Annotated in this window: 125 protein-coding genes, 1 tRNA gene and 2 pseudogenes (2 of these 128 running past the window's edge); 23 read left to right on the forward strand and 105 right to left on the reverse strand. The window is 34.9% G+C overall.

Going from position 1 to position 115,343, the window contains the following annotated elements:
• The 19 genes from NSQ89_RS13020 to NSQ89_RS13110 all read right to left on the reverse strand — a co-directional run.
• Positions 1-101, reverse strand: the 5' portion of a protein-coding gene (locus NSQ89_RS13020; protein ID WP_341132745.1) for a hypothetical protein. It extends 169 nt beyond the left edge of the window; 101 of the gene's 270 nt are visible here — the first part of the coding sequence; its start codon is at positions 99-101; its stop codon lies off the left edge, out of view.
• On the reverse strand, positions 91-267 hold the full coding sequence (locus tag NSQ89_RS13025; protein WP_341132746.1) for a hypothetical protein: 177 nt from the start codon (positions 265-267) through the stop codon (positions 91-93). Before NSQ89_RS13025 ends, NSQ89_RS13020 begins: the two co-directional genes overlap by 11 nt.
• Positions 260-1,201 carry an nSTAND3 domain-containing NTPase gene (locus tag NSQ89_RS13030; protein WP_445668971.1) on the reverse strand — a complete coding sequence of 314 codons (942 nt, stop codon included), beginning with the start codon at positions 1,199-1,201 and terminating at the stop codon, positions 260-262. Before NSQ89_RS13030 ends, NSQ89_RS13025 begins: the two co-directional genes overlap by 8 nt.
• Positions 1,125-2,054 (reverse strand): DnaD domain protein, encoded by a 930-nt coding sequence (locus NSQ89_RS13035; RefSeq protein WP_341132747.1) that lies wholly within the window; start codon positions 2,052-2,054, stop codon positions 1,125-1,127. The genes NSQ89_RS13030 and NSQ89_RS13035 overlap by 77 nt, the downstream gene beginning before the upstream one ends.
• A gap of 8 nt (positions 2,055-2,062) precedes the next feature.
• On the reverse strand, positions 2,063-2,233 hold the full coding sequence (locus NSQ89_RS13040; protein ID WP_341132748.1) for a hypothetical protein: 171 nt from the start codon (positions 2,231-2,233) through the stop codon (positions 2,063-2,065).
• Entirely contained in the window at positions 2,226-3,032 is an 807-nt protein-coding gene (locus tag NSQ89_RS13045; protein ID WP_341132749.1) for a PD-(D/E)XK nuclease-like domain-containing protein, read from the reverse strand. Before NSQ89_RS13045 ends, NSQ89_RS13040 begins: the two co-directional genes overlap by 8 nt.
• Positions 2,983-3,870 carry a hypothetical protein gene (locus NSQ89_RS13050; protein WP_341132750.1) on the reverse strand — a complete coding sequence of 296 codons (888 nt, stop codon included), beginning with the start codon at positions 3,868-3,870 and terminating at the stop codon, positions 2,983-2,985. Before NSQ89_RS13050 ends, NSQ89_RS13045 begins: the two co-directional genes overlap by 50 nt.
• The gene (locus NSQ89_RS13055; RefSeq protein ID WP_171509798.1) at positions 3,871-4,044 is read right to left on the reverse strand and encodes a hypothetical protein; all 174 of its coding nucleotides are present in this window, start codon (positions 4,042-4,044) and stop codon (positions 3,871-3,873) included. It lies immediately after the preceding gene.
• Between the two features lie 96 nt (positions 4,045-4,140).
• Positions 4,141-4,293 (reverse strand): DUF6906 family protein, encoded by a 153-nt coding sequence (locus NSQ89_RS13060; protein WP_164463660.1) that lies wholly within the window; start codon positions 4,291-4,293, stop codon positions 4,141-4,143.
• An 11-nt stretch (positions 4,294-4,304) separates the two neighbouring features.
• Positions 4,305-4,514: a YqaI family protein gene (locus NSQ89_RS13065; RefSeq protein ID WP_341132751.1), complete on the reverse strand. Its 210-nt coding sequence runs from the start codon at positions 4,512-4,514 to the stop codon at positions 4,305-4,307.
• Positions 4,507-4,803 (reverse strand): hypothetical protein, encoded by a 297-nt coding sequence (locus NSQ89_RS13070; RefSeq protein WP_341132752.1) that lies wholly within the window; start codon positions 4,801-4,803, stop codon positions 4,507-4,509. Before NSQ89_RS13070 ends, NSQ89_RS13065 begins: the two co-directional genes overlap by 8 nt.
• A complete protein-coding gene (locus NSQ89_RS13075) occupies positions 4,766-4,930 on the reverse strand; it encodes a hypothetical protein (RefSeq protein ID WP_341132753.1) in 165 nt (54 codons plus the stop codon). Before NSQ89_RS13075 ends, NSQ89_RS13070 begins: the two co-directional genes overlap by 38 nt.
• Before the next feature lie 85 nt (positions 4,931-5,015).
• Entirely contained in the window at positions 5,016-5,210 is a 195-nt protein-coding gene (locus NSQ89_RS13080) for a DUF7167 family protein (protein ID WP_341132754.1), read from the reverse strand.
• Positions 5,210-5,380 carry a hypothetical protein gene (locus NSQ89_RS13085; protein WP_341132755.1) on the reverse strand — a complete coding sequence of 57 codons (171 nt, stop codon included), beginning with the start codon at positions 5,378-5,380 and terminating at the stop codon, positions 5,210-5,212. Before NSQ89_RS13085 ends, NSQ89_RS13080 begins: the two co-directional genes overlap by 1 nt.
• Positions 5,380-5,508 (reverse strand): hypothetical protein, encoded by a 129-nt coding sequence (locus tag NSQ89_RS13090; protein ID WP_328019843.1) that lies wholly within the window; start codon positions 5,506-5,508, stop codon positions 5,380-5,382. The genes NSQ89_RS13085 and NSQ89_RS13090 overlap by 1 nt, the downstream gene beginning before the upstream one ends.
• Positions 5,508-5,714: a hypothetical protein gene (locus NSQ89_RS13095; RefSeq protein WP_341132756.1), complete on the reverse strand. Its 207-nt coding sequence runs from the start codon at positions 5,712-5,714 to the stop codon at positions 5,508-5,510. The genes NSQ89_RS13090 and NSQ89_RS13095 overlap by 1 nt, the downstream gene beginning before the upstream one ends.
• Before the next feature lie 94 nt (positions 5,715-5,808).
• Positions 5,809-6,456, reverse strand: a complete 648-nt coding sequence (locus NSQ89_RS13100) for a Rha family transcriptional regulator (RefSeq protein ID WP_341132757.1) — start codon at positions 6,454-6,456, stop codon at positions 5,809-5,811.
• 106 nt (positions 6,457-6,562) lie between these two features.
• A complete protein-coding gene (locus NSQ89_RS13105; protein ID WP_269083446.1) occupies positions 6,563-6,697 on the reverse strand; it encodes a hypothetical protein in 135 nt (44 codons plus the stop codon).
• 21 nt (positions 6,698-6,718) lie between these two features.
• Entirely contained in the window at positions 6,719-6,973 is a 255-nt protein-coding gene (locus tag NSQ89_RS13110; protein WP_123257977.1) for a helix-turn-helix domain-containing protein, read from the reverse strand.
• 157 nt (positions 6,974-7,130) lie between these two features.
• Between NSQ89_RS13110 and NSQ89_RS13115 the strand changes: the two genes are divergently transcribed.
• A complete protein-coding gene (locus NSQ89_RS13115) occupies positions 7,131-7,763 on the forward strand; it encodes a LexA family protein (protein WP_341132758.1) in 633 nt (210 codons plus the stop codon).
• Positions 7,764-7,830: 67 nt separating this feature from the next.
• Positions 7,831-9,237: a recombinase family protein gene (locus NSQ89_RS13120; RefSeq protein WP_053215609.1), complete on the forward strand. Its 1,407-nt coding sequence runs from the start codon at positions 7,831-7,833 to the stop codon at positions 9,235-9,237.
• Between the two features lie 3 nt (positions 9,238-9,240).
• Here the strand turns inward: NSQ89_RS13120 and NSQ89_RS13125 are convergent, their stop codons facing one another.
• On the reverse strand, positions 9,241-9,693 hold the full coding sequence (locus tag NSQ89_RS13125) for an ATPase, T2SS/T4P/T4SS family (protein WP_082138268.1): 453 nt from the start codon (positions 9,691-9,693) through the stop codon (positions 9,241-9,243).
• A gap of 222 nt (positions 9,694-9,915) precedes the next feature.
• Here NSQ89_RS13125 and NSQ89_RS13130 point away from each other — a divergent pair.
• Positions 9,916-9,987 (forward strand) — tRNA-Gln (locus NSQ89_RS13130).
• A gap of 66 nt (positions 9,988-10,053) precedes the next feature.
• Here the strand turns inward: NSQ89_RS13130 and NSQ89_RS13135 are convergent.
• Both NSQ89_RS13135 and NSQ89_RS13140 read right to left on the reverse strand, forming a co-directional pair.
• Positions 10,054-10,986, reverse strand: coding sequence for a cation diffusion facilitator family transporter (locus NSQ89_RS13135; protein ID WP_047941244.1), 933 nt, complete (start codon positions 10,984-10,986; stop codon positions 10,054-10,056).
• 43 nt (positions 10,987-11,029) lie between these two features.
• Entirely contained in the window at positions 11,030-12,073 is a 1,044-nt protein-coding gene (locus NSQ89_RS13140; RefSeq protein ID WP_095258955.1) for a flavin-containing monooxygenase, read from the reverse strand.
• A 270-nt stretch (positions 12,074-12,343) separates the two neighbouring features.
• Between NSQ89_RS13140 and NSQ89_RS13145 the strand changes: the two genes are divergently transcribed.
• The gene (locus NSQ89_RS13145; protein WP_095258956.1) at positions 12,344-13,042 is read left to right on the forward strand and encodes a helix-turn-helix transcriptional regulator; all 699 of its coding nucleotides are present in this window, start codon (positions 12,344-12,346) and stop codon (positions 13,040-13,042) included.
• A gap of 34 nt (positions 13,043-13,076) precedes the next feature.
• Here NSQ89_RS13145 and NSQ89_RS13150 read toward each other — a convergent pair whose 3' ends face one another.
• The 7 genes from NSQ89_RS13150 to NSQ89_RS13180 all read right to left on the reverse strand — a co-directional run bounded on the left by NSQ89_RS13150 (position 13,077) and on the right by NSQ89_RS13180 (position 20,126).
• Complete coding sequence (locus NSQ89_RS13150; RefSeq protein ID WP_047941247.1) at positions 13,077-13,712, reverse strand: MBL fold metallo-hydrolase; 636 nt, start codon at positions 13,710-13,712, stop codon at positions 13,077-13,079.
• A 13-nt stretch (positions 13,713-13,725) separates the two neighbouring features.
• Complete coding sequence (locus NSQ89_RS13155) at positions 13,726-14,043, reverse strand: MTH1187 family thiamine-binding protein (RefSeq protein WP_047941248.1); 318 nt, start codon at positions 14,041-14,043, stop codon at positions 13,726-13,728.
• A 97-nt stretch (positions 14,044-14,140) separates the two neighbouring features.
• Positions 14,141-15,268 carry a YqgU-like beta propeller domain-containing protein gene (locus tag NSQ89_RS13160; protein WP_341132759.1) on the reverse strand — a complete coding sequence of 376 codons (1,128 nt, stop codon included), beginning with the start codon at positions 15,266-15,268 and terminating at the stop codon, positions 14,141-14,143.
• A gap of 173 nt (positions 15,269-15,441) precedes the next feature.
• A complete protein-coding gene (locus tag NSQ89_RS13165) occupies positions 15,442-16,629 on the reverse strand; it encodes a M14 family metallopeptidase (protein WP_047941250.1) in 1,188 nt (395 codons plus the stop codon).
• A 130-nt stretch (positions 16,630-16,759) separates the two neighbouring features.
• Entirely contained in the window at positions 16,760-18,658 is a 1,899-nt protein-coding gene (locus tag NSQ89_RS13170) for an LTA synthase family protein (RefSeq protein WP_061798537.1), read from the reverse strand.
• 290 nt (positions 18,659-18,948) lie between these two features.
• Positions 18,949-19,911: an ROK family glucokinase gene (locus NSQ89_RS13175; RefSeq protein ID WP_341132760.1), complete on the reverse strand. Its 963-nt coding sequence runs from the start codon at positions 19,909-19,911 to the stop codon at positions 18,949-18,951.
• Entirely contained in the window at positions 19,911-20,126 is a 216-nt protein-coding gene (locus NSQ89_RS13180) for a YqgQ family protein (protein ID WP_047941253.1), read from the reverse strand. Before NSQ89_RS13180 ends, NSQ89_RS13175 begins: the two co-directional genes overlap by 1 nt.
• A 282-nt stretch (positions 20,127-20,408) precedes the next feature.
• Between NSQ89_RS13180 and NSQ89_RS13185 the strand changes: the two genes are divergently transcribed.
• Entirely contained in the window at positions 20,409-21,281 is an 873-nt protein-coding gene (locus NSQ89_RS13185; RefSeq protein WP_061798539.1) for a hypothetical protein, read from the forward strand.
• On the opposite strand, the gene NSQ89_RS13190 is transcribed toward NSQ89_RS13185, so the two are convergent.
• Positions 21,271-22,788, reverse strand: coding sequence for a rhomboid family intramembrane serine protease (locus NSQ89_RS13190; RefSeq protein ID WP_341132761.1), 1,518 nt, complete (start codon positions 22,786-22,788; stop codon positions 21,271-21,273). The genes NSQ89_RS13185 and NSQ89_RS13190 overlap by 11 nt on opposite strands.
• Before the next feature lie 586 nt (positions 22,789-23,374).
• On the opposite strand from NSQ89_RS13190, the pseudogene NSQ89_RS13195 reads away from it, so the two are divergent.
• Positions 23,375-23,857: pseudogene (locus NSQ89_RS13195) on the forward strand (DinB family protein).
• A gap of 265 nt (positions 23,858-24,122) precedes the next feature.
• Here NSQ89_RS13195 and NSQ89_RS13200 read toward each other — a convergent pair.
• From NSQ89_RS13200 to NSQ89_RS13230, 7 genes are all read right to left on the reverse strand, one after another.
• On the reverse strand, positions 24,123-24,323 hold the full coding sequence (locus NSQ89_RS13200) for a hypothetical protein (RefSeq protein ID WP_047941256.1): 201 nt from the start codon (positions 24,321-24,323) through the stop codon (positions 24,123-24,125).
• A gap of 96 nt (positions 24,324-24,419) precedes the next feature.
• The gene (locus NSQ89_RS13205; protein ID WP_235850125.1) at positions 24,420-25,196 is read right to left on the reverse strand and encodes a DUF92 domain-containing protein; all 777 of its coding nucleotides are present in this window, start codon (positions 25,194-25,196) and stop codon (positions 24,420-24,422) included.
• Entirely contained in the window at positions 25,189-25,758 is a 570-nt protein-coding gene (locus NSQ89_RS13210) for a 5-formyltetrahydrofolate cyclo-ligase (RefSeq protein WP_095258961.1), read from the reverse strand. Before NSQ89_RS13210 ends, NSQ89_RS13205 begins: the two co-directional genes overlap by 8 nt.
• Before the next feature lie 69 nt (positions 25,759-25,827).
• A complete protein-coding gene (gene rpmG / locus NSQ89_RS13215; RefSeq protein WP_016204868.1) occupies positions 25,828-25,977 on the reverse strand; it encodes a 50S ribosomal protein L33 in 150 nt (49 codons plus the stop codon).
• Positions 25,978-26,044: 67 nt separating this feature from the next.
• The gene (locus tag NSQ89_RS13220) at positions 26,045-26,671 is read right to left on the reverse strand and encodes a hypothetical protein (protein WP_061798548.1); all 627 of its coding nucleotides are present in this window, start codon (positions 26,669-26,671) and stop codon (positions 26,045-26,047) included.
• Positions 26,672-26,696: 25 nt separating this feature from the next.
• A complete protein-coding gene (locus NSQ89_RS13225; protein ID WP_341132762.1) occupies positions 26,697-29,150 on the reverse strand; it encodes a glycosyltransferase in 2,454 nt (817 codons plus the stop codon).
• The gene (locus tag NSQ89_RS13230; RefSeq protein ID WP_095258964.1) at positions 29,147-29,854 is read right to left on the reverse strand and encodes a DUF4912 domain-containing protein; all 708 of its coding nucleotides are present in this window, start codon (positions 29,852-29,854) and stop codon (positions 29,147-29,149) included. The genes NSQ89_RS13225 and NSQ89_RS13230 overlap by 4 nt, the downstream gene beginning before the upstream one ends.
• A gap of 456 nt (positions 29,855-30,310) precedes the next feature.
• Here NSQ89_RS13230 and NSQ89_RS13235 point away from each other — a divergent pair, with 456 nt between their 5' ends.
• Positions 30,311-30,700 carry a hypothetical protein gene (locus tag NSQ89_RS13235; protein WP_341132763.1) on the forward strand — a complete coding sequence of 130 codons (390 nt, stop codon included), beginning with the start codon at positions 30,311-30,313 and terminating at the stop codon, positions 30,698-30,700.
• Between the two features lie 4 nt (positions 30,701-30,704).
• Positions 30,705-31,187, forward strand: a complete 483-nt coding sequence (locus tag NSQ89_RS13240) for an aminodeoxychorismate lyase (RefSeq protein WP_341132764.1) — start codon at positions 30,705-30,707, stop codon at positions 31,185-31,187.
• 187 nt (positions 31,188-31,374) lie between these two features.
• On the opposite strand, the gene phoU is transcribed toward NSQ89_RS13240, so the two are convergent.
• The 9 genes from phoU to NSQ89_RS13285 all read right to left on the reverse strand — a co-directional run bounded on the left by phoU (position 31,375) and on the right by NSQ89_RS13285 (position 42,587).
• Positions 31,375-32,028: a phosphate signaling complex protein PhoU gene (gene phoU / locus NSQ89_RS13245; protein WP_341132765.1), complete on the reverse strand. Its 654-nt coding sequence runs from the start codon at positions 32,026-32,028 to the stop codon at positions 31,375-31,377.
• 36 nt (positions 32,029-32,064) lie between these two features.
• Positions 32,065-32,844 carry a phosphate ABC transporter ATP-binding protein PstB gene (gene pstB, locus NSQ89_RS13250; RefSeq protein WP_235844481.1) on the reverse strand — a complete coding sequence of 260 codons (780 nt, stop codon included), beginning with the start codon at positions 32,842-32,844 and terminating at the stop codon, positions 32,065-32,067.
• A 62-nt stretch (positions 32,845-32,906) separates the two neighbouring features.
• On the reverse strand, positions 32,907-33,785 hold the full coding sequence (gene pstA / locus NSQ89_RS13255; RefSeq protein ID WP_047941265.1) for a phosphate ABC transporter permease PstA: 879 nt from the start codon (positions 33,783-33,785) through the stop codon (positions 32,907-32,909).
• 1 nt (position 33,786) lies between these two features.
• On the reverse strand, positions 33,787-34,737 hold the full coding sequence (gene pstC, locus NSQ89_RS13260) for a phosphate ABC transporter permease subunit PstC (protein WP_047941266.1): 951 nt from the start codon (positions 34,735-34,737) through the stop codon (positions 33,787-33,789).
• 67 nt (positions 34,738-34,804) lie between these two features.
• A complete protein-coding gene (locus NSQ89_RS13265; protein WP_047941267.1) occupies positions 34,805-35,773 on the reverse strand; it encodes a PstS family phosphate ABC transporter substrate-binding protein in 969 nt (322 codons plus the stop codon).
• A 186-nt stretch (positions 35,774-35,959) separates the two neighbouring features.
• Positions 35,960-38,059 carry a peptidoglycan D,D-transpeptidase FtsI family protein gene (locus NSQ89_RS13270; RefSeq protein ID WP_341132766.1) on the reverse strand — a complete coding sequence of 700 codons (2,100 nt, stop codon included), beginning with the start codon at positions 38,057-38,059 and terminating at the stop codon, positions 35,960-35,962.
• 263 nt (positions 38,060-38,322) lie between these two features.
• Complete coding sequence (locus NSQ89_RS13275; RefSeq protein ID WP_341132767.1) at positions 38,323-40,443, reverse strand: peptidoglycan D,D-transpeptidase FtsI family protein; 2,121 nt, start codon at positions 40,441-40,443, stop codon at positions 38,323-38,325.
• Positions 40,444-40,592: 149 nt separating this feature from the next.
• Positions 40,593-41,810 (reverse strand): MFS transporter, encoded by a 1,218-nt coding sequence (locus tag NSQ89_RS13280; protein ID WP_341132768.1) that lies wholly within the window; start codon positions 41,808-41,810, stop codon positions 40,593-40,595.
• A 168-nt stretch (positions 41,811-41,978) separates the two neighbouring features.
• Entirely contained in the window at positions 41,979-42,587 is a 609-nt protein-coding gene (locus NSQ89_RS13285) for a superoxide dismutase (protein ID WP_061798570.1), read from the reverse strand.
• Between the two features lie 550 nt (positions 42,588-43,137).
• Between NSQ89_RS13285 and NSQ89_RS13290 the strand changes: the two genes are divergently transcribed.
• Positions 43,138-43,833 (forward strand): Crp/Fnr family transcriptional regulator, encoded by a 696-nt coding sequence (locus tag NSQ89_RS13290; protein WP_095320794.1) that lies wholly within the window; start codon positions 43,138-43,140, stop codon positions 43,831-43,833.
• Between the two features lie 138 nt (positions 43,834-43,971).
• On the opposite strand, the gene NSQ89_RS13295 is transcribed toward NSQ89_RS13290, so the two are convergent.
• On the reverse strand, positions 43,972-44,451 hold the full coding sequence (locus NSQ89_RS13295; protein ID WP_047941271.1) for a DUF456 domain-containing protein: 480 nt from the start codon (positions 44,449-44,451) through the stop codon (positions 43,972-43,974).
• 147 nt (positions 44,452-44,598) lie between these two features.
• On the opposite strand from NSQ89_RS13295, the gene NSQ89_RS13300 reads away from it, so the two are divergent.
• Both NSQ89_RS13300 and NSQ89_RS25380 read left to right on the forward strand, forming a co-directional pair.
• Entirely contained in the window at positions 44,599-45,378 is a 780-nt protein-coding gene (locus NSQ89_RS13300; protein ID WP_095322366.1) for a DUF1189 domain-containing protein, read from the forward strand.
• Between the two features lie 42 nt (positions 45,379-45,420).
• Complete coding sequence (locus NSQ89_RS25380; RefSeq protein WP_369988355.1) at positions 45,421-45,480, forward strand: SWIM zinc finger family protein; 60 nt, start codon at positions 45,421-45,423, stop codon at positions 45,478-45,480.
• A 26-nt stretch (positions 45,481-45,506) separates the two neighbouring features.
• Here NSQ89_RS25380 and NSQ89_RS13305 read toward each other — a convergent pair whose 3' ends face one another.
• A complete protein-coding gene (locus NSQ89_RS13305; RefSeq protein WP_341132769.1) occupies positions 45,507-47,228 on the reverse strand; it encodes a methyl-accepting chemotaxis protein in 1,722 nt (573 codons plus the stop codon).
• A 181-nt stretch (positions 47,229-47,409) separates the two neighbouring features.
• On the opposite strand from NSQ89_RS13305, the gene NSQ89_RS13310 reads away from it, so the two are divergent.
• Positions 47,410-47,730, forward strand: coding sequence for a LysM peptidoglycan-binding domain-containing protein (locus NSQ89_RS13310; protein WP_341132770.1), 321 nt, complete (start codon positions 47,410-47,412; stop codon positions 47,728-47,730).
• Between the two features lie 237 nt (positions 47,731-47,967).
• Positions 47,968-49,086, forward strand: a complete 1,119-nt coding sequence (gene ispG / locus NSQ89_RS13315; protein WP_171510336.1) for a flavodoxin-dependent (E)-4-hydroxy-3-methylbut-2-enyl-diphosphate synthase — start codon at positions 47,968-47,970, stop codon at positions 49,084-49,086.
• Between the two features lie 53 nt (positions 49,087-49,139).
• Here the strand turns inward: ispG and NSQ89_RS13320 are convergent, their stop codons facing one another.
• Complete coding sequence (locus NSQ89_RS13320; RefSeq protein WP_095258972.1) at positions 49,140-49,532, reverse strand: DUF4190 domain-containing protein; 393 nt, start codon at positions 49,530-49,532, stop codon at positions 49,140-49,142.
• A 159-nt stretch (positions 49,533-49,691) separates the two neighbouring features.
• Between NSQ89_RS13320 and NSQ89_RS13325 the strand changes: the two genes are divergently transcribed.
• Positions 49,692-50,270, forward strand: a complete 579-nt coding sequence (locus NSQ89_RS13325; protein WP_341132771.1) for a hypothetical protein — start codon at positions 49,692-49,694, stop codon at positions 50,268-50,270.
• 71 nt (positions 50,271-50,341) lie between these two features.
• On the opposite strand, the gene NSQ89_RS13330 is transcribed toward NSQ89_RS13325, so the two are convergent.
• Positions 50,342-50,755, reverse strand: a complete 414-nt coding sequence (locus tag NSQ89_RS13330; RefSeq protein ID WP_047941277.1) for a Fur family transcriptional regulator — start codon at positions 50,753-50,755, stop codon at positions 50,342-50,344.
• 273 nt (positions 50,756-51,028) lie between these two features.
• On the opposite strand from NSQ89_RS13330, the gene NSQ89_RS13335 reads away from it, so the two are divergent.
• Entirely contained in the window at positions 51,029-51,286 is a 258-nt protein-coding gene (locus NSQ89_RS13335; protein WP_016202998.1) for a DUF2624 family protein, read from the forward strand.
• A 43-nt stretch (positions 51,287-51,329) separates the two neighbouring features.
• On the opposite strand, the gene NSQ89_RS13340 is transcribed toward NSQ89_RS13335, so the two are convergent.
• Both NSQ89_RS13340 and NSQ89_RS13345 read right to left on the reverse strand, forming a co-directional pair.
• Positions 51,330-52,223 carry a deoxyribonuclease IV gene (locus NSQ89_RS13340; RefSeq protein WP_095322364.1) on the reverse strand — a complete coding sequence of 298 codons (894 nt, stop codon included), beginning with the start codon at positions 52,221-52,223 and terminating at the stop codon, positions 51,330-51,332.
• Positions 52,224-52,242: 19 nt separating this feature from the next.
• Positions 52,243-53,553 (reverse strand): DEAD/DEAH box helicase, encoded by a 1,311-nt coding sequence (locus NSQ89_RS13345; RefSeq protein WP_047941279.1) that lies wholly within the window; start codon positions 53,551-53,553, stop codon positions 52,243-52,245.
• Between the two features lie 265 nt (positions 53,554-53,818).
• Here NSQ89_RS13345 and vrrA point away from each other — a divergent pair, with 265 nt between their 5' ends.
• Together vrrA and NSQ89_RS13355 are read left to right on the forward strand one after the other, a co-directional pair.
• A complete protein-coding gene (vrrA, locus tag NSQ89_RS13350; protein ID WP_053215612.1) occupies positions 53,819-54,409 on the forward strand; it encodes a VrrA/YqfQ family protein in 591 nt (196 codons plus the stop codon).
• Between the two features lie 235 nt (positions 54,410-54,644).
• Positions 54,645-55,586, forward strand: coding sequence for a 4-hydroxy-3-methylbut-2-enyl diphosphate reductase (locus NSQ89_RS13355; RefSeq protein ID WP_047941280.1), 942 nt, complete (start codon positions 54,645-54,647; stop codon positions 55,584-55,586).
• A gap of 645 nt (positions 55,587-56,231) precedes the next feature.
• Here the strand turns inward: NSQ89_RS13355 and NSQ89_RS13360 are convergent.
• The 25 genes from NSQ89_RS13360 to rpsU all read right to left on the reverse strand — a co-directional run bounded on the left by NSQ89_RS13360 (position 56,232) and on the right by rpsU (position 80,279).
• The gene (locus tag NSQ89_RS13360; protein WP_095258977.1) at positions 56,232-57,347 is read right to left on the reverse strand and encodes a Nif3-like dinuclear metal center hexameric protein; all 1,116 of its coding nucleotides are present in this window, start codon (positions 57,345-57,347) and stop codon (positions 56,232-56,234) included.
• Complete coding sequence (locus NSQ89_RS13365) at positions 57,334-58,044, reverse strand: tRNA (adenine(22)-N(1))-methyltransferase (protein WP_047941282.1); 711 nt, start codon at positions 58,042-58,044, stop codon at positions 57,334-57,336. The genes NSQ89_RS13360 and NSQ89_RS13365 overlap by 14 nt, the downstream gene beginning before the upstream one ends.
• Positions 58,045-58,066: 22 nt before the next feature.
• Positions 58,067-58,609 (reverse strand): hypothetical protein, encoded by a 543-nt coding sequence (locus NSQ89_RS13370; protein ID WP_047941283.1) that lies wholly within the window; start codon positions 58,607-58,609, stop codon positions 58,067-58,069.
• Between the two features lie 142 nt (positions 58,610-58,751).
• Positions 58,752-59,876, reverse strand: coding sequence for an RNA polymerase sigma factor RpoD (gene rpoD / locus NSQ89_RS13375; RefSeq protein WP_047941284.1), 1,125 nt, complete (start codon positions 59,874-59,876; stop codon positions 58,752-58,754).
• Between the two features lie 39 nt (positions 59,877-59,915).
• Entirely contained in the window at positions 59,916-61,730 is a 1,815-nt protein-coding gene (dnaG, locus tag NSQ89_RS13380) for a DNA primase (protein WP_172866551.1), read from the reverse strand.
• Between the two features lie 40 nt (positions 61,731-61,770).
• Positions 61,771-62,232 carry a YaiI/YqxD family protein gene (locus NSQ89_RS13385; RefSeq protein WP_082138269.1) on the reverse strand — a complete coding sequence of 154 codons (462 nt, stop codon included), beginning with the start codon at positions 62,230-62,232 and terminating at the stop codon, positions 61,771-61,773.
• A 376-nt stretch (positions 62,233-62,608) separates the two neighbouring features.
• Positions 62,609-63,439, reverse strand: coding sequence for a pyruvate, water dikinase regulatory protein (locus NSQ89_RS13390; RefSeq protein ID WP_047941286.1), 831 nt, complete (start codon positions 63,437-63,439; stop codon positions 62,609-62,611).
• Positions 63,432-64,082, reverse strand: a complete 651-nt coding sequence (locus tag NSQ89_RS13395) for a helix-turn-helix transcriptional regulator (RefSeq protein ID WP_047941287.1) — start codon at positions 64,080-64,082, stop codon at positions 63,432-63,434. Before NSQ89_RS13395 ends, NSQ89_RS13390 begins: the two co-directional genes overlap by 8 nt.
• A 207-nt stretch (positions 64,083-64,289) precedes the next feature.
• Complete coding sequence (glyS, locus tag NSQ89_RS13400) at positions 64,290-66,356, reverse strand: glycine--tRNA ligase subunit beta (RefSeq protein ID WP_341132772.1); 2,067 nt, start codon at positions 66,354-66,356, stop codon at positions 64,290-64,292.
• Positions 66,349-67,239, reverse strand: a complete 891-nt coding sequence (gene glyQ / locus NSQ89_RS13405) for a glycine--tRNA ligase subunit alpha (RefSeq protein WP_047941289.1) — start codon at positions 67,237-67,239, stop codon at positions 66,349-66,351. The genes glyS and glyQ overlap by 8 nt, the downstream gene beginning before the upstream one ends.
• A gap of 378 nt (positions 67,240-67,617) precedes the next feature.
• On the reverse strand, positions 67,618-68,373 hold the full coding sequence (gene recO, locus NSQ89_RS13410) for a DNA repair protein RecO (RefSeq protein ID WP_047941379.1): 756 nt from the start codon (positions 68,371-68,373) through the stop codon (positions 67,618-67,620).
• 34 nt (positions 68,374-68,407) lie between these two features.
• Positions 68,408-68,551 (reverse strand): YqzL family protein, encoded by a 144-nt coding sequence (locus NSQ89_RS13415; protein WP_082138270.1) that lies wholly within the window; start codon positions 68,549-68,551, stop codon positions 68,408-68,410.
• Positions 68,552-68,778: 227 nt separating this feature from the next.
• Entirely contained in the window at positions 68,779-69,693 is a 915-nt protein-coding gene (gene era, locus NSQ89_RS13420; RefSeq protein ID WP_217279781.1) for a GTPase Era, read from the reverse strand.
• Positions 69,683-70,084, reverse strand: a complete 402-nt coding sequence (locus NSQ89_RS13425; RefSeq protein WP_047941291.1) for a cytidine deaminase — start codon at positions 70,082-70,084, stop codon at positions 69,683-69,685. Before NSQ89_RS13425 ends, era begins: the two co-directional genes overlap by 11 nt.
• 415 nt (positions 70,085-70,499) lie before the next feature.
• On the reverse strand, positions 70,500-70,895 hold the full coding sequence (locus tag NSQ89_RS13430; RefSeq protein WP_047941292.1) for a diacylglycerol kinase family protein: 396 nt from the start codon (positions 70,893-70,895) through the stop codon (positions 70,500-70,502).
• Positions 70,873-71,343 carry an rRNA maturation RNase YbeY gene (gene ybeY, locus NSQ89_RS13435; protein ID WP_047941293.1) on the reverse strand — a complete coding sequence of 157 codons (471 nt, stop codon included), beginning with the start codon at positions 71,341-71,343 and terminating at the stop codon, positions 70,873-70,875. The genes NSQ89_RS13430 and ybeY overlap by 23 nt, the downstream gene beginning before the upstream one ends.
• A gap of 12 nt (positions 71,344-71,355) precedes the next feature.
• Complete coding sequence (locus NSQ89_RS13440) at positions 71,356-73,527, reverse strand: HD family phosphohydrolase (RefSeq protein ID WP_047941294.1); 2,172 nt, start codon at positions 73,525-73,527, stop codon at positions 71,356-71,358.
• A gap of 322 nt (positions 73,528-73,849) precedes the next feature.
• Positions 73,850-74,815 carry a PhoH family protein gene (locus NSQ89_RS13445; RefSeq protein ID WP_047941296.1) on the reverse strand — a complete coding sequence of 322 codons (966 nt, stop codon included), beginning with the start codon at positions 74,813-74,815 and terminating at the stop codon, positions 73,850-73,852.
• On the reverse strand, positions 74,812-76,005 hold the full coding sequence (gene yqfD, locus NSQ89_RS13450; RefSeq protein WP_047941297.1) for a sporulation protein YqfD: 1,194 nt from the start codon (positions 76,003-76,005) through the stop codon (positions 74,812-74,814). Before yqfD ends, NSQ89_RS13445 begins: the two co-directional genes overlap by 4 nt.
• A 14-nt stretch (positions 76,006-76,019) precedes the next feature.
• Positions 76,020-76,304 carry a sporulation protein YqfC gene (gene yqfC / locus NSQ89_RS13455; RefSeq protein WP_016202973.1) on the reverse strand — a complete coding sequence of 95 codons (285 nt, stop codon included), beginning with the start codon at positions 76,302-76,304 and terminating at the stop codon, positions 76,020-76,022.
• A 231-nt stretch (positions 76,305-76,535) separates the two neighbouring features.
• A complete protein-coding gene (locus NSQ89_RS13460) occupies positions 76,536-76,982 on the reverse strand; it encodes a hypothetical protein (RefSeq protein WP_061798605.1) in 447 nt (148 codons plus the stop codon).
• Between the two features lie 25 nt (positions 76,983-77,007).
• Positions 77,008-78,009 (reverse strand): flotillin-like protein FloA, encoded by a 1,002-nt coding sequence (gene floA, locus NSQ89_RS13465; RefSeq protein WP_341132773.1) that lies wholly within the window; start codon positions 78,007-78,009, stop codon positions 77,008-77,010.
• The gene (locus NSQ89_RS13470) at positions 78,009-79,349 is read right to left on the reverse strand and encodes an NfeD family protein (RefSeq protein WP_061798607.1); all 1,341 of its coding nucleotides are present in this window, start codon (positions 79,347-79,349) and stop codon (positions 78,009-78,011) included. The genes floA and NSQ89_RS13470 overlap by 1 nt, the downstream gene beginning before the upstream one ends.
• 295 nt (positions 79,350-79,644) lie before the next feature.
• The gene (locus NSQ89_RS13475) at positions 79,645-80,088 is read right to left on the reverse strand and encodes a GatB/YqeY domain-containing protein (RefSeq protein WP_047941300.1); all 444 of its coding nucleotides are present in this window, start codon (positions 80,086-80,088) and stop codon (positions 79,645-79,647) included.
• Between the two features lie 17 nt (positions 80,089-80,105).
• Entirely contained in the window at positions 80,106-80,279 is a 174-nt protein-coding gene (gene rpsU / locus NSQ89_RS13480; RefSeq protein ID WP_003152957.1) for a 30S ribosomal protein S21, read from the reverse strand.
• Between the two features lie 330 nt (positions 80,280-80,609).
• Here rpsU and NSQ89_RS13485 point away from each other — a divergent pair, with 330 nt between their 5' ends.
• The gene (locus NSQ89_RS13485; protein ID WP_047941301.1) at positions 80,610-81,527 is read left to right on the forward strand and encodes a Na/Pi symporter; all 918 of its coding nucleotides are present in this window, start codon (positions 80,610-80,612) and stop codon (positions 81,525-81,527) included.
• A gap of 60 nt (positions 81,528-81,587) precedes the next feature.
• Here NSQ89_RS13485 and NSQ89_RS13490 read toward each other — a convergent pair whose 3' ends face one another.
• Positions 81,588-83,369: an ABC transporter ATP-binding protein gene (locus tag NSQ89_RS13490; protein ID WP_047941302.1), complete on the reverse strand. Its 1,782-nt coding sequence runs from the start codon at positions 83,367-83,369 to the stop codon at positions 81,588-81,590.
• Positions 83,359-85,119, reverse strand: coding sequence for an ABC transporter ATP-binding protein (locus NSQ89_RS13495; RefSeq protein WP_047941303.1), 1,761 nt, complete (start codon positions 85,117-85,119; stop codon positions 83,359-83,361). The genes NSQ89_RS13490 and NSQ89_RS13495 overlap by 11 nt, the downstream gene beginning before the upstream one ends.
• Before the next feature lie 487 nt (positions 85,120-85,606).
• Here NSQ89_RS13495 and NSQ89_RS13500 point away from each other — a divergent pair, with 487 nt between their 5' ends.
• The gene (locus NSQ89_RS13500; RefSeq protein ID WP_047941304.1) at positions 85,607-86,392 is read left to right on the forward strand and encodes an AraC family transcriptional regulator; all 786 of its coding nucleotides are present in this window, start codon (positions 85,607-85,609) and stop codon (positions 86,390-86,392) included.
• Positions 86,393-86,466: 74 nt separating this feature from the next.
• On the opposite strand, the gene deoC is transcribed toward NSQ89_RS13500, so the two are convergent.
• The 12 genes from deoC to gpr all read right to left on the reverse strand — a co-directional run bounded on the left by deoC (position 86,467) and on the right by gpr (position 100,388).
• Positions 86,467-87,132 (reverse strand): deoxyribose-phosphate aldolase, encoded by a 666-nt coding sequence (gene deoC / locus NSQ89_RS13505; protein WP_047941305.1) that lies wholly within the window; start codon positions 87,130-87,132, stop codon positions 86,467-86,469.
• Positions 87,133-87,265: 133 nt separating this feature from the next.
• Positions 87,266-88,618 carry a tRNA (N(6)-L-threonylcarbamoyladenosine(37)-C(2))-methylthiotransferase MtaB gene (gene mtaB, locus NSQ89_RS13510; RefSeq protein WP_095258985.1) on the reverse strand — a complete coding sequence of 451 codons (1,353 nt, stop codon included), beginning with the start codon at positions 88,616-88,618 and terminating at the stop codon, positions 87,266-87,268.
• Positions 88,619-88,623: 5 nt separating this feature from the next.
• Positions 88,624-89,367: a 16S rRNA (uracil(1498)-N(3))-methyltransferase gene (locus NSQ89_RS13515; RefSeq protein WP_047941307.1), complete on the reverse strand. Its 744-nt coding sequence runs from the start codon at positions 89,365-89,367 to the stop codon at positions 88,624-88,626.
• Positions 89,368-89,486: 119 nt separating this feature from the next.
• A complete protein-coding gene (prmA, locus tag NSQ89_RS13520) occupies positions 89,487-90,428 on the reverse strand; it encodes a 50S ribosomal protein L11 methyltransferase (protein WP_047941308.1) in 942 nt (313 codons plus the stop codon).
• 20 nt (positions 90,429-90,448) lie between these two features.
• Positions 90,449-91,573 carry a molecular chaperone DnaJ gene (dnaJ, locus tag NSQ89_RS13525; protein ID WP_047941309.1) on the reverse strand — a complete coding sequence of 375 codons (1,125 nt, stop codon included), beginning with the start codon at positions 91,571-91,573 and terminating at the stop codon, positions 90,449-90,451.
• A 193-nt stretch (positions 91,574-91,766) separates the two neighbouring features.
• Positions 91,767-93,596 (reverse strand): molecular chaperone DnaK, encoded by a 1,830-nt coding sequence (dnaK, locus tag NSQ89_RS13530; RefSeq protein ID WP_047941310.1) that lies wholly within the window; start codon positions 93,594-93,596, stop codon positions 91,767-91,769.
• A gap of 34 nt (positions 93,597-93,630) precedes the next feature.
• Complete coding sequence (gene grpE / locus NSQ89_RS13535; RefSeq protein WP_172865805.1) at positions 93,631-94,233, reverse strand: nucleotide exchange factor GrpE; 603 nt, start codon at positions 94,231-94,233, stop codon at positions 93,631-93,633.
• Positions 94,234-94,356: 123 nt separating this feature from the next.
• The gene (gene hrcA / locus NSQ89_RS13540) at positions 94,357-95,385 is read right to left on the reverse strand and encodes a heat-inducible transcriptional repressor HrcA (RefSeq protein ID WP_047941311.1); all 1,029 of its coding nucleotides are present in this window, start codon (positions 95,383-95,385) and stop codon (positions 94,357-94,359) included.
• A gap of 153 nt (positions 95,386-95,538) precedes the next feature.
• On the reverse strand, positions 95,539-96,681 hold the full coding sequence (gene hemW / locus NSQ89_RS13545; protein WP_095322352.1) for a radical SAM family heme chaperone HemW: 1,143 nt from the start codon (positions 96,679-96,681) through the stop codon (positions 95,539-95,541).
• Between the two features lie 182 nt (positions 96,682-96,863).
• Positions 96,864-98,699, reverse strand: coding sequence for a translation elongation factor 4 (lepA, locus tag NSQ89_RS13550; protein ID WP_095258987.1), 1,836 nt, complete (start codon positions 98,697-98,699; stop codon positions 96,864-96,866).
• A gap of 102 nt (positions 98,700-98,801) precedes the next feature.
• The gene (locus NSQ89_RS13555; RefSeq protein ID WP_328283461.1) at positions 98,802-99,149 is read right to left on the reverse strand and encodes a DUF3679 domain-containing protein; all 348 of its coding nucleotides are present in this window, start codon (positions 99,147-99,149) and stop codon (positions 98,802-98,804) included.
• 117 nt (positions 99,150-99,266) lie between these two features.
• Positions 99,267-100,388 carry a GPR endopeptidase gene (gene gpr, locus NSQ89_RS13560; RefSeq protein ID WP_047941315.1) on the reverse strand — a complete coding sequence of 374 codons (1,122 nt, stop codon included), beginning with the start codon at positions 100,386-100,388 and terminating at the stop codon, positions 99,267-99,269.
• Positions 100,389-100,596: 208 nt separating this feature from the next.
• On the opposite strand from gpr, the gene rpsT reads away from it, so the two are divergent.
• Positions 100,597-100,863 (forward strand): 30S ribosomal protein S20, encoded by a 267-nt coding sequence (gene rpsT / locus NSQ89_RS13565; RefSeq protein WP_016202952.1) that lies wholly within the window; start codon positions 100,597-100,599, stop codon positions 100,861-100,863.
• A gap of 181 nt (positions 100,864-101,044) precedes the next feature.
• Here the strand turns inward: rpsT and holA are convergent, their stop codons facing one another.
• The 4 genes from holA to NSQ89_RS13585 all read right to left on the reverse strand — a co-directional run bounded on the left by holA (position 101,045) and on the right by NSQ89_RS13585 (position 106,292).
• The gene (gene holA, locus NSQ89_RS13570) at positions 101,045-102,067 is read right to left on the reverse strand and encodes a DNA polymerase III subunit delta (RefSeq protein WP_095258989.1); all 1,023 of its coding nucleotides are present in this window, start codon (positions 102,065-102,067) and stop codon (positions 101,045-101,047) included.
• 465 nt (positions 102,068-102,532) lie between these two features.
• Positions 102,533-104,863 carry a DNA internalization-related competence protein ComEC/Rec2 gene (locus tag NSQ89_RS13575; protein WP_341132774.1) on the reverse strand — a complete coding sequence of 777 codons (2,331 nt, stop codon included), beginning with the start codon at positions 104,861-104,863 and terminating at the stop codon, positions 102,533-102,535.
• Between the two features lie 48 nt (positions 104,864-104,911).
• Positions 104,912-105,490 carry a ComE operon protein 2 gene (locus NSQ89_RS13580; RefSeq protein ID WP_047941317.1) on the reverse strand — a complete coding sequence of 193 codons (579 nt, stop codon included), beginning with the start codon at positions 105,488-105,490 and terminating at the stop codon, positions 104,912-104,914.
• A gap of 166 nt (positions 105,491-105,656) precedes the next feature.
• On the reverse strand, positions 105,657-106,292 hold the full coding sequence (locus NSQ89_RS13585; RefSeq protein WP_047941318.1) for a helix-hairpin-helix domain-containing protein: 636 nt from the start codon (positions 106,290-106,292) through the stop codon (positions 105,657-105,659).
• Between the two features lie 88 nt (positions 106,293-106,380).
• On the opposite strand from NSQ89_RS13585, the gene comER reads away from it, so the two are divergent.
• Positions 106,381-107,214: a late competence protein ComER gene (gene comER / locus NSQ89_RS13590; protein ID WP_095258992.1), complete on the forward strand. Its 834-nt coding sequence runs from the start codon at positions 106,381-106,383 to the stop codon at positions 107,212-107,214.
• Between the two features lie 225 nt (positions 107,215-107,439).
• Here the strand turns inward: comER and NSQ89_RS13595 are convergent, their stop codons facing one another.
• From NSQ89_RS13595 to NSQ89_RS13630, 8 genes and pseudogenes are all read right to left on the reverse strand, one after another.
• Positions 107,440-108,186: a class I SAM-dependent DNA methyltransferase gene (locus tag NSQ89_RS13595; protein ID WP_047941321.1), complete on the reverse strand. Its 747-nt coding sequence runs from the start codon at positions 108,184-108,186 to the stop codon at positions 107,440-107,442.
• Positions 108,183-108,539, reverse strand: a complete 357-nt coding sequence (gene rsfS / locus NSQ89_RS13600) for a ribosome silencing factor (RefSeq protein WP_047941322.1) — start codon at positions 108,537-108,539, stop codon at positions 108,183-108,185. The genes NSQ89_RS13595 and rsfS overlap by 4 nt, the downstream gene beginning before the upstream one ends.
• A complete protein-coding gene (gene yqeK / locus NSQ89_RS13605) occupies positions 108,540-109,109 on the reverse strand; it encodes a bis(5'-nucleosyl)-tetraphosphatase (symmetrical) YqeK (RefSeq protein WP_341132775.1) in 570 nt (189 codons plus the stop codon). It abuts the gene before it with no gap.
• Positions 109,099-109,668, reverse strand: a complete 570-nt coding sequence (locus NSQ89_RS13610; RefSeq protein WP_047941324.1) for a nicotinate-nucleotide adenylyltransferase — start codon at positions 109,666-109,668, stop codon at positions 109,099-109,101. Before NSQ89_RS13610 ends, yqeK begins: the two co-directional genes overlap by 11 nt.
• A gap of 22 nt (positions 109,669-109,690) precedes the next feature.
• Positions 109,691-109,984, reverse strand: a complete 294-nt coding sequence (gene yhbY / locus NSQ89_RS13615) for a ribosome assembly RNA-binding protein YhbY (protein WP_016202941.1) — start codon at positions 109,982-109,984, stop codon at positions 109,691-109,693.
• Complete coding sequence (aroE, locus tag NSQ89_RS13620) at positions 109,978-110,814, reverse strand: shikimate dehydrogenase (protein ID WP_047941325.1); 837 nt, start codon at positions 110,812-110,814, stop codon at positions 109,978-109,980. The genes yhbY and aroE overlap by 7 nt, the downstream gene beginning before the upstream one ends.
• A gap of 43 nt (positions 110,815-110,857) precedes the next feature.
• Entirely contained in the window at positions 110,858-111,961 is a 1,104-nt protein-coding gene (yqeH, locus tag NSQ89_RS13625; protein ID WP_095258995.1) for a ribosome biogenesis GTPase YqeH, read from the reverse strand.
• Positions 111,962-111,964: 3 nt separating this feature from the next.
• Positions 111,965-112,504, reverse strand: a pseudogene (locus NSQ89_RS13630) (YqeG family HAD IIIA-type phosphatase); the annotation flags it as partial.
• Between the two features lie 555 nt (positions 112,505-113,059).
• Between NSQ89_RS13630 and NSQ89_RS13635 the strand changes: the two are divergent.
• Positions 113,060-113,200 carry a sporulation histidine kinase inhibitor Sda gene (locus tag NSQ89_RS13635; RefSeq protein ID WP_016202937.1) on the forward strand — a complete coding sequence of 47 codons (141 nt, stop codon included), beginning with the start codon at positions 113,060-113,062 and terminating at the stop codon, positions 113,198-113,200.
• Between the two features lie 83 nt (positions 113,201-113,283).
• On the opposite strand, the gene NSQ89_RS13640 is transcribed toward NSQ89_RS13635, so the two are convergent.
• Complete coding sequence (locus NSQ89_RS13640; RefSeq protein ID WP_341132776.1) at positions 113,284-114,072, reverse strand: phosphatidylserine decarboxylase; 789 nt, start codon at positions 114,070-114,072, stop codon at positions 113,284-113,286.
• A gap of 127 nt (positions 114,073-114,199) precedes the next feature.
• Here NSQ89_RS13640 and pssA point away from each other — a divergent pair, with 127 nt between their 5' ends.
• Positions 114,200-114,739, forward strand: coding sequence for a CDP-diacylglycerol--serine O-phosphatidyltransferase (gene pssA, locus NSQ89_RS13645; RefSeq protein ID WP_047941329.1), 540 nt, complete (start codon positions 114,200-114,202; stop codon positions 114,737-114,739).
• A gap of 156 nt (positions 114,740-114,895) precedes the next feature.
• On the opposite strand, the gene NSQ89_RS13650 is transcribed toward pssA, so the two are convergent.
• On the reverse strand, positions 114,896-115,343 hold the final stretch of the coding sequence (locus tag NSQ89_RS13650) for a M3 family oligoendopeptidase (protein ID WP_047941330.1). It continues 1,334 nt past the right edge of the window; only the last 448 of its 1,782 coding nucleotides appear in the window; its start codon lies beyond the right edge, outside the window; the stop codon is at positions 114,896-114,898.

A 115,343-nucleotide genomic window follows, 5' to 3' on the forward strand; every position in this document is an offset into this window, starting at 1 on the left:
TCAAAGTTACAATCTTCGAGTACGGTTATTCTCCTGTCACTTCTTGCCCTTCCGTCCGGCTTATAGTTATGCGGTGATGTTCGATTCTTCTTAGTTACCAACTGCGCTCATTTCCTTCTTAAATGCTTTGATTCGCTCTTTGAGTGCATCTAAATCAGTATTGAACTCTTTTTCTGTTATAGGCGGGCAATTAGGACAAGGTTTATAGCGAATGCCGTATGCTTCAAACTCATGAATAACTCTCTTTCCGTTGCATAGATTACACATTCTCAATTCCTCGCAATCTATGATTCAAGTCTTTTTCTATACCTGTGATATTCACTGTAAAGTCGCTGCATCTTTCAATGATTCTGTCCGCAAGAGCTGGATCAATTTCTCTTAACTCACTTGTATTCAATTCAGAAGAGATAAGAAAAGGTAACATATTGTTGTATCGATAATTGATTACTTCATAAGTCATTTCTACTTGCCATTCTGTTGCTCTAGGTTTTTTGACCTTTCCTTGTTTTGTTTGAACCATAAAAGGCTTAAACAAATCATCTATAAAGAGAACTTCGATTTTCTTCATCCGATCTAATTTAGCTTGCAACTTGTTAAAATCGTCCTTCAAATCCGTGAAACCTTCGACATAAGGAAAGTACAATACAGGTATTTGTCTTTTGGACATTAAGTTATTACACAAAGCAGTTAGTAGATGTGTTTTGCCTGAACCTGGATTCCCTAATAGAGCCATACTGTTACGCTCTGTAAATCGTATATCTCGAAACGATTGGTAATATTCAACTGCACAATCAAATGCATCTTTTATTACTTGCGGTTTGCCTTCAGTAATGAAAGTCTTGAATCCCTTACTTTTAAATGCTTCTGTTATCTCACTCGACTTAAGGATTCTATTTGTCTTAACAGATTGAACACAGTTGCATTTTTTCGAGTAAGTATCTCGCCATTGCCAAGCTTCGTCAGGTCCACATACCTTGCCAGCTAAAAAATCATCTTCTAAGACCATTTCATCAGGTACTAATCGACTTTCAACATTTCCATTCACCTTAATAAAATCTTCTTTCCATTCCGTATCCTTATGAACTCGATAAATGACAATTCTTTTATCCTTGCAAATAGAGCATTTATACTTGTTTTCTTCTGACACGCCCAACGGGAGTTCCGTTTGGATTGGTTTGGCTCGTGCTTGAAGTTGCTGCAGAATCTGTTTTATATCTGTTGCCACCTAGATCACCGCCATTTCGTTTTTCTTCAAACTTCCTGTTATACTCTTGGACTGCTTCTAAAGTGAATAGCTGCATGTCATGATATTTCTTAATTATGGCTATTACATAACTACTCGGATTTCTAGGAGCTTGTTTTCCAGCCTGTTTAATCACTTCGCAAATTATGGCTTCTGGTTCTTGGAAAAATGATTCCTCACTATCTATCCAAAAATTAAATTCTTGAATTAAAATTTGTGAAGGAAAGCCAAAGATTTTTTCATATTCTAAAACTGGATTATTTTCCATAACATCAACCTCGTTCTCTTTTATATCTTGTTGTTGTTTTATATCAATAACTTTTATATCTTTCTTTATCTTATTAGACACGACACTTTTGTCGTCTCTCTCTACCAAATCTGTCGTGTCTCTCGGTTCAGACATGCCACTTTTGTCGTGTCTCTCCTTTAGAGACATGCCAGATTTGTCGTCTCTCTCTTGGTCAGACACGACAGATTTGTCATGTCTCTTTTTATAAAACTTCTTAGAATTTTTCACTTTAAAAATATCTCCGTAAGGTGCTTTTACTGAGTGAATATAGCCATAGTCTTTGAGTCTTCCGATATTTCTTTGAATAGTCCGTTCACTACTGCCTAAATCCTCAGCTATTTCAGATAGCTTAATAGGTTTTCCACCAAGAACAATGCCCCAAGTCTCTCCATCATCACTCTTAACTTCTTTTGTGGTCTTAGCGATCATCCAGAGAAACTCCCATAAGGCGTTACCTATATTTTCTTTATGCTGAGGTGAAAGTAGTCCCATGTGTACCGGAAAATAAAAGGTTTCGGGCATTGTCTCACCTACTTCCTATAACAAATCGCCATTCCATTTGATACTTTCTTAACTCGATATCCTGGATAGCACTTTTGTATATATTGCAAAATAAGTTGTTTAAGATGTTCCGTATCTTTTGCTTCCTTCCAAATCCACTCTGGCAAGACAACATGAGTAGGAACATCTTGGTCATACATAAAGCAGCGATCCTATTTCCATGGTGTCTGATAGCTTTTTTACTGACCTACAATAATCACATTTGCCACAACCGATAGGATTCTCCTTACCATGCTTCACCTGTACAAATCGTTCCATCTTCATTTCTGCATATTCATACTCGAAAGAAAATCTCGATTCATCAAAATGTAAAACTGCTTTATTAGGTGGATTCTCCTTTGTGACAGCCACGATATATGGGTTATATAAAGCACCTGTGTTTTGCTCAATTATCTTGCGGTAAATAGCCATTTGAAGGACATAATCCCACGCTTCGACAAATGATACCCAGCCTTCGTATTTATCGCTCCAGTACCTTTTATGAAGGTCCTGTGTAGTCTTTAAATCCGAGAAAGTGTTTCGATTGTGATTAATGGAATCCACCTTGATTTTCCAGGGAGAACCGTATAGTTCCCCTGTGAAAATCACTTCTTTCTCACCTTCCATTGCAAATATAGCGAATGAATCCTGTTTTACTGCATTAATCATAGAATTAGCTGTTTCAAAGTCTGAATACATGCCACCACGCGACTTATAAATAGCACCATTATTTTGTTCTATAAACTCTTTGAAGGCTTCTTCACTTTCGAATGCTGCATGTACATAAGAACCAACAATCAAAGCATTTGAAGAAGGTTGTTTATACTCACCATTTAGTTTTGCGAATGCTTTTGCTTCACACTCTACAAAGCTTTTAAACTGAGAAACTGACATGTAATCTCGATCAGCTTCAATCGAATGATAATTCTCCTTGTTCAGTTGGAGCAGCTTCTTTTCCATCTACCTTGTCAGCTCCCTTCTCTTCTTTGAAAGACTCTGCCAGCGTGCTGCCTTTTTCATCGTTCTCTTTTTTATTTGTTGGTGTTTTATCGAACCAATCCTCCACTTTACTCATTCCATCCTTAATGGAGTTGTATATCTTTCCTAGATCGTTTAAATCTCTTTCAGTAAAAGCAGATACGTTATATCCAAATCTTGATTCGATTTGTTCTTGGGTAACTCTGTGTTTTTCTTTAAACATACTTAAAGCTGCGTTTAATCTTTCTTTAAATGGCTTAGTATTATTTCCTTGCATAGTTCTATTGCATTCCTCAACAGCCTTGTCCACGATGTCACCAGGGATTATGCTCAAGACACAAGCACGGACTCTTCTCGCACCTTGGTTTGCAACTAATTCATAAATATCGCGTGGATCATCCAACTTTTGAATTTTCCCTTTAGCTTTTCTAGAATGAGGAACAGTGAAAATCTTTTCCTGTCTTACGTTTGTTTCTAAATCCCATGCATAAGCCATTGCTACAGATTCACCGTTACGTTGTTCGAGTTCTTTTACACCAAACGATAAATTGCCCCAGTTTTGAGCTAAAACCTCAGCTAGACGAATAGATGGACCTTCAACCTTACTTCCTCCGCGTGGATAGCTATAGACTGCTTGCTCTGCTAATGCTGGTCTTTTGCAGTTATCTAAAATCCGTTTTTCTGCATCAAACACATTTCTAGGAAACTGTTTGGCCATGAATATTTGACCTTTTACTTCCTCCATTTCTCGGCTGCTTGAGGACTGTGCTAACACTCCTGGTTGTTGTTGCTGGTTATATTGCAAAGATAATTCGCTCATTTATTCTTCCTCCCTTAATTGTTCATCCATTGATTCATATATTTCAGTAAGGTTGTCATAAAGACCGCTACCTTCTAATAACTCTCTATGTTTTTCTAGGAAGTTATAAAGTGCTTCTAATGCTGGATTCTGAGGACTCCATATAGTTTTATTTTTTGAATAGAAATATGGCATCTTTTAACCTCCCCTTGATTTTTAAAACGATATGTCCTATCATGTACTTAACTATTTGTTTGAAAGTCACTTGACTCGTGCGCCAACACGGGTCTATTATTTTGGGATTTTTCTTGTTGTCCCTGTAAATCTATGAACTAATGAAACTTGATCACCAGCATTCTTATAAATCAGCCAGTTGTCGGGATTTAACCCATAACTTTTAATGTGTATCTTTTGCTTTTTAGTTGGATTCTTACCTTGCTTCATAGCTTGTCCGCCTATTCTGCTGTTTTAAATTCAAACCCCAATTCCTCAATCAAGTAATCTTCTAAACTGTCAGCTAAAATGACATTGCCATCATGTTCAATAATCTCGTCACCTACTAAAATTTCATTTCCGAAGAAATCAATCCCAGCATGTTCCGACTGCGCAATCATATTTGGGTAACCATTGGCGCGAATTTGACTGATAACTGGATGTTCAATCATCTAATTCCTCCCCTTCTTCCAACCATGAAATACACATGGTTTTATTTAGAAAAAAGTTGTTAATATTAACCTTAAACCCTCTGTTTCGATAATAATTAGCTATAGATTCTGTACATTGATACTCATTCCATAAAGGATCACTAGGAACTGGTGTGATGTAACTGAAATGACCATCATTAGCTTTGCTTTTGATAATTTCATTTGTTCTATTGATAAATTGTTCTAAGTTTGCCACAGCTACTTTATGTCGATTAGCTGTAGATTTCTTTCTCATTTCTGCTGCATTCATTTAATTCATTCCCTTCCATCATTTCACCTATTGTGATTACTTCTCGTGGACTAGTGGAGAACTCTACATTTTGAATCCTTGTATGTAGATCACCGTCAAATACTGCGTTGATAACTTCTTGACTCACTATGCTCACCTCCTTAAAATATTCCAACTTTCCATCATCAAATTTTGCAAGTTGTGTAAAAAGAGTACCGACTTTTGTCGGTGAATTATTCTTCTTTCTCAAAACTCCAGCCACCATCTATAAAGTTAGATCTCCACTCTAAATATTCTTGTTCTAAAAATTCTTCCAATCCAGAATCTTTAGCTGGATCAAATCCTAATTCTTCTAAAGTGAACTCATCTTCGTGTTTATCTGTGTAACCTGTCATAAAGGTAAAATAGACTTTCGTGGTTTTATCCACTACTCCTCACCCTCCACAACTTCATAACCTAAAATCATTAGACTCAATTCCATGCCATAATTTATGTTTCCATCTTGCTGTTCAGCCAGTTTCTCAATGAATCTTTTCTGTTGCTCAAGAGTTAATTCTGTTATTGCTTTACCAGTTGAACTTACTGCTTTTAATTTCATTACTTCACACCCATTTCATAATATTTACGGCTTTTCTCCCTAGCCCAATCTGCCTTTTTAAGATGACCTTTCAACGTCATTTCAAATGCGAAGTTTAGTAGCATTTCTGATTTTTGATAGTTGCTCATTACGTCCAACTCCTTTTCAATGGTAGTGGTTTATACGGTGGCAATTTAACTTCTGGCACTTTAAGCATCACTGGTTCCTTTTTCGGACAAAGGTCTCTATGCAATAATTCAATAGCTTCTTTCACCGTTTCCGTAGGAATATCATGATCCTTAGCGAATCTAAGTATGGATGTTGCAAATTCAAATTTTTGTAATGGCTGCTTCATTTAAACCACTTCCTATCTTCCTTTGTAAATATAAGTATTAATGTAACTATGCTGTTTAAAAGAACACCTACAACTAACAATTCAATGTGTTCAATCATATTAATGGTCTCCATGTCTTCACCCATGATATGGCTTCTTCATAATCAAGTTTTCTTAAGTCACGATATGTCGGTACTCCAAACGCATCTCTAAAGTTTCTGTGGATGCAAGGGAACAATTTTTTTAGGTCTAGTCCATTCGGATTGGCTGTTTCGAATACTTTGTACACACGCTTCTTAATCTGCTTCTGCAATGCATTCTGTGCGAATGAATCTATTCTTACGTTGTCTTCTAGCTTGGATAAACGGCCATCGTATTCAACTAGCTTTTCCTCGTGTTCTAAAGTTAGTTTTAAGGCTTCCACACGTTGTTCACGATCTGTAAGTACTTTTGGTTTTCTTAGTTCTTCTTCCATTGCGTTAAATGCTTGAATATATTTCTCTTTGTATTCAGCAGCTTTAGCGCCTGTATAACCAAACACTAGAAATGCTAATCCATCACGTTTAATTAAGTATTTTTTATATGTTCTATTTCTTTCGTCCGTATAATCGATCTCCGCAAAATTGTGGAGATTAAATTCTTCGCTACATTCCAAATTTCTAATATCTCGTAGCACAACATCGTGTCGTTTCCCAAACACTTCTGCTACTGTCAAACTATCTGTGAATACTTGATTGTCATTTACAAAAACTAATTGGCTCATTTTGTTTCTCCTTCTCCTCTATTGACGTTGCTACCGTCTACTAAGCTATTAATCTCATCATTAACCGTCATTGGCTCGGTTCACAGCGCTTTGGATAGTATTTGGTTTATTGTTTTTGTTTCTTTTTTTGTTCTTTTTCATATGCAATGATTCTTGGTATTGAAGTTTTCATAAAGAACTTCACCATTTCTTTCATAGTTTCATCGCTTATGTTTGGTGGATTGATTTTTGTTCCTATCATCTTCACCACTCCTCACTACCTTTAAACGGTACTACTATTTAAAAAAAATTCATCATCATGTTTTCCATCATTAACATTAGGAAGTCTAATCAAATCAGAAGGTATATCATAAAGTTTTGCTGCTTTTTGTAAAACGTGACCAGGAATAGCGGTTTGACCTCGTTCGTATCCACCTAGAGTTTTTTCAGTAATACCAAGTTCTTTTGCTGCTTCCATCTGTTTTAAACCTGCATTCACTCTAGCTGCTGCTAATGATATTTGAAATACTCTGTTCATGCTCTCAACTCCTTTCCTTATTTCTATGTTTTCAATATACTACCTTTAAACGGTATTGTCAATCATTAAAATTAAAAAAAATACCGAAAAAAAGTATTTTGCCTCTTTACAACACTACCGAAAAACGGTAATATTAATGAAGAAAGGAGGTGCAAAAATGGACGAGAAAGAAAATTTAAAACAAATTATGGCGAAGAATATTAAAAAATATTTAGATCGAATGGGGAAAAATCAAACTGATTTGGCTAGAGATTTAAACATTCCAGAAACAACCGTTTCTAATTGGATGAAAGGTAATACATATCCAAGAATAGATAAGATACAATTAATGGCTGATTATTTTGGTATTTATCGTTCTGATCTTACGGAAGACAAGCCTAATAACCTATACTCTACTACTACAGAATTAGTTAAAGTTCCTATTTTAGGGACAATTGCTTGTGGAGATCCAATATATGTAGAAGAAAACTTTGCTGGATATAGATATGAATCACCTGAAAATTTACCGTATGGAGAAATTTATTACCTCGATGCAAAAGGTGATTCAATGGAGCCTACTATTCCAGATGGTTCTTCAGTAATGATTAGACAACAAAGCGATGTAGAAAACGGGGAAATAGCAGCGGTGTTAGTAAATGGAGATACTGAGGCAACTTTAAAAAGAGTAAAAAAACTTGGTGGTCTCGTTATGTTAATGCCAGAAAATCCAGCTTATGAACCTATTATTGTAAACAAAGAAAATCCAGCAAGAATCATAGGTAAAGCAATTAGATTTACAGTCGATCTTTAAATTACTAGCTAGGAATTTAAATTGGGGGAGCGACGGCTCTCCTTTTTTTTGAAGGGAGACAATATTAATGACAGTTGGAATTTACATTCGTGTTTCTACTCAAGAACAAGCAAATGAAGGATATTCTATAGGTGCTCAAAAAGAAAGATTGATCGCCTATTGTGCAGCACAAGGATGGAATGATTTTAAATTTTATATCGATGAAGGAATATCTGCTAAAGATATGAATAGACCAGAATTGCAAAGACTGTTAGATGATGTCAAAAACAGAAGAATATCTATGATCTTAGTTTATCGACTTGATCGTTTTACAAGAAGAGTTAAGGATCTTTATGAAATGTTAGAAATGTTAGAAAAGCATAATTGCTCATTTAAATCAGCGACAGAACTTTATGATACATCCAACGCAATGGGGAGAATGTTCATCGGCCTAGTCGCATTACTTGCACAATGGGAAACAGAAAATTTATCAGAAAGAATAAAAGTAGCTTTAGAACAAAAAGTTTCTGACGGTGAGCGAGTTGGAGCAATCCCATATGGTTTTGATTTAACGGAAGATGAAAAATTAATCAAAAATGAGAAATCAAAAGTTGTATATGATATGATCGAGAAAACATTTAACGGTATGTCAGCAACACAGTTGGCGAATTATCTTAATAAAACTAATGACGATAGAACTTGGCATGTTAAGGGTGTTTTAAGAATTCTAAAAAACCCAGCTATATATGGTGCTACAAGATGGAATGATAAGGTATATGAAAATACACACGAAGGAATAATTTCTAAATCTCAATATAAAAAATTACAGGAAATTTTAAATGATCGTTCTAAACATCATAGGAGAGAAGTGGCTGGTAACTATTTATTTCAAGGTAAACTTTCATGTCCTACATGTAAAAAACCGCTAGCAGTTAACAGATATTTACGTAAGCGGAAAGATGGTACTGAATATCAAAGTACAATTTATAAGTGTAGTTCTTGTTATTTGAAAGGTAAAAAAATTAAACAAATTGGAGAAAAACGTTTTTTGGACGCACTTTATATTTATATGAAAAATATTGATTTAAAAGGCATAGAAATTACGGAAGAACCAGATGAGACCAAACATTTGACAGACCAATTAAAATCATTAGAGAAAAAAAGAGAAAAATATCAACGTGCATGGGCATCAGATTTAATTAGTGATAGCGAATTTGAACAAAGAATGTTAGAAACCAGAGAACTGTTCGAAGAATTAAAACGAAAGTTATCTGAGAAGGAGGAACCTATACAAGTTGATATTGAAGAAATAAAAAATGTGGTATTCACTTTTAATCAAACTTTCCATTTTCTCACTCAAGAAGAAAAAAGAATGTTTATCTCCAGATTTATAAAGAAAATTGATTATGAACTAATCCCCCAACCTCCACAAAGACCAGACAGATGTAAGTATGGAAAAGATTTAGTTACGATTACTGATGTCTTGTTTTATTAATATTTACGTAACGTTATCAGTTGGACCGGTCAGAATTATTAATCCGTGTGCGTGCTTTAGCAAGGAGATTAATTTACGAGAAATATTTGGAAATAAAGAGATGTGATAGATTGGAAGCATATTTTGGTCGGAAAGTATACGAATTACTAAACTCTCATGAGGGTGAGATGGTAAGGTTGAAAGTCGTAAGCCAATATACTGACCTTTGACTGTTGTGGAAATGGATCCATTTTGCGGTTTTCTTCTTTCGCCAATATCCATAGAAGCTGTAAATTTAAAATGAGAGATCAACTTGTCACATTCATTTGCTGAAATTACTAAGTAATTAATTAAATGATTGGCAATTCTAAATTGGAGAACAGATTCCTTCTGTTTTGGGGTTATGTGAATATCAGTAGCATTCTGTTCTACTGCTTCACATATAATACGATTTGCTAGAGCTTCAATCGATAACACTTATATTTAACACCACCTTTATATTTTTCAAATATGTATTTCGACAAAAAAGGGTAAATTCCTTCTTTCTTTTTAATTTTTTTGCTAAATTTAATGTCAGAATATACTTATACAATAGTATTGTCCTTTTCCATCACTACATTGACTAACAATCTTTCCAAGAAGTTCAACAAATCTGTATAAAATGCCAACTCCTATCCATACTATAGATATCAACTATTTTGGGCTATAGCCAAGTGGTAAGGCAACGGACTTTGACTCCGTCATTCGTTGGTTCGAATCCAGCTAGCCCAGTAGAGACCCGTGTTCTGGGTCTTTTTTTGTAAAAAAGCCTCGAGTAGATCGAGGCTTTACCTTTTATTATACATTCATATCATCATGCCGAATCTGTGACTTTTCGATTTGGATGGTTGTATGTTCCATATTAAATTTAGCTTTCAGACGATCAATCGCGACCTGTAGAATTACTTGACTATCACTCTTATCATCAATTAATAAATGGCAGCTTAGTGAATCCAATCCAGAAGTGATTGTCCATATATGCAAGTCATGAACATCGATAACTCCAGCGATTCCTTCCAACTCCTTTTTTACCTCTTCTTTATTAATAGTGGTTGGTGTTCCTTCCATTAAAATATGGATGGACGTTTTTATTACTCCCCAGCCGCTTTTCAAAATTAATAGCGCAACTACAACAGATATGATTGGATCAGCAATATACCACTTAAAGAAAATCATGAGGCAGCCTGCAATTATTGCGCCAACAGAGCCCAATGCGTCACCTAGAATGTGTAAATAAGCACTTCGCAAATTAACATTGCCCTCTACATCGCCTTTTCTCAATAATGCTAGGGCACTGATCATATTCGCTAATAGTCCAATTACAGCTATTATCATCATCGTTCCACTTGAGACAGCAGGTGGTTGGGAAAATCGTTCGATTGCCTCTAATATGATAAAAAAGGCGATAACAAACAATGTAACACCATTAAATAAGGCAGCTAAAATTTCAAAACGATAATAGCCGTAGGTTTTACTCGAAGAGGCAGGTCGTGTGGCGAACCAGATTGCTAGAAAGCTTAAAAAAAGAGAACTTGCATCACTTAGCATATGACCTGAATCTGACAATAAAGCAAGACTATTTGTAAGTAAACCACCAAAAAACTCTAACAGCATAATACCAGTTGTTATGATTAACGCTATAAGTAAGCCCTTTTTATTTCCTTCTCTTATTTCTTCGAAACCATGATGATGTCCATGATGACTATGGTCGTGCCCATGAGAATGTCCCATCTTATCTTCCTCCTGTTTCTAAAAAATGATATTTGCTTGCTTTTTACATGTTTCTCCGTAAATGTTGATAGATATATGCTGCATCATCCCCAACTCCTTGAAGCAGACTGGAAGCTCTATTTGTTTGCCATGGTAATCCTAAAAAATACAATCCAGCAATATTCGTTATTCCCTTCTTATGAATAGGATTTCCGTTTACATTTATTACTTGTGGAATGTTAATCCAACTATAATCATGATAAAAACCGGTAGCCCAGATAACAGTGTTAACTTTTAGTCTGCGTTTATCTATAAACTCAAAAGTATCATCGACAATTCTTTCTGTGCGCGGAAATACTGTTATTGCTCCACTTTTTATTTTTGCTCTTAATTCAAATCCAAAAACTGGGTCTGGTTTCTTCCTTAGCCATTGACCTATTTTGGAATAGGTACTTGCTTTATATATTTTCATTTTCTCAAATAACCAGAAAATACTCTTATTCCCTATATTTTGTGGTAAAAAACGAATTTTATGACCTACTGATAGGTATACCAAATATTTGTCTGAAAGCTCCGCTGCAACTTGCGCCCCTGAATTCCCGGCTCCTACAATTAAAACCGGTCCTTCTTTAATTTGTTTCGGATTATAATATTGCGATGTATGAAGCTGGACTACATTTTCAGATAAACTAGAAGCAAATGAAGGTATCAATGGTTTTTGAAAGGGACCAGTAGCAATAATCACTTTTTTAGCTGCTAATACACCCTCATTAGTAACTACCTTAAAGCCTTCCTTTGTCTTTGATAGTTCCTTTACCTCTGTATTTAATTGAACTGGCAGCGAAAACGTGGTCGCATAATCAAATAAATAGTCTGCTATTTCATTTTTTGTGGGATAGCCATCCAAATCCCCATACAGCGGAAATCCAGGAAGAGAACTGTAAAAACGTGGAGTAAACAAAGTTAATGAATCATATCTCTTTCTCCAGCTTTCACCTATAGATGTTTCTTTTTCTACTATGAGAAAAGATAAGCCGCTTTTCTTTAAAAAGTAACCCATCGCAAGCCCGGCTTGCCCGCCGCCAATTATTATTACATCGTAACTCATAACAACCGTCCTCCATTATATGAATATATGTTCATATATTCATTATAATCTAATTAATAAATCTGTCAATAAAAATTAACAATAAGTTCCACTTCTCTTTTAATAATCTATTTAAAACGTTGCTCATGCTTCATATAGTGAATATGTACAATTTATGAACAAAACATTTGTGAAGTTGTGAACATTTTATAAACTTATCGTTTTAACCATGTTTATGGTAGATTGCTATATTATAATAAAGAAAATTAGTCCTCAGGAGGAACATTTAATATGGAAAATACACTAAAAGTTACAAATGTCTTATCAGATCCAACTCGTTTCTATATTTATCAGTACATTACAAAACGTCATCAAGATGTCACTGTTCAAGAAATAGCGGATGAATTTTCCATCCATCCAAATGTAGCTCGCTTGCATTTATCTAAGTTAGAAGATGTAAGAATGCTACACTCGGAAACAAAAAAAACAGGTAAAGGTGGTCGCCCCAGCAGACTATATCGTTTATCAGATGAAGTTATTCAATTTAGCTTTCCTTTTCGAGATTATCAATTATTAAGCAGCATTTTATTGAAAACGCTTGAAAGTCTTGGAGCAGAGGGAAGCAAAGCACTTTATGAAACAGGAAAAACATTTGGCAAAGAGATGATGGAGCAGGAGATTGCACGTATTACAAACAACACAGCACTATTATCGAATGAGGATAAAATACGTTTATTACAAAATGCTAGTTTAATGACCGGACAGTTACCTGCATTGGAATGGAATGATGATCAAACCTCTTTATATTTTGAAATTTATAACTGTCCATTTAAAGAAGTAGCTGTAGAACATAAGAATAAAGTTTGTACCATGCACCAATCCTTCTTTACAGGAATGTTCGAAGCTTTGTTTAAAGATGTTCAGTTAATCGAGAAACAAAATATTATTACTGGTTGTGATCAATGCGCTTATAAAACGATCGTGCAATAAAAAAAGAGAAGGAGCCCCTTCTCTTTTTTCTCATTTAAAAGCCATTAATATATGGATTATGGTCCATTTCATGCTCAATCGTCGTTTTTCTGCCATGACCGGAAAGCACTAATGTGTCTTCAGGTAAATTCAATAACTTCTCATGGATACTAGTTAGCAATGTTCTTTGATTCCCGCCAGCTAAATCTGTTCGGCCGATACTTTCATAGAAAAGGGCATCGCCTACAAATGCCCAATTCTCCTTTTCAAAATAAAACGTAACACTGCCTGGAGAATGCCCTGGTGTCTCCATCACTTGAAAGGTAAAATCACCGATTGTCATGCTTGGATTTTCATCCAAGAAATGCTCAGCAGGTCTTGTTACAATCGGATTCGGCAGCCTAAATGCTTCACTGCCGTTTAATTTCGGATTAATTAGCCATTCTTCCTCTTTGCTATGTACATATACGGGAATACTATACTCTGTCCGAACATCTTCCACTGCACCAATATGGTCAAAGTGAGCATGTGTTAACAGAATTGCTATAGGAGATAATCCTAACTCCTGAATTATCTTTATTAACTTTTCTCCATTTGCCCCAGGATCTATCACCAAACAATCCTTGTTTTCATTCCATATTAAATAACAATTTGTCTGGATTGGTCCTAAAGGAATTTGTTTATACTCCATCCCATAACCCCTCCTATCTACTCTCTAATTGACTTACAACACGTTCTACTTTATCTTCCATTTTTCTACTAATATCCCGTCTATCATCAATTCGGATATTTGTACAAACACGAACAAGCCCTTTTTCAAAAGGAACTTCATGCATAGCTTGGATTACTTCAAATAAAACAGGAAGCTCTCCCTCAATAATTGTATTCATCGGCGTTAATTGGAACCGAATTTGCCCTTTTTCCTCATAACCCATAAGCACTTTTTGTATATCTGCTACATATGCACTTACACTTGGTGTTTGTGTTCCTACTGGTATAACTGTTACATCTACAATTGCCATTAACTATATTCTCCTTTCAACCGTATATTTAACCATATATAAGACAAAGATACTTGATTATGTTCCATGATTATGATGGCATATTTTTATGCCATCATCAACTATTGTGAATAGTGGTAGAAAATAAGGAGCTAATTTCGCCCGTTTCCATATCCAGCATATTTTCATAATAATAACCAAATAGACAATATTTTCCATCACTCGAAATTTGGATAGGCTGATCCTCTAATTCCATTTCCGTATCTATCTTTTTGCTTTCACCTGTTTCCATATTTATTTCAACAAGATTAAAGCCATCTTGATAAGTTTCCGCATTACCACTATTTTTGGGAACAAAAGTAAGAAATTTATTCTCATAAAAAGCATAGTTTGGTACTAACCAATTGGAAAATTTAGATAATCTAGGTAAGCGGACACTTCCTTGCTTCTTTAATTCAGAATCATAAAAGGTATAAATGGCTTCCTCTTCTTTAGATGAACTGGAAAGAGTAAGGAGATAACCATTTTTCTCTTCTATAAAATAAATATCAGGTACGTCCCATTCTTTTTCTTCTTTTGTTTCCAAATTGAAAATTTTAAGAGGGGCGTAAAAGGAAGGGGAGCTTTGGTCCCACTCTAAATACATTACTTTTTCCTTTGATTGCCATTGGGGAAAGGGCGTAGACACAGGAAAATCACTTAATTCATTTTCTTGAATATCCAATACAGATACTTTACTTTCCCAATCCTTGGTGAAAGTAGTAATTAATAGTTCATTTTCACTATAAGGATTCCACGCAAAATCTGTTTCATAGCTTTGCAATTTTCTAGTAAGCACTTCATTTCCCTTCATATCAATGATATGAATTTCTCCTTCTTCATCAGAAAGAGCATTGTATATTAAAAGTTGATTTTTATTGAGTATCACATTTGACAATTCTGTTACCGATTCATATAAAGGAATATGCTTTCCAGTATAGATGTTATAAGTGTAAATTTTATTAACACCCTCTACTTTCGCCGAATAACAAATTGTATCATTCTTTATCCAGCCATATACTTGCTCAAAATCTCCTTCAACTGGACTAATAGGAGGAAGCATCGTGTTGTTATTGATATTTTTGTCCTTCGCTTCATTTTCACTGGCTGAATTATTCTGTCTTGGTACACAGCCAGACAGAATAAGTGTGAAAAAAGTGAAGAGAAGAACTATTCCTAGTGTGTTTCTCTTACCTAATGGAAACATTTTTCACACTCCTATACTACTTTTCATGTTTTATTTACTCTATAGAATAGTAACATAAAAAAGCCGATTTTTTCGGCTTTTTTTCAAATACGCTTTGATATTTTACTAAAATGAGAAATATTCCTCCATAATAGGTGCTTATTTACACTCCATACATTTCATCTACTGTAAATCTACAAATATAAAGACGCTAAGAAAATCGTTGATGTGTCATGATAGATTTCAGTAAATTGGGATAGAGGAAGAGGATTTATCCCTTTTCCCAACTCTAATGTAAATCCTGGCTTTCTAAATTCTTGAATAAACCAATCTTTATAACCAGCATGACTATCTACATTTTGAATGGCTTTATATCCACTCACTCTATAAAATTCATTTGCTATCGTTTGCGATTCTGCTGGCTCTAGCCCTTCATAGCCCCAATAAAATTCTTTTCCTTGCGTATGCAATGCTATTAAACAGTCAAAATTCTCTTTATGCGCAAGCTTCGCCATCACTTGAGCCTCAGGTTCAGACAATGGCGTGTCTCCCGGATAATCTCTTGGTGCTGGCGATTTTGGTTCTTTCCTTTCCTTTTCAATTTCCCAATTTGCCGGAAATTGATTATTCAAATCAACCCCACGGATATTTGCCTTCCAGCTAGTGAAATCAGTGCTTCCACCATTTATCGAGAATAATTTCTCCTTCTCTTCTTCTGGAGGACCATTTAAGACCAAATTAACTCCATCTGGATTGACCATCGGTACAATGGATAAGTCAACAGACTGATATAATGGCATTGTATGAACACGATGAATATTTGTCCCATTCGTTAAAGATAATAAAAAATCATTCAAAAACACCATTAAAATCGGCGTAGTAATCCATTCATTGGCATGGAATGATGCATTTATATGAACCTTTTTTGTACCTTTTCCTATTCTAATTTCCTCAATATTATGTCCTAATACACTTTTACCAATACTCTTCACTTGAATGAATGGAAAAATTTTCTTTAATCTAGTTAGATCGACTTGCAAGGAATGATAATCATACTTTTTCTTTCCCTGTACTATTCTTCCAATAATGCGATTTGGAATATAAATTTCATCGCCTACTTGAAGATTATTCGGATTTACATGTTGGTTTATTAATAAAATACTATCCACTGAAATATTTCTTACTCCTGCCAATTTCCACAGAGTTTCTCCCTGCTTTATCTTATGAACCTGTAATTCAAATCCAGGTATTTGGATAGTTTCTGAAGCTGCTAATTTATTCGGATTAACATGAGGATTACTGTCTAAAATAAGATTCAAGGGAACCATAAAAAGCTGACTATAGTACCAAAGTGTATCTCCTGGTCTCAATTTAATCTCCATATGCCCACTCCTCTCCCTATATATATATGAACCGCACTAAAAAACATTACTTATGGTACTTTTTCTTATTCATAAAAAAAGCTTTGTGACAAAGTAGGTATTTCTACATTTATCACAAAGCTCCATCAATCTACTCTTTTTTATTCGCTTCTTCCACTATCTCAAGCATCCCTTTTTCTTTATCATAGAACCGCAATAAGTCTCCATAAATAATACTATCAGAATACTGCAATTCTAAATTCGCCTGCTCTATATAAGGCTCACACCCGTCTCCATTGACTGCTTCTCCAGTTGCTCGATCATAACAAACTTCTTTCGTATACACATAATCATTTGTGATAAAGCTGCCATCTCGTAAGACAACAAACGGATCCTTGTTATCAGAGAAAAGATCAGATCCAAATTGAATATCATTTTTTGTCTCGATCCCGAGCAAATGAAGAAGAGTCGGCTTGATATCCACTTGACCAGATACTGTTGACAATGTTTTCCCTTCCATTCCTGGAATATGGATAACAAAAGGCACTCTTTGTAATTGAGTGCTTACAAAAGGAGTCACTTCTTCTCCTAATAACTCACTCATTGCTTTATTATGATTTTCCGAAATGCCATTATGATCTCCATACAGTACAATAATGCTATTTTCATAGAGACCTTCTTCTTTTAGTTTCTCAATAAAATTTTTCAATGCTTCATCCTGATAACGGACAGTAGGAATATAATTATTCAGTGTTTTACTGCCGGTTGTTAATGGCTCGATAAATTTGTCTTCCTCTTCTAACTCAAAAGGAAAATGATTTGTCAGCGTAATAAATTTACTATAAAAAGGCTGCGGCATTTCTTTTAAATGAGCGATTGATTGCTCGAAGAAGTCAATATCCTTCAGCCCCCAGCCAACAGAGTTTTCCTCATTCACCTCATAATCATTAATCTCATAAAATCGTTGGTATCCTATACTTTGGTACATAATATCACGATTCCAGAAACTCTTATTATTTGCATGTAAGGAAGCTGTGTAATATCCATTTTCATTTAAAATTTCAGGAGTTGCCTGATATTCATTTCCAGAATGAGTAAAGAAAACAGCCCCTCTACTTAATGGATACAATGAATTTTCCACAATGAATTCCGAATCTGAAGTTTTCCCTTGTCCAGTTTGGTGGTAGAAATTTTCAAAATAGAAGCTCTGTTTAATAAAATCATTTAAAAATGGTGAAATTTCTTCGCCATTAACTTCTCGATTGATTGTAAACGACTGAGTAGACTCTAGACTAACCATGATTACATTTTTACCTTTAGCAATACCAAACATGTCCTTATTTGGTTCTGTATAATTTGCCTGATTATAATTAACCATATCTGTTAATTCACTGCCATCTGCAAATGCTCTTTGTGCAGAAGTCTTTGTTTGCAGAAAAATATCATAAAGTTGATAATTATATGTTCCAATATTTTTCACTAAAAGCTCTCTATCAAATGTTCGAGTTAACAATTGCGTTCTTTGCGTTTCTGCTAAACTTAGATTAAAAAAAGCTAAGCTTATCGTAAGTAAATAGAAAATACTCTTGTGAACTCTTGTGTATTTCGGAATTTTTACAAAGGCTGGTTTCTTTTTCATAATGACAATGAGCAAAATAATATCAACAAAGAAAAGAATATCCGTAACATGGATTAACTCTCTAATACTACTTCCTAAATCACTCATATTACTTGTTTGAAATAAAAGCGGCAGAGTTAAAAAATCTGTATAAACTCGATAAAAAACCACATTTGCGTACAAAACAAACGAGAGAATCAGACTTGAAATTAATATATATCTCTTTTGATTTTTTTCTGAGAAAAACATGGATATTCCTAGTATAAATAATATGGAACTTAAAGGATTAATGATTAATATGAATTGTTGAATCCAATTTTCAATTTTAATATCAAAGCTTGTAATATAGGCAATATTTGTTTTAATCCATAGTAAAACTGTTGCAATCGTTATAAGTGACAGCTTTGACCACTCCAATTTTTTCTTAAACAATGGTGAATCCTCCTAACTATTGATCAAACAAAATCTCGAAAATTATCACTTTACACATTTTACAATATTTTTATTATATAAAGCTAATCTTTATGAAATTTTAATCTAATTTTCATCTTTGTGTATTATTATAATAGCTTACTCTTTTTTAAACGTCCAATCAGACGAAAAGTTTCAGAAATTTTATCGTAATTATTCCTATCATTTAAAATACCTAAAAAAAATCTCCTTCCAAACGGAAGAAGATTTTTTTCATTCTTAATAATCCTATCTATTTGTACCTAGCTCGATTAACTTTTAGCCAACCACGCAGCACCAATTACCCCTGCTGTATTTCCAAGAGTCGCAACATCAATGACAGTTGACTCTGCTACACTTTTAAAGGAAAATTTCATAAAATTCTCTTTTACAGGATCTAACAGGACATCTCCAGCTTTTGATACTCCTCCACCTATGACAATTTTCTCAGGATTTAACGTATTAGCAATATTTGCTAACACTAGCCCTAAATGAAATGCAACAAATTGAACGATTTCATTAGCTAATTCGTCCCCTCCTTTAGCTGCATCGAATACATCTTTTGCTGTAATCGCCCCTTCTTGATCTAGTAACGAATGAAGCTCGCTTAATGTATGTCTTTCCGCTAATCTTTCTTTCGTTAAACGAACAATTCCCGTTGCAGATGCAATCGTTTCTAAACAGCCAGTTTTCCCACAGTTACAAGGAGCTCCATTTTCCACAATTGCAGTTAGATGACCTATTTCACCAGCAGCTCCTTTAACGCCTTGCACAATATCTCCATTAATAATAACGCCTCCGCCAACACCAGTCCCCAGTGTTACGCAAACTAAATCCTTTGCTCCTTCTCCAGCTCCCTTCCACATTTCACCTAAAGCAGCACAGTTAGCATCATTATCAATCGTTACTGGCAATCCTAAATCTTCTTCAAGGCGAGCCTTTAAAGGAAAATTATCGGGCCAGCCTAAATTTACCGTATTAAAAATAATTCCTGTTTCATAATCAAAAGGACCTGGCGCACCCATTCCTGCACCTAAAACATCCTCTTTCGAATGACCTAATTCCTTCAATTTAGCATCAATGGATTTTGCAATATCAGATGTTATATTTTTCCCTTCCTCAGAATTATCTGTCGGGATTTCCCAATGATCAATTAAATCGCCATTTAAAGATAAAAAAGCAATTTTCACCGTTGTTCCGCCTAAATCTATTCCAGCTACCCATTTTTCTTGCATCACACATTCCCCCGATTTCTCTTATCCTCTAAGTATTGTATTTCTTGATTAAGCAGTCGCATAGCAGAATCGAATTCTTGTTCTTTTATTAATTGAGATTGATATAATTCTTTAATTTCGGATTTCATTAATTGTAAATCGCCTACTCGATCTCCAACATAAATGATTGTCCCGTACTTTTTTAAAAACTGCTGCACGTCATAAATTGTTTGCATGGTACCCCTCGATTTCATTCTTTTTCTATCCACTGCAAAGGTTTGCATAAAGTGATAAATTAATCGTTTTCAAATTAAGTATAAAGGATACGGACTGTTTCCTCAACAGCAGATTCTTTTCCCTTATTAGGAAAGTAAATATATGTTTAAAGCTAGAAAACAAAAGATATTCCTACCTCTTTCTTCTTTTATCATAATTTTCTTTTCCATACATATATTTAAAGAAGTATAGATGAGACAGGCTCATATTTTGAGCATACTTAACATGGAGCGGTGAAAATAATGAAAAAAGATTTTATTCGTTTAAGTCTTTCTCTTATTATCCTTATTTCTATTTTCTATATTTTTCAACAAAAGCAGATTGCTAAGGAAAGTATTACCTATTTTCCGATTGATCCTACTGTCACTTTTCCGAAAGCAAACACAACTCTTACTTTTAGTAAAAAAAGATTTGATGAATACAGTATTCTTTGGGAGAGCCATTCATCCATTAATAAGGTCGCATATTTACGGCAGGATATGAGCTTACTGTATGCAAATGGAAAACTAATAAACACAATGGGAGAATGGAAACAAAACACTTTGGAGCTTTCAGGAAAAAAAACAATCGTGGAAAGAGAAAGTAACTTTTTACAAGCAATAACTTTTCATTATGCGGAAATACACGATAGTAGTGAAAGAATTTTCAGTTCACAAAAAACTTCCACGGACAACTTATATATTATTAACTCCAAGTTTGAAAATGCTCCCCTAACTTTTCATACTGCCAGTAACTTAACAGAAAAGGATTGGGCAAAGACCTTAGAGAAAGAAGCATTAAACAATGTAGAGTATGCTTATCTTCAAGTATTAAAAAAATTCCATATTTCACCTGAGCAATATCATACAAAACTATTACTTACAGACTTAATCAACTATAACGATGCACCTCTCCCGAACTTTTCAAAAGAACAAAGCGCAAAAATAATTGGACAACTAACAGAGGGGCTCTATAAAAATTATTTTCTTGGAGTTATAAAAGAAGATGGAACCATTGCTGATCCCATCGGTAGTTCTATTCCTGTATTATTAATTAATGATAACCATCTTCTTATCTTATTTACAACAGTAGATGGTGAGGCAATTGTTTTAAGACAACAAATATCTACTCTTTAATTTTATCCCATAATAGAAGATATTTAGAATTGTTTTCGTCCAACTTTATCGCTGATTGTAAATACTTCCTTGCTTCTTCCAAGTTCTTATTATATATACTTACAACCGCTAAATTATAATATGCTTCATGAAATTCTGGATTTATCGCGATTGTTTTTTGCAGGTTCTTCTCTGCATCATTTAGATTACTCTTCTTAAGTTGAATATAAGAAAGTAAAAAGTAGTAATCTTCATTATTCTTTGGTTCCAGTTTCTCCAAAGCCAATTCAGCCTGATGAAATTTCTCATCATGGATATAATCATGGATCAGCATATAGGCTGATTGTTCTTGTCTTTGCAATACATCTTGATGGAATGAATAAAGGACACCTATTCCCAAAAGCAGTATAGTAACAAAGGCGGCACCAAGCTGGATTTTCCAGTTTTTTTTCTTTGGAAAATGAACAATCGCTGTGGCTAAGAAGCCGCCTATCAAACCACCAATATGTCCTGCATTATCGATTCCTTGTATAGTAAAACCAAAAATAAGATTGATAATTATGATGATAATGACATTCCAGCCCATTACACGAAAAAATAGCTGGGGAAAGCGCCACGCAAAATAAAGAAGTGCACCAAAACAGCCAAAAATCGCGCCGCTTGCACCAGCCGATAAAGACGGACTTAATAAATAACTAGCAAATACCCCACTAAACCCAGCAAATAAATAAATAAACATAAATCGGCTCGATCCAAAAATCCGCTCAATTAATGGTCCAACATAATATAGAGCAATGGAATTCATAAGTAAATGCAAAATACCAATATGTAAAAAAACAGGTGTTACAAATCGCCACCATTCCCCATTGGCAATTAAATAATTTACTTTTGCTCCCCATTTAATTAACGTTTCACTGTTTGTACTTCCGCCACTTAATTCCATTAAGAAAAATACAATCACTTGAATAGCAATGAAAAAATACGTGATACATGGTTTTCCAAAATTAAATAACTGTCTTTCTTCTTTTTCATTTTGTCTTAAGCGTGTAAAGATAGCATCTTTATATTTTTGAATATGCGTTTCTCGCTCTGCTTCCGTTTCTGGCATACCTTTTAATTCTGCTATTTTATACTCTCCTATTTCCCAGTCTTGGACGGATCGATCAAGAAGAACTGTTTCAATTTGTATTTTTTTATTTGGGCTTAAAAATACTGGATTGATAATATGTTCATATGAATCTACAGGCGGATAAGCAGATATATAAATGCTCACCACCCTAAGGGAACGACTATGCAGCGAACTTCTTATCCTTTCAGCATTTAACGCTGTCCTTTCTATATCCCTGCTTAACCAATTACTCCAGTTAATATCGATTTGAAATAAGCGAATAACGGGAGATTTTGATTTATTCTCTTGAGCCTCTAGCCATATTTCTTGTTGATCTTCTGATAAGTAGATAATTTTATACTGATATTCATTTACTAGTATATGGATGATTCTCCAATACTTATAATGTTCTAGCTCCATCTGTTCTCTCCCTACTCTCCGAACATCCTGAAAGGTAATGACACTATATTCTTCAAGTTCTTAAAAATAGTTGCTTTTTAAGGAAATACGCTTTCTATGTAACAATACTATATATGTTTCTTTTTTCCTTCATTTCATTTAAATGTCACAAAATCCATCTTTCATTTTAGCTTATTTTATGTATTTTATAAATGAAAGTGACATTCGACAAGCATATCGCTTGAAGATATGAACGTTATTATTTGTTATTACCTTTTTAAAAAGATTAAAAACACATTTGGTAAAAGGAAAAAAGGATAGAACAAAAGTAACCAATTGGTACCATTATGTTGCGGACACTCTGTGTATACCTTCTCCCTTTTGGGATCTATTTATCATATTTTCAAAAAATCCAATTAAAGATATTTGATATATGAACAAAATCTTGATATTATCCATTTGAGAACGAACGTTCGAATAGATATTAAGATAGCAATTATTTAACACTATGTCAAAGGATATCAACCAATTACCGTATACAAAAAGCGGAAAGTCTTACTGTATCAAATAAAAATCTTTAAAATTTAACTATGAGGTCTTTTATAATATGTATGTAACGATTGCAGATTTTATTAGAGAATGGAAGCGGGAGGCAGAGCTGACTCAAAAGATTTTAGAAGGTTTAACCGATGATTCTTTACAGCAAAAAGTCTCCCCTGAAGGTCGTACATTAGGAAGACCGGAATATTTAGCTCAAATTCGGGCAGAAAATAAATGAACTAGATAATGCAAAAAATATTCCTGCTGCAGCTAAAGAAATAACCGATACATTTAAACTTCTCGGTTCTACTGCAATCAAAGTGATAGAAGAACAATGGACAGACGAATCCTTGAAGGAAGTGCAATCAGCCTTTGGCAGAGAAGAAACAAATGCTCAAATTTTAATGGGGCTCATTAAGCATATTGTTCATCACCGTGGACAACAAGTTACAATTCTGATGCAGCAAGAGTCAAACCATTTGGAGTTTATGGACCATCAAAGGAAGGTTGGATTCTTGTAGGACTAGACAAAGACAATCCACCACTTTAACAGTTCAAGAAGATATCCTTGTAATACTAAATGTACACCTTGGCATAGATTAGCAAGACAGCTGAGTTTCGGCAGTCTAAAAGCAGAGCATAGGATTAACATGACTTGTGTATTCAAGCTTACAGTAGCTGCCCCTTACACTTTTAGAAGCCAATAAGCCAAACAATTACGTTACTTCTTGTAATTGTTCGGCCTTATTTTTGTGCAGGCTACTTATTCCCAGCTCATTTAAACGCTATTTTCCGTCGTATCTGTTCTTTTTTATTCATTGATAAATCGTATTTTGCGAACGTCCAAAAACAGAGTTCATTGTCATTCTTTTTACACTTGGAATATTCATTAATATTCTAACTGCATATTTACGAATAAATGGACTTCTTAATACCGTATTAATGACACGATACCGTTTTTGAAATAAATAATATCCACCTAAAACAATTAGTAAAATGGAGAATACTTTTGACATTTTTGAAATCCCTCCTACTAACTAGTTTGGTAATAATATTATTTTTTATCCGTGTAAACGAATGAAAATGTTAATGTATTGACGTGATTAAAATTATTACAAAAAGAAAAATATATATATCAACGCAGCTAAGAAGCCGGAAAGAACATTTACCATATCATTATTAAAAAGTGCAAAACCCTTTATTTTCACTAAGTTAGTGTGACATTCTACTTTTGATTCAACTATTCGACCACAAACAGGACATTTATATTCCACTTGTACAAAGGCACCTAAAAGAGTATCCACGATATTACCTAAGAATCCAAATACAAGGATGACAAAAAAACTACCAAACTCCAAAGCAAATAAGAAATTCGCTGTTAACGCTATTAAGAGTGATCCAGCAAATGCAGCAATTGTTCCTAGGACACTGACTGCTCCAGATGTTCCAGTGGCCGCTTGTTTAAACGTTCGAACAGAGATTGGCTTTTTCTTGCTTAAGGATCCAATCTCTGATGCCCATGTATCCGAGTTGGCAGCTGCAAGAAGTATGGCGAATACACTAATCCAAACTGATTCTTTTGCAAAATAATAGATGATACCAACAATTGCTGCAAAACCTCCATTTGCCATAACTTGCCATGCATCTCGTTGTGACCCTTTTTTGGTTTTGTCCTCCATCGCTTGTTTAGTTTTGCTTTTATATTTTGAAAGCATACTAGAAGAAACAAAAAATACTCCTAGAACTACTAATCCTTTAGAGCCAAATCCTAGCGCAATTCCGCTCCCAACAAAAAAAGCCGCAATTGCACCACTCATCGTTAATGATCTGCGTTTATATGCCAAATAAGAGACAAATAAAATGACTACTGCATACATCATACTACTCATTTGCGTAAATAATTCCTTCATTTGTAATTATTTTCTGAACAGCTAAATCATGATTCTCTACGGGAATTTGCTGCTGTATTTGCATAGAAAATGCTAGTGATATTGTTTGTCCATCATAATTTTGCAAAAAGCGGTCATAATAACCGCCCCCAAATCCTAATCTATATCCTTTTGGCGAAAAAGCTAATCCAGGAACAAGAAGTAAATCAATTAGTTTAGAATCTGTTGGTTTCGTTTTTTCTATAACTGGTTCAAACAGGTTACTATAAACCGATTCAAGTTGATTAAATTGCTCTAATTCGCGAAAAATCATTTGTCTAGATGCAGGGATGCACTTGGGAACACTTACTTTTTTGCCTAATTGCCAAGCTGTACGAATAATTTGGTATGTATCCACTTCAGGAAATTTGGAAATGGTAATCCCTATATGACTAGCAGAAATAAAGGAAGCATCATTATATAATTGGGAAGCTATTTGGTTGGACATATGCTCATATTGTGGTTTATTGATTGATTGGAGTTGTTTTATCATATCTGATCGGAATTGTTTTTTTTCCTGCATTTTATGTACACCTTCCTTACATTTTTCGTTATAAATATGAAAAAAACAGAAGGGATATCCCCCTTCTGCTTATTTTGTTTCACGATGAACTGTAGTACGTTTTTCTCTTGAGCAATATTTTTTTAGCTCAAGACGATCTGGATTATTTCGTTTATTTTTTTTAGAAATGTAGTTACGATCACCACATTCAGTGCAAGCTAACGTAATGTTTACACGCATGTTTATTTCCCTCCAAACTATAGGTTGCTAGTTCGTGCATACGACTTTTATATGATAACATCTTTTGTTAGGAAATGCTAGTACTTGTTTTCATTAGAATATGATTCATATCTAAAATATCCTTTTTTTCTGTCCCCATAATGGACCAAGCGCGACTAATACCAGTTGATTGAGGCATTACCTCCATATTTAAAGAAAAAATACTTACACTGGAGCCTTTTGCCATAGGCTGATATTTGAGGGTACCATTTTGATTATTGCTCCAAATATGATCAGTGTGCACATTCCAGAGAGGTTGTACGGTTCTCTGTTCCATGCAGCTTGAATTATGTTCTCCATTTACTAAATATAGCTGTTCCTCAATGGAATGATAGATGACGTTTTCCGTAGGTGATACAAAAGAAAGATGATTATGAAAAGCTTTTGGAAAATAATTCAAAACTAAAACTTTCATTTTTTTCGGTTCTTGAGAGTGATTTCTGACGAAAATCTCATTGTATTGAATTTTTGAGTGCTTGTGTATTTGTTTTACATGAACGGAAATAGAATGTTCTGGTATTAATTTTTCATAACCATTTTGAATCCAATACGTTTTTCCATCAACCCAGATTCCAGGAGTTGTCGTTATTTTTTTTACTAATAACTTTCTTTGAACACTTTGATAGTCTTTTTGTAAATTGGCCTCAATTTTCATTCTTCCTTCACCTACTCTAATATTTTTAATTAGAAATGGATTCCTTCACCTTTGCCTGTACAATCAATTCATCAAAAATTCTTTTTGTCTCTTCGCCAATTCGATTCCAGCTAAAAAGCTGGCTAACTAATATTTGCCCTTTCTTACCAATTTTTTTACCCACGGCTGGATTTTCTACTAAATACTCGATATTCTTTACTAAGTTTTCTGCATTATTTGGCTCCATATATAGTCCTGTTTCTCTATCCTTAATGATTCCTTTTAAGCCGCCTGTCTGGGATACAATTGTTGGAATAGCGAAAACAAGGGATTCTAATGCTACGATTCCAAAAGGCTCATAGGAACTCGGTATAACAACTATATCTGCTAGTGCATAGAGTGCATTCTTCTGTTCTTCCTGCAAATACCCTATTAAGTGAACACTTTCTGCTAATTGATGTCTTTCAATAAATTGTTGATATTCATCATACATCGGACCGACTCCAGCAATAACAAAACATAGATCATTTCGCTTTTTATGCAACTTTCTTGCTGCTTCTAATAAAGTTCCAAAGCCTTTTTCTTTTACCAATCTCCCCATAGCAAAAACCACCTTTTTGTTGTCCTTTGAAAAATTTTCAACCGGAGCAGCCGATATAGCTTCCTTCTTCAAGATTTCTACTCCATTGGGAATGATATTAATTTTCGTTTGTTCTACTTCAAAAATTGTCATTAACTCATTCTGCATATATTCGCTGCACACAATTAAAGAATCAGCTGTATCTATTAACTGGCTTTCTTTCCTATGGATAAATTTCTGCATTTCTGTATAGATACCACCGTTTCTTCCATGCTCTGTTGCATGTATGGTGGCTATTAAAGGAACATTTAATTGATTCTTTAAAGAAATAGCAGCTGCACCTACTAACCAATCATGTGCCTGCACTAATTCAAATGTTGTGTTCTTTCCTATCTCTATTGCTTTATCCCACATTGCTAAATTTAAGCCGCCAATCCAGTGAATAAAGTTTTGATCTTTACTATAAATTGGCTTGACCCGATAAACAAATAAGCCAGCCTGTTCTTCTACGTCTTCGGGATTTTTATTCATCTCTTGTGCTGTAACAAGATGAACTTCATAGCCATTTTTTATTAAGCTATTTGTTAACCCAACTACATGAGCACCAAGACCACCAACTATATTGGGCGGATACTCCCAAGATAAGATTAAAACACTCTTCTTGTTTGTCGGTTCCTTTTGAGACCGAACCGGTTTATGGATCTGTATCGTTGTATTTAAAATTGGATATTTACTTTCTCTTAAGGAAAGCCAGTCTTTATCGATTGGTCCTTTCCAATAACCGTTTAATTTGTTTGCCGCTTCTAGATGGTTTGTTACTTCTTCACTTGTCCAATTATTATCTTGATAAAGGAGAGCGCTTAATAACAACCATTCCTTTTCCATCTGCTTCTGTACTCTATGAGTTGCTGGCGGTAAAGAAATTTGTCTCCATTCATGAAGCTCTCTTTCCAAAAATGCTAAAGCAGCATAGGAAGAACGATGTTTAACAACCTCTTCTCTCCCTCTGCGCTCTAAGAAGGAAGCACAGAGATGGACACAATCCATTCCTTGACTGAATTGCTTTATATATGTTTCAGGCGTAATATGAACCATATAGCCTTCATCATTTAAATAACGAATACTTTTATTCAACTCGTCTTGTATCTTTACATAATCAGCTAAATCAATTGGGAAAGTTAAAATGGACTCATTTATGTATGGAGGATAGGATTCTAGCAAATCTAAGATCCATTTATCCCATACTTGTTTTGTTGCTTTCTCCTCTTTAAAAAGTTGATACAGCTTTTCTTCTACAGGAAAGAACACAATATTATGTGGTGATTCAACCGCAATACCTGTATCACTCGGTAAAGGATCACTATGATCGATTGTCCTACTGTTTAGATAGCTATAAGAAAAGTTCTCTTTTTTCAAATATAAATCTAAACCAGGTGAAAAATTTCCTTCTGGAAACCAAAATCCTGTCGGCCGGTAGTCTAAATAATCATCTATAATGGATAAACCTAACTCTATTTGTAATTGAATACCTGTACTTGTCGATACATTTGATAAAGGCGAAAAGGAAGCGGGACTTGCCAGCAATTCGATCCGCTTTTCTTGGAGAAGCGATTTAAGAACCTTCAATAGATTTGTTTCTTTATCTATCCAGAAAGAATACAATTCATCATCGGGATAGTATTTTTCTAAAAATTCTGTTATTTCTTCTCGAAATGACTGCGCATCAAGTTGTTCGAGATAAATTGGCGGAACAACAATTTGAATGGTATATGGAAGTTGATTCTTTTCTGTTTCGAAAAGAAACTTGATAAAGTTAATAGTCTCCGCATATAATTCCTTTTTCTTCTGTTTATCTTTTGAAAAATAGTTCATAAAAGGAATCTTATTAATTACAATCAGTTGAAAATAGGAACCATTCATTTCTTTTTCACATCCTCTTGCTCTTCTAATTCATAATAGCTATAGGTGCTTACGTGTTCAATCCAATTTGGGACAGAAACATCCCCATTCTCCCACTCCTGTAAATCCTTTGCTAATTGGCCTGTTTGGTTATGTGCAGTTCTCGGTGTATGCAAGGGATTTGACTGTAATATCGGTAAAAAGGATTGATACACATCCAGAACCCCAATTTCGAAACAAAAACTTCTATTGGGTGATAAGTCTTGTAACACCACTGATTCTTGCCTATTTTCAACAGGCAGAATGCGAGAATTATGCGCATTTCTTCCATTATAGATAATACTAGTTATATCATTAATCTTTACTGCTAGCGAACAAGTTTCCGGATCAATATCATAATAAGTTGAAATTAACTGCCATTTTCCTTCGGGAATTCTCCAAAATACTAATGCAGTGTCTTCCGATGTTAACCAAGCTTCCATCCCATTTTTCTTTGCTAATAAATCCACGCTTGTCCAAAAACTTTCCGTTATATATGATTCCTGCTTTTGCATTTGGATTACATTCTTTTGCTCCTCGGCTTGTCCAGCATTCCCATGATGTTCTTGTTCCTTCACATATTTTTTCCATTGGTATTGTACTTTTCCTACAGTTGAATTTAGTTCGATGGCAATTTTCCGGAAAGACAGTCCTTTACGTCTTAAATTTACAATTTGTTCAATCAATAGAAATTGCACCTCTTTCTAAATTTTATTTATCCAATGTCATTTAATTGCTGTGGTGTATGATCGCAATTTACTAGTATATGCATACAAGATTCCATTTAGTTCGCAATTTATATTTATTATGTTACCACTGAATGGGCATTGCCACAACGAACAGATTTTGTCGGAATATGCTTAAACTTACGTACATTTATTGTAATAGAGCAAAAAAATTTTTTTTGCATTTTTCCATTAGCTAATACAACATCGATTCGACATATGTTTTTAAAAATTCAAGATGAATTACGACATATTCTTAACTGTTTCGCAGATCTATTCGAATATTGTCATCCACAATCTTGATTTAATAGGAATTAACGATAGATAATGATAAAATATCTTTAGCTTGCTTTGTTCTTCTTTAGGTCTCTTATTATTTATATCATTTGAAATGAAGATTTTATTCTGAGGTGAATTATGTTAATTGTAATGTTAGTAATTATAGGAGTTTCTTTATTCCTTCTTATTCTGTCTCTTTTCCTTCGTGATCCCATTAAAGATTTACGAGAGGAAATAGATCAGCTTTCCCTTCAACAAGTACAAGAGCTATACAAAATAAAAAAGAAATTAAAACTATTAGAAGAAGAGTTAATGATCGGTGAGGAAGATTTTTCTTTAAAGCCATCTTCTACCCTAAAAAACCCATCCGCAATGGAAATGGATAAACCACAGCCCATTCACGCTATTATTAAAAACCAAGTCTGGACCCTTGCAGCTAGCGGAGTACCGATTGAGCAGATTGCCAATCAATCTTCCTTATCTATCACTCAAGTTCAGCAAATTATAAAGGAAAGGGTCGAAAAGTAACTAAATGAAAAAGCATAGTTTACGTTCATTTGCCATCGGAATGCTCCTTTCAGCAAGCATTATTGGTAGTTTTTATTACTATCTCGAAAATAAAGGTCAAGAACATGCAACGATTAGTGTATCTGAAGCAACATCCTATCTACAAAAAAAGGGTTTTACTGTGTTAGCAGAGGATGAATATAATAATTTACAAAAGCAAATAGCAGAGAAGAAACAAGAACAAGCAAAATCAGCAGCAAAAGAAAAGAAACAGGAAGAGCCAAAAGAAGAACAACATGAGAACATTGCCTATACGTTAAAAGTTAAAAGTGGTATGAGCATCTTTCAAATTGCTGAGTTATTATATAAAGAAAAAATCGTCAAAGATCAAGAAGAGTTTGAAACATACTTAATTGATAATGGCTACCATACCAAAATTCAAGTTGGCAGCTTTCCTTTAACTAGTGACATGAGTCATAAAAAAATTGCCGAAACTCTTACGAAATAAACGAACTGGAACATACTTAAATAAGTAATCTAAAAGGTCGAACAATCCATATTTAGCTATTAAGTATAAATGAAGCACACTAATTAGTTAAAAGCTATGAAATAATGAAACCCCAAATACTATAGAGATGTTGTTAGTATCTCCGTATAATATTTGGGGTGAAGTCCTTTGTTCCGGTCTTTTTTATTTACCAATCATATTGTCTGCCTTTAACTAAATAGAAAATATTCTCAGCTATATTAGTTGTATGATCTGCTGCTCTTTCTAAATAACGACAAACAAATGTCAATTGCGAAATTTGCTGTAAATACTCAGGTTTATTTTTACTAATTTCTAAAAGCTCCACAAACGCTTGTTTATTTAAACCATCTACCTCATCATCCATCTCCGCGATTTTTCGAGCTAGTTTTGTGTCTTCTTTATTATAAGCATTTAAGGATAAGCGCAGCATTTCATTAGTAATCTCTAACATTTTTTTTACAAGAATGATTGGTTTCACTAAGTCTTGATTCCCAATTCGAATAGTAGCTTTGGCAATATTAACGGCAAAATCTGCGATTCTTTCAATATCGGTTGCAATCTTAATTCCAACAATAATACGTCTTAAATCAATTGCTACAGGTGCCTGCTTCGCAATTAATAGAATAGCAAAGTCATTTATTTCTTCATACAAATTATCAGCCTTTACATCATCATCAATAATTTCTAAAGCCATTTCTATATTTTGTGTTTCAAGTGCTTCTAACGATCTTTCAAGTGCTTGAATCGAAAATTCACCAAGCTCTGTCAGTTTCTCTTGCAATTCCTTAAGCCCTGCTTCAAATTTCTCTCTAACTGGCATAGTAAGATCTCCTTTTTTTGAATTCAGCTTAAATAATTATCCAAATCTACCTGTAATATAATCTTCTGTTCTTTTATCCTTTGGATTAGAGAATATTTTATCGGTTACATCAAACTCTATTACTTCTCCATTTAAGAAGAATGCTGTTTTATCAGAAATACGTGCTGCTTGCTGCATATTATGTGTAACAATAATAATGCTGTAGTTTTCTTTTAGTTCTTGAACTAACTCTTCCACTTTTAATGTCGAAATTGGATCAAGTGCAGAGGTTGGCTCATCCATAAGAATAACGTCTGGTTCAATCGCAAGACATCTTGCAATGCAAAGGCGCTGTTGCTGTCCACCAGAAAGTCCATATGCATTTTGGTGTAATCTATCTTTTACTTCATCCCAAATTGCCGCTCCTCTTAAACTTTTCTCCACAATCTCATTTAAAATTTTCTTATCTCGTATCCCATGAATTTTTGGTCCATATGCTACATTTTCATAAATAGATTTTGGAAATGGATTTGGTTTTTGAAAAACCATTCCGACTTTTGTTCTTAGTTCTTCCACTCCATAATCTTTATCAAAAATATTTCTGCCACGATAATTAATTTCACCTGATGTTTTTACACTTGGCACTAATTCAATCATCCGATTTAAAGTTTTGATATATGTCGATTTACCGCAGCCTGATGGTCCAATAATAGAAGTTACTTCGTTTTCGATTATGTCTAAATCTATATTTTTCAGCGCATGGTTATCCCCGTACCATAAATTAAGCTGATTTGTTTTATAAACAGAGTTTTTCACTCTACCGTCTGTAGCATTCATTTCTACTGCTTTCTTAATTTTATCTGCAAAGACTGTACTCATTTGAAGTTCCCCCTATACGTTTAATAACGTTTTTGAAATTTATTTCGAATCAATACTGCAATAGAATTCATTAAAATCAATAAAACTAAAAGAACAATTATTCCTGCTGCTGCAAGACTCTGAAACTCTTCTTGCGGTCTTCCGGTCCAGTTATAGATTTGCATTGGCAGCACTGTAAACATATCAAAAACAGTTCTCGGCAAGAATGCTAGGAATAAAGGTAAACCTAATACTACTAGTGGAGCAGTTTCGCCAATTGCCCGTGAAAGTGCCAATATCCCTCCAGTTAAAATACCTGGTATAGCTGCAGGCATGACTACTCTGACAATTGTCTGCCATTTTGTTGCTCCCATACCAAGGGAGGCTTCTCTTAATTCACTAGGAACAGATCGGATAGCTTCCTGAGATGCAACGATAATGATTGGCAATACTAATAAGCTCATTGTTAACCCTGCCGCAAGGACACTTGTTCCAAGTGATAAAGCACGAACAAAGAGTGTCAATCCTAATAGACCAAAAACAATGGATGGTACACCTGCAAGATTCGATATATTAATCTGGATAAAATTCGTGAATTTATTTTTACTTGCGTATTCTTCTAAATATATCGCCGTGCCCACTCCAATTAAAAGTGATACAGGTGCAACTACTGCCATAAGCCAAACTGTTCCTATCAATGCGGTATAGACTCCTGCATTTTCAGGTTTGCGGGAAGGCAGGCTTGTTAAAAACTGAAAATCTAAATAGCCAATTCCTTGAGTCAATACTCGATAAAAAAGGACACCCAGAACAATTAAACCAAATAAAGTTGCGCTAAAGAATAATCCTTTCATTATGACGTTTTTCATTAATCTTGGTTTCATTCGCTTAATAACTTCTGAATGGTTTACTAACTTCATCTTAATATTCCTCCCTAAAACGACGAGAAATGTACTGAGCAAGCAGATTCATCAAGAAAGTGAATAGGAATAATGTAAATCCAACCGCATAAATGCTGTAATAAATCGTTGTTCCATATCCTGCATCTCCTTGACTTACTTGAACAATATAGGCTGTCATAGTTTGTATAGATTCTGTTACATTGAAGCTTAGATTAGGTGTACTGCCTCCTGCAACTGCGACAATCATTGTTTCCCCAATTGCTCTTGATAAAGCTAATACAATGGAAGAAACAATTCCAGAAACTGCTGCAGGTAAGACTACCTTTAAAGCAACTTCAAATTTAGTAGAACCCATTGCTAATGCTCCTTCCCGCATTGCCCTCGGAACGGCACTCATTGCATCTTCTGATAGAGAAGCAATCATTGGCGTAATCATAATCCCAATAACAATTCCTGGACTTAAAGCATTAAACATTTCTAAAGAAGGAATAATGGATCTAAGTAATGGCGTTATAAATGTTAAAGCGAAAAACCCGTAGACAATTGTAGGAATACCAGCAAGTACTTCTAAAATTGGCTTAATTATTCTTCTTGTTCTATCACTCGCGTATTCACTTAAAAAAATGGCAGATGCTAACCCTATCGGCACAGCAACAATCCCAGCAATCAGCGTTACTTTTAACGTCCCAGACACAAGTGACATGATTCCAAAAGAACCGGGATCAGAAAATGGATACCATGATTTACTTGTTAAGAACTCTTTTATATTTACTCTTTCGAAAAAAGTAAATGTTTCAATTACTAATGTAAATAGGATACCGAGCGTCGTTAATACCGAAAAGATTGCAGTAATCAATAATACTTTAGGCATAATTTTTTCTAACATCTTACTTAGATTATTTTTCTGTTTTTTTTCAGCAATTAACTCTTGTACAGATCTTGCATTCACATTTGTCGTTTGTTTAATCATGCTTTAAGTCCCCCTTAATCCAACAGCAAGATGGAAAGCTAAGTACAAAGCTTTCCATCAAAACTTATTACTTAAGTCCTTCGATTAATTCTAAATCTTTTTTGTATTCCTCATCTGGCAATTTTACATAGCCTACGTCTTCTGATAAATCAGCCGCATTTTCAATCATGAATTCTACAAAATCAGCTACTTCTTCTTTTTTCACCGATTCATTTTTTACATAAGTGAATAATGGTCTTGATAATGGAGAATACTCGCCGCTTTCAACCGTTTCATTTGTTGGTTCAACTGGGCCGTTCCCTCCGTCTATTGGTACTACTTTCAACTTATCCTTGTTTTCAGCATAGTAAGCATAACCAAAGTATCCAATTGCGTTTTTATCGCCTGTTACCCCTTGTACTAAAATATTATCGTCTTCTGATAATGTCGCTGCTTTAGCAATTGGCTGCTCTTCTAGAATCACTTCATCAAAATAATCGAATGTTCCAGAATCAGTTCCTGGAGAATAATATTTAATTTCTTCTTCTGGCCATCCTTCACGGATATCAGACCATTTTTTTGCTGTACCATCTTCAAGCCAGATTTTCTTTAATTCATCTAATGTTAAATGGTCAACCCATGTGTTATCCTTATTCACCACAACAGATAAACCGTCATATGCTAATCTTAATTCTGTATAGTCAATTCCTTTTGATTCTAACTCGGATTTTTCTTCATCCTTAATTGGACGGGATGCATTACTGAAATCTGTTTCCCCTGCGATAAATGCTTTGAAGCCGCCACCTGTACCGGATGATGCTACAGATACTTTCACGTTAGGCTGCTCTGCTTGGTATTCTTCAACGATTGCTTCCATAATTGGATATACAGTGGATGAACCGTCTAATTTTATTTGCCCTGATAATTGTTCAGTACCATTATCTTTTGATGCATTAGATGACTTTGATGAACTGGCATCGTTATTTCCACCACACGCTGATAATGCTAACATTGTTCCAATCATTGCTGTCAATCCTACTGTTTTAAGGCTCTTCATTTTTCTCTTTACCCCCTAAGGATGCTTGTTTTGTTTACAAGATAACTATAAGACTTTAGTATTAACTTGGTTTTAACTATTTGTAAATCAATGTAAACACATTGTAAATTTAGAGGGTTTTCGTATTCTTTTTTAAATAAAAAAAGGACAAAACTAGTAAATGCTAGTTTTGTCCTTTTCATCATATTATTTGTCTTTTTTCTCTTCTTTTTGTCTTTCTTTTTTCAAATCAAAATACGCATCCAAAACGCGTTCTCCAATTTTCTTATTGGAACCATTATCCACACTTCCTTGGTATGCCCATGGAACCATTACAGCCATGGCAACTTCTGGATTATCGGAAGGTGCGTAGCTGATTAAACTTAAATTCATAACTTGCGGCGGTTCTTTTCCATAATCACTGCGAGAAGGTCCATCGTAAAATGCCTCTGCTGTCCCTGTTTTTGCTGCAGGTGAATAATCCTTTCCACCTAGATTAGAATAAGCAGTACCTTTTGGAGTTTGTGCCACCATTTTAAATCCTTGCTGTACACGTTTGATCCATTCAGGTTTGACATCAACCTTATTTAATACTTTTGGTTTAACTGTTTCTACTACCGGTCCAAGTTTACTGTCATCCGCTACTGGTTCGCGGATCTCTTTTACAATATGTGGTTCCATTCTGTTTCCGCCATTAGCAATAGTTGAAACATATTGGGCAAGCTGCATATTGGAATACGTATCATATTGTCCAATGGATAAATCCAGTAAGAAACCTGGCAGTGTATCTTGTCCTTTAAAGCCAACTTGCTCATTCGGCAAATCAATACCAGTACGGATTCCAAGTCCATATTGGGCAAATTCATTTCTCACTAACGAGAAGTCCGCTAATGAAACAGATAGTGGTTTACCGTATACATAGTTAGCACCAGCCATGTTCATTACCGTTCTAAACATATAAACATTGGATGAGCGTTGTAAAGCAGTAAGATCGCTGATTGGTCCCATTGTCGTCCACGATTTTTTGATGGTATTTCCAATTTTCACAGGTGTATCATTCCATACTGTCCCAGGAGAAATCGCTCCTGTTTTATAACCAGTTAAAACAGTTGCACCTTTTACAACAGAACCTACGTTGTAAGTAGTTGTAATATTACCAAGTGCATCATCTTGAACTTCTATTTTACCTGTTTTATCATTTTTCACTAGTCGTTTCCCTGCCATGGACAGGACATCCCCTGTATTGGGATTCATTAAAACAACATAGGCACGATCAAGTAATTTTGTTCCCGCAAATGTTTTTGCTTTTTTTAATTCTTCCTCAATGATTTTTTCTATTTTTAATTGAAGCTCCATATCGATTGATAGTACCAAATCATTGCCACGTTTTCCTTCTGTAATGACTTCGGTACTAACAATATTACCTTTTTTGTCTGTTTTATTGCGAATTTTCTCTTTTTGCCCTTTAAGAACATCCTCATATTGAAGTTCTAAGTAACTGGTACCGACCCGATCATTTCTGCTATACCCTCGGGAAACATAATAATCTAATTTCTCTGCTGGCAGTCCTCTTTCAGCGGAGCTCACATTCCCTAAAACAGATTTCAGGGTATCCCCAAATGCATAGGATCTCTCCCAATCTGTTGTCGTATCGACACCAGGTAAGGCTTCTAAATTCTCACTAACTACAGCAAATTCTTCGTCGCTTACCTCTTTATTTTTGACCATTTGCGGTGTTAGTTTATAACCGCTGATAAACTCACGATAGATAGCTAGCACTTCTAAATCATGATTAGTAAGTGTTTTTATATCCTCCGCGGTAATCCGATCCAGCTGTAACTGATACACTTGCTTATTGTATTCTTCTTGATCTGGATACTTCTCAGCTAAAACTTTTTTTTCCTTTTCAGTGACTTTCTTTTCCGCTTCTTTTTTATTTTTTATAATCCAATAGTCTTTTTTCTCGCGCTCCGTCACCTTTTTCGTATCTTTCATAATATATTTTGAAAGTAATTCAGCGGTTTTGAGCATATCTTCTTGTTTCGCACCAGAATTCGTATAAGTAATTGCTTTTTCTGCTACATTATCTACTATCACTTTTCCTGTTGCATCATACATTTTGCCACGTGGTACAGAGGTATTTACTGTAACATCTTCTGTTTTCTCTAATTCTCTTTTATAATCTTCACCATAAACAATCTGCACAAAGCCTAGGCGCAGAATCAATGCTGAAAATAATAAAAAGACAAAAAAGAAAATAATATTAAGACGTACAGGTATCGTTTTTTTCTTTTTCTTTTTTCCCAACGTTTAATCACACTTTCCTTCGATATTCTTTTTCTATTGTAATAGAAAATCGTAGATTATTCTATTAATAACTAATTGGAATAATATGCTAGGATTGTTGAATGTATAAAACATGCTATAACTTGCTCTGTTATTCATTAATATGAGAGGAAATACATCTATATATCCACCTTTCTTTTATCCAAAAAAAACCAAAAACACTATCTAAAAGGCAGCAATGTACATACCCATAGATAGTGTTTTTTATTTAAGAATCTCTTAATCTATTCTTTTTCCTTCTTTAATTCAAAATATTTGTCCATAACACGTTTTCCGATAGTTAAGTTTGGTGATGGTCCATTGTTGGTTGTGTACACCCAAGGAACCATCACAGCCATGGCAACCTCTGGGTTTTCGGAAGGCGCATAGGTTATTAAGCTTACATTCATTACTTGGGGCGGTTCTCCTTCTCTATTTTTTCTTAATGGCCCATCATAAAAGGCCTCAGCCGTGCCAGTTTTTCCCGCTGGACTATAAGAAGAACCCGCGAAAGCTTTAGCTCCTGTACCGCTTGTCATAACAAGACGAAATCCTCTATGAATTTGCTCCATCCATCCAGGCTTCAATTCCAACTTATTTAATACTTTTGGTTGAATTTCTTGAACAATTGGTCCTAACTTCCCTTCTTCCTTAGAAGTTTCACGTATTTCTTTCACTAAGTGTGGCTGAATACGATACCCTCCATTAGCAATTGTTGAAACATATTGGGCTAACTGCATGTTCGTATACGTATCATATTGTCCAATCGACAAGAACATTAGGTTTGCTGGCTGGTTTGGATCCACTACTCCTCTCAACCCAGCCGTTTCATTTGGTAAATCAATTCCAGTCCGAATACCTAACCCAAATTCTGAAAAGGAATTCCTGATTTTAGGATATGCTTCCAAATCAATGTTTAATGGCTGCATATAACCATAATGCCCTTTCCCAATCTTTATAGCTGTTTGAGCCATATAGACGTTAGATGAGTCCTGTAATGCTTTCAAATCACTAATCCATCCCATTGGTTTCCATGATTTAAAAGGAGGTGATCCTTTAATTTGCATGGTTGCATCTAGTATGGAAGTTCCTGGAGAAATAACCCCTTCCTTATATCCTGTCAATACCATTGCACCTTTGACAACGGAACCAACATTATAAGAAGTAGTAATATTACCTAACGCAAAATCCTGCACAACTTGCTTGCCTGTTTTCTCATCTTTGCCTAACTGCTTTCCGGCCATCGTTAATACTTCACCCGTATGAGGATCAATTAATACGACAAATGCTCTATCTAAATATTGAGTGCCAGCATAGCCATATTTCGTCTTTTTCAGCTCTTCTTCAATAATTTTTTCTACTTCTAGCTGTAATTTCATATTAATTGTCAATACTAAGTCATTACCGGCAGCTCCATTGGCAATCACTTCCGAATTAACTATTTCATCTTTTTTATCTTTAATAAATTTAACCTTCTTCTTTTGTCCTTTTAAAATATCTTCATATTGCTTTTCTAAATAGCTAAGTCCGACTCTATCGTTCATGCTATAACCTTTTGCTATATAGCTGTCTTTTTCTTCTGCAGGAACCCCTCTTTGTGAAGTACTGACATTCCCTAATACGGTTTTTAATGTCGACCCAAAATCATATTTTCTGTCCCAGTCCCGAACTGTATCGACACCTGGCAGTTTGTCCAAATTTTCGCTGATTACAGCGATTTCCTTATCGGTAACCCCCTCATTTTTAACAATATGTGGTGTATAGTAATATCCGCTTTGAAATTCCCGATAAATAGCTAATGTTTCCATATCTAGATCTGTAAGTGTGTTTAAATCCTTTTCTGTTATCCGCTCACGCAAAAGCTCATCATATGCTTTTTGGTATTCTTTATTGTCATTCTTATATTGTTCTTGTAGTTTCTCATTTTCTTTTTTGGGTATTTTCTTCTTTGCTTCTTTCGGATGAATAAGAATCCAGTAATCTTTTTTATCTCTTTCTGATATCTTTTTAAGATCTTTTTCACTGTCCATCTTAATAATTTTTGCTAATTCTTCGGCGGTATCCCGCATTTCATTCGGTTTATATTTTTTCCAATTCGTATAGGTAATTGCATTTTTACCGACATTACTTACAATGCTTTCTCCCGTTCGATCATAGATTTCTCCTCTTGGGACAGATGTGCTGATGATAATGTCCTCTTTCTTCTCGACTTGCTTTTTATATTCATCTCCATAAACAATCTGAACAAATCCTAATCTTAAAATAAGTGCTGAAAACAATAAAAATACCGTAAAGAATATAATGTTAACTCTTAAAGGTATTGGATTTCTCTTTTTTTTCTTTTTTTCCCCCACGATCGATTCCACCTTTTCCTCCAAAACTTTCCTATTTTCTATTTTAAAGGAAATTTACAAAGATTACTATATGATTATTTTATATTTAACTGAATACTCTTTTCTTCACCTTATTAATAAAGCAAAAAAGGATCTGTAGATATGACAAATCCTTTTTTGCTTTATGCTGGTTTCCACCTAATCTTTCGAGCAAAGAAATAGATCACAGAATGTCCACTTCCTAGTATAAATAACAGTATCGGGATTACTTTATTTGGATTGAATACACTGACGCCAATGATAAAAAGAAGAACCGATAAAAGTCTTCCCAGATTGAGAAACAATTCCCTCACTACTATATATTCTATTCTCATTTCTCCTGCTTTCCAGCCTTTTCCGATAACATCAAAGGTCAAGCTGGTGTAAGGTACTAAAATTAATGGGTAAGCAATAGCTATTATACCTGCATAAATCAATAATTTCGTATAAGAAAAGTCAAAAACAATAATAAACATCGATAAGAATAACATTATTCCTCCAATTAAAATGGACTTATTCCGATTCTTATTTTTGACTGTCCTTGAAACAATATAATAGGCAATAAAGGAAATTCCTGAATTGATCAACCCAAATTTTCCTAAAGCTAATTCACTATCTGTTGCTATATAAACAAAGACAGTTATCATAAATGCAAAGACACCTTCTCGTAACCCTTGGAAAAAATGAGCATTCGTAATCAATTTCCAGTTATAATTATGTTTTCGCTCTTTGACAATTCTTTTAAAAAAATATTTACCTTCTGCTGGCCGTCTTTTTAGAAAGAAACTTGAAACAACCGCGAGAAGAAAAAGACCAAGAGACATTCCAAAAACAATCATATACCCTGTAGACTTCGTGAGCTGGGAGATAATATATCCTGCAATCATTGGTCCAATCATACCAGCAACAGAATTTAACAATCCCAAAAAACCATTAAAGAAATCTCTCGTTTCTGGTTCTGTTACTTCAAAAGTTAAGACATTATAGGCTAACCAATAAAATCCGTTGCCAATTCCAAGAATGGCCCCTAGTACTAACAGAAACGTTGATGCTTTGTCTCCTATCAGTAATACTGTTAAATAGAATATGGTAAGAAAAGCTACTCCAATTCGAAATACAATAACTCGGTCAATTTTCTTCGCCCATCTGCCAGCAAGTGTAAAGGTAAATAGTTGCAACAAAATGATAGCAAGATTATATAAGCCTAAATCTCTAAATTCACCTGATTGTTTCCATAGAAACACGTTAACGAAAGTATTAGAAAGTGCTACACTAAGTGAGTACAGCCCTCCTGTAACCAACAAAATTTTCAAATCTTTTGTCAGCTCTACATCACCTATTAATTTTCCTATTTTCATCATAGAAACTCCCCTTTGTTCTAGAGTAGTTTCTAACAAAACAAATTTCGTTATGCATTATATATAAAAACTAACAATTATGAAAATAAGACCAAATTATGATTGATAAAATGGAACAATAAAAAAAACCTGTAAACAATATATGCTCACAGGTTTTTGCATTTCTATTTCTTATTTTGCAGCAGCAAAACGTTTTGCTACTTCATCCCAATTAATAACATTAAAGAATGCACTAATATATTCAGGACGACGGTTTTGGTAATTTAAGTAGTAAGCATGTTCCCAAACATCTAATCCTAAAACAGGTGTTTTACCTTCCATTAATGGATTATCTTGATTTGGTGTGCTAGTAACTTCTAATTCACCGTTGTTCACAACTAGCCAAGCCCAACCAGAACCAAATCGAGTTGTAGCAGCTTTTGAGAATTCTTCTTTAAAGTTTTCAAAGCTTCCAAACTTGCTGTCGATAGCAGCAGCTAAATCACCAGTTGGTTGACCGCCACCATTTGGAGAAATTACTTCCCAGAATAATGAATGGTTAGCATGACCGCCACCATTGTTACGAACTGCAGTGCGAGCAGCTTCTGGAACTGCATCAAGATTAGATACAAGCTCTTCCACTGTTTTAGAAAGTAATTCATCATTTCCTTCTAATGCATTGTTTAAATTTGTTACATAAGTATTGTGATGTTTCGTATGGTGAATGTTCATCGTTTCTTTATCAATGTGTGGTTCTAATGCATCATAAGCATAAGGTAATTGTGGTAATGAATATGCCATGTCTAATTCCTCCTAATATTTTATGTATTATGTTCTTCCCTCTAATAGTTTGCCCTATTCCGACAATTATTATATGAGAAGCCTTTAACAATACCTTATCAAATAAAGTGCTTACTTTCAATCAATTTGCTTGAAAAGATTCCCTTTTTAAAGTACCCATTTGTTATCATTTTAAAACGTCTCAATAAAAGAATCTAAAGTTCTAATACCAAATGTTTTTTTCCTTTAACTATCAGTAAGGAGAAAAGCATTTTATTTCTTTATATATATTAACTATCTCTCTTCGATTCCTTAAGTAAAAATGCTTTGTATTCTCTTGTGATTAACATCACCCTTAAGTATTACCTATTTATAAATATACTACTAAGATTCTCCTAGAATAAGTTCGTTAAATTGTCATTTTTTCATTTTCGCCCAATGCATCAGCATTCCTGATATTCCTAAAAATTATTATACTTTCTACAATTCCATTATATTCCATTTTTAGATTGACAAATATTTCACAATGTTTTTTAATCAAGAAAAGAGGCTTTTTAAGGAGTGCTTTCCTATGAATGAAGTGCAGCTATCATTATATAGTTTACTCATACAACATTTTTTTGAGATTGAAAAAATAGAACATATAAAAAAAGGGACTTTACTTTTCCAAGAAAAAGACCCTGTCCAAAAGATATATATATTATTAAATGGAACCATTTCACTTGGAAGAGTACACGAAAAAGGAAAAGAATTCGTCATTAAAATCCTTCATGATGAGGAGTTATTAGTGGAATACCAATTATTTAAACATTCTCCTAAATACTATTTTTTTGCGAAAAGTATGACTGATTGTGATGTCCTTGCTATTGACCGAACAGAATTTGAACAATTAGCATTAAAAGACCCCGTCTTATTAACTTCTATTACGAGTTGGTTAAGTACAGGCTATCTAAAAGCACATATGAAATGCCAGGATCTTATTATGAATGGAAAAAAAGGGGGGCTTTACAGTATTTTAATCCGATTATGTCATTCCTTTGGGATAAAAAATAATGAAGGCATTTTGATTGATATCCCTATCACTCATCAAGAATTAGCAAACTTAACTTTTGGGACACGAGAAGTGATTCAACGCATATTAAAAGATTTAAGAGAAAGGGAAGTAATAGACTATAGTAACCAAAAAATCACCGTGAAAAACCTTGCCTATTTAAAAAGAGCAGTTGATTGTCAAAATTGTCCAGTCGATATTTGTGGACTTAATTAAAAGAAGCTGGCACACACTTACTTTAAGCAAATAGTAACCCGAACAATTATTCTGAAATGGCAATGCTTTCGAATAATCGTTCAGGTTGTTTTATCCATTTCAGAAAGAAGGTCTGTGGATTTCAGCTTATACCCTGTTTTATATTTTAATGAGGAAATAAATAATCATGATTGCTTGGATAATTCCTTTTGTTACTACACTACTTAGGAATCCTATTAATGAACCTACTCCAATTTTCAAGGCATTCTTCCAATTTGTCTTACTTACAACGAGCTCAGCTAGGACTGCCCCAATAAATGGACCAAGAAGAATTCCGAGCACAGGAATAACAAAAGGACCTATAAGTAATCCAATTGTACTTCCCCAGATACCAGCCTTTGTCCCTCCAAATTTCTTTACTCCAATCCAATTAGATACGGAATCGGCAAAGAATAATAAGATAACAAACATCCCTTGGATAATCCAAAATAGGATACTAAGTTCTTCGAAAGAAAAGAACAGACCATATAAAAGATAACCGGCTAGTATAAATATCACGCTTGGAATGATTGGATAAATCAGTCCAATAAACGCAATAATGAATAATACACTGATAATTGTCCAATAAATAATATCCATACCGATCCTCTTTTCTTCTTATTTATCTATTATGTTACCCATTCATCTTGTTTACCACACTTTTTTCTGCAAATCAAATGCTCGGACTTGTATCTATCGGTTGTAAAAAGATACAATAGGAATGAAACTTTTGAAGGATGTGTAAGAATGAATATTTTTAAGCAGTTTTATCGAAGCCTCTATTCTCCAAAAGATATAGCAAGCTTCCGTTTTCAAGGTATCGGAAAAACCATTATTTATTTGTTGCTTTTGACGATTATTGCATCACTACCTAATTTATATTATTTAAATAAGGGAATAAATGAAGCAATACATACGTTTAGTGTAACCATGGAGGACGAAGTACCTTCTTTTACAATAAGTGATAATATCCTACATACAGATAATGATGAAGAACCTACTATTATTGAAAAGCCGGATTTAACAATCATTGTCGATTCCTCAGGAACTTATGATCACGCGAAGGTTAGTTCCTATGGAAATACAGTTGCCCTTTTAAAGAATGAATTCGTAATAGTAACTTCTGGACAAGCTCAAACATTTGCATATTCCTCATTCGGTAACTTTACAATGACAAGTGAGGAGCTCATTGACTTTATCCAAGGAATGGATTCATTATCCTATGTGTTTATTATTATATTAGTTGTTATTTACATTCTATTCATGCTTCTCTATAAAGCATTACAAACTCTTGTGCTTTCTATGTTTGGAAGCTTTTTCGCGAGAATATTCGGCAAAGGATTGACTTATGCACAATGCTGGAAAATCACTGTCTACAGTATCACTATTCCAGTAATTTTCTTTGCTATTATGGATTGTTTACAGACAGTTGTTCCTAATGGCTACTTATTAAATTGGTTTATTAGTTTATTCCTTGTCTGCTTAGCTATTAAAGAAATACAAACAGAAAAGCCACTGCAACCATAAAGAAAAATACTCTTGGTATTTTAGAAATAAAGCCAAACAATCATAAACGCTTCGTGCGATTGTTTGGCTTTTTCATTTATAAAGTGGAATTGTCTACATTAAGCTACAATTGCGGTTTAATCATCAGTTTATCTATTTAATTCACTCCCATCCTCAGGAGCAGTTTTTTCCTCCATCTTAATATTCTCTTCTAAAGCGGCTACTAACGTTGCTAATCTAGCGCTTATCTCGGCATTTACGCGAATACTCTCTTGCTGTATTTCTCCTATCCTTTTCATTTCATCGGAACTAGCAAGTGTTTGTTGACTAATCGATGTAACATGAAGTGTACTATGTTCCATTTTAGGAAAAAAAGCTTGGAGTTCATTTAATAAATGATGGTTATCTTTTAGCCCAAAAATAACAAGAGAAATTCCCTCCAATAACTGATCAATTGAAACTGTTGCTGTTTGAACTAAATCCGCACTTTTCGTGAAGTTCATTTGAATATCTTCTAAATCAGATGATGACTTTTGAATAATTTGATCCATATCGAGCGTAAATGATTTAATATCCTCAGCGGATTTAGATGATAAAACAGCTAGTTTTCTTACTTCATTAGCTACTACGGCAAATCCCTTTCCTTGGATGCCTGCTCGAGCCGCTTCTAATGTGGCATTCAAAGCTAAAAGCTTGGTTTGTTCAGCCAGCCCTTTAATATCTTCTACTACCTTTTTAATCGATAAAGCATGGTTATTTAATAAATCATTATTGCTATATATCACTTTCACTTTGTCTTGCAGTACATGTTGGCTGGCAAACAAATTATTCATATTTTCTTCGCCATGAATGGCAGCAAGATTCATTTCTTCCGTATGCTCCTTTATTTTCTGGCTGCTTTTTTCAATTTGCTCGCTTAATGCCTTCATTTCTTGAAAAACACTGATATTATGTTCGGAGCTAATAGCTGTCTGCTCAGCTCCATTTTTCACCGTATTTATCATTTCCGTGAGGTTTTCTCCACTATCAATCATCTGCACAGCTTCTGTATGTAATATATCGTTTGTTTTAGATAAATGAACACTTGTTGCTTGCATCTCAGATAGGACATGCTTTAACCGCTTAATCAATAAATTGTAGCTGTTTATAAGCGAATTTATTTCTGGTATCGAGTTTTTAATGGATGTTACCTCTGTTAAATGGCCATTTCTGGCAATCTGCATGATTTCCCGTAATTTCAATAAGGGACTTACCATCGTTTTAACAAAAAAACGAATAACAATTGCAATAACAATAATACTCAATGCCGAAAACAGTAATAAACTATTTTTTAATTGCTTTACATTATGCAGGTATTCTTCTTGTGGAACTGCTAATAAATATATCCCCTTCAATTCTTGAACTTGCTGAAAGGCAACGGTATATGTTTGTCCATTCCATTTCGTTTCCAATACTCCCGATTCTAAATCAGTTACCTTTTGAATGAAGGAGTCCTCCCACGTAAAATTGGATGTTTGACTTACTTTAAAAGGCTTGACTTCCTTTTCTGTGAGTACAAAAAAAGAGGCATTTAAACCTTCTTGGGCAAAACTAGCATCTTGATCTCTAATTATTTGTTCCATTTTTGTTTGGAACTTTTCTTCTTGGCCAACATACATTAACATCGTATTTTGTGCCATTACGTAAATAGTATTTGCCTCTTTTTCTAATCTTTCATGCATCATCTTAATAGTCATTTTGGTAGAACTATTAATAGAAATAAATGTCAAGATTAAAATAGTAATAATAAATAACGGTAAGATAAACAGAAATAACCGATTTTGAATAGAAAGCTTTTCGTTTTCTTTTTTCCTGTCCTTGATTTTATTCATCTACTCGTCCCCCCTTCTCAAACATTTTCACAAATATTTGTTAAGGACATGTAAAGGCAAAGTAATTTAATGTTAATTTTTATGACTTTTTACCTATATCCACCTTCCTAGCATTTTCATTGGTTCTAACCAATAGTGGACAAGCATATAATTTCCTATAATCAGTTTAGGGGGATTTACGATGAAAAGGTTTTTTATTACCTTTGCAGTTCTAGTTACCATATATGTCATCTATATTGATTTAAACGAAGGCACACTCTCCTCCCAAAAAGAACAAGAACCTACAAGAGAGACACAGGGCACTCCTCAAGATTCGTCCTCATCCTTTGAGCAAAAAGTAAAATCTGGTGACACCGTTCTTTCAATTGTTGAACAATATTCAACTGGCGGTTTATCCGTTAGTCTTGAGACAGTAGTGAATGACTTTCAAAAATTAAATGATGGATTAAAACCGGAAGATATTCAAATTGGCAAGACCTATCTATTTCCGATTTATAAATAGCATAAAAGAGAACTTCCAAAAATAATCTAATTTGAGGAAGTTTTTTTGTTTTAACCAACAAGTTCATTTTTACCTATCCTAGAAGTATTCCCAGTAAAAAGCTAAGCATTTTTCAGCAAGTTTCTTGTCAATTTCAATGTTTCATTGATACAATAGGTAAGGATATCAAGAATTAAATAAAAAGCTAAATTATTTTGGCTTGTCCAATATAAAAGGAGCGAATCACCATTGAGTGAAATTATACATCGTACAAAAACCCGACCAATAAAAGTAGGTAATATTACTATTGGGGGAAGTAATGAATTATTTATCCAAAGTATGACCACAACTAAAACACATGATGTGGAAGCTACTGTAGCCCAAATTAAACGCTTAGAAGAAGCTGGCTGTCAAGTCGTGCGCGTAGCATGTCCAGATGAACGTGCGGCAAATGCTATCAGTGAAATTAAAAAGCAAATAAATATACCACTAGTCGTGGATATCCATTTCGATTATCGTTTAGCTTTAAAAGCAATTGAAGGCGGAGCAGATAAAATCCGAATCAATCCAGGTAATATTGGGAAAAGAGAAAAAGTGGAAGCTGTTGTAAAAGCGGCAAAAGCGAAAGGAATTCCTATCCGAATTGGGGTTAATGCCGGCTCGCTAGAAAAGAAAATCCTGGAGAAATATGGATATCCAACAGCAGACGGCATGGTTGAAAGTGCCCTGCATCATATCAAAATACTAGAAGACCTTGATTTTCATGATATCATTGTTTCCATGAAAGCTTCTGATGTTAACTTAGCAATAGAAGCATATGAAAAGGCAGCAAAGGCTTTTGACTACCCACTACATTTAGGAATAACAGAATCTGGTACGTTATTTGCTGGTACTGTAAAGAGCGCGGCTGGGTTAGGTGCTATTTTAAGCAAAGGCATCGGTAATACTTTACGTATTTCCTTAAGTGCTGATCCAGTTGAAGAAGTAAAAGTTGCTAGAGAACTGTTAAAGTCATTTGGACTTTCCTCTAATGCTGCAACATTAATTTCTTGCCCAACATGCGGCCGTATTGAAATTGATCTTATCAGTATTGCAAACGAAGTAGAGGATTATATCTCTACTATAAAGGCACCTATTAAGGTAGCTGTGCTAGGCTGTGCAGTAAATGGACCAGGAGAAGCAAGAGAAGCGGATATCGGCATTGCTGGAGCTCGTGGAGAGGGCCTACTTTTCCGTAAAGGCAAAATAGTCCGCAAGGTTCCAGAAGATACGATGGTCGAAGAATTAAAGAAAGAAATCGATGCAATTGCAGCGGAATACTTTGCAAAAAAAGCTGCAGAAGAAAAAGAGATGGATACTATCAGTGTCCAGCCATAACTTTAGGAAAATCTAACCTCAAATAAGAGGTTAGATTTTTTAATTGCTTCTTGCTAAAAGAATGGAGCAATAAAAATTCCAATGATAATGGAGATAGCACCTAGTGCAATAGCCCATGTTCCTAATGAACTTGCTCCTTTGCTTCTTGCGACGAAACCTAATACTATCCCAACAATCCCTAAAATGATAGGCATTACAAATAATGATAGGATAGAAATTACTAACGCCGCAATACCAATCCCTTTGCCGCCTACTACTCCTCTGTCCCCCTCTACATCAGAGGTGACAGGGCGTGTATCAGCAGAGGTCATCGGAGGTGTAGCATTATAAGTCATTGGAGGTGTTATTTCTGCTGATGTTTCTTCCAAATAATCTACAGGTGATTTAGTTCGCTCTCTATCCTGAAAATCGTGACTATATCCTTCATTGCTATTTTGATCTGCCATGATAATCCCTCGCTTTCTTTCATAGGAGCATTTATTATCATCACCAAGTTTTTGATTCTTATGTCTGTTAAAGTTTTACATGATTTTTCTCTTCCTTCTTTTCCTTATCTTTATAATTTGGTAAGCTAGAGAGGAACAACAGTGGAAAAGGAGCACAAAATGAAGAAATTGCGTTTTGGAATCGATATTGATGGAACAGTAACCAGCCCAGCTGCATTTGTTCCTTTTTTAAATGAAAGCTTTCAATTAAATATTACGCTAGAAGATGTTGTACAGTATGAATTTTACCCTCTTGTAAATGTATCTAATGAGGAATTTGACAAATGGTTTACCGAAAACGAGGCAAGAATTTATGCAGCCTCTCCTCTTGCAGAGGGTGCAAATATTGTTCTCCAAGAATGGGCTGAACAACATGAACTTATCTTTATTAGTGCTAGAGGCGAAGGAATGCTTGAATTGACAAAAGAATGGTTTCTTAATCAAGGTATCAGTTTTAACCATATCGAGTTAATTGGTTCCCATCATAAAATAGCGGCCGCCCAAAAAAATAAGGTTGATATTTTCTTTGAAGATAAGCATGATAATGCAGTGATGCTTCATGAAGAATTAGGGATACCAGTTATTCTTTTTGACACACCTTATAATCGGAAACCGATTCCTAACGGTGTTAAACGCGTAACTTCTTGGAGTGAAGCAAAAAAATGGGTAGATGAATGGGCTAAGTCTTCTGTTAAATAACTCCTTTATTCGTTGCAAGATACTATCTCTATAAAAAAACGAAGCGATATCTTATGATATGCTTCGTTTTTTTAATTTCTGCACTCTGGGCATTTCCCGTAAATCTCAAATTTATGACCAGATACATCGTATCCTTTCAAGCTTTCTGATAGCTCTTCCATTGGGCAAGTAATAATTTCTTTTGTTTTTCCACAATCTAAACAAATAAAATGATGATGGTGGTGCTGGTGCGAACAAGTAAAACGAAAATGCTTCTCTCCATTTAATTCCGTCATTTCAAAAATATCCAATTCTTCAAATAAGGATAAATTACGATAAATTGTATCAAAACTAAGACCCGGATAATCATCCTTTAGCGATTCCAGAACATCCTTAGCTGTTAAATATTTATTCTCATTAGAAAATAGTGCCAATATATCTTCTCTTTTATCGGTATGTTTATACCCTTTTTCCTTCAGAATATCAAGTGCAGTTTGTACATTCATTTCTCCACCTCATCTCTTACACTTTTTTAAAATAATTTCATTGAATAATGAGGAAGAAAAACATCATACTCTCTAAATATTCATTTCCCCAATATACAAATATAAATCTATAGTAATCATTACGATTTATTTACAATAAATGATTCAAAATCAGTATACAAGAACGATTGATTGTTGTAAAGATATCTCATCCAGATAAGTTTGCCAAAGAAATCAAAAAAAGTTAGCACATTTTTGTTATTCGCCACATATGTTAGAATGGGGAGTGATGACATGAAAATTTTTGAAAACATAATCAATCATAAAATTAACAACATAACCTCTACTGAATTATTGAAATACAGTAAGCAATTCAAAATTAAAATTACAAATGAAGAAGCAGTAAAGCTTGCTAATCATCTTAACGGCCGAAAGGTAAATATTTTTAAGCCTAATGAACGTGCACAATTAATTAGAGAGGTAGCTAAATTAACAAGTCCTGCGACAGCAAAAGAACTAAATGATTTATTTAATTTATTTGCCGAACAGTAATATCTACTTAATGGAAATAAAAAACGCTCAGATGAGCGTTTTTTTAACTTTCTAGGATTTCTTGCAATAAGTTTTCATTAAAGGTTTTATTTTTAATCATTTCAATTTCATGTTTATATGGCGCTTTTTTATTTGTTTTATCGATACCGACATACGGTGTTTCCAATATCTTTGGAACATCCGCTAACTCTGGATGATGAACAATTTTCATTAATGGATCAAAGCCAATTTGCCCGTACCCTATATTCTCATGTCTATCTTTTCTTGCACCAACGATATTTTTGCTATCATTAATATGCAATACCTTTAATTTATCTATTCCAACGATTCGATTGAATTCCTCTAAAACCCCATCGAAATCCTCGACAATATTGTAACCAGCATCATGAGTATGACATGTATCAAAGCATACAGATAATTTATCATTATGTGTAACGCCTTCCATAATCATCGCTAGTTCTTCAAATGTACGACCGCATTCAGAGCCCTTTCCAGCCATTGTTTCAAGAGCAATTTGTAAGTTTTCATTTCCTGTAAGTACTTCATTCAAGCCTTCAATAATCTTTTTAATCCCTACATCCGCACCAGCACCTACATGAGCACCGGGATGTAACACGATTTGTTTTGCTCCTAGCGCTTCTGTTCTTTCGATTTCACTGCGTAAGAAATTTACACCCAATTCAAAGGTTGCCGGGTTCGTAGTATTAGCAATATTAATAATGTACGGTGCATGTACAATAATATCGTCAATTCCATTTTGCTCCATATGAAGCTGTCCTGCAGCAATATTTAAATCTTCTATTTTCTTTCTTCTCGTATTTTGGGGTGCGCCTGTGTAGACCATAAAAGTATTTGCCCCATAGGAGGCTGCTTCTTCACTTGCGCCTAATAACATCTTTTTCCCGCTCATTGATACATGTGAACCTATTTTCAGCAATTCAATCTCTCCTCTTTCCCTATTTTCTTCTACTCTTAATACGCTTTTCTCTCTTTTTAATTGTTTCTACTTGCTGCTGCATTTTCTTCTTATAGCCCGGTTTCACTTTTTTCGGTTTTTTGACAAGAGATTTTGCCTTTAAATCAATTTCATCTACTTGTTTTTTGCGGTTTTTTCGACGATTGCGATCATCTAATTCAATCCACTCACCCTTTTTTAGATCCATATGCTTAAATTCAACGCCAAGTTTTTCTAATTGATTAAGCTTGTCCTCATCGGAAGGCTCATAAATCGTTAATGCTATACCTGAATAACCAGCTCTGGCCGTTCTACCAACACGGTGTACATAAAAATCTAAGTCTGACGGAAGCTCATAGTTGATAACATGACTGATTCCTTTAATATCTATTCCTCTTGCTGCTAGGTCTGTTGCCACAATATATTGAAACTCTAAATCAAGAATTTGTTTCATTACTTTTTTACGTTCACGAGGTGTTAAGCCACCATGAATTCTAGCAACTTTAAGACCTTTACTTGATAAACCATTTGCAACTTCATCACACATCTGTTTTGTATTCGTAAATACAATAGCAAGATAAGGATTAAAGCTTACTAATGCCTCATATACCGTTGTAATTTTATCTCGATGTCTAGAAGGAATTAACACATGTTCAATTTTTGCTGCCGTTAACTGCTTTGGCTCAATATGAATAAAGGTTGGATTTTCTAAATATTTCTTTAAGAAAGGTTTTAATTTCTCAGGTATTGTTGCTGAGAAAACAAACATACTTAAATCCTTAGGCATTTTTGCAGCAATTTGATCCACATCTTCAATAAAGCCCATATCTAGCATCAGATCTGCTTCATCGACAATAAGGATTTTTGCTGTATGCACAAATAATGCTTGCTCATTGACAAGATCATTAATTCTACCTGGCGTTCCAACAACAATTTGTGGCTGCGTTTTTAATTTTTCAATCGAACGTTGTTTATCCGTTCCCCCAATAAATAATCGCGAAGAAATCGGCTGATCAGAATGCTTCGTAATTTTCTGTATTTCTTGGTAAATTTGATTAGCCAATTCTCTGGTCGGCGCTGTAATAACTGCTTGCACTGCTTGCTTTTCCGGATTGACTTTTTCAATGATTGGCAAAACATAAGAATGCGTTTTGCCTGTTCCTGTTTGTGACTGACCAATGGCGCTTTCCCCTTTTAAGATAAGTGGAATGACCTTCTGCTGAATTTCTGTCGGTTCATAAAAACCTAATTCATCAATTGCATCTATAATAAATGGTTTTAATTCATATTGGTTAAATAGATTATTACTCATATAAAAACTCCTTATTAGCCAGATAAATGAGTGTGCACAGATTTGACATTTACCTATAGCTCTTTTGTCCATCATTTAATTATAATAAAAAATCGCTTAAAAGGCTATAACGTGCGCCCTTTTTATTTTTACCAATGTATTTTACTCTATTTCTAGCTTTTATCTTTCTTTTGCTAGCTATCCAGATTTTCTGTTAAAACCTAAACATATTAGTATCTGTTGCATATTCTATAAAGTAGTATAAGTGAAAGGAGGCGTTTTAAATATGATGCCACCAAGACAGCGTGGACCGTTTCAAGGACCGCCAATGGGCGGAAGAATGCCAGGAATGAGAGGTCCTTCAAATTTTCCTGGCGGACCGATGGGGAGAGGTGCAATGCCTAGCAGAGGAAATGGCGGAGGCGGAGGACTATTATCAAGATTACTTGGAGGAGGCAATAATGCTGCTGGGGCAGCTACGAATGCTGGAGCAAGAAGTGCCGCTTCTGGAGGCGGTGGATTGCTAAAAACGTTAACTAACCCTTCCTCCATTAATGGATTTTTGGCTAATTCTCAAAAATTCCTTAATACCGCAAGCCAAATCGGTCCCATGATTAACCAATATGGACCAATGGTGAAAAACATCCCTGCGATATGGAAAATGTATAGAGGACTAACAAGTTCAAATAAGGAGACAGAAGAGACAGAAGTAACGGAGCAAAAGACAAGTAAGGAAATAAATAAAAAAACTACTAGCAAACCACAAACTAAGAAAAAAATTAAAAATCCCGAAACAGATCATCATGATTTGGAAACAGAAACAGAATCATTACCAGAAAAAACTACTGGTGCCTCAAAACCAAAACTTTATGTATAAATTCGGCTGGCCATAACTAGCAAAACCATTCAGTATATTTGAATTGGATCGGTTTTTGCTTCAGTTGGTCAGTATTTTTTTATCCTTTTTTGGCTAACTTATTTTCCAGACACTTATGCTTTGTAAACCTCTCTTATGTTATATATAATAAACATGTTATATTATAAAGGAAATAATAGTATCTATAACTTAATATATTTGTTATATAGTAGGATCATGCAGGAGGAATCGGAGAATGAAAGTTATTAAAATTGCACCACGAGGTTATTGCTACGGTGTTGTTGATGCTATGGTAATTGCTCGAAATGCTGCTTTAGATAAAACATTACCTCGCCCCATCTACATTCTGGGGATGATTGTTCATAATAAACATGTAACAGATGCATTTGAAGAGGAAGGTATTATCACATTAGATGGAGAAAATAGAAAAGAAATATTAGATAAAGTTGATTCAGGAACAATCATTTTCACTGCCCATGGTGTATCACCAGAAGTCCGCAGAATAGCGAAAGAAAAAGGGTTAGTAACATTGGATGCAACCTGTCCAGATGTAACCAAAACTCATGATTTAATTAGCGAAAAGGTTAAAGAAGGTTATTACATCATTTATATAGGAAAAAAAGGCCATCCGGAACCAGAAGGAGCTGTTGGTGTCGCTCCACACGCCGTCTCACTAGTAGAGACACTTGAGGACCTTAGCGGCTTAGAAATTAACCATGAGAAAATCCTTGTAACAAACCAAACAACGATGAGTCAATGGGATGTAGCTGATTTAATGGAAAGCATTAAAGAAAAATTTCCACAAGCTGAATTTCATAAAGAAATCTGCTTAGCAACTCAAGTTAGACAAGAAGCTGTTGCTAAACAAGCAGGTGAAGCAGATGTATTAATTGTGGTTGGCGACCCTAAGAGCAATAACTCTAACCGATTAGCACAAGTTTCCGAAGAAATTGCCCATACTACTGCTTATCGCATAGCAGACATCTCAGAACTCAAGCTAGAATGGTTGAAAGGAGCGAGCAGTGTGGCAGTGACTGCTGGTGCATCCACTCCGACTCCTATTACGAAAGAGGTAATAAATTTTCTAGACCAATACGATCCAGAAGACGAGAAAACATGGCAATTTGAAAAGAAAGTTCCTTTAAATAAGATTTTGCCGAAAGTTAAGGCAAAATAATGTATAGAACAAGCGCTCTCTTCTTTAAATGGAGTGCTTGTTTTTATTTTGGTACATTCTCTCTTTATGAACGCTTGTTTTCTTCCTTCACTGGTAATTTCGGCGTTCACCCCCTTTTATGAACACCACTTTGCTCTCTTCCCTCTCCAATTTCGGCGTTCATTCCTTTCATGAACGCCATTTTGCTCTCTTCCCTCTCCGATTTCGGCGTTCATTCCTTTCATGAACGCCATTTTGCTCTCTTCCTCTTCGGTTTCGGTGTTCATCCCTTTCATGAATACCACTTTGCTCTTTTCTCTCTCTAACTTCGGCGTTCACCCCTTTCATGAACACCGCTTTACTCTTTTCTCTCTCCAATTTCGGCGTTCACCCCTTTCATGAACACCACTTTGCTCTCCTTCCCTCTCCGATTTCGGCGTTCATTCCTTTCATGAACGCCATTTTGCTCTCTTCCCTCTTCGGTTTCGGTGTTCACCCCTTTCACGAACACCGCTTTACTCTTTTCTCTCTCTAACTTCGGCGTTCAACTCCTTTTCAGCGTTCCCCCTTGAAAAACGCCCCTTGTATACTTTCTTTACAAGAAAAAAACAGACATTCCCTTGGTCTCCCTCCAAAAGTTTGTCCGCTTTTTACCTTGAATCTAGATTATACAAATGTAAAAGGATCGGTGTGAGTTAAGGAAGGGAAAATTTCCACATCATATCCTTTCTCATCACACATCCTCTTTAAAACTTTTGTTACACCATTCTTCATCACTTTTTCAACATTGTGTCCTGGATCAATAATATTTAGTCCCGCTGCTTGGGCATCATGGGCAACATGATAATACATATCCCCTGTAATATAGACATCTGCCCCTTTCATTAAAGCATGTGAATAATACTTATTGCCGTCTCCACCTAATACTGCTACTTTTTTAACTCGAGAATCTAAATTCCCCACTACACGTACTCCATTTACATCAAGGACTTTTTTGACATGGTCAGCAAATTCTCCCAGTGTTGTCTCTTCTACTCTTCCAATACGCCCTAATCCTAACTGCTCTCCTTTTATCTGTAAATCATAAATATCATAAGCCACTTCCTCATATGGATGTGCCTTTACCATTGCTCTTACTATTTTCTTTTCTTTCGAAGCAAGATAAACCGATTCTATCTTGACTTCTTCTACTTGCTCCAGCTTATTAACACTTCCTATATAGGGAACAGCTCCTTCCAATGGCTGAAATTCTCCAATTCCTTCCGTCGAAAAAACGCAGTGACTATAATTCCCTATTGATCCTGCGCCTGCATCGCCAATCGCCTTTTTCACTTGTTCTACATGTTCTTTCGGGACATATACTACTAATTTCTTTAATTTTTCTTCATAAGTAGGAACTAAAACTTCCGCATCCTGAATGCCTAGAGCGTCACTTAAAAGGTCATTTACCCCGCCTTTTGCAACATCAAGATTCGTATGAGCAGCATATACAGCAATATCATTCTTAATTAATTTATGCATTAATTTTCCTGCAGGATTGTCCATTGTTATTTTAGAAAGAGAGCGAAAAATAGGAGGATGGTGAGCAATGATTAAATCCACCTTTTTAGATATTGCTTCTTCGACTACCTCATCGAGAACGTCTAGAGCAATCATAACACGTTTTACTGGCCTACTTAAGTCTCCCACCTGCAGCCCGATTTTATCTCCTTCCATTGCATAAACTTTAGGGGAAAATTGTTCAAATAAAGATATTATTTCATAACCATTAATATTCTTCATTGTTTATCACCTCATCCACTAATTTTATCTTATTCTGTAGTTCGGTCCGTTTCTGCATATTTTCCACTGAGTCAGGTGCAGATTCTAACTGATCAAGAATTCTTTGCCAGTTCTTTTTTTCAAGCTTCCATTTTTTAACGAATGCTGCATCTTTTTCTTTCATTAAAAATGGTCCAAATAATAAGGCTCTTTCTTCGGATAAAGATGGAGATTCCCCTTTTTCCGCTACTAGAACCTCGTATATTTTCCCATCCTCTTCTAAAATTTCTTCTGCCACTAAAGTCCAGTTATTTTTTAATAGCCACTCGCGAATTGAAAATGCACTAATATTGGGCTGGAGGACTAATCTCTGCACAGATTGTAATTTATCTTTTCCATTTTCCAAAATGGATGTAATTAATGCCCCTCCCATTCCTGCAATGGTAATACAATCTACTTCATTTTCTCCAATTACTTCTAAACCATTTCCTTTGCGTACAGATATTTTCGAAGTTAAACCTTCTTGTTTTACTTGTTTAATCGCTGATTGATATGGTCCTTCCACCACCTCACCTGCAATGGCAGACTGAACCTCTTTTCTTTTTACCATATAACATGGCAAATAAGCATGGTCTGAACCAATATCCGCAAATTTTGAATTTCTAGGTATGTATTTAGCAACGGTTTCTAATCGTTTTGATAATCTATCTGTATTCATTATATCCCCCACATTTCAAGTTCTAGTTAAACATATACTTGGATACAACAAGTATGACTAATAAAGAGGCTCCAATATAAGCAGAAATCGTAAAATATAGCAGTTTATACCTTTTACCGCACATATACCAAAATAAACAATTAAGAAATAAAATGATATATAAAAATATTATTTCATTTACAAAAAAGTATAAAACAAATGCTACACTAAATAAAAGAAAAATAATAGCAGCAACAGTGGCTGGGATATCTACATTTAACTGTTTTTTATTATACAAAAAAATACCGACAAAACAAAAAATCAGAAAAATTAGTGAAATAGCCATTTGCAAAATAAAAGACAATTCAGTAAAATATAATAAAAATATAGTTATTGGGATGAAAGAAAAAAATAGTAAAGAAGAAAGTAAGAAACCCCTTCTTTTTTTACTAATTGTATTTTCCTCTACCCCATTACCTTCAGTATATAGGGTAAGTAAATAATCACAATAATGTTCTGGAAGCATTTTATTTTCTTTCCAATAAGCGATTTCCTTAACAATAATCGTTTTTCGCTGATCTTGCATTTTTAAGTATCACTTCCTGTAGTTTAAATTAAGTAAACCAAGAAAAAATAAAACCTTAAAAAAAAGAAATAGCCACTTCTTACAGGAAGTAAACTATTTCTTTATAGGATCGTACTTGAAGACCACTTAAACCTTTGGCAACTTATTCTAAGAAATCTTTTAATCGTTTGCTTCTGCTTGGGTGTCTTAACTTTCTTAATGCTTTTGCTTCAATTTGACGAATACGCTCACGTGTAACACCAAATACTTTACCAACTTCTTCTAGTGTACGTGTACGACCATCGTCTAGTCCAAAACGCAATCTTAACACATTTTCTTCTCTATCTGTTAGTGTATCTAATACATCTTCTAATTGCTCTTTAAGCAATTCATATGCAGCATGCTCTGAAGGAGATGTAGCATCTTGGTCCTCAATAAAATCGCCTAAATGGGAATCGTCTTCTTCACCAATCGGTGTTTCTAAGGAAACTGGTTCTTGAGCAATTTTTAATATCTCTCTTACCTTATCTGGTGATAAATCCATATCTTCTCCAATTTCTTCTGGAGATGGTTCGCGGCCAAGATCCTGTAGTAATTGACGTTGAACACGTATCAATTTATTAATGGTTTCCACCATATGAACAGGAATACGGATTGTTCTTGCCTGGTCGGCAATTGCACGCGTAATTGCTTGACGAATCCACCATGTTGCATACGTACTAAATTTAAATCCTTTTTCATAATCAAATTTTTCAACAGCTTTAATTAAGCCCATGTTACCTTCTTGGATTAAATCAAGGAATTGCATTCCACGGCCAACATAGCGTTTGGCAATACTTACAACTAAACGTAAATTAGCTTCTGCTAAACGACGTTTTGCTTCTTCGTCACCTTGTAAAATACGTTTTGCTAGGTTTATTTCTTCTTCTGCTGAAAGCAAATCAACTCTTCCGATTTCTTTCAAATACATACGAACTGGATCATTTATTTTTACACCTGGGGGAACACTTAAGTCATTTAAATCGAATTCTTCCTCCCCTTTAGCGAGTTCTTGGACATTTGGAGCTTCTTCTTCTCCATCACCAATTAATTCGACTCCCTGATCACCTAAAAATTCGTAAAACTCATCCATCTGGTGTGAATCTAATTCAAAACTAGATAATTTCTCCGCAATATCATCATATGCGAGCACACCTGTTTTCTTACCTACTTCTGTTAATTGTTCCTTTACCTGATCAAGGGTTAGTTCCGTTTCAATCTCTTTTGAACGGGCAGACTTTTCAGCCATATGTCCCCCTCCTTCCAAAAAATCAAGACAATAATATACCTATTTTAACGTTTTTTCTAATAATAGAACTTCCATGCCAATTTGTGCAGCTTTTATATAGTCATTTTGACGTTCTGCTTCTTTAAGCATTTGTTTTTTTTCCTTTATTTCAAGCAGTTTTTCATAATTAGTAACTTGTTTCATATAATCACTAATTTCTAATTCACTTACCTCTTCATTCACTTCCATCATTTCGATCTCGGCTACAATCCGCTGCAAATCTGGATCATCAATAAAATTCATAAATGAACTTGTATCAGTGCCTAGACCCTTTTCATAAAAAGCAAGGAGATAAGTAAAAATTGCTTGATGTTCATCAATATTAAATGCTCTTCCCTGTAATGAGCTTTGCACTTTGTAGGCAATATCCTCACTTTTAAACATATGTGCAAGCAGTCTTTTTTCTGCAGTATGATATGCGGGTAATAATCCGGCTGCTCTTTTTTTTACTGTATATTGTTTTACAGGAACAACCGTTTTTTCATCAACATATTCATTTGGACTTGATTGTTCCATCTGCATTTCCTGCTGCTTTAATGCCTCTAAAGATAGCGAAAATTCATCCGCCAATTGTCTTAAATAGAGGTCTTTTTCAACCGCCTTATCCAGTTTAGCAATTTCTCCTATTACTTCTTCTATATAGGCGAGTTTATCTCCTTCATTTTGAAGATTTTTCCCTCTTCGATAGTACAGCATTTTAAATCCCATAAAAGGAATACTTCCATGAAGAATTTCCTGCTGTAGTTTATCTTCCCCAAATTTGTTCACATAATCATCAGGGTCCATTCCATCTGGTAACATTACTACTTTAACAACACAATTAGCCTTAGTAAGAAGCTGTCCTGCACGAAAGGCCGCTTCTATCCCTGCTGAATCAGAATCATAACAAATCGTTATATTTCGCGCGTTTCTTTTTAGAATTGCGATATGCTCTTCCGTTAAGGACGTACCCATTGTCGCAACACTATTTTCCACTCCCGCTCTATTAGCAGCTATAACATCTGCAAACCCTTCAAATAAAACAGCTTGTTGTAGCTTCCTTATAATCGGCCTTGCTTTATGAAAATTGTAAAGTGTATTGCTTTTATTAAAAATTGGTGTTTCGGGACTGTTAAGATATTTGGGATTATTATCCCCTAATGCACGTCCCGAAAACGCAATTGTGTTACCATTTCGATCACTGATTGGGAAGATGATCCGATCGCGGAAACGATCAAAATATTTTTCATCCCTCTCACTTTTTACAATCAAACCAGCTTTTTCTAGTAGTGAAACATCGAATTTACGTTTCCCTAAAAACTTCACAGCTAAATCCCAAGAGTTTAATGTATAGCCTATTTGGAACTTTTCAATAATAGGTAATGTAAAGCCCCTATTAGTTAAATATTCCAATGCGTGCTGACCATCCTTTGTATTTACGAGCAAATGATGGTAGAATTTAGATAATAATTCATGTGCATCAATCATTTGCTGTAAATCATTGGGGATAGCTGGTTTTTTTTCCAATTCATTGATTTCAATTCCTAAATCAATGCTTGCTCTGTCTGCAAGACTTGTAGCTACTTCTACAAAAGAAGTGCCTTCTAAATCCATTAGAAAGGTAAATACATTTCCACCTGCATGACAGCCAAAGCAATGGAATATCTGCTTATCTGGCGATACAGTAAAAGAAGGTGTTTTTTCGCCGTGAAAAGGACAAAGACCGATGAAATTGCGCCCTTGTCTTGTAAGGGATACATGTTCTCCAATGATCTCTACAATATCAGTTGCCTGTTTAATTTCATTAAGTTTTTCTTCAGGAATGCGCGCCACCATTTTCTAACACATCTCCCTACTTATTGCCTACTTTAATGAATTATTCGACGTGTCCAGTCGAATCTCCTTCATTTTTCGACAAAATCCTTATAAAATTTCTTCTAAATTTTTGTCGATCCTCCTCTGTAAATGGTTTAGGCCCTTTTCCATATACCCCTTTTCGCCTTGCTTTAGCAGATAAATAACGCATATCTAATGCAGTATTTATCGTTTCTTCCTCATAGATTACTCCTCTAGGTGAAAGAACAGTAACTTGCTTTAGCAATAAAGTGGAGGCCAAGCCAATATCTTGAGTCACGACAATATCCTGTTTCTTGGTAGCATTCATAATAAATAAATCAACAGCTTCTTTATCACTATCCACATATTTCCATTTTTGTCCGTCATTCTCCCGCTTCATATGGGCGTAGGAAGCAACGAACTGTAATTCATAATGATAATAAGAAGCTATTTCGACAATATCTTCTTTTACAGGACAGGAATCAGCATCAACATAAATCATGTGTTTTCCTAATGTACTATTAATTCTACATCACTCCACATATTCCTTCTTCCTAAATTATTTTTTCACGAAAGAAGTAATGTCGAAAATTTTTTTATCCCTTCCCTTGACTTCTCACAATAAATAGTTTATTCGTAATAAGCCAAGTCTAAACCTAAAACATGATACTTTTTTATCACAATTTTTTATTATAGTATAAATCAGCTTGAAATTCCATCTTTTTTTATCTATAATTATTCCTTTTAGATCATACTAGAACAAAAAATAAAATATAAGGAACTTTTCTGTTGGATAATAAGTACAAAACAGCCATAATGAAAAACTTGATTCTACTTTGGAGAACCAAGTCTTTACCACTTATTTTTATAAGAAAAAACTAATTATCTGCATTATACTTGGAACGATAATATAAATTGTGTATAATATTTGCTGTTTCTTCCACTGCTTTATTCGTAACATCGATAACCGGGCAGCCGATGCGATTTACGATATCATCAAAATAGGTTAATTCTTCTTTTATTCTTTCAATTTGCGCATAGCTTGCTTGATCACTTAAACCCAGAGAAATGAGGCGCTCTTTTCTAATATTGTTTAATTTCGTCGGGCTTATTTTTAAGCCAAAGCATTTACTTGCTGGAACTTGAAAAAGTTCTTTTGGCGGATCAACCTCTGGCACGATTGGAACATTTGCCACTTTCACTCTTTTATGTGCCAAAAATTGCGATAAAGGTGTTTTGGATGTTCGTGATACACCAATTAAGATAATATCTGCCTTTTCTAACCCTCTTGGATCCCTGCCATCATCATATTTCACAGCAAATTCTATTGCTTCTACTTTTTTAAAATAATCTTCATCAAGTTTGCGGACAAGCCCTGGTTCATATAAAGGCGTCTTTCCCCATAAAACTTGGAATTGATCGATAATCGGACCAATTATATCACAGGCGTATACGCCTTCTTGGCGAGCCAATTCACTCATATAATTGCGAACTTCTGGTTTAACAAGCGTATAAGCAATCATCCCATGTTCCATTTTAGCTTGCATAACTACTTCATGTATATTCGATTTATCTTCCACAAACGGGAATCTTTTAATTAATACATTTACGTTATGTCCAGAAAATTGGCTAATTGCTGCTTTTGTTACTAGTTCAGCTGTTTCACCAACTGAATCAGATACAACATAGATAATTTGTCTTTCAGTCATTATGTTCCTCCACAATTCCTTTACGATTGTTAGACAAGTCTACAAACGCTCTAGTAATATTTGTTTTCGAAACTCTTCCGATTACAAGAAGACCATTTTCATTTTTTTCTACAACTGGAAGTGCATCTATTTCGTGATCCATTAACTTGCAGCCAACATCTACTAAAATCTCTTCTTTAAAGCAATATGTGACATTCGGCATTCTTGTCATAATAATCGCGACAGGCAAAGAGTTTAACTCTTGTTTACCAATGCTTGCTCGTAATAGATCTTTGCGGGAAACAACTCCAGTTAATGTGGAAGCTTCATCAATAACAAAAATAGTTCCAACATCTTCTGTGAACATAATGACAATGGCATCATAGACAGAGGAATTCTCGTGAACAACTACTGGATGTGAATAATAATCTTTCACAAGGATATTACGGATATTATCAATTACTAGCCGCTCTGAGTTCTTGCCTGTATAGAAGTAGCCTACACGTGGTCTTGCATCTAAAAATCCAGCCATTGTTAATATCGCTAAATCTGGTCGAAGTGTAGCTCTTGTTAAGTTTAATTTATCCGCAATATGCTCGCCCGTTATCGGCCCATTTTCTTTTACAATTTCAATAATTTTTTCTTGACGTTTATTCAGTTCGATTTCCTATTCACCACCTTCATTTAGGTAACGATATCTACTAACTATTATATACGAAATAGCCAGAATCAAAAGAAAAAGAATCTAAAGATAACTCTTTTGCTACAACCATATTTAACATTCAAGTACATATTCATTATGCCTAATCATAACAAAAGGAAACTAGGTAGGGGAATCCCCTGCCTAGCTTTTTGTTAAACTATCTAGTTACTACTTCACAATTATTTCATTTACACTTGCGAAACCTTTAATATATGCAGCAATTTCCGCCATTAGATTTAGGCGATTTTCTTTAATCTTCTCATTATCAGCCATTACCATGGTGTGGTCAAAATATGCAGAGATTGCTTCTTGTAAAGAGAACAATAACTCAAAATACTCTTTTTCTTCCACTTTGGTATTAATTTTTTCTTTAACCGCTGTAAAACGATTATATAGATCACTTTCATATTCATTTTCAAACAAGCTAGAATCAACCGCTGAAACGGTTACTGCCTTATTAGAAATATTGATAATTCGACTTAATGCTTCTATCCCTTCCTTGAAATTAGCATCATCTTTGTGAAGTTCAAGAACTTTTGCCTTTCTTAAAACACTTGCAGCCCCACCAATTTTTTCTGCCAACACTGCATCAATCATATCATAGCGGATGCCCTGTTCTTGTAAAATATATTTCACACGTAATTTGAAGAATGACAGCACTGTATCAACTAATTCTTGCCCGGAAACTTTTGACACATTCTCTATTGCCTGTATCGCCAGTTCAACCAATTGCTCAATTGGAATATTCCAGTTTTTATCTATTAGGGTCTGAACAATTCCAGTTGCCTGTCTTCTTAATGCGTAAGGATCTTGTGAACCAGTTGGTACTAATCCAATACTAAAGAACGAAACAATTGTATCCAGTTTCTCTGCTAGCGCAAGTACTGCCCCCACATTACTTGGTGCTGTTTCGTCATCTGCATGACGCGGCATATAATGCTCATTAATAGCGTTCGCTACTGATGCCTTTTCTCCCTTTTGAATAGCATATCGTTCTCCCATTAATCCTTGCAGCTCGGGGAATTCATAAACCATATTTGTTACAAGGTCAAACTTAGCAATTTGCGCAGCTCTGTCGGCATCTTGTTTTTCTTCAGAAGTTAACTGTAATTCGTCGGCTAACTTAGAAGCAAGTAAGCGAACACGAGCTACTTTTTCTGCTAAAGTACCAATTTCTTCATGATATACGATTGCTTCTAGTTTTTTTAGAAGATCGTCTATCGCTAACTTTTGATCTTCTTTGTAGAAGAACGCTGCATCAGCAAGTCTAGCTCTTAATACTTTCTCATTTCCCCTTGCAACTTTGTCAAGATGTTGATGGTCCCCGTTCCGAACAGTTACAAAATAAGGCAACAACTTTCCTTCCTTAGACTTAACTGGGAAATAGCGTTGATGTTCTTTCATGCTTGTAATTAATACTTCGGTTGGTAACTCTAAATATGACTCATCAAAAGTACCATACAAAGCAGTTGGGTATTCAACTAAATTAGTAACTTCCTCTAATAAATCTTCATCAATTGGAATAATCCAATTGTTTTCTTCTTCTAATTTTTTTATTTGCGAAACGATAGCTTCTTTTCGTTCTGCTGCATTAACCATCACATATTGAGCCAACATTTTCTTCTCATAATCAGAAGGGTTTTGAAAGACGATTTCTCCACCTAAAAAACGATGACCACGTGACTGATTAGACGTTTCTACATTAGTAATAGAGAATGGAATAATTTCTTCTCCAAATAAGGCAATAAGCCATTTAATTGGACGAATATATCGTAATTCATTATTGGCCCAACGCATATTTTTCGGGAATGTTAAGCTTAGAATTAACTCTTTTAATTCTGATAATAATTCACTTGTCTGTTTCCCTTTAATAAATTTTTTTACATGAGCGTATTCCACACCATTTATCTCTTTAAAATAGATGTCTTCTACCGCTAAGCCTTGCCCTCTTGTGAATCCCGCAGCTGCTTTAGACCATTCACCAGCTTCGTTTAATGCAATACGTTTAGCAGGGCCTTTTGCTTCTTCTTCCATATCTTGCTGCGATTCATCTAAATCAGTAACAAGAAGGGCCAATCTGCGCGGGGAAGAAAAAGCCTGAACAGAAGCATAACCCAATTGTTTCTCCGCAAGCCAAGCCTCCATTTTCTCTTTTAATGATTGGATACTAGCAGAGATAAAACGAGCTGGCATTTCTTCTAAACCAATTTCCAATAATAAGTCTCTTTTATTCATGACTTTTTCCCTCCTTACTTTTTAAAATTGGGAATCCTAATTTTTCTCTTTCTTCGTAGAAAGTTTTTGCCACTTTACGTGCTAAATTTCTGCATCTTCCAATATATCCAGTTCTTTCTGTAACAGAAATAGCCCCTTTAGCATCCAATAGGTTGAAAACGTGAGAGCATTTTAATACATAGTCATAGGCAGGGTGTACTAGCCCTTCGTCCATTTGTCTATGCGCCTCTTTTTCATAGATAGAGAATAGGTTAAACAGCATATCGGTATCAGACGTTTCAAATGTATATTTACTATGTTCAAATTCTGGTTGATAAAAAATATCTTTGATTGTGAACCCATCTGTCCACTCTAAATCAAAAACATTTTCTTTATCTTGAATATAGGAAGCCAATCGCTCAATTCCATATGTTATTTCAACCGATACTGGCTTACATTCAATACCGCCAACTTGTTGAAAATACGTAAATTGAGTAATTTCCATTCCATCAAGCCATACTTCCCATCCAAGACCTGCGCAGCCTAGAGAAGGATTTTCCCAGTTATCCTCTACAAAGCGAATATCATGCTCTAACGGATTAATCCCTAGTGCTCTTAGAGAATCTAAATATAATTCTTGAATATTGTCAGGAGAAGGCTTCATGATTACTTGAAATTGATGATGCTGATATAAACGGTTTGGATTTTCTCCATATCTTCCATCTGCCGGTCTTCTAGATGGCTCTACATAAGCCACATTCCACGGCTCAGGACCAATCGCTCTTAAAAAAGTATAAGGACTCATCGTCCCCGCACCTTTTTCTACATCATATGCCTGCATTAGGATACAACCATAGTCAGACCAATGTTTTTGCAATGTTAAAATCATGTTTTGAATATTCATTGCTTTCCTACACCTCCGAATTTATAAAACGTATATTCAGCATAGATTTATGTAGAGTATGTACTCGTAAGGAACACAAAAAACTCTCGTCCCTATGCCAAATATTTCTTGACATAGGGACGAGAGTTAACCCGCGGTTCCACCCTATTTGCTGTAAGATACAGCCACTTTCAAACGCAGTTGCTCCAAGAACGCCTTCCTTAACGCTCATGAACTTGGCTTCCACTATCCCAAGCTCGCTTTTCATGAGGTGAATTAAGTACTACTTTCTTTTCAATGCAACACTCTTATTTACATGAATAATAACGAAAAAAATATTAGTTGTCAACCTTGCTTTGATTTATTCTCGAAGAAGATTCACTCTTCATTCAATTACTTTTATGTAAAGGAATCCCCTAAGTTTTTCATTGATTGAATAAATTTTTTAGATTTCAAATACAACCCAGAATACTCTTCATAATAAGCATCAATAATCATACTTAGCTCTTTCTTAGTTGAATCTTTGACAGAGATACTACCTAGACGGGAAATATCCATATAATAAAAAATCCGAAGCAGCTTTACTGTAGCCTGCGAGATTTTATAATGATACGGGTCCTTGTCCAAGCATTGATGACAGATTAATCCACCTTCTCGGATAGAAAACGAAAAATGCCCCTCTGTCGCCCCGCAAAAAACACAGCGATCTAGTATTGGATATAATCCTAAGCTGTTTAACATTTTTAGTTCATAGATATTTACTAATATTTCCGGATCGTATTCTTCATTCATGTAATTTAACGTTTGATATAATAATTCAAAATGAAAAGGATTTGGCTTTTTTTCATCCGTACATTTATCTGTAAGCTCTACTATATAGCTAGCGTATGCAGTAAGAAAAATATCTTCTTTCAATGAACGCATACTCGATATAATATCCCCTTGCTGTAAAAGCCCTAATCCACTACTTCGCTGGACGAGAAAATATCCATAGACAAAAGGCTGGGTTACAGCAGAAAGCCTGCTGTTTGGCTTTTTTGCACCTCTAGCCATTACCCCAACCTTTCCCCATTCTCTTGTATACAACGTTACTATTTTATTGGATTCACCGTAATCGATGGATCTAATTACAATCCCTTCACACTTTTCGAGCATCACCATTCACCATCCCCTACTATAAGGACAGTAACTATGAAATGGGATAATCAAGTTCCGCTAGTTCCTCTTCTTGCATTCCTGGTATTTCATGATTATGCTTTTCTAATTCTTTAAAGAGTAGATAAGTATCAATGTTACCTGTTTGGGAAAAAACTTTCCAGGTAAAGTCTAACATGTAAAACCCCACCTTTCGATTTTTAACTAGCTGTTTACAACCTTAATCTTATCATAGCCTGTCTTTATAAAATCATGAGACGAAAATATTGCTAATTGATTGCATGTATAATTTTCAAATAACCGAATGCCTTCTAGTTTAATCCGTTTTCCTATTGCTGCAATAAAGGGAACAACAGGATTCCATTTTTTCTTATGGCAGCCTTTAAAGCTGTTCCGTTCTAATTATTAATATTCGTCTTCTCTAAACCCAAAATCACGCAATTGTGTCATTTTATTGCGCCAATCTTTTTGTACTTTCACCCATAATTCCAAATAGACTTTATTTCCTAGAAGATTTTCAATATCCGTTCTTGCTCTTTTTCCGATTTCTTTCAGCATACTACCTTGTTTACCGATAATTATCCCTTTTTGAGAATCTCGTTCAACGATAATAGTGGCCATTACGTTAATGACATCGTTTGATTTTCTCTCCATCTTTTCAATTACTACTGCAAGGGAGTGAGGAATTTCCTCTCTTGTTAGGTGCAGTGCTTTTTCCCTTATTAACTCAGAAACAATAAAGCGTTCAGGATGGTCTGTCACTTGATCAGCTGGATAAAATTGCGGTCCTTCTGGTAAATACTTTTTGATTTGTGTTAATAATGTTTCGACATTATTTCCTTCTAGAGCAGAGATTGGGACAATTTCTTTAAATGGATACTTCTCTTTATATGATTCAATAATGGCAAATAATTGATCTGGGTGAATCGTATCAATTTTATTAATCACTAAAAATATTGGTGTTTTTACAGACTGAAATTTCTCAAGAATGAATTCTTCCCCTTTACCAAAGCCTTCTTCAGCGTTAACCATAAAAAGGATTAGATCCACTTCTTTCAGTGTATTTTGCGCTACCTTCATCATAAAATCGCCAAGTCTATGTTTCGGTTTATGAATTCCAGGTGTATCAATGAAAATAAGCTGTGCATCATCTGTTGTAAGTACACCTTGAACTTTATTTCTTGTAGTCTGTGGCTTGTCGCTCATAATCGCAATCTTTTGGCCTATTACACGGTTCAAAAAGGTTGATTTTCCAACATTAGGTCTTCCTATAATGGAGATAAATCCTGATTTGTGTTCTGTTTGATTATTAATGTTCATTTAAATCCTCCGGTGAAAATGCTCCTGGCAATAACTCTGCCACAGTTAATGTTTGTACGTCGCCTTTTAAATTCGTTAATATTACTTCCATGTCTTTTGGACAAAGTTCAGAAATTACTTGTCTGCAAGCACCACATGGAGAAACTGGTCCCTCTGTATCTGCCACAACAACAAGCTTCTTGAAAGTAGTATCACCTTCTGACACAGCTTTAAATAATGCCGTTCGTTCTGCACAATTCGTCATACTGTACGCTGCGTTTTCAATGTTACAACCGTGATAAACGATACCCTTTTCCGAAAGCAGAGCTGCTCCTACCTTAAATTTTGAATAAGGTACATACGCTTTATCACGTGCAAGTTTTGCTTCTTCCATTAGAAGTTCCTTTTTCATACAAATCCCTCTTTTCTTTAAGCAGCTTTTCATGCTATTTCAAGTTCACTTTTGGCTATATCACAAGCCGAAAAGGTTCTTGTTTAGCCAAATACTTTCCCCTTTAGCGCTAAGATTTATTTTAAAATAATTTTTCATTTTAGTGAGTATCTCTTTTTAGTAAGCCCTATTCTCGCCTTACACATTATTTTAAAGAATAAATGGAACGTTTTCAAACTTCAGTAACACTTAATATGATGTTAAATGTACTGTCTTAAAATTATATACTAATTTGGAAGCACAATAAAGAGAAAGAAGTAGGGAGTTATTAATGAACGTAGAAAACCCAAAAATAAAAAACTACCTTTTAAAAATTAAATCTTCAACAAATAACTATTTGTTGAAGATTTAATTTTTATCAGATAGCTTTTATTCTCTAACCTATTATAGCGCTCCAGATTTTCGGGATAAAGATGATTCCGCCAATCACAATCGAAAGAATTGCTGCGACAAAAACAGCACCAGCAGCTATGTCCTTTGCCTCTTTTGCCAATGGATGATATTCACTAGTAACAAGATCCACCACACGTTCTATTGCCGTATTTATCAGTTCTAGGCTAATTACTAATCCAATACAAAAAGCAATTAACATCCATTCCTGTTTAGACAAATCATTTAAAAGGCCCAATACAATAACAAGAATGGTAATAACCAAATGAATTTTTACATTTCTTTCTTGTTTAATAGCAGTTAGTATTCCCAATATCGCTAAACGGAAGGAGGATAATTGACTGTTCTTTCGAATTCTTTTATCTTTGTAATCCGAACTCATCTAAAATATCCTTTTGAAGAGTAAACATCACTTTTTCATCTTCTTCTGTCATATGGTCATATCCTAGTAAGTGCAAAAAGCCATGAACAGATAAAAATCCAAGTTCTCTCATATAAGAATGACCATAATCATTAGCCTGTTCCTCCGCTTTATCGATAGAAATGACAATATCTCCTAACATTCTAGGAAGTCCCTCTCCAACCAATTCCAATTCGCCTTCTCCTAATTCCTCCAGCGCAAAAGAAATAACATCTGTCGGTTGATCCTTTTCTCTATATTCTTTATTTATTTGTTGAATTTGTTCATTATGAACGAAGGTAATGGAAAGCTCAATTTCTCCTTGGAGATTTAGTTTACCGGCCGCAAATTGTAAAAGTTTCTCGATTTTCGCAATCTCACTTTCCTTCACTTTTTCTGTTTCATCAATAAAATCAATTTCTAAATTCATATTCGACTTCCTTTACTTTTTCATTTCTGGATATTCGATTCGTGAATGAAAAATTCCTTTTAACGTTTCACTTAATGTATTTCGAACAATATCTAATTCCTTTAATGTTAAATCACATTCATCCAATTGTCCATCTTGCAAACGGTCAGAAATAATATTCTTAATTAAAGAGTCAATTTGCTCGGTGGTTGGTGCATTTAAACTTCTTACAGCAGCTTCTACACTATCCGCAATTCCTATAATTGCTACCTCACGCGTTTGGGCTTTTGGGCCTGGGTAGCGGTAATCACTTTCTTTTACCTCTCCCCCTTTTTCCTTTGCCTTAAAATAAAAATATTTTAAGAGGGAGGTTCCATGATGCTGTTCAGCAATATCGACGATTTCTTTCGGTAATTTATATTTTCTTAATAACTCAGCTCCATCTGTTGCGTGGGCAATAATGATATTTTTACTGGCCTGGGGAGGAATACGGTCGTGTGGATTTCCCATATTCATTTGATTTTCAATAAAAAAATGCGGCCTTTTTGTTTTCCCGATATCATGATAATAACAACCAACTCTTGCCAATAAACCATTGGCGCCAATCGCTTCACATGCTGATTCCGCTAAATTAGCAACCATCACACTATGATGATACGTACCAGGTGCCTCAGTTAAGATTTTACGTAATAATGGATGGTTAGGATTAGAGAGCTCAATTAACTTAATGGTAGAAAGCACCCCAAACCCGGTTTCAAGGAAAGGCAAGAAACCGATTGTTAAAACAGCTGAACTTATTCCGGAAATAACGGCCAGTAAAAGGAATACACCATATTCTTTTGCACCATAATGTCCGTTTTGTAAATATAAAATCGCTAATATCGTAACAATATTTATAAAAGAAATAAAGAATCCTGCATAAAGAATATTGGTCCGCTGATTTCTTTTATATAAAAATAAAATACTGGCTAAACCACTTGCAATAATATATATACCCATTCCTACATTAAAAGTTCCAGCAACTCCTTCATTAAACATAATCATTCCACAAACCGCAAGAATAATCGTTACTAATAAAGCAGATTTTTCTTCCATTAATATCTTAATTAACATAACCGCCATAGCAGCTGGAAATATATAGCCAATCTCTGTGTATTCAAACTGTTGGAAGGCGCTTATTGTTTTCATTAATACAATCGTTACACTAATTATAAGAAAGAACATTAAATAGAACTGGATATTATTCTCCTTCTCTTTCGATGTTCTTTTAAGTGTATAAAAATAAAGTGCCGCTAGCATCGTCAAGATGATTAAACCTAAACCAATAAATGGCTGAATGGAATTATCGCTATCTAATAATCCAACAAGTTCAAGTTGTCTATGTATCTCTCTACTTATCAGTTGGCCTTCTTCCACAAGAACTTGGCCTTGAAGTACTCTTATTGGCTCCACACCATCAACAGCTTGCTGACGCATTTCTTCTGTCGCAGTAGGATCGTAGAACTCATTTTGAATGATTGCAAATCTTCCTAAATCGATACTTGCACTCTTTAAATCAGAAGTTAAACCATCGTTTACCTTTAAGATATCCTCCACTCTTTTTTTGGCATTCTCCACCTCATCTGAAGGAATCTTACCATTCATTACTGTATGTATAGCTGTTACCGTAATATCTTTTGCGATTTCTAACTGATCTTCCGAATAAGGAATAAGCGATTTTAAAGAGCGGTCCATAATTTCATTCGTTACTTCATTTGTCAGCTTGCCTTTTAGTAATTCAAGCTTCTCGTCAACGGATGGCTCTTTTATTGATTGTTTATTCTTATCTTCCTCTTCTGCTTTCTTTCTTTTTTCTTCCATTTGTTTCTCTACTTCGTTATTTACTTCTGTTACAGAATCAAATATAGAAGATATTAAATCTACACGATTCTGAGCAATTTCTTTATTAACAACATAGACATCCTGTACTTGATTTTTTGCTTCTTCCTTCTTTTTCTCTGTACTCTCTTTATCTTCCACTGTTATGGGTGACCTAATAGTCTGATCCGCTACAGAAAATAACTGTACATTTAATTTTTCCGGCTTTACGTTTCCATAGAGTGTAAAGAATAAAATGACACCAAGTAAAATAAAGAGAATTATTTTAAAAAAGGTAATATTCATTAGTTTTATTAAATTATTACGCATTCTCTGCCAAACGTTCATATTTACCTCCTATTTCAAAAAAATAGGTTCAGTTGCTTATTCTATCATCTTAAACCTATTTTTTAATCCTTAACCTATCTAGATGTAAATTCTCCTTCTGAAAGCTGATTTTCAAGCACTTGTCACTTTCCTCAATAAATCAGTAAAACCACCAATAATTAAAAACAAAAAAATCTGATGATATGTAAAATGATAACAGTTTTTTCGATCGTTTTCATCCTTTTTCGAATATTTCATGTATCCGGAACGTATCCAATCCAATATAGAAAGAAGGACAATATCCTTAAGCTCAAATAAACTTAAGATATTGTCCTTCTTTCTTTTACATAACTTGCTTTCCATATGCATGAATAATTTTTCCGACTAATGGATGTCTCACTACATCGCTTTCTTCTAAATGAACAAAGCCGATCCCATTTACGTTTTGCAGAATTTGTTCTGCAACTACTAATCCTGATTTCACGCCCTTTGGCAGATCTATTTGTGTTTTATCCCCTGTAACCACCATCTTGGATCCAAAACCAAGTCTTGTTAAAAACATTTTCATCTGGGCATGAGTTGTATTCTGTGCTTCGTCTAATATTACAAAAGCATCATCCAGTGTTCTCCCGCGCATATAGGCAAGTGGAGCTACTTCAATCGTATTTCTTTCAATCAAACGAGCAGTATGCTCCATACCAAGCACATCATGCAATGCATCATATAACGGGCGTAAATATGGATCTACTTTTTCTTTCAAATCCCCTGGCAAAAAACCTAAACTTTCCCCCGCTTCCACTGCAGGTCTTGTTAAAATAATTCTATTTACTTTCCCGCTCTTTAAAGCATTTACCGCCATCACAACGGCTAAATAAGTCTTACCTGTTCCTGCAGGCCCAATCCCAAAAACTAGATCATTTCTTCTAATAGTGCGTATATACTCACTTTGGCCGATCGTTTTTACTCTAATTGATTTTCCTTTAATCGTTTTCGCTATTTCTTCATCGTATAGTGACCCAAAATATTCAAGCGTTCCTTTCTTTGCCAGTGAGATCGCATATACCACATCTCGTTGACTGATGGAAACACCCTTTCGGATTACTTGTAAAAGTTTATCAACAATATCCCCAACGAGCTCTATTGAATCAGGATTCTCAGAAGAAACAAGCAGCGTTTCTCCTCTCGTTACGATGTTACAATCTAATTCTTTTTCAAGCACTTGCAGATTGCTATCTCCATTACCAAGTAAAGCAATTGCTTCGTTTGGATCTTTCAACTTTACATTCATCGTTTTTAAATCTTCTGTCATTCTGTATCTCCTTGAGTTAGAGGTTGTGCTTTCGCAATGTTTTCTATTGTTGTAAAAGCTATATTTAATTTAACTTTACCATTCTTTATATCTTGTTGTAAAATTTTTTCCTCCTTAATTTTCCCATCTTCACCAATTCGTTTCATAATATCCTTTCTCGCATCCTCCTTCCCCTTCTCGATAGCATCCTTCTCACTATATCCTCTTATTACAATCTCTTTTTCCCGATATGTTTTATTTACAATCTTAATTGGCAATTCCCATTTAAAGAACTTAACGTTTGACTCATTCTCCTCTTCCTCATATTCCTTATACTCTATTTTGCCAAATCCCCATACAGGAATACTCCACTTACCAAGCTTCATATAAATTTTTTGCTTTTCCGCTCCATTAAATACTTGGAAAGTTGTTTCCAAAGGAACAGTCACTTTTGTCGTATACCACACTTCTCCCCATACTTTCCCTTTAGCAGATACACTCTTCACACGATCTTCATTTCCTATTTTGCCTGCAACTAACAATTGTCCTTTTCTCACAACCTCATTGATGGCATAGCGTTTTGTACCAGATTCCACAAAATCTGTTACAATTGTCGCTTTCTTCGTTGCTATTAAATTTTGCGGGCCCGCTTCTTTCTTTTTCTTCGGCTCGTTTTTTTCAACCACCTGGAAATGATAAGTTGTCCCTTTTAACTCCACACCAATCCATGTAATCGCATCAATATTATTTGTTAATTCTGCCTGAATTTCATCTAATTCCTTCGCAAAAAACTGCGATTTACCAATTTTTATGTCCATCTTATCCAGCTGCTTACGAATTTGATATTCAGTCGCAGGATTTGCTCCCTTGATTTCTATTCCCCAGACCATATTAGATAAAGTGAGAACTAGTCCTAAAAAAAGGAATAATCCGAGTACAAAACCGCTATTTTTCCACATTCTTTTATATAGAAACGGAGCTCCAGCTCGGCGCTGAAACTCTATTTTTATACCGCTTCCTCTAACTAAATGACGAAGAGAATGGATATTCTTTAGACTAATCTGAAAGGTTACAGCTTGCGGTCCGTGCTTCTTTACGTTCCAAACAGACATACCATTTTTTAATAACTTATTTAAAAACCTTTCTAAACCTTTGCCTGTTGCTTTCACTGTAATAATCCCTGTTAAATATTCTATCCAATGATTTTTCATAATTTCCTCCCAAATCATTCATTTATGTATAAAACTTGATCTATTTTCCCTTCTAATAATATTTCCTCTGGTAAAATTGTCTTAATAACAAACCCTTTTCCTTTAATCAACAGCTGCCCTTGTTTTAAAAGCAATCGCAATTCTTTATCTGAAAAGGTTATTAACCCTCGGTGGTTCTCTACATAAATATGTATTTGTCCAATCATTGTAATTCTAGGTAAGTCCATCATGACATCTTGAGGAAGTTCTAAGTTTTTTATCATCCAGTTCCGCAAGTTGTGTCCCCATTTTTTAGCCATAAAAAAAGAACCCCCTTTCCTCTCTTTTATGAGATTCTCTGTATAGACAGTACGCTTTCTTACACTTACTATCATCATATTCACGGAGTCCTACATTATGCTAAGAAAAACTTTTACGACACGCATTCGTGGAGATTTTCTTTAAATATCCTTTTATACAAAAAAAGAGCTATTATCTAGCAAATCACTTCTCCAAAGAGAAATAACGCTTGATAATAACTCTCTATGTTTTTATTTTCTGCTTGTTACGCTGTGTTGCATAGAAGCTCGATGTGGATTTCTTGAACGAGGCGAAGCTAATACTTCCGAAAACACTACCGCCTGAACAATATTATCCTTTGTAAATAAGCCTTCAGATTCTTCCAGAGGTTGATTCTTATTTATAATTGGTCCTTGAACGACTCGATTTCGTTGTTTTTCCATCATATTAATCTTCTTTTGTAAACTTGCATTTTCCCTTTGCAGCCTTTCCAGCTCAGAAAGTGGTTTTTCAACCTGCACCACTTTTTTAGACTTTACAGGGACAGTCATAACTTGTCTTTCTCTCTCCACTTCTGCATTTACTTGTTTTGGCACCTGTGGTCTCTTTGGTTTGGGCGCCGGCTTTTTTTTACTATTATCAAAAACAGAAGAGAAGAGAAAAACTACAACCGCAATTATTATTGGAACAATTTCCAAATCTTTTCCCTCCCTTTCTTAAAGTTTACTCATTATCACCTTTATTTTTCTGGTCATCTGTTAATTTACCGATTGAGCCTCTCATTTCTGTATCAGCCGTGATATTTTGTAAATTCATATAGTCCATTACTCCAATATTGCCTGAACGCAACGCATCAGACATAGCCATAGGAACTTCCGCTTCTGCTTCGACAACCTTCGCACGCATTTCTTGAACTTTTGCTTTCATCTCTTGTTCTTGGGCAACAGCCATCGCTCTACGCTCTTCCGCTTTTGCTTGAGCGATTTTCTTATCTGCTTCTGCTTGCTCTGTTTGTAATTCAGCGCCAATGTTTTTACCGATATCTACATCCGCAATATCAATCGATAGAATTTCAAAAGCTGTACCAGCATCTAACCCTTTAGCTAAAACTGTTTGAGAAATCATATCTGGATTTTCTAATACTTTTTTATGATTATCAGAAGAACCAATTGTCGAAACAATCCCTTCCCCAACTCTGGCTACGACTGTTTCTTCTCCAGCTCCCCCTACTAGTCTCTCAATATTGGCACGCACTGTAATTCTTGCTTTTGCTTTTACTTCAATACCATCCATCGCTACACCAGCAATAAAAGGTGTCTCAATTACTTTAGGATTTACACTCATTTGCACTGCTTCTAATACATCACGTCCTGCTAAATCAATTGCAGCACATCTTTCAAATGATAGCTCAATATTGGCACGATGGGCAGCAATCAGCGCATTTACTACCCTATCAACATTACCACCAGCAAGATAATGACTTTCTAATTGATTGATTGTTACATTTAATCCCGCTTTATGGGCTTTAATCAACGGATTTACAACACGACTTGGTATAACCCTTCTTAAACGCATCCCTACTAATGTGAAAATGCTAATTCTCACTCCTGCTGCTAAAGCAGAAATCCAGAGCATTACTGGCACAAATGTTAATAGCACCCCTAATAAAATAATTGCCAATACTACAACAATAATCCAAAATATTTCAAATCCGCCTACTAGCATTACTCATCCTCCTTTTGTATATCTATCGTTAGTATTTCCCTTACAACAATTCTTGAACCTTCTGCTTTTACTACTTTTACTTTCTTGCCCTTATCAATAAAACTTCCATCACTCACCACATCGATTCTTTCATCCTCAATAAGTATGACTCCGGCAGGACGTAAGGCAGTTAAGGTAACTCCTGTTTTCTCCATCAAATCATTGCGGTTCTGATTAGAAACATACCCACTTTCTGTATTGGTTGAGTCTGTTAAAATTATTTTTTTAAAGAATTTCATTTTTCTACCAAACACCTTTACTAATAAGATAGATGCTATAATGGAAACCCCTATTGCGATTGCTAGACTTATCCCGATGACCGCAATATCTCCACTTGCAAGAAACATGCTAGCAATGACAGAAACAATCCCAATTGCTCCAGCTATTCCACCGACGACAAAGAACTCCAGTATAATCAAAAGGATTCCAATCACAAAGAGAATGAGACTTTCGTATCCCGCAAGTCCTGCAACTAGATGCCCATAGAAAAAGAGCAATAAAGCAGAAATTCCCGCTATTCCCGGCAGTCCAAACCCAGGTGAATATAATTCGATGATTAATCCCAAACTTCCAATTGATAATAATATAGGAATGATAATAGGATTTGTTACAAACCTTGCAATTTTCACTGCAAAGCTTTCATCAACCTTTTCTATCTTTGCGTTCTGTATCCCTAAATGATCTAGCACATCCTCTAAACTATTTACCGTACCATTGGAATAGTTTATTTCTTCTGCTTCAGATGAAGTTAAAGTTAAAAACTTGCCAGCTTCCTTCATACCTGGAATGGAAATAGATTTATCTGCCATCGCCATTGCATAAAGTGGATCTCTTCCTGTTTTTTCTGCTGCCCCTTTCATGGCAGAAATCCAGTAAGACTGAGCCTTTTCATCTGCTGCATTCCCTTGTCCGTCTATCACCCCAGAGGATCCTATTCTGCCTCCCTCCACCATATAGATTTCATCGGTATTTAATGCAATATAGGAACCAGCAGAAATGGCATCTTGGTTAATAAAAGTAACCGTTTTTATGTCAGTTTCTGCAATTCTCTTTCCTATTTCAATAGCAGCAGATATATCTCCACCAGGTGTATGCATATCAAAGACTATCGCACTAGCCTGATTTTCTTCTGCTTCGGTAATTGCCCGATCTACAAACTGACTTAAACCTTTTTCAACCGTATCCTTTATTGGCACTACATATACTTTTTCTTCATTATTAGCGTAAATGATACTAGGAATGAAGGATAGAAAAAAAATAAAAAGAAGAGGGATCAACAATATTTTCTTTTGTCTTCTCAAATTTTCCCTCCTTTCCAAATGGTAATAGAAAAATGTTATGGCTATGTATACGTTTAACTAAATAAAAAGTTTCATTTTTTTTAATTTTTATTTAATTAATAATTTCTATCGTTTAAATCGAGAAAAACAAAGGACAAAATATGGTCCTGCAAAGGAAATTAACAGATCTAACTATATTTAATAAAAATCATCTAATTTTATTATATGTTATATTAGAAATGGATAAAACAGAAAATCTTTTAACTATGTAAAAAGGCTGCAGATATAATCTGCAGCCTTTAAAACATAAACTTATTTATGAAAGGTGTTGTTGTACAAGTTTATTTACTAGTGAACCGTCTGCTTTTCCTTTTACTTTAGGCATTAAAGCAGCCATCACTTTTCCCATTTCTTTCTTTGAAGAAGCTCCAGTATCAGCGATTGCTTGTTTCACAATCTCTGCTAGCTCCTCTTCTGAAAGTTGTTCTGGCATATATATTTCAACATGTTTTAACTCCGCACGTATTTTGTCAACAAGATCTTCACGACCTGCTTTCTCAAACTCATGGAGGGAGTCTTTGCGTTGTTTTACTTCGCGAGAAAGGACAGATAACTCGTCTTCTTCAGAAAGATCTCTACCAAGCTTAATACTTTCATTCTGAATGGCAGCCTTAATCATTCGAATTACAACTAGTTTATCTTTTTCTTTGTTTTTCATCGCTTGCTTCATATCATTATTTAAGCGTTCGAGAAGACTCAATTTTGCTACACCCTCTCTTAGAACTTACGTTTTCTTGCTGCTTCTGATTTTTTCTTACGTTTCACACTTGGTTTCTCGTAGAATTCGCGCTTTCTAGCTTCCTGCAAAGTACCAGTTTTTGATACTGAACGTTTGAAGCGACGAAGAGCATCTTCAAGCGATTCGTTTTTACGAACGACGGTTTTAGACATTCTCTTTCCCTCCCTCCGAACACAACACACTAACATCAACATGGTTTCCATGTACCTTGACATTATAATATATCAAAGTTACAAGGTCAACTGTATTTGACCTTGTTAGACAAATTGTTTTAAAAAAACGTAAAAAAAAGGTGTTTTATACAAGGAATTAGCCTTTTTCTCCCTCCGATCCCTTCTCTTTTTGTATTTTTCCCTCTAGTCATGTTTTTAAACACCCTGTCAAATCTAGTATAAGAAGCTAGTTTTGTCATCATTAATTAGCTAAAAATGACATGTCCACCTTCTTTATTTCATATAGTTCTAATAAGGAGGAAGCCTAGAATGATTTATCTTATACTTTTTATTATCCTTATCCTTTTATTTATTTATGGGATGACTCTCTTACGGACAGGTTTATTTAATTTATCTTCTCAATCATTAAAAAACTCGCTCGAAAAATTAACAGATAAGCCATGGAAGGGGTTAATTGTTTCCATCATTATTACAGCACTTCTTCAAAGCAGCGCTGCCGTTATGGTTTTAACGATTGGACTAATTTCAGCAAGAGTCTTAACCTTTCCTCAATCTATCGGGATTATTTTAGGAACAAATATCGGAACCACCTTCACAACTGAATTTATTACGTTTAACATGAATAATTATCTACTTCCGCTTGCCATCCTAGGTGTGCTCTTGATCATCATTAACAAATATCAATTAAGAAGTATCGGCTTCATTTTATTCGGTATGTCGATTGTCTTTACAACAATGCGAGGTTTTAAATATTTTGCTGGGATGATGGAACATCATCCTGCTCTAAATTCGTTTTTCCTTTCATTAGCAGACCGTCCTTTCATCGCCCTTGTAGTCGGCATTATTATAACTGCCCTAATCCAATCAAGTACAGCGACAATTGGTATTATAATGGGCTTTTTATCAGCAGGATTGCTTCCGATTGAAATTGCTATAGCCATTATGTTGGGATCTAATATTGGTTCCTGTATAACTTCTTTTTTAGCATCAATAGGAACAGAAAAAAGTGCAAAACTTTGTGCTTATGCCCATATTTGGTTAAATATTGGAGGGGTCATTTTGTTTTATCCGTTTATCAATGATTTAGCTGCTATTGTCAAAAATATGACAGCAGAAATGGATGTTCAATTAGCTCATGCAAGTCTGTTATTTAATGTTCTATCTTCGCTCCTAGTTCTCCCCTTTGCGGAGCGCTTTGGCAAATTGATTATGCGATTACACAGCTGATGGATTGGGGTGAAATGCTATAAAAGGCTGCAAACATGGATATATGTCTGCAGCCCTTTTTTACATAACCTTCAATAAATCATATTGTGATTGATATAAATGATAATACAATCCTTTTTGTGCCATTAACTCATCATGTGTGCCTTTTTCTGCAACTCTCCCACCATCCACATAAAATATTTGACTACTATTTTTAATTGTTGATAGACGATGGGCAATGATGAAGGATGTCCTTCCTTTTAACAATTCAGTAATTCCTTCTTGGAGAAGTTCTTCCGTCTTTGTATCAATGCTGCTGGTTGCCTCGTCTAATATCAATATTTTAGGATTAGCCAAGAGGGCTCTTGCGAAAGATATTAACTGCCTTTGTCCCGCTGATAAAGTACTACCTCTTTCTTCTACAACAGTATGATATCCATCCTTTAAGTCTTTTATAAAGTCATGTGCTCTAACAATTTTAGCTGCGGTAATCACTTCTTCTTCCGTTGCATCTAGCTTCCCATAGCGAATATTATCTAGAATGGTTCCAGAAAATACAAAGGTATCTTGAAGCATCACACCCATTTGCGACCGTAAAGATTTTAATGTTACATCTCTTACATCAATCCCATCAATTTTGACACTGCCTTCATTTACATCATAAAACCTACTTAACAAATTTATAATAGTAGATTTACCTGCACCTGTGGGGCCGACTAAGGCGATACTCTGACCTGCATTAATATGAAAACTGACATCACTAAGTATGTTTTTCCCTTCTTCATAACGGAAGGTAACTCGTTCAAAGGTGACATTCCCTTTAATCGTTGGCATTGGGATTGCTTTTGGCTGATCCTTAATATCTGGTTCAACATCCAGAGTTTCAAAAATACGTTCCAAATAAGCAGAAGCAGTGATAAGCGCATTATAGAAGTTCCCCATATTAATAACTGGGTTCCAGAAATTATTGACATAGCCAATAAACGCTACAAGTGTACCTGTACTAACATCTACCCCAATTTGCCGTATTCCTACGAAGTAAATTAAACTTGTTGTTAAAACAGAGATATTTTGAACACCTGGCCATAGAAGAAACTGGATTGAAACTGCCTTAAGCCAAGATGTTCGGGTTTCATTGCTTACTTCATCAAAAATTTCAAAATTCTCTTCTTCCCTTGCAAAGGATTGCGTAATTTTTATGCCGGCAATACTTTCATGAATATAGGCATTCATATTAGATTGTTTATTGCTTAACACTTGATACGCTTTTCTCTGCATATTTTTGATTACCCATACTAATACTCCTAAAATCGGCAGAAGTGCTAAACTATATAATGTTAGTTTTGCGTCGATGGCAAACATAAACATTAACGTTATAATTACACTGATGATATCAGAGATCAGGTTTATCAGCCCATTACTTAATAGATCACTTAATGTATTTATATAATTAACGACTCTGATTAAGATTTTCCCATGAGGGCGATTATCAAAATAGGAAAAGGGCAGCTTCTGTAAGTGCTGAAAAATATCTAAACGCATATCCTTTAGAATATTTTGACCAATCTGAGTAATCCATTGAATGCGATACCGCATACATATACCAATTACAAATAGAGAAAGAACAAATAAAATACTAATCCCGATTAATAATGGAATATTTTTATCTGGGATAATTTCATCAATTGCTATTTTTGTAAAAAACGGACCGAGCATTCCTGCCACGTTGGCTGTTAAGATGATTAGCAATGTAATAAACAATGCCTTCTTATAAGGTTTAATATAAGCACCGATTCGTTTATAGTGACTCCAGTTAAATTCGGTCTCTAATTCTTCGTCGACATTAAATTTATTACGGGCCAATGGCTGCTCCTCCTTCTTCCTGCTCTACTAATCCTAATTGTCTTCTATACACATCGTAATACATCCCTTTTTTCGCAACAAGTTCTGTATGCGTCCCTTGTTCTTTCACTTCCCCTTTATCAAGAACTAAAATAAAGTCTGCATCCCTTACAGATGAAATACGGTGTGCAATTATGAAGGTTGTTTTATCTTGTGTCAACTGATTTAATTCCTTTTGGATTTTACTTTCTGTTTCCATATCTACAGCTGATGTTGTATCATCCAATATCAAGATAGATGGATCCTTCGCTAATGCTCTTGCTAAGGAGATCCTTTGCTTTTGACCACCAGATAATCCCACTCCGCGCTCTCCTACGATTGTATCGTATCCCTCCGGCATTTTAACGATAAAGTTATGGGCGTCGGCAATTGCTGCCACGCGTTGAATTTGCTCCATGTTTAAATATGGTTTTCCAAAGGAGATATTTTCCTCAATAGTATTTGAAAATAAAAAAATGTCTTGCATAACCATCGAAATTTGATCGCGAAGCTTCCTCACTGGCCATTCTTTTGCATTTATTTGATCAATTAATACTTCTCCTTCTGTTGGATCATAGAATCTTGCAATTAAATTAACAAGCGTTGATTTACCAGATCCAGTTTCCCCTAAAATCCCAACAGTTTGCCCCGGTCGGACGGTAAAGGATACATTTTTTAAGATAGGGGTTTCAGGGTCATCGGAAAACGCAAAAGAGACATCTTTAAACGTTACATATCCAGCAATTTTCTTGCCTTTCTTTTTGTCTTCTACCATAATTTGTGGTTCCGTTATTAATAAATTTCTAATTTTTACACAAGATGCATTAAATCGCTGTACATCATTTATCAACCATCCACTCATGCGCATTGGCATATTTAAGAGCCACATAAACCCGTTAAATGCAACCAAGTCACCTATGGACATGTTCCCCTGAATCACAAATAAGCCACCTAATAATAAAGTAATAACAGCTAATACTCCGGCAAATCCGTCCAGCCATGGTAAATACTTTTTAGAAACATTAGCAGAATCAAGGTTACGTTTTCGATAATCATCATTAAAATGATTAAACTTTTCGATTTCATACTCTTCCCGGGAAAATGCCTTAACTACTCGGTTGCCGCTAATATTTTCTTCCACCATGGAATTCAGTCTGGAAAAACTTTCACGGATTTCTAGAAATACTGGATGAGCTGCTTTGGACATTTTTTGTGTAAAAATAAAGATAAACGGTGTAACAGCGAGTAATGCTAACGTTAATTTCCAATCAATGTTCATCATTACGATAATGGCAACGACAAACCAGATAACACATTCAGCGATATTATAGCAGACCCATGAAACGAAATGGCGTATAGCGTCCATATCACCTGTCATTCTCGCCATAATATCTCCTACTCTATTATGATTAAAAAAGTCAAAATCAAGCTCTTGAAGCTTTTTATACATATCTTGTCTTATATCAAACTGTGCGTCTTGACCAACATGTTCGTATAACATTTGGTAGATGTATCGAGTAACGGTTCTGATCAGTGTCGCTCCTATCATCGCTAGTAAAATGGGTACTAAGAGTTGGACTTGATTATTCTCAATGACTTCATCAATCAATCTTCCGCTTAAAATAGGAATAATCACTACAAAGAAAGAATTTGCTAATAAAATCAAGGATGCAACAATTACTTTTTTCTTATTCTTCTTTACGTAACTCCAAATCCATTGGTAATTATTCAATAGGAATCTACACTCTTTCTTTTTTTAATTTGTTTACTTCCAAAATAATATTTCAAAAGATAGCTAAATATACTTTTAAATAAACTTTCAGAGGAGGAGATTTTTATTCCTCCTTAATGATGGATATTTACCTTTAACTGGCTTGGTAAAATTTTTTCACTAAGTAAAATCAATAATATCTCTTAAAACATGTAAGGGCGTGTATACAAGGTTTATATTCATTTTCACTTTCTCTCCCATCCTTGGCATTGTTCTCCAATTATTACAACCAGGCTGCAAATGACTTAATCTTAATCCTCCTTTTTAGCCATGAATGAACGCAATAAATGTGAACGGTTACCATTTTATATTGTTATGCAACATACTATAATAAGAAAAGAGAAAACCTTTTCTTATCACAGATTAATTTTAGTCACGAAGGTTTGACGTAACTAGTACTTAAATTGTATAATTATGGACAAAATTTGACTTGAAAGGAGTACATTGAATGTTATACTATCAATCAAATTACTTTGGACAAAATGGAGATTTTGATCGTATATCAGCATTCAATCCTACCAACCTTCCTCATTTTCATCGCAGCTTGGAACTGGTGATGGTTGATGAAGGCACACTGGAGCTTACCATACAAGATAAATCTTATACTCTCCACGAAGGAGAAAACGCTCTCATTCTTTCGAATCAAATACATAGTTTACAAAGTAATCAGAAAAATCACTCCTGGATTTATGTCTTTTCTCCAGAATTGGTTAATCAATTTTATCAGCTTAGTAAAAACAAAGACTTAATTCATCCAATATTCCAGTTACAGGCTGCCACAAGAGAGATGATAAAGGAGATATTCTTCAACAATAATAGTTCGCTGTTTGCCAAAAAAGGGGTTCTGTACTTAATTTGTGCGGAATTGCTAAATCAAACTTCTTTCAAAGAGGAAACGCGGAGAGATGATTATTTATTACATGATTTACTCAACTATATCCAAAATCATTTTACCGAGGAACTTTCCTTAAAAGATTTATCACAAAAATTTGGATACGATTATTCCTACCTATCAAGATTTTTCACAAAAATACTGCATATACCATTTGTTGATTTTGTAAATGGGCATCGTGTAACGTTAGCCTCTCAATTATTAAAAACAACGGATAGTAAAATTACCGAAATTGCCGATATGGTTGGCTATCGAAACATTCGCAGCTTTAATCGAAACTTCGAAAAAATCATGAACACTACCCCGAGTAATTATCGAAAAATTTATATGGAAAGTTATTAATAAACGCAGCGTTAGATTGACAAAAAAAACCTTAGAACACCTATTTGTTTTCTAAGGTTTTTTTAAAGGATATATTAATAATCACTATTGCTTGTCAAACCATTCACGATTGCAACTCCAGAACTTGCTCCGATTCTAGTAGCTCCAGCAGCAATCATTTTCTCCGTGTCTTCACTGCTGCGTACACCTCCAGAAGCTTTCACACCTATATCTGGTCCAACCGTTTTTCTCATTAATGTAATGTCCTCAACAGTTGCTCCGCCTGTTGAGAAACCTGTTGATGTTTTTACATAGTCAGCTCCTGCTTCTACTGCTAATTTACAAGCAATTTCTTTTTCCTCATTTGTTAGGAGACTAGTTTCAATAATTACTTTCGATAATGCTTTACCTTTTGCCGCATCCACTACCGCTTTAATATCTTCTTTAACTAAATCATAATTTTTATCCTTTAAAGCACCAATATTAATAACCATATCTACTTCTGTTGCCCCATTTTTAATGGCATCTTCTGTTTCAAATGCTTTTGTTGCTGAAGTAGATGCTCCTAAAGGGAAACCGATCACTGTACATACCTTTACCTCTGTTCTATTAAGCAATTCACTTGCAGCTTTGACCCATGTTGGATTTACGCAGACAGAAGCAAATGTGTATTGCTTAGCTTCTTCACAAAGAGTCACAATTTGTTCTTTCGTCGCATCAGCTTTTAATAAAGTGTGATCAATCATTTTAGCAATGTTCATTAAGATTCTCCTTTGATATATGTACTAATTAAAAATATATGCCAAGCTCTTTGAACGAACAAAGAGCTTCCATATTAAAGTTATTAAAATTAATTTTATAAAACAAAAAGGAAACAATTGTAGCTGGCTAAACTTAAGAAACAATCGCAGCTTGATCTTCTACTTCCTCTAAAACACGGACAAATTGTCCTTCATTTACAGGGTAGCCTGCTTTCGTTATTTTGACTTTCACAATTTTCCCAACCATTTCTTCTGTTGCTGGGAAAACTACTTTTAAATAATTGTCTGTATATCCAACATAAAGCTTTCCATTGCCATCTTCTTTGTAGACTTCCTCTGGAATAACTTCTACTACCTCGCCTTCATAGTTAGACGCATATTCCTTTGCTAATTGATCAGAAAGCGAAATTAAACGATGTACTCGTTCGTTCTTTACATCTTCCTCAATTTGGTTATCCATTCGCGCAGCAGGTGTTCCTGTCCGTTTTGAATATGGGAACACATGCAATTCAGAGAATTTATGTTCTTTAATAAAATCATAAGTTTCCATAAACTCTTCTTCTGTCTCTCCTGGGAAACCAACGATTACATCAGAGGTAATGGCCAATCCTGGCAAGGCTTCTTTTAATCTTGTAATTCTTTCGGCAAAGAATTCCATTGTATATTTTCTTCTCATTCTTTTTAAAACAGTATCCGATCCAGATTGAATCGGGATATGAAGATGATTTACAATTATTTTTGATTTATCTAAGACTTCAATCACTTCATCTGTTATTTGGCTTGCTTCGATAGAAGAAATACGAAGGCGCTTTAGACCCTTTACCTGGGATTCTAAATCACGCAGTAAATTAGCTAAGTTATAATCCTTCATATCTGAGCCATATCCACCTGTGTGAATTCCTGTTAATACAATTTCTTTATAACCAGCATTCACTAATTGCTGTGCTTGCTTAATAACCTCTTGCGGATCTCTTGAGCGCATCAATCCCCGTGCCCATGGAATAATACAGAATGTACAAAAATTATTGCATCCTTCTTGGATTTTTAAGGAAGCTCTTGTTCTATCCGTAAAAGCAGGGACATCCATTTCTTCGTACACACGATTTTTCATAATGTTTCCAACAGCATTTATTGGTTGTCTTTCTTCTTTATACTGCGTAATATACTCTAGCATTTTCACGCGATCCTGTGTACCAACTACAATATCAACTCCAGGAATAGCCATAATTTCTGCTGGAGAAGTTTGGGCATAACACCCTGTAACACAAATAACTGCATCTGGATTTTTACGAACTGCACGACGAATTACTTGGCGGCTCTTTTTATCTCCTGTATTTGTAACGGTACATGTATTAATAACATATACATCAGATATATTTTCATATTCTACACGTTCATAGCCTTGTTGTTTAAACAACTGCCAGATCGCTTCGGTTTCATAATGGTTTACTTTACATCCTAAAGTATGAAAAGCAACTGTTGGCATTTTTATCACTCCATCAATTCAAAATGATAAGATACAGCAGACAATAGGTATAATGGTGCAGTCTCTGTTCTTAATATTCTTGGACCAAGTCCGCATGTCACAAAACCATGCTCTTTTAATAATGCTACTTCTGATTCAGTCAGGCCACCTTCTGGGCCGAATACCGCAAGGATAGATTGTCCTTTTGTCATCGATTCCAAGCTTTTCGTTAACACAGACGATTCGCCTTCTCTTGCCTCTTCTTCATAGGCTATTAATTTTACATTATAACCTTCTGAAAGTTTTATCAACTCTTTTATACTAATTGGAGAACTTACTTCTGGTATCATGGTTCGGTGGGATTGTTCTGCTGCTTCTTTTGCAATTTTATTCCAGCGAACTAGTTTTTTTCCACCCTTTTTCTCATCCCATTTAACGACAGAGCGAGCTGCGATGAAAGGGATAAACTTAAAAGCGCCTAATTCTGTTCCTTTTTGGATAATCCATTCCAGCTTATCCCCTTTTGGCAGTCCGCTCACAATAGAAACCGAAATAGGTAATTCTATTTCTCCTTCTAACCATTGTACCACTTTTGCAATGACTTCGTTTTCGGAAATTTTTTCTATTCTGCACCGTGCTGCCTGCTGAAGACTGTTGACACAATATATTTCATCGTCAATATCCATTCGCATCACACGTACAATATGATGATAATCGTCCTCTTGAATAAAAAATGTATCCTCTTCGTTTTTAGCAAAATAACGCTGCAATCGAATTCCTACTTTCTTTTAAGCAATAGAGAAGGAAGAATCGTAAGACGAAACTTCCTTTTTTCCTTTTGAATATACGCTTACTCTTTTAGCTTGTTGCTGTGAAAGTTTTTCTTCTATTAACTCTTTTTCTGAGCGGTAATGCTTACCCAATCTTCCATTTGTACTGTTTCTATTATTTCTAGGCCTGATGCGATAATAGCATCCTTTACTTCTTCTTTTTTCTGAAGAATGATGCCAGAAGCAATAAAGAAACCATCTTTTTGAAGTAAACGATAAACATCATCTGTAAAACGAACAATTACCTCTGCCAAAATATTTGCAACAATTACCTCTGCCTGTTCCTCTATACCACTTAAAAGATTATTTTGACGGACAGATGTTTTCTCATGAACTTTGTTTAATTTAATATTTAATTTAGCAGAACGGACAGCCACTTCATCCAGATCTAAAGCAAGCACAGATTTAGCTCCCAGCATGGCTGCTGCAATACTTAGCACACCAGATCCTGTACCAACATCGATAACCACATCGTCTTTTTTTACTATTCTTTCCAAAGCCTGTATACATAATACAGTTGTCGGATGTGTTCCTGTTCCGAAAGCCATCCCTGGATCCAATTCGATGATTAATTCATCCGTATGGACTGGTGTATAATCCTCCCAGGTAGGTACAATCGTAAATTTCTCAGATATTTTAACAGGATGATAGTATTTCTTCCAAGCTGTTGCCCATTCTTCTTCATTTACTTCCATAATGGAAACTTTATTTAATCCAATATCAATATTAAACAGTACTAAATTATTGATATTTTCTTTAATTGCCTCTACTGTTTCACCAAGAAAACTATTGATTGGTAAATACGCTTTAACTAGAACGCCTTCTTCTGGATAATCATCAGGATTTAGTTGGTAGATTTCGCCGAATTGGTCTTCTCTTTCTTTAATTAATTCAAAGGGATCTTCAATAACTACCCCACTAGCACCTGCTTCATGCAAAATATTTGAAATAGGTTCAATCGCTTCATTTGTCGTATGAATTGTGATTTCTGACCATTTCATTTCTACCAACTCCTTTTTGATTATTCACCTTTAAATGCTTTTTTTACCTTAGAGAAAAAACTGTCCTCTTCTTCTCCACGAGGAGTATCTCCAGATACTTCAGCAAATTCCTGTAATAGTTGTTTTTGTTTATCAGATAATTTTGTAGGTGTAATTAAACGAATGATTACATGCTGGTCACCTTGGCCATATCCACGTACATTTGGAATCCCTTTGCCTTTAAGGCGGAATTTTGTTCCAGTCTGTGTTCCCGCAGGTACTTTCAATTTCACTTTGCCATGAATAGTAGGTACTTCCACTTCATCACCTAGTGCAGCCTGAACAAAAGTAATCGGCATTTCACAGTATACATCTTCTCCATCACGCTCGAAGAAGTCATGTCTTCTTATGTGGAACACAACATATAAATCACCTGCTGGCCCGCCGTTTATACCAGGTTCTCCTTGCCCAGAGACTCTTAATTGTTGACCATCATCGATACCTGCTGGAATTTTAACACTAATTTTACGACGTTTTTTTACTTTTCCAGTTCCGCCACAAGTTGAACATTTATGCTTAATCTCTTTACCAGTTCCATTACAGTAATTACATGTTCTTCTATTCACAATACGACCAAATGGTGTATTTTGCTCCACATTCAATTGTCCAGTACCACTACAATGCTTACATGTAACTGGCTTAGTCCCTGGTTTTGCTCCCGTGCCATTACATGTTTCACAATTTTCTTCTCTTGGTATTTCAATTTCCGTTTCTTTCCCAAATGCTGCTTCTTCAAATGATAGTGTCATCGTATATTGTAAATCAGCCCCTTGACGCGGAGCATTCGGATCTCTTCTTCTTGATCCTCCACCACCAAAGAAAGTGCTGAAAATATCTTCAAAACCACCGAAACCACCGAAGTCTCCGCCGCCGCCGAAGCCTTGATTAGGATCTGTATGGCCAAACTGATCATAGTGCGCTCTTTTTTGATCGTCACTCAGTACTTCATAGGCCTCTTTCACTTCTTTAAACTTTTCATTCGCATCAGCTTCTTTATTGATATCTGGATGATACTTTTTTGAAAGCTTACGATACGCTTTTTTTATTTCATCCTTAGAAGCCCCTTTACTGACTCCAAGGACTTCATAGTAATCCCGTTTATCCATAATTGATTACCACTCCCCGATTCTTTTCACATAGATGCTATTGTATCATTTTGCTTTTCTAAAGTACAATAGTTTATTGCTATCTTTCCTAATTATCGCTAAAAAACTTCTGATTGAAAAGAAAAGTCAAAGTCAAGATAACCTGACTTTGACTTTTCGCTAAACGTAATTGATTTTATTGGTTTTATTTCTTTTATTTATCGTCTTTTACTTCTTCAAACTCTGCATCTACTACGTTGTCATCTTTATCGGATGCACCGCCGTCTGCACCTTGAGCCGCTTGTGCTGCTTGTGCTGCTTCTTCATATAATTTCATAGAAAGAGCTTGAACGATTTCTTGAAGAGCGTCTTTTTTCGCACGAATTTCTTCTAATTCGTTTTTCTCGATAGCCGCTTTTAAAGCATCTTTTGCTTCATTTGCTTTTGCAACTTCACTTTCGTCCACTTTACCTTCTAAGTCTTTTAATGTTTTTTCAGTAGTGAAAACTAATTGATCTGCTTCATTTCTTAGTTCCACTTCTTCTTTACGCTTTTTATCAGCTTCAGCATTTTCTTCTGCTTCTCTTACCATTTTATCGATTTCTTCATCTGATAAGCCTGTAGAAGATTTAATTGTAATTGTTTGTTCTTTATTTGTACCAAGATCCTTCGCACGAACATTTACGATACCATTTTTATCGATATCAAATGAAACTTCGATTTGCGGAATTCCACGTGGTGCTGGTGGAATATCAGCTAATTGGAAGCGGCCTAATGTTTTGTTATCCGCAGCCATTGGACGTTCCCCTTGAAGCACATGAATATCTACAGCTGTTTGGTTATCAGCAGCAGTTGAGAATACTTGTGATTTAGAAGTAGGGATGGTTGTATTACGTTCGATTAACTTTGTAAATACTCCACCCATTGTTTCAATTCCTAATGATAGTGGTGTTACGTCTAAAAGCACAACGTCTTTAACATCACCAGTAATAACGCCACCTTGGATAGCTGCACCCATTGCAACAACTTCATCAGGATTTACTCCTCTATGCGGCTCTTTACCGATTTCTTTTTTAATTGCTTCTTGAACAGCAGGGATACGAGTTGATCCACCTACAAGGATAACTTTGTCAATTTCAGATGCATTTAGACCAGCATCTTTAAGTGCTTGACGAGTTGGTCCCATTGTACGTTCTACTAATGAAGCAGAAATTTCTTCGAATTTAGCACGAGATAAAGTTACTTCTAAGTGAAGTGGTCCAGCTTCTCCAGCTGTGATAAATGGTAAAGAAATTTGTGTAGAAGCTACACCAGAAAGATCTTTTTTAGCCTTCTCTGCAGCATCTTTTAAACGTTGTAGAGCCATTTTATCTTTGCTTAAATCGATGCCATTTTCTTTTTTAAATTGGTCTACTAAATAATCGATAATTACTTGGTCAAAATCATCTCCACCAAGACGGTTATCACCAGCAGTAGATTTTACTTCAAATACGCCGTCTCCTAGTTCAAGGATAGATACGTCAAAAGTACCTCCACCTAGGTCATATACTAAGATAGTTTGATCTTCGTCTGTTTTATCTAAACCATATGCTAATGCTGCAGCTGTTGGTTCGTTAATAATACGTTCAACTTCTAAACCAGCAATTTTACCAGCATCTTTCGTAGCTTGGCGTTCTGCATCATTAAAGTATGCAGGCACTGTTATAACTGCTTTCGTTACTTTTTCTCCTAAGTATTCTTCTGCATAACCTTTTAGGTATTGAAGAATAATCGCAGAAACTTCTTGTGGAGAGTAGTTTTTGCCTTCTACTTCTACTTTATAATCCGTACCCATATGACGTTTAATAGACATAATAGTGTTTGGGTTTGTAATAGATTGACGTTTTGCAACTTCCCCTACTTGGCGTTCTCCATTTTTGAATGCTACTACAGATGGAGATGTTCTATTACCTTCTGGATTTGGGATAACTTTTGGTTCTCCACCTTCAAGTACAGCAACACAAGAGTTTGTTGTACCTAAATCAATTCCAATAATTTTACTCATGGAAATTTCCCTCCTATTTTTTAATATGTAACGCTTATTGGCTTACTTTCACCATTGCAGGTCTAATGACTCTGTCTTTAAGCTTATACCCTTTTTGGAACTCATCCACCACAATGTTTGAATCCGTTCCTTCTACTTCTTCTTGCATTACTGCTTGATGAAGATGTGGATCAAATTCTTTTCCAACTGCTTCGATAGCCTCTACACCTTCTTTTTTGAGAGCTTCAAGGATTCCGCGATAAACCATTTCAACACCTGTGTATAAACTTTGTGTTTGTTCATCTACTGCCTCAATTTTTAATGCTCTTTCCAAATTATCGATGCTTGGTAATAAGTCCATGACAAGACTTTGCGCTCTGTATGTTTGAGCCGCTTCCATATCGAGCCTTGATCTGCGGCGTGAATTATCAAAATCAGCCTGCAGGCGAAGATAGCGATTAGATTCTTCTTCTAATTTAGCTTCTAGCTCTGCAATTTTTTCATTAGCAGCCTTTAATTCTTCAGCTACATTTTCCTCATTGGAAGGAGACGCTTCTACCTCTTCGAAAACTTCTTCAACTGTTTCTTCGACTTTAACGTCTTCTTGTGCTGCTTGTTGTTCCATCTCTGCATTGTTCGTTGCTTTTTCTTCTGCCAACTTGTTCACCTCCCTTAAAGGATTAATTACATAAAACAGTGCAGATTGGCAAATAGAAATTCACCAATCTTAAATTTACTAACTTTAGTCCTTCATTACACACTTTTAAATATTCCACAGAAGTTACTTTTGATACAAATTAGTGAGTACTTTTGTCAGGTCATTCGATAATATATTTAATAAACTCACAACTCGTGAATATTCCATTCTTGTTGGGCCAAGAATGGCAATCGATCCAATTTGCTCATTCCCAATCCGATAAGAAGCAGAGATAATGCTGCAATTTTCCATTGCTGTATTATTATTTTCTCTTCCGATTTTAATACTAATATCGGATGAGTTATTACGAATGAGCTCAGGTATTCCATCCTCTTTTTCAATCATATTCAACAAATTTCTTATTTTCGTAATATCATGAAATTCAGGCTGTCTCAAAATATTTGTCTTGCCACCAAAAAATAACTTTTCATGGGTATCGATTTTCACAGTTTCGGAAAGAGAGTTGATAAAATACTCATAATTGCTAATATGCTGTTTTAATAAGGTAGCAACTTCCTTATAAATTTTATTATGAAGCTTATCAATCGGCACACCCGTTAACCGGTCATTTAAGATATTTACTAGTTTTTCTATTTCCCCTGCGTGAATAGAATCTGGCAAGTGAAACATTCTGTTTTCCACATGTCCTGAGTCTGTCACAATAATAGCAATGGCCGTATGGTTGTTTAAAGGAACAATTTGAATTTTCTTCAATTTATTTTCTTTAACGGCAGGCCCAAGGACAATAGTAGTATAATTTGTTAAATCAGACAATATTTTAGCAGATTTTTGCACAATATTTTCTAATTCGTATATTTTTTCTGCAAACAGTGAGTTAATTCTCAATATTTCTGAACGCTTTAATTTCTGTGGTGATAAAAGATGATCAACATAAAAACGATAACCCTTCTCTGAAGGAACGCGCCCAGAAGAAGAGTGGGTTTTTTCGATAAAACCAGATTCCTCTAAATCTGCCATCTCATTGCGAATGGTGGCGGAGCTAAATGTAATGTTTTCTTTCTTTGATAAGCTCCTTGAGCCTACTGGTTGTGCTGTTGAAATAAAATCATCAATAATCACCTGTAATATCAATAATTGACGATCAGTTAACACATTAATCACCTCTGTTAGCACTCTTTATTAACGAGTGCTAAATCTATATATAAAGTAGCAAAAACAAAGGGGCTGTGTCAATAATTTGAACCTTATTTCTATAAGAAATTTTTCCCTTCTCGCATACTACTTCCTGACAAACCAAGATTATGATTATTCAAGAACTCCAATAAAGGATTGAAACACTTCATTCCCTAAAAATCTGCCTTTATGTGTTAATTTTAAATAATCACTTTCCATTTCAATAAGCTCTCTGCTTATTAGTTCGTTTATTTCCTTGTCAAATAGCTCTAATACATTTTTATTATATTTTTGTTCAAATGAAGATAAACTTACTCCTTTATTTTCCCTTAAGCCAAGGAATAATTCCTCTTCCATTTGTTCTATAGCGGTTACCTTATGTTCATGCATGATCGGAAACTCACCTTGTTCTAAAGGCTGCATGTATTTCTTTAAAGGTCCATAATTAGAATAGCGATTCCCATGTACATAACCATGGGATCCAGCGCCAAACCCAAAGTACTCTTCATTATTCCAGTATGTGAGATTATGCCGACTTTCGAATCCAGGCTTCGCAAAATTACTAATTTCATATTGCTGAAAACCATGTCTTGCCATTTCTTCCATTAAGACGCTGTACATACCTGCTTCCACATCTTCTCCGGGTGTAGGTAGTTTCCCTTTTCTCATTAAGTTATAAAAGACCGTTTTAGGCTCTATAATTAGAGAATACCCTGAATAATGCTGAATATCTAATGTAAATGCTGTTTTTAATGTTTCTTGAAAATCTTCTAACGTTTGACCTGGTAAACTATAAATTAAGTCAACACTGATATTATTAAAACCAATTTTTTTAGCTGCTTCAATGGATGAAAACACATCTTCCGCTTTATGCGTTCTGCCAATTCTCTTTAGCAGCTCATTATTAAAAGATTGTACTCCAAAGCTAAGGCGGTTCACGCCTCCTTCATACAAAGCTTTTAATTTATCTTCTGTTAAATCACCAGGATTGGCTTCAAACGTATATTCTTGCTGTGGGTGAAGCTTAAGTTCTTTATTCACCATTCCACAAAGTCTTTCTAATTGGGATGCAGATAAACTTGTTGGTGTACCTCCTCCGACAAAAATCGTTGACAGTTCTTGTTGTCCATATTTTTCAATGGTTAGCTTCATTTCTTTCTCTAGAGAGTCTAAGTATTCATCAACTGGCTGTCCTTTTAAAAATACTTTATTAAAATCACAATAGTGACAAATATGTTCACAAAATGGAATATGGATATATGCTGCTTGTATCAATTTTTCACAACCTTTAAATTAATTAAACTATCTTAAACTAACAAGTTTTTTCCTACTTGTTTCAATTAAAATAAGAAAAGAGGTCGATACCTACCTGGCACCTACCCCTTTACTTATAGCAGTACATGTTGCGATTAGCAAGTTTCTTGCATAATGACCATGCAGTGCTTTTATTGTCATTTTTACTTTTTCGTATTATTGTCATCCATACGTAATACAGCCATAAACGCTTCTTGCGGTACTTCAACCGAACCAACTTGTTTCATTCGTTTTTTCCCTTCTTTTTGCTTCTCTAGCAATTTACGTTTACGAGAAATATCCCCACCATAACATTTAGCCAATACATTCTTGCGCATCGCCTTAATGGTAGAACGAGCAACAATCTTTTGCCCTATCGCAGCTTGGATCGGCACTTCAAATTGCTGACGCGGAATAAGCTCTTTTAATTTCTCTACAATAACTTTTCCTCTTTCATAAGCAAAATCCTTATGAACGATGAAGCTAAGTGCATCTACTTGTTCTGAATTTAACAGAATATCCATTTTCACCAACGTCGATGTTTTATAGCCAATAAGTTCATAATCAAATGACGCATATCCCCTTGTATTTGATTTTAATTGGTCAAAGAAATCATAAACAATCTCCGACAAAGGAATTTCATACGTAATTTTAACGCGAGTCTCATCCATATATTGCATATCGATGAAGACACCTCTCTTCTGCTGGCATAATTCCATAATTGCTCCAACATATTCATTCGGTGCCATCATCGTTGCTTTTACATATGGTTCTTCAATTCTGTCGATTTTTTGAGGATCTGGCATTGCTGATGGATTATCTACTTTTATTTCTGTTCCATCTGTCAAAATAACATCATAAATAACACTTGGAGCAGTAGTAATTAGGTCAATTTTAAATTCGCGCTCGATACGTTCTTGAATAATTTCCATATGAAGCAAACCAAGGAAACCACAACGAAAACCAAATCCTAATGCTTGAGATGTCTCTGGTTCAAATTGTAATGCAGAATCATTAAGCTCTAATTTTTCCAATGCTTCACGCAAATCATTAAATTTTGCACTATCTATTGGATATAAACCACAATAAACCATTGGATTTAGCTTACGATAGCCAGGCAGCGCTTCTGTTGCACCGTTCTTTGCATTAGTGATGGTATCACCTACTCGCGTATCGCCAACATTTTTAATTGCTGCAGTTAAAAAACCTACGTCTCCAACAGATAAATGATCAGTATTAACTGCTTTTGGTGTAAATACACCTACTTCAATAACCTCAAATTCTTTTCCTGTTGCCATCATTTTGATTTTATCACCAGGTTTAACTGTTCCATCCACTACACGTATATAAGTGACAACGCCACGATAAGCATCATATAAACTATCAAAAATAAGTGCCTTTAATGGTGCTTCTGGATCCCCTTGTGGTGCTGGAACCTTTTCTACGACTTGTTCTAGTATATCTTCTATCCCAATACCAGCCTTCGCAGAAGCCAGCACAGCTTCAGAAGCATCTAATCCTATAACATCTTCAATTTCATTTCTAACCCTTTCAGGATCAGCACTTGGCAGGTCAATTTTATTAATAACCGGAACAATTTCCAAATCATTATCAATCGCTAAATAAACATTAGCTAATGTTTGTGCTTCAATTCCTTGAGCGGCATCCACTACTAATACAGCTCCTTCACAAGCAGCCAAGCTTCGAGATACTTCATATGTAAAATCCACATGTCCCGGTGTGTCAATGAGATGTAGTGTATAAATTTCGCCATCTTTTGCTTGATATTTTAATTGGACGGAATTTAGTTTAATCGTAATTCCGCGTTCTCTTTCTAAATCCATTGAATCTAAAAGCTGATCTTTCATCTCACGTGCTGTAAGTGCATTTGTTTTTTCTAATATTCTATCAGCGAGAGTTGATTTCCCATGATCTATATGTGCAATAATAGAAAAATTTCTAATTTTTGATTGTCTCTTTAACATCTCTTCTCTGTTCATTTAGTTCACTCCTACAATAATCGCGCATGTACACTATTTTTGATTATAGCAGTGTGAAGAATAAGATTCAACGAAAAGTAAAATGATTTACTAAACAGTCTTTTATTTTTCTTTTTCTTCCATTATATCTGCAACAAGATTGACTCCTTTTTCTGCTACAGAAGATATCGTATCTGCTACTCCTTTTCCGATGCTAGACAATAAATTAAAAGCTTTCATTTCCTCTAATTGCTGTTTCTTTTCATCCAGATCGTGACTAGTGATATTTTGTCCAAGGACAGACGCTTCTAAATTTCCATCCTCTTTATTTATAGCTACAGCACTTTGGAATCCCTCATCTTCATATCCTTTCATTTTGTGAATCCTACTATTTGCTTGCTGCATACCAAATAATACACAAATAAACATCAACAAAACAATTCCGACAGCACTTAATGTATATAGTTTCAACTTGATCAATCTCCTTTAGTATCAGTACCAAGTTTGTATTTTCCAAATCTACCATCCCTAGTAACTCTATTGAAAATATATGAAGTAACTAGGAATGGTAGAACCCTTTTAGTAAATTTAGTGGGTATTATACCCTACATTCTCTTGATTTATCGCTGAATGAAGTGCGGCATTTAAACCATTTGCAAGCAAATTCGCCATATCTTCTATAAAAACATCGACCTCTTTAGGTGTGACCATTAAGTTATGACCAATTGGTGATAACACTTCATAGATTAACTTTCTCTTTTCTTCCTCAGGCAATGTTCCAACAATACCTAGAAATGTCTTACGATGCTGCTCTTCTGGTAAATCTTCATCCGTTAATTTTCTTTTTTCACCAAAGGTCAACCCAGCTGGAGCCAATGCTCTCGATGGTTTATTTCCTTCTTTTAACTCCTTACCAAAATGCTTTAATATATAATCAATTGTGTCACTTGTAATAGACACTGCATCTACGACAGTTGGAACACCGATAGCAATCACTGGTCTTCCTAACGTTTCTTTACTTAGTTCCTTCCGTTTATTTCCTACACCAGAACCAGGATGGATACCTGTATCGGAAACTTGAATCGTCGAATTCACACGATCAATGGAACGGGATGCAAGAGCATCAATAACAATTACAAAATCAGGATTTGTTTTCTCGACAACCCCTTTTATAATGTCACTTGTTTCAATTCCTGTTAATCCCATTACACCTGGGGCTAAGCTTGATACCGGTCGATAGCCCTCTTCTACACTTTCTGGCTGTAATTCATATAAATGTCTTGTTACAAGTATATTCTCACAAACCTGTGGCCCCAATGCGTCAGGTGTAACATTCCAGTTCCCTAGACCAACTAATAAACAAGATGCATCCTCTTTTATATCGCTCTGCTTTAAAAATTGAGAAAACTCTTTTGCAAATACTTGCTCTACTTTTTCTTGCAATTTCGTATCTTGCTGTCTAATACCTAACACTTCTATCGTTAAATATTTTCCTTGTTTTTTCCCGATTAGTTCTTCTCCCTTTTCGGTGACCTCCACATAGGACATCTTAATACCATTCTCTTCTTTCTCCTTGATGATTACCCCATCTAGATGTGACTGATCTTGTTCATTTTGAACAAGTCCTTGATTATGTAAAGCTAAATCTTTTGCTTCAATTGCCAAATCTGTTCGTACTGAATACATGCTTAAATCAAGTTTTTCCTCCATTGTTATCCCCTTCCAATCCAAAGAATCATTTTATTATTACTAGCATTGCCTTTCTCTCAAAAAAAATTCATATTGTGCAATTTGACTGGAGGTATTGCATTATTAGTCCTCGTTTGATAAAATATCACTTGTTCTTTAAGTTTTTTAGGAATGTATATATCGAGTTTAAATAATGAACTTGATGCTTCGTTTTAGGAGGTGAACGTAAATGCCAAATATTAAATCTGCTATTAAACGTGTGAAAACTAGTGAAGCTCGTAACGCTCAAAACACTACAGTTAAATCTGCAATGCGTACTGCTGTTAAAAAGACTGAAGCTGCTATTGCTCTTAATGATACAACTGCTGCAAATGAAAGTTTTGTAGAAGCTGCTAGTAAGTTAGACAAAGCTGCTGCTAAAGGTCTTATTCATAAAAATGCTGCTGCTCGTAAAAAATCTCGTTTAGCTAAAAGAAAAAATGCTTTAAACGCATAATGAGTAAAAAAGACTATCTTCCTGATAGTCTTTTTTTATTTATAAAGCTTGGGCAGAATTATACAGAGAAAAACCTGAACAATTCCATACAATTGTTCAGGTTAAAAAGTTTATCGTCACCACATTCAAGACACCTATAGGAACGCAGAGGCAGTCCGACCTCATTTAGATTAGATCGCCTTTATACTCCACGTCCTATTTGAAAGAGAATCATTTCTATGACCATGTTTTTAGGCATTGCTCCCGTTTTTAATTGATAGTCACCTTCTGCAAATAGACGGATACACTTTGTTAATTCCTCTTCTGTAAATCGATTAGCTTGTCCTGCTGCCAATTTAACTCGGAATGGATGAACTTTTAAAACACTAGCAATTTGCTGTTGTCCATATCCTTTTTGCGCAAGTCCTTTTACTTGATAAATTAAACGAAATTGATTCGTAATGATAGAAAGAATCTTTAATGGTTCTTCATTTTGTTTTAATAAATCATAATATATCCGCAAGGCTTCATCTATTTTTTTAGAGATCACTTTATCGACAAGGGAAAAAATATTTTGCTCAAGCGATTTGGCAACTAATTCTTCCACAATCTCTTTCGTAATTAACTTTGAATCTTGGACGTATAAAGCCATCTTATCAATTTCAGTTGTCAAAAGAGACAAATTAGTTCCAGCGAGACTTAAAATAGTGTCAAGTCCATCTTCATTTATCTCTACATGATTATATGCGGCACGTTGTTTTAACCATTTCTTTAGTTCTTGTTCATTTAATTTTTTCGCTTCTAAAATAGATGCAGCTGTTTTTAGTTGTTTGGTTATCTTCTTTCTCTCATCTAATTTTTCGTAACTTCCTATAAAAATCATAATTGTAAACGGAGATGGTTCTTTTAAATATTCCTCTAGTTTTTTTACATTATGTTCCACTTTGGACTTAGATTTTTCAGCAGTTAAGAAAAAAGGATTATTTAATACAACAACCTTTCTTTCGCCAAAAAAGGGGATTGTTTCCGCATCCTCTATCGCGACTTCTATTGGTGTTTCCTCCAAATCATATGTAGATAAATTAAAATCCTCATCTTCTTCGTTTAATAATGATTGCAATAATAAATATTTTGTTTCATTTATTAGAAAAGACTCAAGCCCATATAATAGATAGACAAAAGAAAAATCTCTATTCTTTATTTTTTTCCATAATTCTTCGATCATTTCTTCTCCCCATTCCCTAAAGAAACCATTGCTCCTTATTTTCCATACAAAACAATCCCTAATCAATTATTATATACGAAATTCCTAACAGTTGTCCTTCTTTTCGAAAATTTACATACAGAAAGAAGATCCTTTCGACATCATCTCTCTTGTTAACGAAATTCTTTCCTAAAGCTTTGGTATAAGCTCTAGGAAGATTTACTAGCAGCAATGAAATGATTATCTTAAGGACCTTCCTTCAATCTATAATGAACGTTACACATTAAGGCCTAGGATACTTAATGTGTAACGGTGCAATTATATTAATAGTGTACTCCAATGGCTAGATTCTATTTGTGTCAACTCTTGACAACAAAGGAAAATCAGTACGATTCATGTCCATATAGGTAAGTATTTTTTATTCCAATCGGATAGGTATTTAGATGACATTTTTCCATTATTATAGCCATTCACTATTGCTATATTCTATGGAATTCGCAATTCAAATGTGCCACCTTTTTCCGAAAAATAAAAAGAAATCCCCCCATTTTCATCTGTTCTGAATACTTTTACCTGATAATCCTCTAAAATAGTGAGCACATCCAGACTGGGATGATGATACCTATTATTTATCCCAACTGATATAACAGCAATTTTCGGTTTAAGCCGCTCCATAAATTCACTTGTTGAAGAAGTTTTACTACCATGATGTCCCACCTTTAAAACGTCTATTTCTCTTAAATCCGGATATTTGTTCATAAGTGCTAGTTCTCCTTCTTTTTCTAAATCTCCGGTAAATAGCCATGTAATGCCAGCGATCTTAGCAAAAAGGACAATCGAGCTATTATTTTTTGTTAAATTCTCCTTCTCTATTGGGGCCAAAACCATAAAAGACTCCTTCCCTGTACTCCACTTCTGTCCTGCTTGTATAAAACGAATGGGGATTTGTTTCTTTTCCACTAATTTTAATAAGTGTTCTTCTTCTATAGACCAATCTCCTTTCACATTGGGATACATTATTTCTTTTACATGTAATTGTTCGATAATAGCAGTACTTCCGCCTATATGGTCTAAATCACCATGGGTTAAAATTAATTTATCAATTGTACGAATCCCTTTACTTTTTAAAAAGGGGACAACTGTCTTGGCTCCCACTTCATATGGGTCTTTCCTTTTTTGCCAATCTTCTTTCGGGAAATTGACAGTACCACCGGTGTCTATTAAATAAGTTCCTTTATTAAATGGCAGCTGAATAAGAATGCTGTCCCCTTGCCCAACATCAATAAAAGTGATTTCTCCTTTTGACGGATAGACATTGTTTATAAATTGAACACTCATAAGCAAAAGTGGAAGACAATATAACCACCTTCTTAAGTTCTTCGCCAAATTCTCGTATAAATAAAAGAATATGGGCAGGCTGAGACTATAAGCGCATAAAAAAAATAAGGATGGCCTTCCCAATATAATGGTACTAAATGGAAAACTCGATAATTTCAACACCAGCTTATCAGATAACAGGATGATAAAATCTAATGGGAAAGAAAAAAAAGAAATAAATGGTGGAAATATAAAGGATAGGACATAGAGAACAAGTAAGTACGGCAAAATAATAACCGTATAAAAAGGGATAAAAATAAGATTTGCCAGTAAGGATAAGGTCGGAATTTCAAAAAAGTAGTATAGAATAACAGGGATAACAGCATATTCAGAAATAAATGTCAGGAAGAAATACATTTTAATGGTTGAGGAATGATATTCTTTAATAAGCGAGGATGATACAATGAGAAAAAAACAGACGATAAAAGATAATAAAAATCCAACGTTAAATAACATTCTTGGTTGAATCAATAAATATATGGTAAATACTATACTAATTATATCGATCATCGGCAAAGGAGAGGAAGTATAAAATTTATTAATGGCTAAGAGGATAAAAGCAGTAAATACAGCTCTAATTACGGATGGGCTGAGCCCGGTTAAAACTGCATATATTGGTAAAAGCAGCAGAAGAATAGTACTAGCCCTTTCTCTCGTTAAACCAACTCGTATTAGTAAAAAATAAACGATACCTATTAAAACGACGACATGGGAACCAGAAATAGCTAATAGATGAATAATGCCTATACGTTGAAACGCATTTTGCAAATCTTCCTCCATCATACTACGATCACCAAAAATTAAAGCTTCTGCAATTGGAATAGTTGTTTCTGAAAAATGATTTTCAATCCAAATGGTCCCTTTTTCTCTTAGCTGCTTTAATGATAGAATAATATTTCTTTCTGTCACACAGCTGCTTAAATCCAAATTTTCCACTGATACTAGCCAATAAATCGAAGTATTTTCCAGGTATTGCTGATAATTAAAGCCATTTTCATTTCGCTGTGAAGAGGGAAGTGATAAAGATCCCCTAATAGCGCACGTCTTTCCTATCACCCTCTTCGTTTTTAAAATAGCTTTTTCTGCTTTCGTTTCTATTTTGTAGGAAAGCAGCAGTTTTTCCTCTGTTCGTTTTTCCCTACCTACTACCCGCCACCTATCTCCATCTATCTCAGCTGGTTCTATAAAAGTAACGAAAAAAGAGGAAGTATCCTCCTTTATTTTCGAGCTATTCCCATGATAATCATAACTTCCTCGAACAACGAACAAAAAAAATGTACACAGCAGAAAAGCAGCTAATTTCCAACTTCCTTTCTTCATTAGAAGTAGCCATCCTATAAATAGAAAATAGAGGATATAGACCATTAACTGTTGTGTATAGGCACATAATAAGCCGAATAAAGCTGATACTGCGAAGTACAATAACTTTGTTTGAATCATAAATCGCTCCTAACGAGACAGCTGTAGACCGGCAGTAGAGAGGTTTTATTAAATAGACGTCTTTGTGGTTGGTATAATGGAGAATAATTCTGCCGCTCTTTTTTCCAAAGCCTCTATCTCTACAGAATCTGCATTATTTTCTTTTAATTGTTTTACAAGCGCTTCTACCAATGCCTTTTTCTCCTCTTTGTTCTCAAGCTCTTTTCTTTCCACCTGTACTGTTTCAATATTAGCCTGTTCAAACAACTCTAGCGCATATGGATGATTTTTATAATCCAATTCGTAATAAACTGTTTTAATACCTGCTTGTACAATTGCCTTACAGCATTGAAGACAAGGAAAATGAGTAACATATATATCCGCCCCAGCAGTTGGAACGCCAAATTTAGCACATTGTAAGATAGCATTCATTTCCGCATGGATTGTTCTCACACAATGGTTGTCAATTACATAGCAGCCTTCATCTATACAATGAACACCACCAGCTATACTGCCATTGTACCCCCCGGCAATTATCCGTTTATCTCGAACTATCGTTGCCCCTACTGCCAATCTTGTACATGTACTTCTTAAAGCCAGTAATTCGCTTTGTGCCATAAAATACTCATTCCATGAAATTCTTTCCACTTTCACTTTCACTCCCATAAATAAACCGAATTGAGAAAAACACTATTACTTTTCATTCCTCATTAAGTTTATCGAGAACTATGTCACCAGTCAATTACGAAAAGGATGCTCATGGCGCTTAAATCAATATATTGCTTTGAATATGTATCCCTAATCTACAAGAGATTTATTTTATCGAAATAAAGGATTCTAATTTTTCATATGTTTTCTCTCCAATTCCACTTATGTTTTTTAAATCCTCTTTTGTAGAAAACCCTCCATTCTGTTCACGATACTCCACAATGGCAGCTGCTTTAGATGGACCCACTCCTGGTAACTCAAGCAATTCTGTTTCACTTGCTTTATTAATATTTACTGTTCCTTCATTCGAAGGGACGGCAGTCTCGTTACCAACTGCATTCCCATTAGCTGCTTCCCCTTCTTCTCCTATATAAGGAACATAGATAATCATTTCATCTGTCACTTTCATTGCAAAATTCACTGCGTTTTTTTCACCATCTTTCAAAATTCCGCCTGCCTTTTCAATCATATCATTCACTCGTTCTCCGTCATTCGCTTCATACACACCTGGATTCTTAACCGCACCTTTTACATCTACCAGCATTACCGTAACAGGAGGGTCTTCCTCCGATGCTTCTTCTGGCTTCTCCTCTATGTTTCTTTCAGCAAACAAGTTTTCTTGGGGAATTTGTTCTTCTTCATTACTCGAGATAAAAATAGGGTAAAACCGATATAGCAATAAAAGTACGATACCACCTATACAAAAGAAAATCATTTTCTTATTTTTACGAAGCCAGTCCATGATAACTAATCATCCTTTCAGGTATATTTTGAAATGCTGCGACATATCGTTATATGAGAAAACGCTCAATATAAGGGGGGATGGAAGATTGAAAATTGGAATGATTGGTACAGGAAATATGGGGAAAATACTAATAGAATCAATGATTGACGGAAAAGCTGTTTCCCCCGAAGACTTATTTATTTTCAATCGAACAAGAAACAAAGCTTTAGAAATTAAGGAAGAGTATCCTACCATAAATATATGCGATAGTGACATGGAAATAGCAAAAAAAGCAGAGCTTATCTTTTTATGTGTAAAGCCACATGATATGTATGAGGTAGCCCATACTATTTCTCCCGTTTTAACAGAAGAAAAATGCGTTATTTCGATTACTAGTCCAATAAGCCCTGACCAGCTTGATTCTTTATTTAGGTGCTCTGTTGCTCGCATTATCCCAAGCATTACAAATAGAGCATTGGCAGGCGTTTCTTTGTTTTCCTTTGGAAGCAATTGTACGGAAGAGTGGAAAAAACACTTAGAAAGTTTGTATGAAAAATTTTCGTCACCATTAGAAATTGAAGATGACATTACGAGGGCTGCCTCTGATATAGTAAGTTGCGGACCAGCTTTTTTCAGCTATCTTACCCAAAGATTTATAGAAGGCGCAGTGGATGAAACAGAAATTGATACAGAAACGGCAACAAAATTAGCTAGTGAAATGCTTATTGGCTTAGGAGAATTATTAAAGAAGGGCTATTACACTTTACCTACATTACAGGAAAAGGTATGTGTAAAGGGCGGGATTACAGGCGAAGGGATAAATGTTTTGGAACGTCAATTAGGAGATACTTTTAATCAATTATTTCAAGCAACACAGGCAAAATATGAGGATGATAAACAATCCCTTAAAAATCTTGTCACAGGACATAAAAATATATAATGCTCCTCCTTACTTTCGACTCTATCCATTCGAATTCCTTCTCCCATTTCAATTTTTTCAAAAGAAATTGCAAAAGGCTGCTATCAGAATAGGAAAAAGGGAAATGATCCACCCAAGGACCATTTCCCTTTTTCACGTTATCGCCATAAAAAGACAATATGTAGGAAGGATGTTTCCAAGCATTTACTTGCAAAATACTAACCTGCTTCACAATGAGGAAACATCTCATTTTTTCTTACAATAAAAGAAAATTCGCTCTGCCTTTTCATCTAGTGTATCTTGAGAAAAATCTGCTGTAACTTTCAATAAAGTAAACCCTGTTTGTTCGAGCCATTTCGAATACTGTTCAACAGAATAAGTTCGTTGAAAATGGAGTTCATCATAACGACGATACAAACCTGAGGCTTCATCCAATTCAAAGAAACTTAAATCATGTTCGACGCTATTAGGATATTCTCCTTCATAGCATTGCCATATAAGGCTTAAATCCTCATCATTGACTGTATAGGTTTGATTGATAAATAATTGATTCATTTTATATAAGGAATGTACATCAAATATAAATAAGCCTTTTTCATCTAAATGGGCATAAACACTTTTAAAAGTGTTTATGACTTCTTCTTCCGTTCTTAAATAATTGATGGAATCACAGCAAATACAAATAAGATCGAAAACAGGTAAGCCCTCTAGCTGAGACATATCTTGTTCTATATAAAATACTGATTCTCCTGCTTCCATCGTCTTCGCTTGAGCAACACTCAGCATATCCTCCGATAAATCAACCCCAGTTACATTATAACCAGTCTGGGCCAGCCTAATCGATAACTCTCCTGTTCCACAGGCTAGGTCTAAAAGGTTTGCTCCATTAACTTTATAATCATCTGCTGCCTTTTTGATAAGCTGTATCCACTTTTCATAAGGTACATCATTCATTAAGCGATCATAAAGATAGGCAAACTGCTCATAACTCATTGACTGATCACACTTTCCACATTTTCCACTGGTGCATCTCCCCAAAGACGTTCTAAATTGTAATAGGTTCTTTCATCCCGGTGAAAGACATGGACAATAATATCTCCTAAATCAACTAAAATCCATTTTGCCTCATTATAACCTTCAAAACGTTTAACCGTAACTCCAAGTTCACCAGACTTTTCTTTAATTTCATTCGCAATAGCCTGTACTTGCTTGTCAGAATTACCATGACAGATTACGAAATAATCAGCAACAAGAGATATACCTTTCATATTTAGGGCAACAATATTCTCTGCTCTTTTGTCATCAGCTGCCTTTACAGCAGTCCATAATAAAGTACGTTCATCCATTCAATCAACCTCCATTTTTATACAAGAACTGTTATATGTTTCAAAGCTTAAAGGAAATACAGCTCGATTATTCCGAATAAGAAACATAATCGTGTTTTTCACCGCTTGCAAAAAAGCTCTCTCCAAACTCACTTCGGCCAATTCTCTTACTTCATCTACTCCTGGAAAAGCTCGGCCAGGTTCAATATAATCGGCTAAATAGACTATTTTTTCTAGCATACTCATTTCAGGTCTTCCTGATGTATGGTATCTAATAGCATCTAATATTTCTCTATCTTTTATTCCGACTTCTTTCTCAACTAAAAAGGCACCGACTGGAGCATGCCAAAGTTCAAAATGAAATAACAAAAGATTAGGATCCATATTTTGTTGTATGATAATCTTTTTCATTTCCTCCTTTGGGCGGAATTTTGCGTAATCGTGAAAAATCGCTGCTATTTCAGCCTTTTTAGCATCTCCACCATACTTATTCGCTAACTTAATTGCTGTTTCCATTACACCGATTGTATGAATATAACGCTTTTCCGTTATTTGTTCTTTTACTATTTGTAATGCTTCTTCACGATTCATATAGACGATTCTCCTCAATATATCTCTTTACTTCATCTCTGACTAAAAAGGAAATGGTTTCCCCTTCCTTAACTCTTTCACGAATTAAGCTCGAAGAAATATTTATATCAGGAACCTTTACATACTGCACTGGGTATTCCGTTTCTAGTTGATATTTTGGGCGGTTTACACTTATGAATTGTACGATTTCCATAAGTTCTTGAATTTTATACCATTTTGGCAAATATTCTACCATATCGGCTCCAATTATAAAATAAAAATCATTGTTTGGGTAAGCCTCATTTAAAAGCTTCATTGTATCATACGTATACGATTTTCCCTCTCTGTCTAATTCCATCGTTTCGATGCGAAAAGAGGAAGTAGATTCTATCGATAATTGTAACATTTCTACTCGTTGAGTATTTGTTACTGTCCCTGTTTTTATTTTATGTGGAGGTTCTTGATTTGGCATAAACCATATTTCATCTAATTTTTTTGCGTGCAGTACTTCATTTGCTATAATTAGATGCCCTATATGAGGAGGATCAAACGTCCCTCCCAATATTCCAACTTTTTTCAAAAAAATCGCCTCTTCTACCGACTTATGATGGTAAATTTATCGTTTTATTTTCTTTTGATTCTTTATATAATACAATTGTATTTCCTATAATTTGAACTAGCTCACTTTTTGTTCCGTTTACTAACTCACTTGCTACCGTATCTTTATCTTCATCACAGTTTTGCAAAATACTTATCTTTAATAGCTCTCTTACCTCTAAAGCTTCACTTATTTGTTTAATCATATTGTCATTAACGCCACCTTTTCCTACTTGGAATATAGGGCTTAAATGGTGTGCCTTTGCTCGTAAAAACCTTTTTTGTTTACCTCTTAACATGATGATCCTCCTAATTGTGTTAAAACATTTTGTCTCATTCTAGCTGTATCTGGGAAAATTCCTTGCCATTTCTCAAATGCTAAAGCTCCTTGATATACAAACATATCAATCCCATTTTGCGTTATAGCGCCCTTGGCTTTTGCATCTTTTAATATTTTTGTTTCTAATGGATTATAGATAATATCACTAACGAATGTGCCCTTCTTCAAATTGCTTACTTGAATAGGCGAAGCATCTATCTTTGGTGACATTCCAATGGAAGTTGTTTGGATGATAAGTTCATATTCCTCAAGATTTTTTTCCACTGAAGCAACTTCCAGTATATTAGTTACGACTGGAAAAGGACAGGCTTCTTTCAGCCTTTCTGCATTTGAAAGCGTACGATTACAAATATCTATTTGGTGTACTCCATAATTAGCTAATGAAAAATAGATCGCTCTTGCGGCACCACCACTACCAATAATCAATGTTTTTTTCTGCTTCAAGTCGGTAAGCTGGTCTAATAGACTTCTTAAATACCCATCTCCATCCGTATTATACCCAACCCACTTTCCATTTTTACAAACCACCGTATTAACAGCGCCAATTGCTTCACTCAATGGGTCTAGTTCGTCCAAAAAGGGAATGATTGCTTGTTTATGGGGGACGGTCACATTAAAGCCATCTATATTACTATCCCTCAAACTTTTTAGTCCCATTTCGAGCATCTCTGTTTTAATATGCATTTTTTTCATTTCAGCATCGAAACCATAGAAATGAAAAAGGTCATTATGCATAACAGGTGACATCGAATGTTGAATTGGATCACCAATTACTGCATAGTTCTTCATAAATAGCCGCTCTCCTTTTCCCCTTGCTTTATTGCAAAACAGATTATATTAATGATTTACGCAACAAGGCATGTACCCCTTTAGGCACATAAACAGAAACTTGAATATTTGGTTCATTTATCGTTATCCAGCCTAATCCGGAAAACACAATATCTGTTTTTGGTTCTTTTATAGAAAAATCATGCCTTACCAACTCAGGAAAAGCATCCAAATGCTCTCTTTTAGGAGGTGTCAATAATTCACCCGCATGTTTTTTATACAGCTCGTCTGCTTTTTCCAACTTCGTCCGATGGATTGTTATTTCATTAGAGAAATAGCATACAAAGCTACTGCGCTCGCCTTTTACAAAATCAAATCGAGCCAGGCCGCCAAAGAATAACGTTTGTTGATCGTTTAATTGAAAAATTCTTGATTTTATTTCTTTTTTTGGCGTAATAATTTTTAAATCCTTTTTATCTACAAAATGAGCCATTTGATGGTGATTAATAATTCCAGGAGTATCCACTAGATATTTACCATCCGACAATGGAATTTCAATAATGTCTAGCGTTGTACCAGGAAAATGTGATGTAGTAATTACATTTTCTTCTCCAGATACCTCTTTTAGAATTCGGTTAATAAAAGTAGATTTTCCTACGTTTGTGCAGCCCACTACATAAACATCTTTTCCGTTGCGATGATATTCAATAGCATCCAGTACTTCTTTAATATTCTTTCCTTTTTCTGCACTGACAAGGTATACATCCTCTGGTCTTAATCCTAAATCCTTCGCTTCTTTTTTCATCCAATTGATAACCTTCTGGTGTTTCACTGATTTTGGTAAAAGATCAACTTTATTTCCTATTAGTATTACTTTATTGTTCCCAGTAAAACGATGAAGGCCAGGTAGCCAGCTTCCATTGAAATCAAAAATATCTACTATTTTTACAATTAAGCTGTCACTTTTCCCTATTTCATTTAGAATCTTTAAAAAATCATCATCTGTTAAAGAAACATCTTGTACTTCGTTATAATGCTTTAAACGGAAACATCTTTGACAAATAACCTCATCTTTTTCTAATGAAGAAGAAGGTGCATAGCCTAATTCATTCTTGTTCTCTGTCTGAATAACTACTCCACAGCCGATACAATGTATTCTTTCTGTCACGTATTAATCCTCCCAAGTTAATTTTCCGTTTCTACGAAACCAATTTAAAATTCTTCTTTCGATTCTACGATTAATTCTGGTCATAAACCCATCTGTTTGCGCAACAGGCACGACTAAAATGGTATGAAACCCACTACGATTCCCACCTAGAACATCTGTTAATAATTGGTCCCCAATTACAACTGCTTCTTCTTTTTTTATATTCATTTGCATGATAGCTTTTTTAAAAGCACGGCCAAGCGGCTTTCTAGCAGCAAAAATAAAAGGAATATGCAACGGGTCAGAAAATGACTTTACTCTTGCTTCTTTATTATTGGAAACAATTGTGACTTTAATGTCATTTCTCTTCATTTCTGCAAACCATTCAATTATTTGTGGAGTCGCAAGCGGGCGATCCCATTCTACTAACGTATTATCTAAGTCTGTTATGATGCCTTTTATTCCTTTTTTCTTTAAATCATCTGGGGAAATTTCAAATATATTTTTAACAAACTGATTTGGCAAAAATTGATTTAACACTAAAAAACACCTCTTAACTCTTTCATTTCTATAGTTTAACCAGTATGTCTTCCTATTGTTATGGTAACCATTTTTGCGATAGAAGAAAATAATATTATACCGTTTTTCTTCTTAAAGAAGATACCATATTCTTGCTTTTTTTAATAATAGCAAAATAATTTTCGACAAAATACGCATTTTTCAACATATGTGGATAACATTATACACATAATACCCATTGATTTACATATAGTCCACATAGTTCTCAACAAAATAATCACAGGTTATCCACTGAGCGCTGTGGATAAACGAACAGTTGTTCTCTATGTTTATTTTTGTTAAAGTAAGGATACAATATAATATCCAAAAAACTTCCAAGATTAATTTACTAAAAAAGAAGATTAAAAGTGTTTTCTACATAGCAAATTTTTTACATAGACAAGCTCGTTTTCTGATAAACATTGTCGATTGATCCATCTTGTATGCACTTTTTAATCAGCAAATTTTTTTAAAACCATATTTCAACACTGAAAACAACAACATTTATATATGTTTTCTATGAAAATCTTCTCATTATATTCGAATGGAGGTGTTTCTGGCATGCGAAAACTGTCAGATGAATTATTGATTGAGTCCTATCATAAAGCAAGGGAATTAAATTTAAGCCCTGAATTTATTCGTCTCATCGAAACAGAGATTCACCGACGTTCTTTAAGCAACAAGATAAAAGTCTCCTCTTAAACCAATACAGTAACAATTATACATTCCATTTGAAAACAGCCTTAAAAAGGCTGTTTTTCTTTTAAACTATTAAATTTGTATCATTACACTTTGCGAAGCTCTCCAATAACCTCTCCTATTTTAACCGGATATGGAATGGAATGAAAGCCTTTCTGTTTAAATGTATTTTTTTCAAATAGCAACACAACAGTTGAGCCAAATGAAAAATAGGCAATTTCCTCTCCTTGAACTACGCGGTCTTTCTTATGATTTAGGACGATAGAGTTAATAAACATGGCACCAACCTTCACAATACAGATCCCGTTTCCTTCCTCTGTCTTTAATTCCGTTATAGAACGATAATTTTTGGAGAGGGTAGATTTGCCCCACTTTAAACCATATTTATTAACAGGATACGATTTATTTCCAAGTGTCCAACGATTTGTTACGGTACCTGTGGCAGGACAATGAATACGATGATAATGACTTGGGCTTAAATAAAATATTAAATAAGTTCCACCAATATACTTATCCACTGTCTTTTCATCACCAAGCATTTCATGAATAGAATACGTTTTTCCTTTAACTAAAATAGAGCAATCTTCTCTTACTTCTCCAATATCCTCAATCACAGCATCAACAGGACTAATTATTTCTCCATGATCAGCATGAATATTTCGGCAGTTAGCTTTTAATTTTCTAATAAAAAATTCATGCAAGGATCCGTATTCCTTTAGTTGTTTGTCCATTTCCTCTATATTTATTTTATAAACTTTTGCAAAGGAAGGAATTATATATCGGCTCCATCTAGAATAAGCAAATTTCTTAATCAAATAGGAACTCCATCTTCCATTTGTCAGTTCAATACAAAATCGATAAATTGTTTCTTTCAATGAAGCAATCCTCCAATAAATAAAAATTTTTCTTTACGAATAATCATATACTAATTAGAATTATATATGATTATATAAAAAAATAGTTGTATGAAATGCAAATCATTTCATACTAGGAGTGAATCTAATGTTTTTACATGGAGTTTTAGAACAAACCATCAAGAAAATTAAAACTCAACTCGCTAATGTGTTAACTTTAACAAATATTTCATTAGGTGCTTTTGCAATTATCTATAGTTTAAAGGGACATCTCCAATTAAGTCTACTGCTTATTTTTATCGCTGCATTAGCAGATAGACTGGATGGAATGACTGCCAGAAAATTCAATATCGAATCAGAGCTTGGCAAACAGCTTGATTCTATGAGTGATATCATTTCATTTGGGGTAGCACCGGCATTATTAGTGTACCAAGGTATTTTATTTGAGTTGGGAGCACCAGGATCTTTCTTTACAGTCCTTTATATTGTGTGTGGCGCTTTTCGATTAGCTCGATTTAACATTACGGAAAGTCATGGTTTTTTTACAGGCCTGCCGATAACTGCAGCTGGATGTATTTTAACCTTTAGCTGTCTATTTTTCACTTTTATACCGAGCCATATTTATTTATTTCTTATGCTTATTCTTTCCATTCTGATGATTGGAAGTTTCAAATGGAGAAAAATCTAAGCATTTACTAAAGCTATTCATCAAAAAATTAAGACCTCCTACACACCAGCAGCTTTTGGTATGTAGGAGGTCTATTATCTACATTTTTCCTTTTAAACGAATTCCTTTAATTCTATTCCTTACTGTATCCTTTAAAAAATCAGATTAAAAGCTCTTTCATTCATTCGTTAACGCTAAAAATTCTTCTACATCCTTAATACAAAGATCAATGGCACTATTCCAGAAATCCTCTTTTGTTAAATCAATTTGAAGGTGTTTAAATGCCAATTCTTCTACTGTCATGCTTGCTGTATCTCTTAATAGGGCAATGTATTTCTCTTCATAGCCTTTTCCTTCATCCAATGCTTTTGCATAGATTCCAAGTGAAAATAGAAAACCAAATGTATAAGGGAAATTATAAAAAGGTACACCTGTAATATAAAAATGCAATTTTGAGCCCCAGAAAGAAGGATGATATTCATCTAAAGCGTCCCCATATGCTTCTTTTTGTGCGTTAAGCATTAACATATTTAATTGCTCTTTTGAAATTAATCCATTTTGACGTTCTTCATAAAATCTTGTTTCAAAAAGAAAACGAGCATGAATATTCATTAACAATGCTATA

This window comes from Niallia sp. FSL R7-0648 (assembly GCF_038007005.1).
GTDB lineage: Bacteria > Bacillota > Bacilli > Bacillales > Cytobacillaceae > Niallia > Niallia circulans.

Excerpts from the sequence above, each read along its gene's own strand:
- NSQ89_RS13330 (WP_047941277.1), bottom strand. The coding sequence starts at position 50,755 with ATGAATGTACAAACTGCACTTGATATTCTGAAGGAAAAAGGGTATAAA.
- rsfS (WP_047941322.1), bottom strand. The coding sequence starts at position 108,539 with ATGGATGAACGTACTTTATTATGGACTGCTGTAAAGGCAGCTGATGAC.
- NSQ89_RS13200 (WP_047941256.1), bottom strand. The coding sequence starts at position 24,323 with ATGTCAAAAGTATTCTCCATTTTACTAATTGTTTTAGGTGGATATTAT.
- NSQ89_RS13065 (WP_341132751.1), bottom strand. The coding sequence starts at position 4,514 with ATGATTGAACATCCAGTTATCAGTCAAATTCGCGCCAATGGTTACCCA.
- gpr (WP_047941315.1), bottom strand. The coding sequence starts at position 100,388 with ATGGAGGAAAAACTTGATTTAAGCATGTATTCAGTACGAACAGATTTG.
- NSQ89_RS13265 (WP_047941267.1), bottom strand. The coding sequence starts at position 35,773 with ATGAAGAGCCTTAAAACAGTAGGATTGACAGCAATGATTGGAACAATG.
- pssA (WP_047941329.1), top strand. The coding sequence starts at position 114,200 with ATGTTTTTACATGGAGTTTTAGAACAAACCATCAAGAAAATTAAAACT.
- ybeY (WP_047941293.1), bottom strand. The coding sequence starts at position 71,343 with ATGAATTTAGAAATTGATTTTATTGATGAAACAGAAAAAGTGAAGGAA.
- NSQ89_RS13145 (WP_095258956.1), top strand. The coding sequence starts at position 12,344 with ATGGAAAATACACTAAAAGTTACAAATGTCTTATCAGATCCAACTCGT.
- yhbY (WP_016202941.1), bottom strand. The coding sequence starts at position 109,984 with ATGTTAAGAGGTAAACAAAAAAGGTTTTTACGAGCAAAGGCACACCAT.
- recO (WP_047941379.1), bottom strand. The coding sequence starts at position 68,373 with ATGCTCGAAAAGTGTGAAGGGATTGTAATTAGATCCATCGATTACGGT.
- prmA (WP_047941308.1), bottom strand. The coding sequence starts at position 90,428 with ATGAAATGGTCAGAAATCACAATTCATACGACAAATGAAGCGATTGAA.
- NSQ89_RS13105 (WP_269083446.1), bottom strand. The coding sequence starts at position 6,697 with ATGATAGGAACAAAAATCAATCCACCAAACATAAGCGATGAAACTATG.
- NSQ89_RS13190 (WP_341132761.1), bottom strand. The coding sequence starts at position 22,788 with ATGGAGCTAGAACATTATAAGTATTGGAGAATCATCCATATACTAGTA.
- NSQ89_RS13180 (WP_047941253.1), bottom strand. The coding sequence starts at position 20,126 with ATGCAAACAATTTATGACGTGCAGCAGTTTTTAAAAAAGTACGGGACA.
- NSQ89_RS13160 (WP_341132759.1), bottom strand. The coding sequence starts at position 15,268 with ATGTTTCCATTAGGTAAGAGAAACACACTAGGAATAGTTCTTCTCTTC.
- NSQ89_RS13595 (WP_047941321.1), bottom strand. The coding sequence starts at position 108,186 with ATGAGTTATGAGCAGTTTGCCTATCTTTATGATCGCTTAATGAATGAT.
- NSQ89_RS13235 (WP_341132763.1), top strand. The coding sequence starts at position 30,311 with ATGTTAATTGTAATGTTAGTAATTATAGGAGTTTCTTTATTCCTTCTT.
- NSQ89_RS13045 (WP_341132749.1), bottom strand. The coding sequence starts at position 3,032 with ATGGAAAAGAAGCTGCTCCAACTGAACAAGGAGAATTATCATTCGATT.
- NSQ89_RS13055 (WP_171509798.1), bottom strand. The coding sequence starts at position 4,044 with ATGCCATATTTCTATTCAAAAAATAAAACTATATGGAGTCCTCAGAAT.
- NSQ89_RS13385 (WP_082138269.1), bottom strand. The coding sequence starts at position 62,232 with ATGATTTATGTTGATGCTGATTCCTGTCCTGTAAAAGAAGATATTGTC.
- NSQ89_RS13500 (WP_047941304.1), top strand. The coding sequence starts at position 85,607 with ATGTTATACTATCAATCAAATTACTTTGGACAAAATGGAGATTTTGAT.
- NSQ89_RS13225 (WP_341132762.1), bottom strand. The coding sequence starts at position 29,150 with ATGAATGGTTCCTATTTTCAACTGATTGTAATTAATAAGATTCCTTTT.
- aroE (WP_047941325.1), bottom strand. The coding sequence starts at position 110,814 with ATGAAGAACTATGCAGTAATTGGTGATCCAATTCAACATTCGATGTCA.
- NSQ89_RS13310 (WP_341132770.1), top strand. The coding sequence starts at position 47,410 with ATGAAAAGGTTTTTTATTACCTTTGCAGTTCTAGTTACCATATATGTC.
- NSQ89_RS13155 (WP_047941248.1), bottom strand. The coding sequence starts at position 14,043 with ATGGCAATTGTAGATGTAACAGTTATACCAGTAGGAACACAAACACCA.
- NSQ89_RS13305 (WP_341132769.1), bottom strand. The coding sequence starts at position 47,228 with ATGAATAAAATCAAGGACAGGAAAAAAGAAAACGAAAAGCTTTCTATT.
- yqfD (WP_047941297.1), bottom strand. The coding sequence starts at position 76,005 with ATGAAAAATCATTGGATAGAATATTTAACAGGGATTATTACAGTGAAA.
- NSQ89_RS13185 (WP_061798539.1), top strand. The coding sequence starts at position 20,409 with ATGAAAAAAGATTTTATTCGTTTAAGTCTTTCTCTTATTATCCTTATT.
- mtaB (WP_095258985.1), bottom strand. The coding sequence starts at position 88,618 with ATGCCAACAGTTGCTTTTCATACTTTAGGATGTAAAGTAAACCATTAT.
- NSQ89_RS13100 (WP_341132757.1), bottom strand. The coding sequence starts at position 6,456 with ATGAGCCAATTAGTTTTTGTAAATGACAATCAAGTATTCACAGATAGT.
- NSQ89_RS13295 (WP_047941271.1), bottom strand. The coding sequence starts at position 44,451 with ATGGATATTATTTATTGGACAATTATCAGTGTATTATTCATTATTGCG.
- NSQ89_RS13120 (WP_053215609.1), top strand. The coding sequence starts at position 7,831 with ATGACAGTTGGAATTTACATTCGTGTTTCTACTCAAGAACAAGCAAAT.
- NSQ89_RS13320 (WP_095258972.1), bottom strand. The coding sequence starts at position 49,532 with ATGGCAGATCAAAATAGCAATGAAGGATATAGTCACGATTTTCAGGAT.
- NSQ89_RS13085 (WP_341132755.1), bottom strand. The coding sequence starts at position 5,380 with ATGAAATTAAAAGCAGTAAGTTCAACTGGTAAAGCAATAACAGAATTA.
- NSQ89_RS13285 (WP_061798570.1), bottom strand. The coding sequence starts at position 42,587 with ATGGCATATTCATTACCACAATTACCTTATGCTTATGATGCATTAGAA.
- NSQ89_RS13140 (WP_095258955.1), bottom strand. The coding sequence starts at position 12,073 with ATGAGTTACGATGTAATAATAATTGGCGGCGGGCAAGCCGGGCTTGCG.
- NSQ89_RS13355 (WP_047941280.1), top strand. The coding sequence starts at position 54,645 with ATGAAAGTTATTAAAATTGCACCACGAGGTTATTGCTACGGTGTTGTT.
- NSQ89_RS13205 (WP_235850125.1), bottom strand. The coding sequence starts at position 25,196 with ATGAGTAGTATGATGTATGCAGTAGTCATTTTATTTGTCTCTTATTTG.
- NSQ89_RS13110 (WP_123257977.1), bottom strand. The coding sequence starts at position 6,973 with ATGAACAGAGTATTTCAAATATCATTAGCAGCAGCTAGAGTGAATGCA.
- NSQ89_RS13165 (WP_047941250.1), bottom strand. The coding sequence starts at position 16,629 with ATGGAGATTAAATTGAGACCAGGAGATACACTTTGGTACTATAGTCAG.
- NSQ89_RS13035 (WP_341132747.1), bottom strand. The coding sequence starts at position 2,054 with ATGCCCGAAACCTTTTATTTTCCGGTACACATGGGACTACTTTCACCT.
- NSQ89_RS13090 (WP_328019843.1), bottom strand. The coding sequence starts at position 5,508 with ATGAGCAACTATCAAAAATCAGAAATGCTACTAAACTTCGCATTTGAA.
- lepA (WP_095258987.1), bottom strand. The coding sequence starts at position 98,699 with ATGAACAGAGAAGAGATGTTAAAGAGACAATCAAAAATTAGAAATTTT.
- yqfC (WP_016202973.1), bottom strand. The coding sequence starts at position 76,304 with ATGGCTAAAAAATGGGGACACAACTTGCGGAACTGGATGATAAAAAAC.
- yqeK (WP_341132775.1), bottom strand. The coding sequence starts at position 109,109 with ATGAATCGTGAAGAAGCATTACAAATAGTAAAAGAACAAATAACGGAA.
- era (WP_217279781.1), bottom strand. The coding sequence starts at position 69,693 with ATGAACATTAATAATCAAACAGAACACAAATCAGGATTTATCTCCATT.
- holA (WP_095258989.1), bottom strand. The coding sequence starts at position 102,067 with ATGATCGAAGAATTATGGAAAAAAATAAAGAATAGAGATTTTTCTTTT.
- NSQ89_RS13430 (WP_047941292.1), bottom strand. The coding sequence starts at position 70,895 with ATGAGTTCGGATTACAAAGATAAAAGAATTCGAAAGAACAGTCAATTA.
- NSQ89_RS13390 (WP_047941286.1), bottom strand. The coding sequence starts at position 63,439 with ATGACTGAAAGACAAATTATCTATGTTGTATCTGATTCAGTTGGTGAA.
- NSQ89_RS13635 (WP_016202937.1), top strand. The coding sequence starts at position 113,060 with ATGCGAAAACTGTCAGATGAATTATTGATTGAGTCCTATCATAAAGCA.
- deoC (WP_047941305.1), bottom strand. The coding sequence starts at position 87,132 with ATGAACATTGCTAAAATGATTGATCACACTTTATTAAAAGCTGATGCG.
- NSQ89_RS13240 (WP_341132764.1), top strand. The coding sequence starts at position 30,705 with ATGAAAAAGCATAGTTTACGTTCATTTGCCATCGGAATGCTCCTTTCA.
- floA (WP_341132773.1), bottom strand. The coding sequence starts at position 78,009 with ATGCTAGTAGGCGGATTTGAAATATTTTGGATTATTGTTGTAGTATTG.
- NSQ89_RS13280 (WP_341132768.1), bottom strand. The coding sequence starts at position 41,810 with ATGATGAAAATAGGAAAATTAATAGGTGATGTAGAGCTGACAAAAGAT.
- NSQ89_RS13415 (WP_082138270.1), bottom strand. The coding sequence starts at position 68,551 with ATGTTAGACTTTACCTGGAAAGTTTTTTCCCAAACAGGTAACATTGAT.
- pstA (WP_047941265.1), bottom strand. The coding sequence starts at position 33,785 with ATGAAGTTAGTAAACCATTCAGAAGTTATTAAGCGAATGAAACCAAGA.
- NSQ89_RS13290 (WP_095320794.1), top strand. The coding sequence starts at position 43,138 with ATGAATGAAGTGCAGCTATCATTATATAGTTTACTCATACAACATTTT.
- NSQ89_RS13360 (WP_095258977.1), bottom strand. The coding sequence starts at position 57,347 with ATGAAGAATATTAATGGTTATGAAATAATATCTTTATTTGAACAATTT.
- NSQ89_RS13040 (WP_341132748.1), bottom strand. The coding sequence starts at position 2,233 with ATGTATGACCAAGATGTTCCTACTCATGTTGTCTTGCCAGAGTGGATT.
- NSQ89_RS13300 (WP_095322366.1), top strand. The coding sequence starts at position 44,599 with ATGAATATTTTTAAGCAGTTTTATCGAAGCCTCTATTCTCCAAAAGAT.
- NSQ89_RS13345 (WP_047941279.1), bottom strand. The coding sequence starts at position 53,553 with ATGAGTAATAATCTATTTAACCAATATGAATTAAAACCATTTATTATA.
- NSQ89_RS13115 (WP_341132758.1), top strand. The coding sequence starts at position 7,131 with ATGGACGAGAAAGAAAATTTAAAACAAATTATGGCGAAGAATATTAAA.
- NSQ89_RS13485 (WP_047941301.1), top strand. The coding sequence starts at position 80,610 with ATGATTTATCTTATACTTTTTATTATCCTTATCCTTTTATTTATTTAT.
- rpmG (WP_016204868.1), bottom strand. The coding sequence starts at position 25,977 with ATGCGTGTAAACATTACGTTAGCTTGCACTGAATGTGGTGATCGTAAC.
- rpsT (WP_016202952.1), top strand. The coding sequence starts at position 100,597 with ATGCCAAATATTAAATCTGCTATTAAACGTGTGAAAACTAGTGAAGCT.
- glyQ (WP_047941289.1), bottom strand. The coding sequence starts at position 67,239 with ATGAATATTCAAAACATGATTTTAACATTGCAAAAACATTGGTCTGAC.
- NSQ89_RS13070 (WP_341132752.1), bottom strand. The coding sequence starts at position 4,803 with ATGAATGCAGCAGAAATGAGAAAGAAATCTACAGCTAATCGACATAAA.
- NSQ89_RS13425 (WP_047941291.1), bottom strand. The coding sequence starts at position 70,084 with ATGAAAAAGGAACTTCTAATGGAAGAAGCAAAACTTGCACGTGATAAA.
- rpsU (WP_003152957.1), bottom strand. The coding sequence starts at position 80,279 with ATGTCTAAAACCGTCGTTCGTAAAAACGAATCGCTTGAAGATGCTCTT.
- rpoD (WP_047941284.1), bottom strand. The coding sequence starts at position 59,876 with ATGGCTGAAAAGTCTGCCCGTTCAAAAGAGATTGAAACGGAACTAACC.
- NSQ89_RS13585 (WP_047941318.1), bottom strand. The coding sequence starts at position 106,292 with ATGGACTGGCTTCGTAAAAATAAGAAAATGATTTTCTTTTGTATAGGT.
- pstB (WP_235844481.1), bottom strand. The coding sequence starts at position 32,844 with ATGAATGCTACAGACGGTAGAGTGAAAAACTCTGTTTATAAAACAAAT.
- NSQ89_RS13135 (WP_047941244.1), bottom strand. The coding sequence starts at position 10,986 with ATGGGACATTCTCATGGGCACGACCATAGTCATCATGGACATCATCAT.
- NSQ89_RS13175 (WP_341132760.1), bottom strand. The coding sequence starts at position 19,911 with ATGCAAGAAAAATGGGTAGCTGGAATAGATTTAGGCGGAACAACGGTG.
- NSQ89_RS13025 (WP_341132746.1), bottom strand. The coding sequence starts at position 267 with ATGTGTAATCTATGCAACGGAAAGAGAGTTATTCATGAGTTTGAAGCA.
- glyS (WP_341132772.1), bottom strand. The coding sequence starts at position 66,356 with ATGAATAAAAGAGACTTATTATTGGAAATTGGTTTAGAAGAAATGCCA.
- dnaJ (WP_047941309.1), bottom strand. The coding sequence starts at position 91,573 with ATGGATAAACGGGATTACTATGAAGTCCTTGGAGTCAGTAAAGGGGCT.
- NSQ89_RS13095 (WP_341132756.1), bottom strand. The coding sequence starts at position 5,714 with ATGAAGCAGCCATTACAAAAATTTGAATTTGCAACATCCATACTTAGA.
- NSQ89_RS13060 (WP_164463660.1), bottom strand. The coding sequence starts at position 4,293 with ATGAAGCAAGGTAAGAATCCAACTAAAAAGCAAAAGATACACATTAAA.
- phoU (WP_341132765.1), bottom strand. The coding sequence starts at position 32,028 with ATGCCAGTTAGAGAGAAATTTGAAGCAGGGCTTAAGGAATTGCAAGAG.
- vrrA (WP_053215612.1), top strand. The coding sequence starts at position 53,819 with ATGATGCCACCAAGACAGCGTGGACCGTTTCAAGGACCGCCAATGGGC.
- pstC (WP_047941266.1), bottom strand. The coding sequence starts at position 34,737 with ATGATTAAACAAACGACAAATGTGAATGCAAGATCTGTACAAGAGTTA.
- NSQ89_RS13335 (WP_016202998.1), top strand. The coding sequence starts at position 51,029 with ATGAAAATTTTTGAAAACATAATCAATCATAAAATTAACAACATAACC.
- NSQ89_RS13325 (WP_341132771.1), top strand. The coding sequence starts at position 49,692 with ATGAAGAAATTGCGTTTTGGAATCGATATTGATGGAACAGTAACCAGC.
- NSQ89_RS13440 (WP_047941294.1), bottom strand. The coding sequence starts at position 73,527 with ATGAACGTTTGGCAGAGAATGCGTAATAATTTAATAAAACTAATGAAT.
- NSQ89_RS13575 (WP_341132774.1), bottom strand. The coding sequence starts at position 104,863 with ATGATTCAAACAAAGTTATTGTACTTCGCAGTATCAGCTTTATTCGGC.
- NSQ89_RS13365 (WP_047941282.1), bottom strand. The coding sequence starts at position 58,044 with ATGAATACAGATAGATTATCAAAACGATTAGAAACCGTTGCTAAATAC.
- NSQ89_RS13210 (WP_095258961.1), bottom strand. The coding sequence starts at position 25,758 with ATGCAGGAAAAAAAACAATTCCGATCAGATATGATAAAACAACTCCAA.
- dnaK (WP_047941310.1), bottom strand. The coding sequence starts at position 93,596 with ATGAGTAAAATTATTGGAATTGATTTAGGTACAACAAACTCTTGTGTT.
- dnaG (WP_172866551.1), bottom strand. The coding sequence starts at position 61,730 with ATGGTGGCGCGCATTCCTGAAGAAAAACTTAATGAAATTAAACAGGCA.
- NSQ89_RS13370 (WP_047941283.1), bottom strand. The coding sequence starts at position 58,609 with ATGCAAGATCAGCGAAAAACGATTATTGTTAAGGAAATCGCTTATTGG.
- NSQ89_RS13445 (WP_047941296.1), bottom strand. The coding sequence starts at position 74,815 with ATGACAGAAGATTTAAAAACGATGAATGTAAAGTTGAAAGATCCAAAC.
- NSQ89_RS13220 (WP_061798548.1), bottom strand. The coding sequence starts at position 26,671 with ATGAAAATTGAGGCCAATTTACAAAAAGACTATCAAAGTGTTCAAAGA.
- NSQ89_RS13050 (WP_341132750.1), bottom strand. The coding sequence starts at position 3,870 with ATGAGCGAATTATCTTTGCAATATAACCAGCAACAACAACCAGGAGTG.
- NSQ89_RS13150 (WP_047941247.1), bottom strand. The coding sequence starts at position 13,712 with ATGGAGTATAAACAAATTCCTTTAGGACCAATCCAGACAAATTGTTAT.